This is a genomic window from Variovorax sp. 3319 (genome assembly GCF_031456585.1).
GTDB lineage: Bacteria > Pseudomonadota > Gammaproteobacteria > Burkholderiales > Burkholderiaceae_C > Variovorax > Variovorax paradoxus_P.
In genome coordinates this window covers 1-110,917 of sequence record NZ_JAVDUZ010000011.1, presented here as the reverse complement: position 1 = coordinate 110,917, position 110,917 = coordinate 1, and the positions used below count along the sequence as shown (strand labels likewise).

The following is a 110,917-nucleotide window of genomic DNA, read 5'->3' as shown; positions in this document are numbered from 1 at the left end:
CGCTTACCGATGCGACCAATCCGAACCTCGCGCCCTTCTTCGCGCGCGGCGGCCGGATCATCATGCTGCACGGCCTGGCCGACGAAGTGATCAGCCCCAACTCGACCATCGACTACTACAAGCAGCTCATTGCCACCGTGGGCCAGCCGGCGGTCGATGAGCACGTGCGCTTCTATACCGTGCCGGGCATGGGCCATGGCACAGGCAGCTTCATTCCCAACTGGGACTCGCTCGCTGCGCTCGAGGGCTGGGTAGAGGCGGGCCTTGCACCTGCCACCGGCGTGGCGGCCGACGCCGTGGCCGGCACCTATGGCCGCACGCGCCCGCTGTGCCAGTTTCCGGCCTGGCCCAAGTACCGCGGCAGCGGCAGCCTCGACGCGGCAGTCAACTACAGCTGCGTGACCGAGGTCGGCGATCCGCTGGCCTGCCCCAACCTGCCGGCCGCCGCCGCAAGCTACAAAGGCGGCAACAGCTTCGGTGAAGAACTGCGCATCAACATCGATCCCGCCACCATGGCCTACACGGTAACCGTCGACGCAAGCCTGCAGCGCGCGGCCGGCACGCAGCGCAGCGGCTCGCTGGTGGCGCAAGGCAACTGCAGCTACGCCAGCGGCGAGAGCACGGCGGTCTTCAGCTTTGCGCCGGGCGGCGTGCTGCTGGGCGGTGTGAATGCGCCGAGCGGCGGCGGCTTCGCTCCGCTGGTCGCTTTCCAGAACACCTTCGAGAACACGGCGTCGCCTGCGGTCTTCAACCCGGTGGCAAACATCTTCAATGCGGTGGGCGTGCAGCAGGGCACGGGCGCCGCGACGGCGCATGCGTCATCGGTGCGGCTGCGCAATGCGGGCACCTTCCAGTACTGCCGCGACGCCGTGACGGGCGGGTTCATGACCTACGACGCCACATGCACGCAAACCGAAAAGGGCTACATCACCTACAACGCCACTCGCGGGGCCTTCGACTTGCGCACGACCTCGCCGACCGGCGGTGCGGTGACCACCGGCGGCACGCTCACGGGGTCGATGGTGATCGGCCTGGTGAACGGCGCCGCGGTGCCGCTGCACCTGGTGCGCGAGTCGACTGCCAACACGGGCCTTCGCATGTTCGGCCTGCAGCAGACGCTGACACCCGGCACGGCAGACGGCAGCTACGCCATGGCAGCCGTAACGGGCCAGAACCGCGAGGCCACGGTGGCGGGCAGCAGCTTCAACCTGGGCGGCACCTCTGCATTGCTCAGCTACGACACACCGGTGCTCGGCGCGGTGCAGGCCGATGCGGGCCGCCCGGGTAATTTCATCTTCAACAGCGGCGTCCTCGGGTTCGTTTCCACGGCAGGAGCGAACGCGGCGCTGGAACTCGGAGTACGTCATTGAAAAAACAACTTTCCACCCTGGCTGCAATCACGCTGTTGGGCATCGGGCCGCCGCTCTGTGCGCTTGCGAAACCTGCAGCGCCCAAGCCAGCCCCCCCATCGACGCCCTGCCCCGCACCCGTGCCTGAGACAGCACGCTGCTACACCGGCGAAGACGGCAGCGGAGCGTTCTACTGGATTGCGATTCCAAAAGACTGGAACCGCGGCGTGCTCGTGATGCACGCCCACGGCGGCCCCGAGACCGGGCCGCCCAAGCTCGAGCGCAGCCAGGAAGACCTGAAGCGCTGGGCAATTACCGTGAAGGCCGGCTATGCGTGGGCCGGCTCCACCTATCGCCGCGGCGGCTACGGCGTAACCATGGCAGCCGAAGACACCGAGCGGCTGCGCCAGATCTTCGTGCGCCACTTCGGCCAGCCGCAGCGCACGCTGCTGCACGGCCAAAGTTATGGCGCCGGCGTGGCGGCCAAGGCGGCCGAGCTCTATGCACCGCCCGGCAATGCAAGGTCGCCGTACGACGGCCTGCTACTCACGAGCGGCGTGCTCGGCGGCGGCAACAGCGCCTACGACTTCCGGCTCGACCTGCGCGTGGTTTACCAATACGTGTGCCGCAATCATCCGCGCGCCGACGAGCCGCAATACCCCCTGTGGATGGGCCTGCCGGCCGATTCGAAACTCACGCGCGCCGAGCTGGCCGCGCGCGTGAAGGAATGCACCGGGGTCGGCATGCCCGCCGCGCAGCGCACGCCAGAGCAGGCCGCGCGGCTAAAGACCATTCTCTCGGTCGTGAAGATCGAGGAGCGTTCGCTGCCCGGCCACCTGAACTGGGCGACCTGGCTGTTCCAGGACCTGGTGCAAAAGCGCCTGGGCGGCCACAACCCGTTCGGCAACACCGGCGTGGTGTACCAGGGCTCGGCCGACGATGCGGCGCTCAACGCGGGCGTGCTGCGCTACGCCGCCGATCCACAAGCCAAGGGGGCCCTTGCGGCCGACAGCCAACCGACGGGCCGCACCGCACTGCCCACAGTGGCGTTGCATGCCATCGACGACCCCACGGCCTTCGTCGAGTTGGAGAACGCCTACCGCCGCATCCGCGACGCGGCCGGCACCGGCGGCCAGCTGGTGCAGAGCTTCAGCGCAGAGCGCGAGCACAGCTACCTGAGCGATTCGGAATACCCCGCGCTCTTTGGCGCGCTGCTCGACTGGATCGACAAGGGCGAAAAGCCCACGCCCCAAAGCCTTGCGCAACGCTGTGCATCGCTTGCGCCGCGCTTCGACACCGACGGCAAGAACGGCTGCCACATCAAGCCCGACTGGCAGCCGCCCACGCTCGAGAGCCGCGTGCCGGCGCGAGCCCCCTGATTTGCGGATTTTTTACTTGACGGAGACTTTGATGAAAAAACTGTTCGCCCTTGCGGCGCTGGCCCTTGCCATGGGCGCGCATGCGCAAGACTTTCCCGCTGGAAAACCGGTGACCATCGTCGTGCCCTTTGCAGCCGGCGGCCCGACCGACCGCGTGGCGCGCGACCTGGCCGAAGCACTGCGCAAGCCCCTCGGCGGCGTGAGCGTGATCATCGACAACGTGCCCGGCGCGGGCAGTTCCATCGGCGCGGCCAAGGTGGCGCGCGCCAGGCCCGACGGCTACACCCTGCTGCTCAACCACATCGCAATGGCCACCGTGCCAACGCTGGTGCGCAACCTGCCGTTCAAGGTGGAGAGCGACTTCGAGTACCTGGGCATCGTCAACGACGTGCCTATGACGCTCATCTCCAAGCCCTCCATCGAGGCCGGCAACTACAGGGAATTGACTGCCTGGATTGCGGCCAACAAGGGCAAGATCAACATCGGCAACGCGGGCGTGGGCTCGGCCTCGCACCTGTGCGGCCTGCTCTACCAAAGCGCTACCAAGACCGATATGACACCCGTGCCCTACAAGGGCACCGCGCCGGCCATTACCGATTTGATCGGCGGGCAGATCGATCTGTTGTGCGACCAGACCACCAACACCTCGCCGCAGATCGAGGCGAAGAAGGTCAAGGCCTACGCGGTCACTACGCCCAAGCGGCTGACAACGCCGCTGCTGAAAGACCTGCCCACGCTGGACGAGTCGGGCCTGAAGAACTTCCAGGTCACCATCTGGCACGGCCTGTATGCCCCCAAGGGCACGCCGGCACCGGTGCTGAAAAAGCTCAACGAGGCCATGAAGGCCGCATTGCGCGACGCCGACTTCATCAAGCGCGAAGAAGCGCTGGGCGCGGTGGTGGCGGTCGATGGACGCATCGAACCCGAAGGCCACAGGAAGTTCGTTGCGGACGAAATCGCCAAGTGGACGCCCATCATCAAGGCGGCCGGTGTGTACGCGGACTGATCGAGGCCCGGCGCGCCAAAGAAGATTCGCGCATGTCGAAACAACGATTCCTTCGTTTGCCCTTGCGGCACGTGACCACAGAATCTGCGGCTTCCGGCAGTGCCGGGCCACGTCACGAACGAACAGGAGTCTCCGATGAGCGACAGCGCGCCCCCTTCTTCCATCGACACCAGCTTTGGCGATCTTCGAATTCGGCGCGTAGCTGGCCACATCGGGGGCGAGGTGCAGAACCTGAAGCTTTCGGCCGGCCTGTCCCAGGAAGAAATCGAGCAGGTCAATGCCGCGCTCGTGAAGCACAAGGTGCTGTTCTTCCGCGGGCAAGACCACCTGGACGACGCTGAGCACCAGGCCTTCGGCGCGCGCTTCGGCCGCACCGTGGCGCACCCCACGGTGCCCTCGCCCACGGGCACCAAGCTGTTCGAGCTCGACGCGTCCAAGGGCGGCGGACGTGCCGATTCTTGGCACACCGACGTGACCTTCGTCGATGCCTTTCCCAAGATTTCCATCTTGCGGGGCGTAAAGATCCCCGCCTACGGCGGCGACACCGTGTGGGCCAACACCGCCGTGGCCTACGAGCGCCTCCCTGCCCACCTCAAGCAGCTGGCCGACCAGCTCTGGGCCGTGCACAGCAACGACTACGACTATGGCGCCGACCGCGTGCAGGTAGAAGAAGAGCGCCTGCGCCACCACCGCAACGTGTTTGTCTCTGCGGTGTACGAGGCCGAGCACCCGGTGGTGCACGTGCACCCGGTGTCGGGCGAGCGAGCGCTGCTGCTCGGGCACTTCGTGAAAAAACTGGTGGGCCTTTCGAGCACCGAATCGGCGCGCATCTTCGAGCTGCTGCAAAACCGCGTGATCCGCCTGGAGAACACAGTGCGCTGGAGCTGGCGGCAAAACGACGTGGCGATCTGGGACAACCGCGCCACGCAGCACTTTGCAATCAACGACTACGGCAACCAGCCGCGCCTGGTGCGGCGCGTCACGGTGCACGGCGAATCCGCGGTGGCCATCGACGGCCAGCGCAGCCGCACGCGCAGCCGGCCCGAGGCCACGAACGATGCGCGCATCGACGAAGTCATTTCCGCCTCCGCCTGATACCGCAGCCCGCACCGACCATGACGCACCCCACCCCCTTCGGCCTGCACCGGCGCAGCCTGCTCAAGACCTCGGCCGCGCTCGGCGCCGCATCGCTTCTTCCCGGCCTCCCGGGCCTCGCCGCCGCGCAGGGCGGCGCTAAAAAGTTTGCCGGCGTCACCCTGAACGTATCGACCTTCAGCGCAACCTACCCCAAGCTGCTGCAGCAGTGGCTGCCCGAGTTCGAGGCGCTCACGGGCGCCAAGGTGAACTTCGACGCGCCCTCTTTCCCGGTCTACAACCAGCGTGTCGACCTCGAGCTTTCCACGCGCGGTTCGGCCTACGACGTGGTCAACGTCACCTTCATCTATTCGAGCCGCTGGATCAACTCCGGCTGGCTTACGCCGCTGGACGACTACATCCGCAATCCCAACCTCACCAGCGCCGATTGGGACCTGAACGACTTCCTGCCCGGCGCGCGTGCGCCCGAAACGGGCAAGGACGGCAAGCTCTACGGCATTCCCTGGACTGCCGAGGCACTGCTCACCGCATCGTCGCGCTTCGACCTGCTGGAGAAAGCCGGCCTGGCCTTTCCCGACACCACCGACGATCTGGTGAAGGTGCTGCGCGCCGTCCACAAGAAAGAGCGCGTCGCCGGCTTCGTGGCTGACAACCACTACGGCTGGACCTTTGTTCCCTACCTGCACGCGTTCGGCGGCGACGTGTTCCGCAAGGCCCCCGACGACCTGTTTCCAACGCTCGACACGCCCGAGGCCATCGCCGCCGGCGAGTACTACGCCAACCTGCTGCGCGAGTTCGGGCCCGATGGCGCCATTACCTACCAGCCCGACCAGGTCACGCAGGCGCTGAAGCTGGGCCGGGTCAACTTTACAGACGCCGGGCAGCTGCACCTGGCGCAACTGGGCGACCCGGCCACCAGCAAGACATTGAAGACCGTCAGGTTCGGCCAGGTTCCGAAGGGGCCTGCCGGCCGCTTTCCGGGCACCGCCGTGCACGGGCTCGGCATTCCGGCGGGCTCGAAGAACAAGGAGGCCGCCTGGGCGTTCATCCAGTGGGCGCTCAGCAAGCAGACCACACGCAAGGCTGTGGCCGCGGGCTATGGTTCGCCCGCGCGCCGCTCGGACATAGACTCTGCCGAGTTCCGCCAGAAGCAGGTCATCAACGGAAGCGACCTGGCCAAGCTCTCGCTCGACGCCATCGAGCTGGCATCGAAGACCGGCCACATGAAGTACCGCACGGTGTCGGTGTATCCGCAGATCGACCAGCAGCTCAACAAGGCGATCGAGCTCATCGCGAGTGGGCAGCTCTCGGCAAAGCAGGCGTTCCAGCAGGCGCAGGCCAACTCCATCGCCGAACTCAAACGCGCCGGCCAGAAGCTGTGAGGCGCTGAACCATGGCCTCCGTGCTCTTCGCGCCGGGCTGGCAGGCCGAACAGCGGCGCGCCTTCCTGCTGGGGTTATCTCCGTCGCTGGCGGTGCTGCTGGTCATTACGCTGGTACCGGCCGCGGCGCTGCTGGTGGCAAGCTTTACGCCGCTCAGCCTTACCGATCCCGCAGCAACCTTCCGCTTCGACGACCCGCTGGCCAACTACCGGCAGCTGCTGCATGACACCCGCTTTCTCGGCTCCATGGCGGTGCAGTTCAAGCTCTCGGCCTCGAGCGTGGCGCTGCAGCTGCTGGCAGGCCTTGGGCTTGCGCTGCTCCTGAACGGAAAGTCGCGCGTGCTGGAGGGCGCGCGCACGCTCTTTCTCGTTCCGATGGTGCTGCCGCCAATCGTTGTGGCGCTGATCTGGAAGATCATGTACACGCCCGACGTGAGCCCGGTTCACCGCGTGCTGGAGCACCTTGGGTGGCCGGTGCGCTCGCTCATTGCCAATCCGGAGACAGCGCTGTGGGCGATCTCGCTGGCCGATACCTGGCAGTGGTTTCCTTTCACCATGCTGATGGTGCTCGCCTCGTTGCAGATGATTCCCGACGAGCCGCTGGAGGCCGCGCGGCTCGAGGGCGCCAACCGCTGGCAGTTGCTCCTCTACATCGTGTTTCCCTACATCCGGCCTGTGCTGGTGGTCTGCGGCCTCTTCAGGCTCATCGACAGCTTCAAGGCTTTTCCACTCATCTACGTGCTGACCAACGGAGGGCCGGGCAACGTGACCGAGGTCACCAACTACTACGGGTTCATCCAGGCTTTCAACTTTTCGTACTGGGGCTACGCCAGCGCCATTGCCACCGTCATGCTGGTGGGTGTGTTCGTGCTGAGTTGGCTGGTGGGCAAACTGGGGTGGAGCGACCATGAACAGCGTTAGCCGCGCGCTCGACGCCGCCAACCTGGCCGGCGCGCATGAAGAAGGCGCCGGACTCGGAGGCCTCGGCGCCGCCCCGCGCCAGGGCCTGCCATGGTGGCGGGCGCACGGCCGCTCGCTCACCGTTGCCGTGCTGGTGCTGCTCGTGCTGTCGCCGTTTCTCTGGCTGGTGCAGCTCGCTTTCAAGCCGTCGGCGGATATCTTCGACGACAGCCTGCTCTTCGTGCCCACGCTGGAGGGCTTTGCAAGCCTTCTGCAGGGCAACTTCCTCAAGTCGTTCGGCAACAGCCTGCTGGTGAGCACGCTCTCTACCGGCTTCTCGCTGCTGATAGGCGTGCCCGCGGCGTATGCGCTTACGCGCTGGAAGTTCAGGGGCCGCGACCGCATCGCGCTGTGGATTCTCGTCACGCGCATGGCGCCGCCGATTGCCTTCACCATTCCGTTCTTCCTGGCCTACCAGTATCTCGGCCTGCAGGACACGGTGATCGGCCTTGCCATCGTGTACCTCACCTTCAACCTTGCCATCGTGATCTGGCTCATGCAGACCTTCTTCGAGGCGGTGCCCGCATCGCTCGAAGAAGCCGCATGGATAGACGGCTGCGGCGTGTGGCAGGCGTTCTGGCGGGTGGCGCTGCCGCTCACTGCACCGGGCCTTGCAGCCACCGCGGTGATGTGCTTCATCTTCTCGTGGAACGACTTTTTCTACGCGCTGATTCTCACGCGCACCAACGCCATCACGGCGCCCGTCGCCATCGTCAACTTCTTGCAGTACGAAGGCTGGGAGTGGACCAAGATCGCCGCGAGCGGCACGCTGGTGATGTTCCCGGTGATCGTCTTCACGGTGCTGGTGCGCAGGTACCTGGTGCGCGGCCTCACCGCCGGCGGCGTCAAGGACTGACGCGCGCATTTGCGAACAACAAGACACATACAACACCCATGGCCTCCATCACCATTCGCAAGCTCTTCAAGCAGTTCGGCGCCACGCAGGTGATCCGCGGCATCGACATCGATATTCGCGACGGCGAATTCGTGGCGCTGGTGGGGCCTTCAGGCTGCGGCAAGTCGACGCTGCTGCGCGTGATTGCCGGGCTGGAAGCGGCCGATGGCGGCGACATTCTTCTGGGCGACCGGCGCATCAACGACACCGCACCGCGCGACCGCGACGTGGCGATGGTGTTCCAGAACTATGCCCTCTACCCGCACATGACGGTGGCACAGAACCTGGGCTTCGGCCTGCAGATCAAGGGTGTTGCCAAGGACCAGATCGCGCGGCGCGTGCAGCAGGCGGCCGACACTCTGGGCCTGGGCGAGTTGCTGCAGCGGCACCCGCGCCAGCTCTCGGGCGGCCAGCGGCAGCGCGTGGCCATGGGCCGGGCCATCGTGCGGCAGCCGCAGGCCTTCCTGTTCGACGAGCCGCTGTCGAACCTCGACGCCAAGCTGCGCGTGCAGATGCGCACCGAGATCAAGGCGCTGCACCAGCGGCTGGGCACCACCACGGTGTACGTCACGCACGACCAGGTCGAGGCGATGACCATGGCGGACCGCATCGTGGTGCTGAAGGAAGGACGGGTCGAACAAGTCGGCGAGCCGCTGGCGCTGTACGACCGGCCGCGCAATGCATTCGTGGCCGGCTTTATCGGCTCGCCCGCAATGAACTTCATTCCGGGCCGGCTGCAACTGGAGGGCGCACCGCACGTGCTTACGGACGACGGCCTGCGCCTGCCGCTGGCCAGCGCATCGGGCGGCACGCACGGCGACCGCGTGCTCTACGGCACGCGGCCCGAAAACTTCACCATCGACGCGGGCCAGGGCCTGCCGGCCGACGTGGTTGTGGTGGAGCCGACGGGCTCCGAAACACAGGTTGCATTGCGCCTGGGCGGCCACCCCGTAATGGCCGCATTCAGGGACCGCATCGATGCGCGCCCCGGCGAACGCCTGCCGCTGTGGCCCGTGGCGGCAAAGGCGCATCTTTTCGATGCGGCGGGCGGACAGCGGCTCAACTGACTACGATGTGCCCACCACTCACAAGGAGCACAGACATGTCGAATCACGTTTACAAGTCGCTGGAGCTCACTGGCTCGTCGCCCGTCAGCATCGAAGAAGCGGTGCAAACCGCCATTGCCAAGGCACACGAGACGGTGCGCAACATCCAGTGGTTCACCGTGACCGAAACGCGCGGCCACGTGGTGGACGGCAAGATCGCGCACTGGCAGGTCACGGTGAAGATCGGCTTCACGCTGGAGTAGTCAGTCGCCCGGAATGTGCGGCGGACGCAGCTCCACCGCCTTGGCCGCCTTCTTGCGCAGCCTGATGTTGAGCATTTCCACGGCCAGCGAGAAGGCCATTGCAAAGTACACGTAGCCCTTGGGCACATGGTGGCCGAAGCCCTCGGCAACAAGCACCACGCCCACCACCACCAGGAAGGCCAGCGCCAGCATCTTGATGGTGGGATGGTTCGACACGAAGCGCCCGATAGGGCCTGCGAACAGCATCATCAGGAACACGGACACGATCACGGCGGCAATCATTACCCGCACGTCGTCCACCATGCCCACGGCGGTAATGATCGAGTCGAGCGAGAACACCAGGTCGATGATCATGATCTGCAGGATGACCGCCGCAAAGGTGGCCTTGACCGCGCTCGACTTCTGCTCGTGCCCGCCCTCCAGCGACTGGTGAACCTCGCTCGTGCTCTTCCATATCAGGAACAGGCCGCCCAGGATCAGGATCAGGTCGCGGCCCGAAATGCCCTTGTCGAGCACCGTGAAGATCGGGTTCACCAGCCCCACGATCCATGCCAGCACCAGCAGCAGCCCGATGCGCATGAACATGGCCATGAACAGCCCCACCCGCCGTGCGAACTCGCGCTTTTCGGGCGGCAGCTTGTCGACCAATATCGAGATGAAGATGATGTTGTCGATGCCCAGCACCAACTCGAGCGCAGTCAGGGTGGCAAAGGCAATCCAGACCTGGGGATCCGTCAGGAGTTCAAGCATCGGGTTCTTTCGCTGCGGCAGTGCCGCCATGAAGGTTTGGGATGTGCTGGAAGTCTGCCATGCCGCAAGCCGCAAGGGTTTGCCCTATTTTTTAGTTATCAAACAAAACTATATTGATTACTTGAAATAACCTTATCAACGCGCCGGGCCGCCCCGGCTGAAGGAGACAGCCATGGTTGAAACCGTGTTCTCTTCGTTCCGCCTTTCATGGGCGGCTCTTGCCGCGGCATCTTTGCTGGCGGCTTGCGGCGGGGGTGGTGGTGGGGGCGGCGCAGGTGCCTTCCCGTTCGTTCCTTCAACGCCCTCCACCGGCGGCTCCGCACTGTCCGAAGCACGCCCAGGCACGCTGCAGTCGTGCACCGATCTTGCAAGCAAGGCGGCATTCGGCAGCACCGTGTACACCAGCGTGACTTCCGTGCCCGCAGGCACGCTCACCGTGGCCGGCGTGGCCACGCCCACGCCGGAGCACTGCCTTGTGCAGGGCCAGATGAACCAGCGCACCAGCAGCGTCGACGGCAAGGCCTACGCCATCGGCTTCGAGATGCGGCTGCCGGTCAACTGGAACGGCCGGTTCTTCTACCAGGCCAACGGCGGGCTCGACGGCAATGTGGTGCGGGCGACGGGAGGTGTCGGCGGCGGCGCACCCACCACCACCGCACTGCACATGGGCTTTGCAGTCATCAGTTCGGACGCGGGCCATTCGGGCGCGCAGATCCCAACCTTCGGCATCGATCCGCAGGCGCGGCTCGACTATGGCTACAACGCGGTCGCCCAGCTCACGCCCATGGCCAAGAACCTGATTGCGAAGGCCTACGGCCGCGCACCCGATCGCTCGTATTTCGGAGGCTGCTCCAACGGCGGGCGCCACGCCATGGTGGCCGCCGCGCGGTTTGCCAGCCAGTACGACGGCATCCTTGCGGGCAACCCCGGCTTCAACCTGCCGAAGGCCGCGGTGGCCCAGCTGTACGGCGTGCAGCAATACGCCCGGGTTACCACCGCCAACACGCCGGCCGGCAAGCCGGACCTGCAGACCGCCTTTACCCCGGCAGAGATGAGCACCGTGGCCAACGCGGTGCTTGCACGGTGCGATGCCCTCGACGGCGCAACGGACGGAATCGTCACGGACGTGCAGATGTGCAAGCAGGCCTTCGATCTTGCTGCCGACGTGCCCACATGCGCAGCAACGCGCAATGGCAGTTGCCTCACGGCGACGCAGAAAGACGTGCTCGGCAACATCTTTGCCGGCGCACGCAACGCCGCCGGCGCCGCACTCTACAGCGGCTTTCCGTTCGATGCAGGCATCAAGGGTGCCGACTGGCGGCAATGGAAATTCTCCAATTCGCAGAACCTCGATACGGCCGCGGTGGGCTTCGTCTTCAGCAGCCCGCCGCTCGGGCCGAGCCGCCCACCCGGCATCGATTTCGCGCTCGGGTTCAGCATGGACACCGATGCGCCGAGCATCTTCGCTACCACCGCGCTCTATACCGAATCGTCGATCTCCTTCATGACGCCGCCCAACCCCACCAACCTGTCGGTGCTTCGTGACCGCGGCAGCAAGCTCATGGTCTACCACGGCACCAGCGATGCGGTGTTCTCGTCGGACGACACCACGCGCTGGTACGAGCAGCTGCGTGCGGCCAACGGAGGCGATGCGTCGGGCTTTGCGCGCTTCTTCCCGGTTCCCGGCATGAACCATTGCGGCGGCGGCCCGTCCACCGACCAGTTCGACATGCTCACGCCCCTGGTGGCATGGGTCGAACACGGCAGGGCTCCGGCCGCCGTTGTCGCCAATGCGCGCGGCGCGGGCGCCAACGTGGTCAATGCCGAACTGCCCGCCAACTGGTCGCCCACGCGCACCCGGCCGCTGTGCCCCTACCCCAAGGTTGCGGCCTACATGGGCGGCAGCCTCGAGTCGGCTTCGAGCTTCGTCTGCCGGTAGCAGGCAACGCTACAGCGCCGCCGGCTTGATCCTGCCCGCCATGCCGGCGGTACCGAAAGCCTGGAACCGGTCGATGCACAGGTCGCGCGCCGCCGCGGTCGCCTCCTTCAGGAACTTGCGCGGATCGAACTCGCTGCGGTCGCTGCCCATGGCCCGGCGCATGGCGCCCGTCATGGCCAGCCGTATGTCGGTGTCGATGTTCACCTTGCGCACGCCATGCCGAATGCCTTCCTGTATTTCTTCCACCGGCACGCCATAGGTTTCCTTGATCTCGCCGCCGTATTCGCGGATCACGGCCAGCCATTCCTGCGGCACGGAAGAAGAGCCGTGCATCACGAGGTGCGTCTTCGGAATGCGTGCGTGAATGTCCTTGATGCGGTCGATGGCAAGAATGTCGCCGGTCGGCTTGCGGCTGAACTTGTAGGCGCCGTGCGAGGTGCCGATGGCAATGGCCAGTGCATCCACGCCGGTGCGCGAGACGAAGTCGGCCGCCTGCTGCGGATCGGTCAGCAGCTGGTCGTGCGAGAGCACGCCTTCGGCGCCGCTGCCGTCTTCCTCGCCCGCCATGCCCGACTCCAGCGAACCGAGGCAGCCCAGCTCGCCCTCTACCGAGACGCCGACCGCATGCGCCATTTCGACGACCCGGCGGGTCACGCCCACGTTGTAGTCGTAGCTTGCGGGGGTCTTGGCGTCTTCCATCAGCGAGCCGTCCATCATCACGCTGGTAAAGCCCGAGCGAATGGCCTGCATGCACATCGAAGGGCTGGCGCCGTGGTCCTGGTGCATCACCACGGGGATACCGGGGTACATCTCTACCGCCGCCTCGACCATCTTGCGCAGGAAGGGCTCGCCGGCATATTTGCGCGCACCCGCCGAGGCCTGCAGGATGACCGGGCTGTCGGTCTTCTGTGCGGCCTGCATGATGGCCTGGATCTGCTCCAGGTTGTTGACGTTGAACGCCGGCACGCCGTACTGGTGCTCGGCCGCGTGGTCGAGCAACTGACGCAGCGAAATCATGGCCATGGAAAGCTCCTGTGGATGTATTGAATGCAAATGGATGAAGTCAGCGGCGGCCGTCCTGCAGCGCCTCGGCGCCCAGCAGGCGGCGCGCGCGCTCGGCAACCACTTCCGCGGTCAGGCCGAACAGCTTGAACAGTTCACCGGCGGGCGCCGATTCGCCGAAGCGGTCGAGCCCGACCACGTCGCCGTATTCGCCGACGAACTTCCACCAAAGGCCGGTGCTGCCCGCCTCCACCGCCAGGCGCGGCAGGTGGCGCGGAATGACGGCGTGGCGCCACGCCGCGTCCTGGCGCTCGAACACGTCCATGCACGGCACGGAGACCACGCGGGCTTCGATGCCCTCCTTCGCCAGCAGTGCCGCGGCCGCCAGTGCAACGCCGACTTCGGAGCCGCTTGCCAGCAGCGCCACGCTTTCGGCCTCCGGGCGCCGCAGCACATAGGCGCCGCGCGCAATCGATTCGATGCGGGCGCCCTCTTCACCCGCATGCGGCAACGCCTGGCGCGTGAGCAGCAGGCAGCTCGGCCCGTCCATGCGGCGCAGCGACTCCCGCCAGGCCACCGCGGTTTCGGTGGCATCCGCAGGCCGCCAGACATCCACATCGGGAATCAGCCGCAGGCTGGATGCATGTTCCACCGGCTGGTGCGTCGGCCCGTCTTCGCCGAGACCGATGGAGTCGTGCGTGAAGACGTAGATGACCGGCAGCTTCATCAGCGCCGACATTCGCACGCCGTTGCGCGCGTAGTCGGAAAAGGTCAAGAAGGTGCCGCCGAACGGACGAAAGCCGCCATGCAGCGCAAGCCCGTTCATGATGGCCGCCATGCCGAACTCGCGCACGCCGTAGTGCACGTGGTTGCCTGTGCCTGTGCCCTTGAGCGCGCGATGACCCTTCCAGTCCGTGAGGTTCGATCCGGTCAAGTCGGCCGAACCACCGATGAGCTCCGGCATGGCGGGGCCGACCTCGTCGAGCACCTGCTGCGAGGCCTTGCGCGTGGCGACCGATGCCTTGCGCTGCTCCGCCCCGGCAGCGGCCGAAGCCAATGCATCTTCAACCTGAGCGGTGAGCGGCGCATCGGTGCGGTGGCGCCGTAGCAGCTCACGCGCCAGCACCGGGTGCTCGTGCGCGTAGGCCGCAAAGCGCTCTTGCCACGCCTGGTGCAGTGCCGCGCCCTTTTCGCGCGCTGACCAGGCCTGGGCGATGGTCAGCGGTACTTCGAAGGGCGCAGCGCTCCAGCCGAGTGCTTCCCGCGTCAGCGCTATTTCTGCATCGCCCAACGCCTCGCCATGCGCCTTGGCCGTGCCCGCGCGGTTCGGCGACCCCTGCCCGATGCGCGTCTTGCAGCACACCAGCACGGGCCGGTCCGCTTCGAGCGCCTTTGCAATGGCAGCATCGAGTGCCTCGGCGTCATGGCCGTCGACGTTGCGCAACACCGTCCAGCCGTAGGCTTCGAAGCGGCCCGGGGTGTCGTCGCTGAACCAGCCGCCGACTTCGCCATCGATCGAGATGCCGTTGTCGTCATAGAAGGCCACCAGCTTGCTGAGCCGCCATGTGCCCGCAAGCGAGCATGCCTCGTGGCTGATGCCTTCCATCAGGCAGCCGTCGCCCAGGAACACATAGGTGCGGTGGTCGATCACCTCGTGCCCGGGCCGGTTGAATTCTTCAGCCAGCAGCTTCTCGGCCAGCGCCATGCCCACTGCGTTGCTGATGCCCTGCCCCAACGGCCCCGTCGTGGTTTCCACGCCGGGCGTCAGGCCAAACTCCGGATGTCCCGGCGTGCGCGAATGCAACTGCCGAAAGCGCCGGAGCTCATCCATCGGCAGCGCATAGCCGCTCAGGTGCAGCAGCGCATAGAGCAGCATCGAGCCGTGGCCGTTGGAAACGACGAAGCGGTCGCGGTTCATCCAGCGCGGATCGGCCGGGTCGTGCCGCAGCCGGTGACGCCACAGCGCCTCTGCGATGTCGGCCATGCCCATCGGCATGCCGGGGTGGCCGGAGTTGGCAGCTTGCACGGCGTCCATGGCCAGCGCGCGAATGGCGTTGGCGCATTGCGTGCGCAAGGCAAGGTCTTCAATCGTCATGCCGAAAATCCTGGTGAGAGTTTTGTGCGGTGTGCAGGGAATGTGCGGCGTGTCAGATCGCATAGGCCTTCTTGCGGCGCTCCATCAGGCGCAGGATCATCGGCGTGAAGATCAGCTGCATGGCCAGTTCCATCTTGCCGCCCGGCACCACCAGCGTGTTGGCGCGCGACATGAACGAGTCGTGCAGCATGCTCAGCAGGTACGGAAAGTCGAAGCCGGCAGGGTTGGCGAAGCGGATCACCACCAGGCTTTCGTCCGGGCTTGGAATGGTTCGCGCAATGAACGGGTCGGAGGTGTCGACCACCGGCACGCGCTGAAAGTTGATGTGCGTGCGCGTGAACTGCGGGCAGATGTAGTGCACGTATTCGTTCATGCGCCGAAGAATCACGTCGGTCACCGCCTCGGTCGAATAGCCGCGCGTGTTCTTGTCGCGGTGCAGCTTCTGGATCCACTCCAGGTTGATCACCGGCACCACACCGATCAGCAGGTCCACATGGCGCGCAATGTCGACCTTCTCCGTCGTCACGCCGCCGTGCAGGCCTTCGTAGAACAGCAACTCGCTGGCGGGCAGCGTTTCCCACTCGGTAAAGGTGCCGGGCTCCTGCTTGAAGGGCGCTGCCTCCTGTGCGTCGTGCAGGTACTTGCGGCTGCGGCCGGCGCCGCATTCGCCGTAGTCGCGAAACAGCGCTTCCAGTTCGGCGAACAGGTTCGCATCTTCGCCAAAGTGGCTGAAGTTGCGGTTGCCCGCGGCCTCGGCTTCGGACATGGCCAGCTTCATCGAATTACGGTCGTAGCGGTGAAAGCTGTCGCCTTCCACAATGGCCGCCTTGACGCTCTCGCGCCTGAAAATATTCTCGAAGGTTCGCGTAACGGACGTGGTGCCCGCACCGGACGATCCGGTAATGGCAACGATGGGATGTTTGGCTGACATGGTGGCCTTGGAGAGATGAAAAATCTGTAGTGCAACTGCCCGGCAACCGCTCAGGCGGCGGTTGCAAAGAGGCCGCGCTTGCCGAAGAGCGGCGCCTGGTAGGTGTCCTGCGGGTTTTCGCTGTGGTAGGCCTCCACGCGCGCCACCTCTTCGGACGAGCCGAAGACGAAGCCGATGCGCTGGTGAATCGACTCGGGCTCCACCGCCATCAGCCGCCGCCGTCCGGTGCTGGCCATGCCGCCGGCCTGCTCGATCAGGAACGAGATCGGGTTGGCCTCGTACAGCAGCCTCAGCCGCCCGTCGCGGCCAGACTCCTTGCTGTCGCGCGGGTACATGAAAACGCCGCCGCGCATCAGGATGCGATGCGTCTCGGCCACCAGCGAGGCGATCCACCGCATGTTGAAGTCGATGCCGCGCGGCCCCTCCTTGCCGGCCAGGCACTCATCGACATAGCGCTTTACCGCCGGCTCCCAGAAGCGGCTGTTCGACGCATTGATTGCAAACTCGCTGGTCTGCCTCGGAATGCTCAGGTTCGGGTGGCTCAGCACCCATTCGCCAAGTTGCGGGTCGAGCGTGAACGCATGCGTGCCGTTGCCCAGCGTGAGCACCAGCATGGTCGAAGGCCCGTAGATCGCATAGCCGGCGCCCACTTGTTCCGTACCCGGCTGCAGAAAGTCTTCGGGCTTTGCATCGGCGTCGAGCGTTGGCGCACGCAGTATCGAGAAGATGCTGCCCACGGCCACGTTCACATCGATGTTCGACGAACCATCGAGCGGATCGAACAGCAGCAGGTACTTGCCGCGCGGATACTGCTGCGGCGGCAGGTAGGGCTCTTCCATCTCTTCCGACACCATGCCCGCCACGTGGCCGCCCCACTCGTTGGCGCGCAGGAACATATCGTTGCTCAGCACGTCGAGCGTCTTCTGTTCTTCACCCTGCACGTTCTGCGTGCGGGCGCTGCCCAGCACGTCGCCCAGCGCACCGAGCGCCACCTTGCGCGAGATTGCCTTGCAGGCCAACGAGACATCGGTGATGAGCGCATTGAGCGCGCCGGTGGCACCGGGATGGCGGCGGCGCTCCTCGATGATGTATTGGGTCAGCGTGGCCTTGCCTGCAATGGGCATGATCGTCTCCTGTTGGATTTTCAAACTCTGGTCGTTGCGGTCGTCGTCGTTTCTGCATCGCGGCGCGCGGGGCGCGACTCGCGCACCGTCAACAGCAGCTGCTGCGGCGTGGCCACGCGCCAGGCTGGCGCCGCACCGGCAGCGGCCGCATGGCCGCCATAGCCCCATGCCACCAGCGCGGCCGGACAACCCGCCGCATGCGCGGCCAGCAGGTCGGCCGGTCCGTCGCCCACCATCAGCAGGCGCGCGGGTTCCACACCCAGCTGCCGCGCCGCGGCCTGCAACAGGAATGGCGCGGGCTTGCGCTGCGCCGCTGCGTCGGCGCCATAAACCCCCGCCATCGCCGGCAGCAGACCCGCTGCATCCAGCACGGCGCGTGCCAGCGGCGTCGGCTTGTTGGTTACCGCCACCATCGGCAGCGCGCGGCGCAGGCCGTCGACCAACTCGGCGATGCCTTCGAACACGCCGCCGAACTGCAGCGGCGCGGCCAGCGTGACGGCATCGAACGCGCGGCGCAGCCGCAGGCGCAGTGCCTCGTCGCCCGGCACGCCCTGCCGGCGCAAGGCCTGCACGATGAGCGCATCGGGTCCGTCGCCGATCCACGCGCGCACGGTGTCGAGGTCGAAGCGGGCCAGGCCTTCCTGTTGGAGCGCGACGTTCAGCGCCTCGCGAATGTCGGGTGCACTGTCGACCAGGGTGCCGTCCAGGTCGAAGGCGATGGCATCGATGCCGCGCAGGTCTTTCGTCATGCGGGACACCCTTCCACGGCATGCCGCCCCTGCAGCGCCCGGGTGCGGATGGCGTCGATGGCTTCGCGGTAGCGGCCGCCGCTGAAAACCGCCGAGCCCGCCACCAGCGTGTCGGCACCCGCCGCGCCAATGCGCGCCGCGTTGCCCGGCTTCACGCCGCCGTCGACCTCCAGCCAGATATCGCGCCCGGTCGCATCGATGCGGCGGCGCACGGCCTCGATCTTCGGCAGCACGCTCTCGATGAAGCTCTGCCCGCCGAAGCCGGGGTTGACCGACATCAGCAGCACCAGGTCGAGTTGGTCCAGCACATGGTCGAGCACCTGGAGCGGCGTCGCAGGGTTGAGCACCAACCCCGCCTTGCATCCGCTGGCCGTAATGAGCCGGATCGTGCGGTCGATGTGCTCGCTGGCCTCGGGGTGAAAAGAGATGATCGAGGCGCCCGCCTCCGCGAACATGGGGATCAGCGCATCCACCGGCTTGACCATCAGGTGCACGTCTATCGGCACCGTCGCGTAGGGCTTGATGGCCTCGCACACCAGCGGGCCGATTGTCAGATTCGGTACATAGTGGTTGTCCATGACGTCGAAATGGATCAGGTCGGCGCCGGCCTCGATCACCGCCGATACCTCTTCGCCGAGCCGCGCGAAGTTGGCGGACAGCAGGCTGGGCGCAATGCGCATGGCCTCGCCGGCCCGGGGTGCGGCGGTTTTCAGGTTCTGCATATCAACATCCCTCCCGGTAAAGGGCCTGCACGGCGTTGAGCTGCGGCGCCGTGCAACTCATTGCCAACAGTTCCTCGATTCCCAGCCACGGCGCGCGCTGGAGCCGGCCGCCGGGTTCCCCGGGCAGCGGATCGGTGGTGTCTCCCAGCCCGGACAGCACCAGCCCGGCACCGCGAAAGTCGCTGCCCTCGGTCCAGAAGGTGGGCGTGACCAGCGTCCAAAGACCGGCCCCCAGGGCGGACCGAAGGCCGTTGGGCGAGTCTTCTATGGCAATGGCTCGCTCGGGCGGCACGCCCAGTGTTTCGAGCGCCAGCAGGTAGATGTCGGAGGCCGGCTTCTTTGCGCGCACCTGGTCGCCGCAGGCAATCACGTCGAACATCGTGAGGCCGCGAGGCCCCAGCGTGGCCTGCAGCAGCGCATCGATGTTGACGGCGGTGGTGGTGCTGGCAATGGCCAGGCGCAAGCCGGCGTTCTGCGCCTCTTCGAGAAAGCGCAGCACCCCGGGGCGCAGCGCTATGCCTCCGCGCCGGGCAATGTCGGTGTAGTGCTGCGTCTTGGCGGCATGGATCTCGGGCACGCGCTCGTGCAGGCGCTTCTTGTCCGCCGTACCCAGGGGCAGCGAATCGATGTAGGCCTTCATGCGTTCCTTGCCGCCCGTTACCGCAAGCAGCGAGCGGTACTCGGCCTGCTCCCAGTGCCAGCCAAGCCCCAGCTGGTCGAACGCGAGGTTGAAGGCCATGCGATGCACTTCCTCGGTGTCGGCCAGGGTGCCGTCCACGTCGAATACAAGGGCTTCGATGCTCATTTGCTTGCTCCTTCTGCCGACGTCGAATCTGCCGGCGGGTTGAAGACGCGGCTGGCCAGGATGTCTTGCGCCTCCAGCGTGCAAAGCTGCTCGCGCGTCAGGGCGTTCTCGCTACCGAAGAGGCGCGTGGCGTGGCGCAGCCGGATGCGGTCGAGCGCATTGCGGATCGACCGCGCATTGGCAAAATGCGGCTGGCTGCGCCGAAGGCTCACATACCGCCCGAAGGTGGACACCGCGCCGCTGTCGAAGCTGTAGTTCAGCCGCCCGAGCATGAGCTGCGCAATCTGCATCAGCTCGGCTTCGCTGTAGTCCGGAAAGTCGATGTGGTGCGCAATGCGCGAAGCCATGCCCGGGTTGCTGCTGAAGAAGGTCTCCATGCGGTCCTTGTAGCCCGCAAGAATCACCACCAGGTCGTCGCGCTGGTTCTCCATCACCTGCAGCAATATCTCGATCGACTCCTGCCCGTAGTCGCGCTCGTTCTCGGGCCGGTACAGGTAGTAGGCCTCGTCGATGAACAGCACGCCGCCCATCGCCTTCTTGATCACTTCCTTTGTCTTGGGCGCCGTGTGGCCAATGAACTGTCCCACCAGGTCGTCGCGCGTTACCGCCACCAGGTGGCCCTTGCGCACGTAGCCCAGCTGTTTGAGCACCTCGGCCATGCGCATGGCCACCGTGGTCTTGCCGGTGCCCGGGTTGCCGGTAAAGGACATGTGCAGCGAAGGCGGCTGCGACTGCAGCCCCTGCTCCTGGCGCAGCTTGTCGATCAGCAGCAGCGCCGCAATGTCGCGAATGCGGCCCTTTACCGGCGCCAGGCCGATCAGCTCTGCATCGAGCTGGTCGAGCAGCGCCTTCACGCCCGAAGACTCGAAGAGCTGCCTGGGCGCGGTGGCAACGGCCGGCGCTGTCGGGGTTTGGGTGGCATCCATGCGTGGCTCCGGCGGTGCGTGTGCGGCGGCTTGCGCTCAGTACCGGCTGCCTTCGGGCCGCGCCTGCGCCGCGTAGCTTTCCATGCTGTAGCGGATGGTGCGGCCCGGCTCTTCGGTGCGAATGAGGCGAAAGCCCGGTTCATTCGAAGGCCGGTTGACAATGAACGACATCACGACCGACTCGGTGCCGTGCGTCGAGTCGAACGCCGTCACGCGGATGTACTGCTGCGGAAAAGTCTTGCGGCAGGATGCAAGCTCGAGCATGACGCCGGCCGCATCCTTGATGTCGAACATCGGGTTGCCGAACATCTCCCAGAAGGTGTTGCGCGGGTGCGGGTCGTCGGTGTACTCGAGGCCGATGGCCCAGCCTTTGTCCAGGCAATACTCGACCTGGCGGCTGATCTGCTCGTTGCTCAGGTCGGGCAAAAAGGAAAAAGTGCCTTGTGTGATTCGCATGTCGGTTGCTCCAGGAAAAAAGGTGAACGGGCCGGTCAGGCCATCGACGGCGTGGGCACGTAGTCGGACGTGTCGGTGGAGGCGTAGTTGAAGGAGATCTCGCCCCAGGTGTCGAGCGCGGCCGCCAGCGGCGTGCACCACTTGGCCGCATCGCGCAATATTTGCGGCCCTTCGTTGGCAATGTCGCGCCCTTCGTTGCGGGCCAGCACCATGGCTTCGAGCGCCACCCGGTTGGCCGTGGCCCCGGCCTGGATGCCCTGCGGATGGCCGATGGTTCCGCCGCCGAACTGCAGCACCACGTCGTCGCCGAACAGGTCGAGCAGCTGGTGCATCTGGCCCGCATGAATGCCGCCCGAAGCCACCGGCATCACCTTGCGCAGTGCGCCCCAGTCCTGGTCGAAGTAGATGCCGCGCGGCAGGTCGACCTTGGTGTGCGTGTCGCGGCACACGTTGTAGTAGCCCTGCACGGTCATCGGGTCGCCCTCGAGCTTGCCCACTGCCGTGCCCGCATGGATGTGGTCCACGCCTGCAAGGCGCATCCACTTGGCAATCACGCGAAAGCTCACGCCGTGGTTCTTCTGGCGCGTGTAGGTGCCGTGGCCCGCGCGGTGCAGGTGCAGGATCATGTCGTTCTGCCTGCACCAGTTGCTCATCGACTGGATGGCCGTGTAGCCGACCACCAGGTCGATCATCACGATCACCGAGCCGAGTTCCTTGGCAAACTGGGCGCGGCGGTACATCTCTTCCATGGTGCCGGCGGTGACGTTCAGGTAGCTGCCCTTCACCTCGCCGGTGGCGGCGCTGGCCTTGTTGACCGCGTCCATCACGAAGAGAAAGCGGTCGCGCCAATGCATGAACGGCTGCGAGTTGATGTTCTCGTCGTCCTTCATGAAGTCGAGCCCGCCCCGCAGGCCCTCATACACCACGCGGCCGTAGTTGCGGCCCGAAAGCCCGAGCTTGGGCTTGGTGGTGGCTCCCAGCAGGGGCCGGCCGAACTTGTCGAGCCGTTCGCGCTCCACGACGATGCCGGTCGGCGGGCCGGCAAAGGTCTTGACGTAGGCCACCGGAAACTTCATGTCCTCCAGCCGCGCAGCCTTCAGCGGCTTGAAGCTGAAGACGTTGCCGATGATCGAAGCCGTCACGTTGGTGATGGAACCCTCTTCGAACAGCGAGAGGTCGTAGGCCACGTAGCAGAAATACTGGCCCGGGTTGTTGGGCACCGGCTCCACCTTGTAGGCCTTGGCACGGTACATGTCGCAGGCGGTGAGCCGGTCGGTCCACACCACCGTCCAGGTTGCGGTGGACGATTCGCCGGCCACCGCTGCGGCGGCTTCGATCGCGTCCACGCCGTCTTGCGGGGTGATGCGAAAGAGCGCCAGGATGTCGGTGTCCTTGGGCACGTAGTCGCCGTCCCAGTAGCCCATTTGCGCGTACTTCAGCACACCGGCCGAATAGCGCTTCTTGGCGTCGGTGATCTGGATTGCTTCGTTCATGTTGCCCATGGAGTGCCTCTCGAAAAGAAGGGGTTGTGTCGTCTGGTGAAGTGAATGTAGGCCTCGTGAAAGATTAAGAAAAATTAAATCTTTTGACATTCACATTTGCAAAACCTAATATCACCGGCATGCCCCTTTCCAAGCACGCAAGCTTTCGCCAGCTCGCCACCTTTCATGCCGTGGCGCGGCTCGGCAGCGTTTCACTTGCCGCGGACGAAATGCACCTGACGCAACCGGCCGTGTCCATCCAGATCGGCACGCTCGAAGAATCGGCAGGCACACCGCTCTTGCAGCGCACGGGGCGCGGCATCCGGCTGACCGAGGCGGGCGAACTGCTGGCGGGTTATGCGGGCCGCATCCTCGACCTGTGGCGCGAGGCCGGCGACGAAATGGCCATGCTGCAGGGCGTGTTCTCGGGCACGCTGCGCGTGGGCGCCATTACCACTGCCGAATACCTGCTGCCGCCCATATTGGTCAACTTTGCCAAGGAGCATCCGAAGGTGAAGGTGAAGCTGCAGGTCGGCAACCGCGACGAGATCGTGCGCATGCTCGCGGGGCAAGAGATCGACATCGCCATCATGGGCAGGCCGCCCGCCGAGCTGAAGACCAATTCCAGCGCCTTCGCCAAGCACCCCATGGCCTTTCTCGCGGCGCCGGGCCATCCGCTCATGTCGGCGGCCAGGCCCACGCTTGCCATGCTTTCAGACACGCGCATGCTGGTGCGCGAGCGCGGCTCGGGCACGCGCACCACGGTCGAACGCTTCTTCAAGGACCAGGGCCTGCCGCTGCGCATCGGCTCCGAGCTGTCGAGCAACGAGGCCATCAAGCAGATGTGCGCCGCGGGCTTCGGCATCGCCTTCCTGTCGATGCACACCTGCGTGCTCGAAATGAACGCAGGGCTGCTAGGCGTGCTGCCCGTGCCAGGCAACCCGGTGGTGCGCGACTGGTACGTGATGCACCTTGCGTCGCGGCAACTGCCGCAAGTGGCGCTGGCTTTCGAGGAGTACCTGCGCGTGCATGGACAGGCGCAGATCCAGCATCAGCTGGGTTCGCTGCCCGCGGCGCGTGCCCCGGCCAAGAAACGCAGCGCACGCCGCGCCGCCTGAAGCCCCCGGGTGCGCCGGCTCAAACCCCCAACTGCATGCGCAGCCCCACCCACACCGCGCGCGGCGCGCCCGGCGCCACGAACTGCGAGTTGCGCCAGGCATCCGGAGACGCCACCACGCCGCTGGCGTCAAAACCGTTGTGCCCCAACTGGCCCGCGGTGGCATAGCGGCGGTTGAACACGTTGGCCACCTTGGCAAAGAGCTCCACGTTGCGCCCGAGCTTCCAGCGCGTGGTGAGGTCGAGCAGCGCATAGCCGCCGATACGGCCGCTGCCGCTGAAGTCCGCGCCGTCTGGCACATGCAGGCCGTTCTCGTTGCCACGCACAGTCTGCCGTGAATACACGCGGTATTGCGCGCCCAGGCTCCAGCTTGGCGTTACGCGCCAGTCGACGTTGAACTTGAGCGAGTGCGCCGGCAGGCCCGGCAGGCGGTCTCCGGGGCGCACGGCAATCTCGCCTTCGCCGGTGCAGGCGGGGTTGGTCTCGGCGGAGCTGTTCGACTCTGAAACCAGGCATGCGGGCGAGTCGTATCTTGCGCGCAGGTAGGTGTACGACAGCGACCAGTCCAGCCGGTCGCCCTGCTGCGAAAGGCCGAGTTCCACGCCCTGGCGCAGGGTGCGCCCAAAATTGCTGAAGTACCCGCGCGAAAGCCCGCTGCTGACAAACAGCAGGTCGTCCTTGTTGACGGTGCGAAACACCGATGCATTCCACCGCATGCCATGGTCGAACGTGCCGCGCAGCCCTGTCTCGAAGGTCTGCGAAACCACCTGCTTGAGCGGCGGATCGGACTGCAGCGCATTGGGCAGCACGCAGGCATTGGCCGGATCGGAGCAGCCCAGCTCGATAGGGCTCGGCGCACGGCTGCCCTGGCTCCAGCCGGCATAGGCCGTGAGCCGTGGCGTGGCCTGCCATGTCAGGCCAATGGCGGGGTTGAACTTCTTGTAGCGCCCTTCGCCGTCGAGCTGGGTCGAAAGCCCGAGCCACGCGCGGCCGTCGTCGCGGGTGGAAACGCGGGTGTCGTTGTAGCGGCCCGAAAGGCTGAGCTGCAGGTTCGGCTGCAACGTGATCAGGTCGGAAAAATAGATGCTGGCAGTGCGGCTCTTGCCCGAGAGCAGCGCGTCGGCCTCGGCCTCTTCTTGCGGCACCACGGCACGCGTGCCATCGAGAAAGCCTTCGGCTTCGGTCTGCAGGAAGCGCGTGCGCGCACGGTCGAACGAGGCGCCGAAAGTAAGCTGGTGAATGCCGGCCGTGTAGGTCGATTGCAGTGCCACGCCCTCGCTTTGCTGCCGCGTGTAGGTGCGGTTCTCCACACCCGAGGCCTCGACGTCGGGCGGCGCAAAACCGTCGTTCAGGTCGCCGTTGAGCGTGCTGTAGCGCGAGCGCCGCGTGTACGCGGTCATCGAAATCGTCTGCACGTCGCTCAGGCGGTAGCTGGCATTGAGCGTGAGCATCGACATGAGGTTGTCGGTGCGGTCTGGCCGCGTGTACACCTGCTTGCGGTTCTGCGCCAGCATCGACTCCGGCAGCAGGCCGTTGCCGATCATGCGGTTGTCGCCATGGGTAAGGCTCAGGTCCCACGAGAGCTTGCCGCTGTCTTGCCCCACCTTGGCAAACAGCTGCCGCACGCGCGAAGGCGAATAGTTGCGCCAACCGTCTTCATTGAGACCGCCGAATGCAAGAAAGAGGTGCCCGCCCTCGCCCAGCTTGCGGCCGTGCGTGAGCTCGGTGCTCACCCGGCCGAACGAGCCGGCCTGCAGTTCCAGCTCGGTACCCGGGTGCGTGTCGCCCCGCTTGGTCTGCAGCGACAACGCGCCGCCGAGCGTGTTCAGCCCGAACAACGGATTGGAGCCCGGCAGCAGCGTAATGCTCGATATGGCTGCCTTCGGAATCAGGTCCCAGTTCACCACGTCGCCGAAGGGTTCGTTCACGCGCACGCCGTCCTGGTACACCGACAGGCCCTGCGGCGTGCCCAGCACCGGGCCTGCGGTAAAGCCGCGGTAGTTCACGTCGACCTGGTACGGGTTGCCCTGGATCTCGTTCACGTTCACGCTCGGCAGCTGCGTGGCCATGAAGTCGGGCAGGTTCAGGCTTTGCGCGCGGCGCAGCTGCCGGTCGTCCGCGGTCTGCACGTTCGACGGAATCTGGTCCCGGGGCACCTCGATGCCGGGCACGGGCGTGGTGCTGACCACTTCGACGGTCGGCAGGCTGCCCGCCTCCGGCGCGGCGTCCTGCGCGTGGCCCACCATCGGGCAGGCTGCGGCGGCCACCGCGGCCAGGGCCGCCATGTCGAGGCCGACGAGGCGGCGGTTGCCTTTTTTCTTGTTCAGTCGGCTCACGGGTTCCCTCCTGTTTTCAGGTGCCGGTGCGCGTCAGGCCCAGCTTCTCCACCATGGCGCGCTCCTGCGCGAAGATCTCGCGGCACGACTGCGCATAGGCTTCCGGGCCGAGGTAATCGACCTCCTGGTCGTACTTGGCCAGTTCGTCCTTGAAGCGCTGGTCGAACACGGCTTTCTTGAAAGCGTCGTGCAGCACGCCCACCACGGCCATCGACATGCCGCGCGGCCCGGCCAGGCCGTAGGGCGACTTGGCCACGATGTCGAAGCCGAGCTCGCGCAGCACGGGCACTTGCGGCCACCGCCTGGAGCGCTCGCCCGAAAAGATGGCCAGCAGCCGCAGCGTGCCGGCATCCACCGCCGGTCCGAAGCCGGTGGAATTGACGCCGGCCATCACCTGCCCGCCCGCAATGGCGTTCAGCTGCTCGGCCGTGCCCTTGTACGGCACATGGATGTAGCGCAGGCCCCGCGCCGTGAACAGCGCCTCCAGCACCATGTGCGGCGTGGTGCCGATGCCGTTGGTGGCAATGGTCAGCTCGCCGGGCCGCGCGCGCGCAAAGGCAAACAGGTCTTCGAGCGAACGCACGGAGCTGCCCGCCGCAACCAGCATGCCGAAGGTGACGCTGGACACCTGGATGATCGGCGTCACGTCGCGGATCGGGTCCCACAGCACCTTTTGCACGTGCGGTGCACGGAACACCGGCTGCGGCATTTGCGCGATGGTGTAGCCGTCGGGCTTGGCCTGCTGCAGCACCGGCATGGCCAGCGTGCCGCCGGCGCCGCCGCGGTTTTCGGTCAGCACCGGCTGGCCGAGCGGTACGGAGGCCAGCTCGGCAAGAATCCGTAGCGAGATGTCGGTGGCCCCGCCGGCGGGCCATGGCACCCAGAGCGTGATCGGGCGCGAGGGAAACGGCTCGTTCGAAGCCGATGCGCGCGGCATGGCCGATGCGCCCAGCCCGAGCGCGGCCGCATGCTGCAGCCAGCGGCGCCGGGTGACATCGCCGCCCTGCCCGCTCATGGCCCCCCGCCTCCGCGCTTTGTCAGCCCGCCAAAGCCGCGCTGCGGGTCGTAGCCCCAGCACGCAAGCCCGAAGAAGACGACAAGGCAGCCCAGCACCACGTAGGGCGCAAGGCCCGGATCCTTGCCGTAGAGGGCAAAGCGAATCCACTCCACGGCATAGGTAAAGGGGTTGAAGCGCGCCAGCTGGTAAACCCATTCGGCGCCCGACTCTTGCAGCTTCCACAGCGGATAGAGCGCAGTCGACAGGAAGTACATCGGAAAGATGACGAAATTCATCGTGCCGGCAAAGTTTTCCAGCTGCTTGATGTGCACCGACAGCAGCAGCCCCAGCGCCCCCAGCATGAGCGCGCCAGCCGCAAGCGCCACCAGTGCATGCAGGCCGGCAAGCGACAGCAGCGGCAGTTCGGTGCCGATGAGCGCCGCCACGACCACGAAGACCAGCGCCTGCAGCACCGAAAGCAGCGCGGTGGCGCACAGCTTCGAAAACAGCAGCCACGGCCGCGGCAGCGGCGCCGTGAGCAAAAGGCGCATCAGTCCCATCTCGCGGTCGTACACCATGGCCAAGGACGACTGCATGCCGTTGAACAGCAGCACCATGCCGACAAGCCCCGGCACGATGTAGACGTCGTACGGGATGTAGGTGTCGTAGGGCTCGACGATTGCCACGCCGAACACGTTCCGAAAACCCGCCGCAAACACGGCCAGCCACAGGAGCGGCCGAACCAGCGCCGACACCAGCCGCCCGGTCTGCTGCGAAAACTTGTAGAGCTCGCGCAGCATGATGGCGCGCATGGCCTGCAGTGCGTGGCCCAGGCCACGCCGGGCGGCCGGCCCGGCGTGTTCGCCCGCGGGCGTTTGCGTTTTCAGCGTGCGTTCGGACATAGCTTCTCCGGCGCATCGGCACCCAGCGTGTCGAGAACGTTGCGCGCATGCAGCACGCCTTCGGCCGGTGCTTGCGCAATCACGCCCTGGCCGTCGGTCAGCAGCATGGGCTGGCGCAGCTGGCCGTCCCAGGCGCGAAAGCTCAGGGTGGTGCCCTTGGAGCCGTCCAGCGTGGTCTTGCCGATGGCCTGGGCCCAGGCCGCAACCGGCCCCTTGGGCGCGGCTATCGCGATGGCAGCGAGGGTCTTGCCGGCCATCCAGGCAGACCAGTCGTGCGCCGTCATCGGCCGCTTGGCGGCCTTGGCAAAGCGCCGCGAAACCTGCGGCGCGCCATAGCGCTCGAACTGCGCATGCCAGGCCAGCGCCACCAACCCGCCATCGCCCACCACCGGGCGCGGAAGCACGGTGCGGTAGGGCAGCGTGCGGGCAAACTCGCCGTCGCTGTCGACCACCCACACGGCGTCATAGCTGTTGCCGGCTGTGAGCAGCAGCGGGTTGGCGAGGTCGCGCTCGCGCGGATCGGCTGAAAGCTTGAACGGCTTGCTTGCCACCACCTGCAGCCCGTAGCGCTTGATCGATGCCTGCGCCGTGGCGGCGCGGAGCGCGTCTTGCGGGCTGCCGCCCACCAGCAGGAGCAGCTTGCTCCATTTGCGGGACACCAGCGTTTGCGCAAGCGCGTCGCTGCGCATGCGCTCGCTTGGCATCAGGTGGAACAGGCGCGCACGGCAGTCCTGCTGGCGCAGGCGGTCGGATGCGTCGCCCAGGTTGAGCACCGGCAGCTTCACCGCATCGGCCACGGCCAGCGTCCAATCGGCGGGCAGGTCGGTGAGCAACACCGCCGCGCCGGCTTTCTCGGCGGCTACAGCCGCAGCGCGCGCAGCTTCGACGGAAGCAGCCGGCGCGGTGGCCAGCGCCACCTCCGCGCCCACCGCCTCCAGCTCGAAACGGGTTTCTTCGAGCGCCACCTCGAGTCCATCCGACAGCGGCCCTCCCGGATGGCCGAGATAGGCGCGCTCCACACGCGACCGCTCCAGCCGCGGATCGTCGGCGGGCGTGATCAGCGTGGCCTTGAGCACGGCGGCATGCGCCGCCACGGGCGGCACGAGTGCAGCGGCCCACAAGCAGGCGCCCACGGACCACCATGCCTTTGCGCGCATCCTCATTCGACGATCACGAGCCCATAGGGCACGCGCCCTACCGGAACGCTCTTCACTGCCTTGGCACCGGCCACGTCGACCACGGTCACGTCGTCGCTCAGGCCGTTGACCACATAGAGCCGCGCCTGCGCCTTGTCGAGCGTGACGTTCCAGGCCCGCTTGCCCACCAGCACCAGCGAGCCGACCTTGCGGCTGGCCACGTCGACAAAGGCCACGTGGTTGGCGCGGCCGAGGCCCACGAAGGCACGCTTGCCGTCGCTCGTCATCTGGATGCCCACGGGCGTGATGTCCTCGGCGCGCGCGCCCTTCACTTCGAACTTGAGCGTGTCGATCACCTCGTTGGTGGCGGTCGAGACAATGCTGACGCTGGCGCCGAGCTCGTTGGTGACCCACAGCTCTTTTCCGTCGGGCGTGATGGCCATGCGCCGCGGGCGCTTGCCCACGCGGATGTTCTTGACGACCTTGCCGCCGGCAGTGTCGATCACGTGCACCAGGCTTGCCACTTCAGAGGTCACATACAAGGTCTTTCCGTCGGCGCTCACCTTTACGCCTTCGGGCTCGGCACCCACCTTGACGGAGCGCAGCTTCTTGCCGCTGGCCGCATCGATGAAGCTGGCCTCGCCCGCGTCTTCGTTCGACACATAAATGACCTTGCCGTCCGGCGAAAGGTCGAAGGCCTCGGGCTCGTCGCCCAGTGGAATGCGGCGCACCGACTTGCCGGTTGCGGGGTCGATCAGGTCGGCCTGGTTGGAGTCGGTGCAGGCCACCATGATCTGCCGCTCGGGCGTCAGTTGAATGTGGCGCGCGCGCTTGCAGGTGGCAATGGTGCCCTTCACGGCCAGCGTTGCCAGGTCGATCATCGTCAGCGCGCTGTCTTTTTCGCTCGACACATAGGCGGTGCCCTGCGCCAGCGCGGCGTTGCCCCCGCCGGCCAGCAGGAGCGCAAGTGCGGCAACGAAAGTGCTATGGCGGCAGGCAGTTAGAACGGACGCGCGACGAAGCGAAAGGAAAGAAGGTTGCCGCATGCGATGTCTCCATTTTTCTTGACTCGAATTCTTCTCTTTGTATTCAGGCGGTGCGCGCAATGAAGCCTGCCTCCAGCGTGGCGCCGCCGAGCAGCTGGCTCACCTCTGCGGGCGTGCCGTCCGCCAGCAGTGAACCCTTGTGCAGCACGAGCACCCGGTCGGCCTCTTCGGCTTCTTCGACCCGGTGCGTGGCCCACAGCACGCACACGCCGCGCTCGCGCACGTCGGCCCGCAGCGCGGCCAGCAGGTCTTGCCGCGACTTGGGGTCGAGCCCCACGGTGGCTTCGTCCATCAGCAGCACCGCCGGCCGGTGCAGGCCCGCGCGTGCAAGCTCCACCTTGCGGCGGTTGCCGCCCGAGAGTTCGCGCACCTTGCGGTTCAGGTCTGCGTCGATGTTCAGGCGCTCGCAGGCCGCGGCAATGCGCTCTTCGGCCAGCCGCCGCGGCAGGCCGTGCAGGTCGGCCTGGAACAGCAGGTTGCGCCGGATGCTCAGGTCCAGGTCGAGCGACATCTGCTGGAACACCACGCCGATGTGCCGCAGTGCAGCAGTGGCCGAGCGGCGCAGCGAATGGCCGGCAACCTCGACCTCGCCTTCGTCGGCGGCAAACATGCCCGTCAACACCTGGAACAGCGTCGACTTGCCCGCGCCATTGGGCCCGAGCAATGCCACGAACTGGCCCGCAGCCAGCTGCAGCGACAACGACCGCAGCGCCGTGCGCGTGCCATAGCGCTTGGTTAAGTCGATGGTTCGCAGCATGTAGGGCGGTGTGATTTGTCGAGCTGTTCGGGCTTCAATGTTATTTGCCGTTTGCCATTCGATCCGCAAATTCTGTGCCTCTGGCCGGCAAGGGTTTTCACTGTGATGAGTCCCTACTCATTTGCCTGCGCAGGCCGCCGGCGCGGCTCATCAGGGGCGGCATGCGTACTTCGCACGAGACACTTTGCGTCAAATTTGGATGCGCATTTCGCGCGCAGGCAACCACACGCGTGTCGTGCTGCGCTGCGCAATGCTTTCGAACGCCCGGGATTTCCCTAGGTAAGCGTTCCATTGCGGCACACCGCTGCAAGCAGCAAGGGCGCGGTGCCGCGCTGCGCTCCTGCGAGTGGCGCCGCGGGCCGTTGCATCGCACACGCAATGCGCCATGGCGTGACAACGGTTGAAAACGGCAGGCATGGATGTTGCGGACCGCAGCATTCGCCAAAGCGATCGAAAGATCCGCGGGCTGCTGCCAGATCGTGTTCGAAACCCACTGAAATGTGAGGAGACATTTATGAAGTTTTCCAGGCAGATCGCCGGCCGTCTCGTACGGCATATCGGCGTCGCGATGTTGGCTCTTCCGGCTTTGGCGCTAGCCAATGCCGATGTAGAGAAAAACATCGCCAACTCCAAGAACTGGGCCACGCAAGCGGGCGATATGTTCAACCAGCGCTACAGCAAGTTGAACCAGATCTCCAAGAGCAACGTGGGAAAGATGCAGGTCGCGTGGACGTTCTCCACCGGCGTGCTGCGCGGTCACGAGGGCTCGCCCCTGGTGGTCGACGGCACGATGTACCTGCACTCGCCGTTCCCGAACAAGGTGTTCGCGATCGACGTCGAAACCCAGAAGATCCTGTGGAAGTACGAACCCAAGCAGGATCAGTCAGTGATCGCGGTGATGTGCTGCGACACGGTGAACCGCGGGCTTGCCTACGCCGAAGGAAAGGTCTTCCTGCAACAGGCCGACACCACCCTGGTAGCACTGGACAGCAAGACCGGCAAGGTGGTGTGGACGGTGAAGAACGGCGATCCGAAGGTTGGCGCCACCAACACCAACGCGCCCCACGTCTTCAAGGACAAGGTGATCACCGGCATCAGCGGCGGCGAGTTCGGCGTGCGCGGCTACCTGGCTGCCTACAACATCAAGGACGGCAAGCTGGCCTGGAAGGGCTTCAGCACGGGCCCCGATGAAGAAATGCTGATGGACCCGGCCAAGACCATGACCTGGACCGACGGCAAGATGGCCCCCGTGGGCAAGGACTCTTCGCTGAAGACCTGGAAGGGCGACCAGTGGAAGATCGGCGGCGGCACCACCTGGGGCTGGTACAGCTACGACAAGGCGACCAATGCCGTTTACTACGGCACCGGAAACCCGTCGACCTGGAACCCGGCGCAGCGCCCCGGCGACAACAAGTGGTCGATGAGCATCTGGTCGCGCGACGTCGACACGGGCAAGGTCAACTGGGTCTACCAGATGACGCCGTACGACGAATGGGACTTCGACGGCATCAACGAGATGATCCTGGCGGACATCAACGTGAAGGGCAAGCCCACCAAGGCGCTGGTGCACTTCGACCGCAACGGCTTTGCCTACACGCTCGACCGCGTGACCGGCGCGCTGCTGGTGGCCGAAAAGTACGACCCCAAGGTGAACTGGGCCACGCACGTCGACATGAAGACCGGCCGCCCGCAGGTGGTTGCCAAGTATTCGACCGCGCAGAACGGCGCCGACGTCAACACCAAGGGCGTTTGCCCGGCAGCACTGGGCAGCAAGGACCAGCAACCCGCCTCGTACGACCCCAACACCAAGCTCTTCTACGTGCCGACGAACCACGTCTGCATGGACTACGAGCCGTTCAAGGTCGAGTACACCGCGGGCCAGCCGTATGTGGGCGCCACGCTGTCGATGTACCCCACGCCGGGCAGCCACGGCGGCATGGGCAACTTCATCGCCTGGGACGCTGGCACCGGCAAGATCGTGCAGACCAAGGCCGAGAAGTTCTCGGTGTGGAGCGGTTCGCTCAACACCGCCGGCGGAATCTCCTGCTACGGCACGCTCGAGGGCTACCTGAAGTGCGTGGATGCCAAGGACATCAACAAGGAACTCTTCAAGTTCAAGACGCCGTCCGGGATCATCGGCAACGTGTTTACCTATGAGCACAAGGGCAAGCAATACATCGGCGTGTTCTCGGGCATTGGCGGCTGGGCCGGCATCGGCATGGCTGCGGGCATCGACCCCGAGAAGAGCACCGAAGGCCTCGGCGCCGTGGGCGGCTACAAGGAGCTCGCCCAGTACACCGAACTTGGCGGCTCGCTCACCGTGTTTGCGCTGCCGAGCAATTGAAGCAACTGAAGTTCAATTCAAGTGACTGAGGTTATTACCAAGGCGTCGAGAGATAGATAGACGCAACATGCGGACAGGGAGAGCACTCGCTGGAGGGCTCTCCCCCGTACCTTCAAAGATACCGGAGACCCTGGAGCCATGAAATTTCGTAGTAAGTCAACGTTGCTGCCTTCCCTCGTATTGCTTGCCGGCGTCGCCTGCACGCTGGCCGTAGCCGCCGCGCCCGACCCCGCGCCCTACAAGGTAACCGACGGCTACAAGGTGGACCCTGAAACCATGAAGGGTTTCCGTACCTGGCGCTCCGCGGCCTGCGACCGCTGCCACGGCCCCAACCAGGAGGGCATGGTCGGCCCGTCGCTGATCAACAGCCTGAAGACAATGAAGAAGGAAGACTTCATCAAGACCGTTCGCGACGGACGGCTGGAGAAGGGCATGCAGAGCTTCGGCAACAACCCCGCGGTGATGGAAAACATCAACCAGCTCTATGCCTACCTGAAGGGCCGGTCCGACGGCGCAATCACGCGCGCCCGAGTGGAAGAAAACAAATGACCGCGCGGCAGCATGCTGCCAACAAACCCCTTTCGGCCGGTGCTCATCGCCTGCGGATGGGCATATTGGGCCTGATGGGCCTTGCCGGCGCGGCGTTCTGCTGCGGCCCGCTTTCCGCCCAGGCCCAGGAGGCTCCCCCGCGCAAGGAGTTTCGCGTTTGCCAGGACCCCAACAACATGCCCTTCTCCAACACCAAGGGCGAAGGCATCGAGAACCGCATTGCCGAGCTGTTCGGCAAGACGCTCGGCTTGCCGGTTGTGTACTACTCGTTTCCGCAGCGCCTGGCCTTCTTTCGCAACACGCTGCGCTTCAAGCTGCCGGGGCAAGACTACCCTTGCGACATCGTGATGGGCGTGCCCGTCGGGCTCGACGAAGTCTCGGTCACCAAGCCCTACTACCGCTCGACCTATGCGCTGGTCTTTCCCAAGGGCAAGGGCATGGACAACGTGGCTTCGGCCGAAGACTTCCTGAAGCTCGATCCGGCCAAGCTCAAGTCGCTGCGCATCGGCATCTACGACCGTTCGCCGGCTTCGCAGTGGCTCAACCGGCACGGCCTGCTCGAGCAAGGCATTCCCTACAAGCTGATGAGCGCCGACCCCGCCCAGTACCCCGGCGAGATCGTCGAGAAGGACCTGGCCGAAGGCAAGCTCGACGCGGTGGTGGTGTGGGGGCCGATTGCCGGCTTCTTTGCGCGGCGTGTCAAGACGCCGGCGCTTGTCGTGGTGCCGCTCAAGTCTGAAAAAGGCTTGCGGCTCGACTACCAGATGGCCATGGGCGTGCGTTATGGCGAACGCGAATGGAAGCAGCAGATCGAGGGGCTGATCGAATCGAAGGGGCCCGAGATCCAGGCCATCCTGAAGGAGTACGGCGTTCCGCTGGTCGACGCATCGTTCGGAGCGCCCAACAACTGACCGGTTTTTCCATCCATGCGCTTCGCCACTGTTTTTTCGCTTCGTTCTTCTTCTGCCTGTGCCCTGCTCTGCGCCCTGCTCGGTGCGCCCCCGGCGTCGCATGCCGAGGCCGACAAGCGCGACTTCTCGGCCGCCGAGCGGCTGCTGTTCATGACGCCGCAGCTGCAGGGCCTGCAGGCGCCCATGCTGCTGCGCTACACCTTTGGCAAGGACGGCAGCTTCGAGGAAGCCTTTACCGACAACGTGACCGTGGCACTCATTGCCAAGCCCAACGGCAGCTGCTGCGACGCAAAGGGCGTGTTCCTGAGCGGCGCGCGCAAGCTTGCGGTGCCCGACGTGCCCGCTGCCGAGGGCAACCCCGTCATCCTCTATTTTCTGGAGCATGACGTGCGCGAGATGAAGCGCCTCACCCGCGGCTCGGAGAACCACTTTCGAAAGCGCATCCGCATGGCGATCTACCAGGACGCCGAGGTCCGCGACGTCTCTTTGCGCTACCAGGGCCGCACGGTCAAGGGCAAGGAGATTGCATTCAGCCCGTTCCTGGACGACCCGAACCGGCCCAAGTACGAAAAGTTTGCGACAAAGACCTATCGCTTCACCTTGTCCGATGCGGTGCCGGGCGGCATCTACGGCATTCGCACCTACATACCGGGCGAAAGCGCCGCGGCCCAGCCCCTCGTTGTCGAGGAACTGCTCATCGACGGAGCCAGGGCGCCGGCGCGCTAGCACTGCCCTGCTTTGAAATTCCAGCGAACGCCATGAAAAAAATACTACGCATGCTTTGTCTCCTGGGCCTGCCCATGGCTGTACATGGCGCCCCGCAGCATGCCAACGACTTTCCCACCATCGACCGCGTGCTGTATGTGCAGGAATGCATTGGCGCGCATCCGGACGCGGGCAAGTTCGAGATGACGAGCAAATGCTCCTGCGCGGTCGACGCCATGGCTAGGGAAGTCAGGTACTCTGAATACGTGGACCTGAGCACTGCGGCCAAGGCCACCACCATCGGCGGCGAACGCGGCGGCTACATTCGCGACTCTGAAAAGCTGCAGGCCGACATCAAGCGCTACAAGGCGCTGCAGGCCAAGGTGAACAAGGGCTGCTTCATCGGCCCTCCCACCGCGCGCTGAGCCGCAACGACCCGGGCACATGGCGATGACGGGTTACGCGGCACCTGTGCGAACCGGGGTTGCGGCAATGGTGCTCTGCTGCAGCTCGGCCGTGGCCGCGCCTTTTGCGTACATCACCAACCAGGGCAGCCACGACGTGTCGGTGATCGACCTTGCATTGCAGCAAGTGGTGGCTACCGTGCCCGTGGGCCGGTCGCCCGCGGGCGTGGTGGCGTCCAGCCGCGCGGGTCGGGTCTTCGTCTCCAACCCCGACAGCAAGACGATCTCGGTCATCGACATGCGCCGGCAGCAGGTGGTGAACACACTGGCCGCCGGAGACGGGCCGGTGGGCATCGACATTTCCGGCGATGGCAAGCACCTGTACGTGGCCGACTGGTACAGCAGCCGGCTGCTGGTGTTCGACGCACTGGCGACGGGCGCCGCCAAGCCACTTGGCTCCATTGCCGTCGGGCGTGCGCCGGCGGGCGTGGCCGCGCATCCGGACGGCACCACCGTCTTTGTGGCGGAGCGCGACGACGACAGCGTGGCCGTTCTCGATGCCCGCTCGCAGCGGGTGCTGGCGCGCGTGCGCGTCGGCAGCCATCCGTTTGCGCTGCTCTACGACGCACCTCGCTCCCGCCTCTATGCGCTCAATGTGCAGAGCAACGACCTTTCGGTAGTCGACGTGCGCGACATTCGGCGGCCCACAGTGGTTGCAACGGTGAAGGTGGGCAAGGCGCCCTACGGCGCGGCGCTTGCACAAGGCGGCACGCTGCTGTACGTGACCAACCAGCACGAAGACACCGTGAGCGTGATCGACGCCGCTTCGCTCAAGGTGCTGCGCACCCTGCCCGGCTTCGGCTACCCCGAAGGCATTGCCGCGCACGGCGACCGCGTGTATGTCGTCAACTGGATGGACGACAACGTGCAGGTGCTCGACGCTGCAACCGGACAAAAGCTCAAGACCATTGCCACGGGGCAGAACAGCCGAGGCTTCGGCGCCTTCATCGGCGCCCCCGTGGAGCACTGAATTTTTCTCGACCGACCCTTCCCAAGTTCTTCATCACGGACGTTTCCATGCCGACTCATCCCTTCAGCCGACGAACAGTTTCCGTTCTTCTTGCATCCGCTCTGCTTTCCGCATCGGCGCCGGGCCTGGCCCACGGGCCGACACGCCAGAAGGTGAGCGAAAAAGTCACCATCGAGGCGCCGGCCGATGCGGTGTGGGCAAAGATAAAGAACTTCAATGCGCTGAAAGACTGGCACCCGGCCGTGGCCGACAGCCCCGCGGACAAGGGCAATGCCGAAGGATCGGTTCGCACCGTCAAGCTCAAGGACGGCGGCACGCTGATCGAAACGATCGAAAGCTACGACGACGCGCAGAAAAAATACAGCTACCGCGCAAAGGACGGCGGCGCCCTGCCCGTCACCAACTACACCTCCACCCTTTCGGTGGTGGCAGACGGCGGCAAATCCGTCGTCGAGTGGCGCGGCGCCTTCTACCGCGGCTATCCCAACAACGATCCGCCGCCGGACAAGAACGACGAAGCCGCCATCAAGGCCGTAACCGGCGTCTACCGCGGCGGGCTCGCCAACCTCAAGAAGATGATGGAGTCGAAGTAGCTCCCCCGGGGCCTCCTTCAAGCACACACCATGGGCACGCAGGAACAACTCGAAGACTGGCGGCGCCTTGCGCTGCGCGTGGAGAGCGAAGTCGCCAAGGCGGTGATCGGGCAGACCGAGACGATTCGCCTCATCAACGTGGCGCTGTTCGCGCGCGGCCACGTGCTGCTCGAGGGCGACGTGGGCGTGGGCAAGACGACGGTGCTGCGCGCTTTTTCGCGGGCCATCGGCGGCGACTTCGAGCGCGTGGAGGGCACGGTCGACCTGATGCCGGGCGACCTGGTCTATCACACCTATGTCGATGCGCAGGGGCGCCCGCGCATCGACCCAGGGCCCTTGCTGCGGCACGGCGAGAGGCTGGTCACCTTCTTCTTCAACGAGATCAACCGCGCCCGGCCGCAAGTGCAGTCGCTGCTGCTGCGCGCCATGGCCGAGCGCACGGTGTCGGCCTTCGACCGCGAATACAGCTTTCCGCACATGACGGTGTTTGCCGACCGCAACAAGGTCGAGCGCGAAGAAACCTTCGAGCTGGCCTCGGCTGCGCGCGACCGCTTCATGTTCGAACTGAACATGCCCAAGCCGGGCGACCGCGCCATCCGCCAGGCGCTGGTGTTCGACACGGCCTACCACGACACCGAAAGCCTAATCGACAAGGTAGCGCCGGCCATCCTGCCGTGGGACCGGCTCAACGCCATTGCCGCAGAAGTGCAGCACAGCGTGCGCGCCAGCGAGACCATCGAGCGCTATGTGCTCGATGTGTGGGAGGCCACCGAGGCGCCGCAGAAGTTCGGCATCCGGCTCGACAACGTGGACATGGACCGGCTGATTCTTGCCGGCGCCAGCCCTCGCGGCATGAGTGCGCTGCTGCGTGCGGCGCGCACGGTGGCCTGGCTCGAAGGGCGCTCGCACCTGGAGCCGGCCGATCTTGCCGCGGTGCTGCCTTCGGTGCTCGGGCACCGGGTGTTCTTTACGCCCGTGTACGAGCTGCGCCGCGCGGAGCTGTCGGAAGCGCTGGTAACGCAGATCATGGACAAGATCGCGGCGCCCTGAACGCCCCACCACATACCGAGTCCGCCATGGATCGCGTCGACGAATTCCACTACCAGCTGCCGCGCCGTTTCGGCGGCTGGCGTCCGGGTGCGCAGCGCGGGCTGAGCCAGGGCAGCGGGCAGGAGTTTGCGGCGCACCGCCGGTTGTTCGACCACCCCGATCCGCGCCGCATCGACTTGCGCGCCAGCGTGCGCGACGGCCGCGGCGACTGGCTGGTGCGCATCCATCGCCTTCGGGTGGCCATTCCCGTGCACGTGGTGGTGGATGTGTCGGCCTCCATGCACTTTGGCGCCGAGCGGCGCAAGATCGACGTGGTGGCCGACCTGGTGGAGGCGCTGGGCTACAGCGCGTTTCGCGCCGGCGACACGGTCGGCCTGCTGGCTTTCGACCAGCGCGAGCGCGAAGATCTTTTTGTGCCCGCGCGCCACAGCCGCGGCAACGGCAGCTTGATGGCGCGAATGCTGCGCGAGTGCCGTGCAACGCCCGGCGCACCGCCCACCGACGACTGGGCACTGTCAGGCCTGCGGCGCGCCACCGAGCGCCTGGTGGGCCGCGGCGGGCTGGTGTTTCTGGCGTCCGACTTTCATTGGTCGACAGATGCGCTCGGCGAGCTGCTTGCGCAGTTCGCGCCGGCTTGCGTCGTGCCGCTGGTGGTGTGGGACCCGGCGGAAATGGAACCGCCCGATGCCCGCGCACTGGTTGCACTGAGCGATGCCGAAACCGGCGTGCGGCGCAGCCTGTGGATGCGCGAATCGCTGCGCACGCGTTGGCGCGAATCGGTCGCAAGGCGGCGTGCCGAACTCACCGCCTTGTTCAACGCGCACGGCATGCCGCCTTTTCACCTGAACGGCCGTTTCGACGCCGAGGCGCTCACGCGGTACTTCATGGAGACGACCGCATGAACCGGCTCCGCGCGGCCGTCCTGGTGCTGGCCATGGCTGCGGGCGGAACGAGCGCCGCAGCAGTTGCCACCGTCGAGCAGCCGCGCGCCTTCGGGCACGTGATCGGCGACATCGTCACGCAACGCGTGCTGCTGGAGCAGGCCGGCCGGCCGGTGCAGCCAGGCGCGCTGCCCGGCACCGCACGCATCGACCTCTGGCTGGAGCGAAGGCCCTCGCGCATCGAAACCGATGCCGAAGGGCGGCGCTGGCTGGCCGTCGACTACCAGGTCATCAATGCGCCGCGTACGCTCACCGCCATTTCGCTGCCCGCGCTCGACATTGCGACCGCGTCGGGCGACGCACTGGCGGTGCCCGCGTGGCCGGTGAGCATCGGGCCGATCACTCCGCTCGAAGTGCAGGCGCAAGGCGATTTGCAACCGCTGCGGCCCGATCGGCCGGTGGCTGCCCTTTCTACCTACGCCGTCGAGCAGCAACTGAAGCTCTCGCTTCTTGCGCTCGTGGCGGTGGTGGCAGCGTGGCTCGGCTGGTGGGCATGGCGCAACAGGCGCGAAGCACAGCAGCTTCCGTTTGCAAGCGCCTGGCGCGAGCTGAAGCGAATTGGCGACCCCGCCAGCCCTGAAGCGTGGCGTGCGGTGCACCGCGCGCTCAACCGGAGTGCCGGCCGCGTGGTGCACGGCGCCAGCCTGCCGCAGTTGCTTGCGGCGGCGCCCTACCTGCAGCCGCTGCAGCCGCGCCTCGAAGATTTTTATCGTGAATCAACGCGCCGCTTCTTCTTTGCCGAGAGCGCCGCGGCCGCATCGGCGCAGACCCGCGCCGCCTATCCGCTCAAGCCGCTCTGCCGTGCGCTGCGCAACGCAGAAAAGCGCCACCGGCACTGACACCCGCACGCCCCATGCGATTCGACCTTGCCCAGCCCTGGATGCTCGCTCTGCTGCCGCTCGCGCTGCTGCCACTGCTGCGCAGGCGCAGCGACACACTGGGCTTTTCGTATCTGGCCTGGCTGCCGTCGGATCGCATCGGCCGCCTCGTCGGCTTTTTGTGGCGCGCGTTCGCGGTGGGCGCCATGGCATTTACCGTGCTCGGCCTTGCGGGGCCGGGGCAGTCGGGTGCGGTGGTGGAGCGTGCCGGCCGCGGCGCGGAGGTACTCATTCTCATGGACCGCAGCAGCAGCATGGATGCGACGGTGCACACCAACGGCCTGCAGACGGCAGGCCGCATGTCGCAGGAGCCCAAGGCCAAGGTCGTGCGAGACCTGCTGAGCGAATTCGTCGCCAAGCGGCCCGACAACCGGTTCGCCTTCATGACCTTCAGCACGGTGCCCATAGTTGCGGTGCCGTTCACGCAGAAAACAGACACCGTGCAGGCCGCACTCGCCGCCACCGCCATCGGCCGCGGCCTGCCCGAAACGCGCATGGGCGCCGCGCTGCTGGCGGCGATCGAAGAGTTCGAGGGCCGCAGCTATTCCGGAAGCCGCGTGATCCTGATCGTTTCGGACGGCGGAGCGCAGCTCGATGAGGCGACGCGCCAGCGCGTGAATGCGGGCCTTGCGCGCGAGAAGATCGGCCTGTACTGGATTTATGTGCGCAGCGGACCGAACTCGCCCAACCTCAACACCGAATCGGCCTCGGCCTACGGCCTGGGCGAAGAGCTGGCGCTGCACCAGTTCTTCAAGACGCTGGGCACGCCCTACCGGCTTTACCAGGTGGACGATTCCAATGCCATGGCGGCTGCCATGGCCGAGATCGACCGCCAGCAGAATTTTCCGCTGACCATTCATGAGCGCGTGCCGCGGCGCGACCACGGCGCAGCCTTCTACGTTGCGGCCATGCTGTGCTGCGCGGGCCTGCTCGCTTGCCGGGCGGTACAGCTGCAAAGCTGGCGAAAGAACGCATGAAGCGGCGTACCGTTCACCTGGTTTTCGGCGTGTTGAGCCTCTGCTGTGTTGGCGTTGCAATGGAGCGCGGATTGCGCCTGCGCCAGACGGCAGGCCTGAACGCCGAGATCACCCGCATCGCCACCGCCCCGGTGGGCAGAGACGCGGCGCCCGCGCCCGTTTCGGCGCCGCGCGAGCTGCAACTGGCACAGGCGCTGGCGCTTTCGAAGGCCGGTGCGCACGATGCCGCGCTCAAGGGTTACGCCGCACTCATCCAGGGCGGCGAGCGCGACCCCGTTGCGCAGCAGGCAATGTTCAACCTTGGCAACATGTACCTGCGCCAGGGCATGGCGCAGGAGGCGGGTGCCCTGCCCCTTTTCGAACTGGGCAAGCAGCGCCTGCGCGACCTGCTGCGCGCTGCGCCGCAAGACTGGGACGCACGCTACAACCTGGAGCGCGCGCTGCGCCTGGCGCCCGAGGACCAGGAAGCCTTTTCAGCCGAGCAGCAACCGGCGCATGAGCAGCGGCGGGTGCGGGTGCCGGGCTTTGTCGCCGGAGATTTGCCGTGAGGCTGCGGCTGCCGGCTTCCGGATGGCTGTCCGCCTCACGCCGCTTCGGCGGCAGCACCGGCAACGGGCCGCTGCTGCTCGCGCTTGTGCTGCTGGCGCTTGCCGTCTGGCCGCCGCGGGTGCAGCTGCAGCGCCCGGTGTTCAACTGGCAAGTGAGCTTCGACATCACCCAGAGCATGAACGTGGAAGACGTGGAGCTCAACCAGGCCGCCGTGAGCCGGCTCACGCTGGCGCGTGCGGCCATGCGTGACGTGCTGGGTGCGCTGCCCTGTGGCTCCAGGGTGGGCTGGAGCGTTTTTGCGGATTACCGCTCGGTGGTGATCCTCACGCCGGTCGAGGTCTGCAGCCACTACGAAGAACTGCTGGCCTCGCTGGAGCGCATCGACGGGCGCATGCGCTGGGCCAATGCGAGCAACGTGAGCAAGGGCGTGACCTGGGCAGTGCGCGGGGCCCGCAGCATCGGGCCTGATACGAGCTTCGTCTTCATCAGCGACGGACAGGAGTCGCCGCCGCTGCGCATCAACGAAACGCCGCCGATGACAGACATCAAGCCCGGCGATGTGAAGGGCTGGCTCATCGGCGTGGGAGGCGATGTGCCGGTGCCTATTCCCAAGACCGGCAGCAATGGCGAACCCGCGGGCTACTGGCGGGCCGACGAGGTGGTGCAAGGCTCGGCCATGGGCGGCACGCTGAACCACGAGCATCTTTCGGAACTGCGGCAAGACCACCTGCGCTCGCTGGCCGAATTGGTGGGCGTGAACTACCGGCGCCTGAACAAGCCCGATGCGCTGATGACCGCCATGCTCGACAGCCGCTACGCGCAACAGGTGCCGACGGAAACCGACCTGCGTTGGATTCCCGCACTGCTCGCGCTGCTGCTGCTCGCATGGCGCTTTGCGCCCGATTTCGGCCGGCTGCGGGAGCGGCCACCGAAGAGGCGGGAGACCAAGGCGGCCGGCGGCGCCCAGCCGCGCGGCCTCACTCGCCCGGCGTGACGAGTGCTGCCGAAAGCCGGCGCGAATTGACCGGATCGCGAAACACCAGCGGATGCTCCACCGGCGCCGCGGGGTCGCGTGCGGCGGCGTGCTCCACTGCCTCGACCACGCGATGGTGGTCCGGGCTCTTTGCGCACACGGGGTCGGCCGCCGCCGCATCCTGCGCGAGCAGGTACGCCTGGCAGCGGCAGCCGCCCAGGTCTTGCTCGCGCTGGTCGCAGCTTGCGCAGGGCTCCTTCATCCAACCCGTGCCGCGATAGCGGTTGAAGCCTTCGGAGTCGAACCAGATCTCGCGAAGGCCCTGCGCCTTCACGTTCGGAAACTCCAGGCCCGGCAGCATCCTGGCGGTGTGGCACGGCAACGCGGTGCCGTCGGGCGCCACGGTAAGAAACATGCTGCCCCAGCCGTTGACGCACTTCTTGGCCTTGCCCTCGTGATAGTCGGGCGCCACGAAGAAGATGCGCATGCGCTCGCCCAGCCGCTTGCGCCACGCATCGGTGACTTCTTCGGCATGGCGAAGCTGCTCATGCGTGGGCAGCAACTGGTCGCGGTTGACGAAGGCCCACGAGTAGTACTGCGTGTTGGCAAGCTCCAGGTACTCGGCGCCCATTTCGTGCGCCATTTCAATGATCCGGTCGATGTGGTCGATGTTCATGCGGTGGATCACCACATTCAGTACCATCGGCCAGCCCTGGTCCTTGATGATCTTCGCCACCCGGTTCTTCAGCTCGAAGGTCTTGGTGTGCGAGAGAAAGTCGTTCATCTCGCGCGTCGAATCCTGGAACGACAGCTGCACGTGGTCCAGCCCTGCGGCCTTGAGCGCGGCGGCGCGCTGCGCGGTAAGGCCGACGCCAGAGGTCAGCAGGTTGGTGTAGTAGCCCAGGCGTGCGGCCTCGGCAATGATGATTTCGAGGTCGTCGCGCAGCAGCGGCTCGCCGCCTGAAAGCCCGCACTGCACCGCGCCAAGCTCGCGGCCTTCGCGCAACACGCGCAGCCAGTCTTCGGTGCCGAGCTCGTCCTCCTGCCGGGCAAAGTCGACCGGGTTGAAGCAGAAGACGCAATGCAGCGGGCAGCGGTAGGTCAGCTCGGCCAGCAGCCAGAGCGGCGGTCCGGGGCGGGGTGCCGCATGGGTCATGCGGGCTCCCAGCGCAGCCAGTTCTGCTGCGCCGCCATTTCGACGAAGCCGCGCACCTCGGATTCGAGCCCGGTGGTGTCGAAGGCCTGTTCCAGGTCGGCCACGATCTGCGCCACGCTGCGCTCGCCGTCGCAGCGCCTCATGATCTCGCCGGCGCTGCCGTTCAGACGCACCATGCCTTCGGGGTACAGCAGCACATGGCACTCTTGCGCCGGCTCCCATTGCAGGCGAAAGCCGGGGCCTATGCGGGGTTTGCTTTCGGCGTTGAGCGCGGTGTTGTTGGTCATGCCGTTCATGCGCCCGTCACACCGTATCGCGTTGCCATGGCGTCGTTCATGGCCCACAGAATGTCGAGCTTGAACTGCAGCACCTCCAGCGCACGCTCTTGCAGTGCGCGGGTGTCGAAGTGGTCGAGCGTGATGGCCAGGCCCTGCTCCACGTCGCGTCGTGCCTGGCTCACGCGGTTGCGAAAGTAGGTCAGGCCCGCGGGCTCTATCCAGCCATAGTGCTCGGGCCAGGTGGCCAGGCGCTGCTTGTGGATCTCGGGCGCGAAGAGTTCGGTGAGCGACGAGCACACCGCCTCTTGCCACGGCGCACGGCGCGCAAAGTTCACGTAGGCGTCGACGGCAAAGCGCATGGCCGGCACCACGTGGCGCAGGTCGAGCACTTCTTCGCGCGAAAGCCCCACCGCTTCGGCCAGCCGCAGCCACGCTTCGATACCGCCTTCGTCCTTGATACCGCCAAGCTCGAAACCGTCGTGGTCGAGAATGCGCTGCACCCAGCCGCGGCGCACCTCGGGATCGGGGCAGTTTGAGATCACTGCGCCGTCCTTGATGGGGATTGCTATCTGGTAGTAGAAACGGTTGGCCACCCAGCCGCGGATCTGCTCCGGCGTGGCCCGGCCGCTATTGAGCATGACGTTGAACGGATGGTGAATGTGATAGCTGCGGCCGCGCTCGCGCAGCCTGGCTTCGAATTCGTCGCGCGCCCATGCCGGCGCGTTCTTTTCGCCGCCCGTGGCCGGTCGAAGCGGGTCCTGGATTCTGTCGGCGTGCATGGTGGTGGTGAGCTGGCGCTTGGCTTCAGAGTTGAATCGTCATCCCGTCCTCGCAGGGCTCGATGCCCGCGCGCCGCAGCTGGGCGTGCTCGTTGGAGTCTTCGTCGAGGATGGGGTTGGTGTTGTTGATGTGAATCAGCATGCGCCGCGTGGCCGCCGGCAGCCGCGTGAGCCACTCGATCATTCCGCCTTCGCCCGACTGCGGCAGGTGGCCGATTTCGCGTGCGCGCTTGCCGCTGATGCCCAGGCGAACCATTTCGTCGTCGGTCCAGAAGGTGCCGTCGACCATCACCGCATCGGCCGTTGCCATGGCGTCGAACACGGGCGGCGTGATCGCACCCAGGCCCGGGGCGTAGAACAGGCTCTTGCCGCTCTTCCGGTCTAACAGGGTCACGCCGATGTTGTCGCCCGGCACTTGCTGTTCGCGATGCGGCGAATACGGCGCGGCCTTGCCGGTGAGCGCCATCGCTCGAAAACTCAGGCCGGGCACACCCGGCACTTCGAAGGCATTGCCGTCGAGCGCAATCGGGTGGCGCGCCACGCCGCAATAGTGCGACAGCACGCGCAGCACGGGATTACCCTGACTCAGGTCTTCGGCGACAGGGTCGGTGCACCAAAGCGGCAGCGGCGTGCCGCGCTCGCGCAGCATGAAGAGGCCCGTGGCATGGTCGACCTGTCCGTCGATCAGCACAACGCCGGCAATGGCGGTGTCGCGCATTGCCCGTGCCGGTTGCAGCACGGGGCTGCTGCGGATCTGCTCGAGGATGTCGGGCGATGCGTTGAACAGCACGCCGTCTTCACCATCGTCAGGCCGCACAAAAATAGACGACTGCGTTCGCGGCTTGGCGCGCACAGTGCCTGCGCGCACACCTGCGCAGTTGGGGCAGTTGCAGTTCCATTGCGGAAAGCCGCCGCCCGCGGCCGAGCCCAGAACGGTAATGCGCATCGAATAAGAAAGAAGGGGTTCGAAACAACCCGCCCTGGCGTGCCGGGACGGGTTGCGAAGAAGCGCGCAATCAGCGTGCGCTGACGTACATCGTGATCTCGAAGCCGAAGCGAAGATCAGTTGCCGTCGGGGTTTCCCATTTCATAGAGTCTCCTGAAAAGGTTGCACAGCGCCACCTGGCGGCTGCGGGAACTTCGAGTGCTCCAGAACGCATATTGAACCGATGCAGCGCCGCCACCTAGCCGTGAAATCATGAATGGGACTTCATGATTTTCATGAATAGCGGCAATGGGGCCACCGCGTACCATGGCCCTCGTGCTTTCTACCGGCCTGTACCCAGAAACCCAGCCCTGGCGCACCCACGCAATCGAGGTGCCGCACGGGCACGTGCTGCATGTAGAAGAAAGTGGTGATCCGACGGGCATCTGCGCCGTGGTGCTGCATGGCGGGCCTGGCTCGGGCACTTCGCCGCTGCTGCGCCGCTTCTTCGACCCTGCACGCTACCGCGTGATCGGCATCGACCAGCGCGGCGCCGGCCGGAGCCGGCCGCGCGGTGCGACGGCGAACAACCGCACCAAGCATCTGCTCGATGATTTGCGCCTTGTGCGCGAGCGGCTCGAAGCGCCACGCTGGCTGGTTGTCGGTGGTTCGTGGGGCGCCACGCTGGCGCTCGCGCATGCGGCGTTCGAGCCTCAGGCAGTGGCGGCCTTGCTGCTGCGCGCGGTCTTCCTGCCGCAGGCCAGGGACATTGAAGATTTCTTTCAGGACACCGCGGCCCGTGCGCCTGACGCATGGGCGCGGTTCGCATCGGCGGTGCCCGCAGATCATGGCCATGACATGCTGGCGTATCTGGCACAAGGCCTTCAGGAGCCCGTTACCGGAAGCGACGCGGACCTGCCCCGCCAGCTTGCCTTCGCCTGGTGGCAGTGGGAGAGAACGCTGGCTGGCGGTCAACCCCTGTCGAGCGCCGAACCGCAACCCGACCGCGAGACGCTCGACGCGCTCGTAGACCGCTACCGCGTGCAGAGCCACTACCTGCTGCATCGCTGCTGGCTCGATTCGCCTCCCCTTCTCGACCGGCTTGACGTGCTCCCCGAAGTGCCCACGCTGTTGCTGCACTCGCGCGACGACCGCATCTGCCGGCCCGAAGGCGCACAGGCGGTTCACGAGCGCATCGCGCACAGCCAGCTCAGGTGGGTAAATGGCGCGGGCCATGACCCTTCGCATCCGGCAATGGCATCGGCCATGATCGCCGCACTCGACAGCTATGCGGCGCACGGCCACTTCGGCAGCGAGCCCATGCCATGACGCTGCGCCTGAAGATCAACCTCATCGTCAGCCTGCTCACGCTGCTGTTCGTTGCGGCCATGCTTGCGCTGCAGGTGCGCGCCATGCGCGAATCGGTGCACGAAGAAGTGGTGGCCGCCAATCGCGTGGCGGCGCAGTTGCTCAACCGCACTGCCTGGCTCTACGCGGCGCAGGGCACGCCGGCCATGCTGTCTTTTTTGCAGGGCGTGGGGCGCGTGCGGTCGAACGACATCACGCTGCTCGACAACGAAGACCGAGTTTTGTACAGCTCGCCGACGTCGGTCTATAAGGCCGGGCGCGATGCGCCGGACTGGTTTGCGGGCCTGGTCTCGCCGCCGCCCTCGCAACTCTCCATCGCGTTTCCGGGCGGGCGGCTGATGGTGCTTTCGAACGCATCGCGTGCGGTGCTCGATGCGTGGGACGACTTCGTGCTGCTGATGCTCAGCGCGCTCGGGCTGCTGGCGGTCGTCAACGCGGGCGTGTTCTGGCTCGTGGGCCGCGCGACCCGGCCATTTGCAGACATCGTGCATGCCCTCAACCAGCTGGAGAGCGGGCGCTTCGATGTTGCGCTGCGCGCCCTGCCCGGCACCGAGGCCGCGGCCATCGGCGCTGCGTTCAACCGCATGGTCGGCATGCTGCAGCAGCACATCGAAACCGAGCGGCGCGCCGTGCGGGCCGAAAGCCGCCTTTCCGAAAGCCGCGAGCTCGGCCGCTGGGTCGACCAGAAGATCGAGCAGGAGCGCCGCCTTATCGCGCGCGAGCTTCACGATGAGCTGGGGCAATCTGTCACCGCCATGCGCAGCATGGCTTTGTCGATCGCCCAGCGCGTGCAGGCGCTCGATCCGCAGGCCGAGCAGGCGGCGCGCCTGATTGCCGAAGAATCGGGCCGGCTCTACACCGCCATGCACGGCATGATCCCCCGCCTCACGCCCCTGGTGCTCGACAAGTTCGGCCTGGTGGCCGCGCTCGAAGACCTGGTGGAGCGCACGCGCAACAGCCATGGCAACGTGCAGGTCGAATGGAGCCTGGAGCTTGAACTGGACCGGCTCCGGCTCGACACCGACACCGCGCTGGTGCTGTACCGCGCCGCACAGGAAGGCATTACCAACGCCCTGCGCCACGGGGAGGCGCACCGCATTGTGCTGGCCCTGCGGGGCGACGAACAATCGGTAGAGCTCGCGCTCACCGACGACGGCCGCGGCCTGCCCGGCCCTGAGGCCGCAAGGGAAACCAGCACAGGGCACTATGGCCTGCGGTGGCTCGCAGAGCGCATCGACAGCCTGGGCGGCGAACTGCGGCTTGAACCGGCCGTGCCCAGCGGCGCCCGATTGACAGTGCGGCTGCCCATGCGGGCAGGCGAAGCGGAGAACACGAACACATGACGCAGGCAGTTCAGGCGGCCAAGCCGATTCGAGTGATGCTGGTGGACGACCATGCGCTGGTGCGCATGGGCTTTCGCATGCTGCTGGCCGACGCGCAGATAGAAGTGGCCGCCGAAGCCGACACCGGCGAGCAGGCCTGCCAGGACTACCCGCAGGTGCGGCCCGACCTGGTGGTGATGGACCTTTCGATGCCCGGCATGGGCGGCCTCGAAGCCTTGCGCCGCCTGCTGGCGCACGACCCGAAGGCCCGCGTGCTTGCCCTGTCGGCGCACGAGGACACGATTCATCCCCGCCGCGTGCTGCGCGCGGGTGCCCTGGGCTACCTGGCCAAGCGCAGCGCGCCCGAAGCGCTGATTGCGGCCGTCAAGGCCGTGGCGCGCGGCGAGCGCTACATCGACGCGAACACCGCCCAGGCGCTGGCCACCGCGCAGATAGAGGGCGAGGCCAACCCCGCAGACCTGCTCAGCGAACGCGAGTTTTCGGTTTTTATCCAGCTTGCGCGCGGCATGACGGTGGCGCAGATTGCGAGCACGCTGAACCTTTCGCTCAGCACGGTGGGTTCGCACCTGTACCGGGTAAAGCAGAAGCTCGGGGCGACCAATCAGGCGGAGCTGACGTGGGTGGCGCTACGGTGGGGGTTGATCCAGGTTTAGCTCGGCTCGTCAGCTGCGCTCGATAACCGGCCAGCCGCTCTGCACGGCCCTTGCACGCAGGCGCCCGTCCGGTGCCACCACCACCGGGTCTGAAACAGCCTCCAGCAACGGCAGATCGCTCGCCGAATCGGAATAGAACCACGACTGCTCCAGCGCGTCGAGCCGTGTGCCGCGCAGCGCAAGCCATTCGTTCACATGCGCCAGCTTGTGAACGCCGAAGCACGGGTCGCCGTCGATTCCGCCGTCGAGCGTGTCGTCGATCACGAGCGAGCGCGTGGCCAGCACGTCGGCAACGCCGAACACCCGGCCGAAGGGCTCGGCAATGAAGCGGGTGGTGGCTGTCACGATGGCGCAGAGGTGGCCGGCCTCCTGATGCTTTCGCACCAGCGCGCGCATCTGGCCGGGCACCCGCGGCTCGATCTCGGCCTCGAATTCGGCCGCCCACTTTCGAAGCGTTGCCATGCCGAAGCTCGCCAGCGGCGCAACGCTCACGCGGTGCAGTTCGCGAATGTCGAGCGTGCCGTCCACGTACTGCTGGCAATAGCCGAGGTACACCGTCTCAGCATCCGCCGGCAGCACGCCGCGCGCTACCAGGAAGCGCGTCCAGGCCATGCCGCTATCGAACGGAATGAGCGTGTGATCGAGGTCGAAGAGCGCCAGTTTCATTGCATGCGTGCATGGGAGCGGGGCTGCCAGCCGCCCTGCCGCGTCAGGCCGCCGAAACCTCGTGTGGCTGCAACTGAGACTGCGTGAGCAACTGCGCCGGCAACACGCCGCGCAAGGCGTTGCACACCACGAGCTTCTGCGCCGCCTGCAGGTCTTGCAGGTACAGGCTGCGTTCCGCGGCCTCCCAGATGGAGTCTTCGATGAGTACGCCGCGCATCACACCGGGCAGTGCACCGTCCGCAACGGGCGGCGTCCACCAGCGCCCGTCGATGCGTGCGAAGAGCGTGCTTCGCCCGCCTTCGACAAGCCGCCCGTCCTCGGTGAAGAACAGGCTGTCGAAGGCGCCCGCGCGTTCGGCGGCGCGCACGCCGGCGTCGTAGTGCTGGCGCACGGTGGTCTTGAAGGCGCCCAGCGGGTTGGCATTGGGCAGGCGCCCTTCGGCGATGACGAGCTTTACCGCACCGGGAGGCAAAGGCGGCAAGGGCGAATGCGTAATGCCGATGCGCCCGCCATGCGCAAGCGCAAGGCGCAGGCGTGAAGGCTGATCGGCCGAAAGCGCGGGCAATGCACTTTGCAGTGCTTCCATTGCGGCATCGCGGCTGAACCTGAAACCCAGCGCGCGTGCGCTGCCCGCCAGCCGGCCCAGATGCCGGTCGAGGTAGCGGATGCCTTCGCCCGGCGTGACCAGCATGGTTTCGAAGAGCTCGAAGCCCGGGTCGAGCGCGGTAAGAAAGCGCGCCTTGAGCAAACACTCCTCGAACTCGTCGGCTGCAACGCTGTCCTGCACGATGCCCGCGCCGACGCCCAGGCGCAGCGGCCGCAGGCCCTCGGCTTCCTCGCCCAGCGTCAGGGTGCGAATGGCCACCGACAGGCAGAAGTCGCCGACCAGCGCACCTTCAGCGGGCGCATCGATCCAGCCGATGGCACCGCAGTAAAGGCCGCGGGGCGTGCTCTCCAGCTGTGCAATCCATTCCATGGTGCGGTGCTTTGGCGCGCCGGTGATGGAGCCGCACGGAAACACCGCGCGCAGCAGATCGGGCATGCCGACGTTTGCGCGCAGCTTTGCCTGCACGGTCGATGTCATCTGGAACACCGTGGCATAGGGCTCGACGGCAAAGAGCGTGGGCACCTTGACCGAGCCGACCTCCGCCACGCGGCCGATGTCGTTGCGCAGCAGGTCGACGATCATCACGTTCTCGGCGCGGTTCTTGGTGTCGACCGAAAGCAGGCGCGCCATTTCGCTGTCGCCTTCGGGTGCATCGGCACGCGCGGCGGTGCCTTTCATGGGGCGGGCTGTGAGCACGCCCGAGTCATGGCGCAGGAAGAGTTCGGGCGAGCACGAGAGCACGTGCGTTGCATCGCTCCCGGCGGCCGTGCCGGTGCCCTCGGGCAAGGCGATCAGCGCGCCGTAGGCCACGGGCTGCCGCTCGCGCAGGCGCCGGTACAGTGCAACGGGCGAACCATAGCTTCGGCCATGCAGCCGGTAGGTAAAGTTGACCTGGTAGGTCTCGCCCGCGGCAATGGCCTCATGAATGCGCGCGATGGCGTCGGTAAAGGCAGCTTCGTCGATGCTGGAGTGCAGATCCATCACGCCCGCGGGCTGCGGCTGGCCGGGTGCATGCGGTTCACCGGCTTCGCGCTGTTCGAGCCTGGCCAGCCAGGCACCCGCCTCGCCCGTCGAGAGCCTGGCGCATTCGCGGAACATCAGCACGCGCAATGCCGAAGCATCGTGGGGTGCCAGCCGCGCCTGCCCGGCTTGCAGCAGCTTGGCGCCCCATTCGTAGTCGGCCAGCAGCACCGCATGCAAGCCTCGCCGCAAATCGGCATCGACTTGCGCCCACACTTCGTCGAGCCGGGCCGCATCGGCGCAGCGGTGTTCGCGAGCGAACCCGGTGTAAAGCCGGCTGGTGGGCCGCTCGGCCGTGGAGCCGCAGTCGTCGAGAAGCGCGAAGGCGGGCAAGGTCAGCTCCAGTCGTCCATGTCGTGCCTGATGCGGTGGCGGTTGGCAATCAGTTCGTCGACCGACGGCTCATTGGCCAGCGCGCGCCGGATGGCGAGCTTGGTGGCTTCGTAGTTGGTGCGGTACATGTCTTTTTTGTCGAGGTTCTGGTCCTTGGCGCAGCGCGGATCGATCCACACCAGGCTGATGATGCACAGCGTGTCGGCAAGGCCCCTGGGAATGATGCCATCGATCAGGCAGTCGACCACGGCGTCGGCGGTTGCGCTTTGCACCACGCCGCCAAACAGGTCGATGTTGGCCGAATCCTTCAGCGTGACCTTGGGCACCATGATGGTTGCGGGCCGCACGAGCTGGTTGCAGGCGCGAATCGCGAACATCGCGGTGTGGCCCTTGCTCTGCGCCATCATGCCCGCGAAGGCATGGCCCACCGGGCCGTCGGTCGCGCCAATCAGGATCTCGGGCATGGCGTCGGTGAACTGCCCTTCCCTGGCAAGAACGGTGGCTTCGCCGGCATGAAAAATATAAGGGTGTGTCATATGGATGGAGGACTCAGGGGAAGGGTTCTTGAAGAAACTTGAAGAGGCGGATCACAGGCAGACGATGAGCTCGCCCTTGCCGTCTGCCGAAAGGTCGCCCAGGTGCCGCTCGATACGCCGCGTTGGCAAGCCGCTGAAGAGCCCGCCGTGCTGCGCAAGGTCGCGTGCCAGCAGCGCCCAGAAGACCGGCGTTGCAGCGCGGTTGGGCACGAAGGTGGGCGCCGTTCGCGTGCCTTCGGGCAGGACGGCCCCCGCCTCGGCAAAAACGATGCTGCCGCGCCGCATGCCATAGCCCGCATGCGCACCGACACTGCCGCCCACGGCAATCGTGCCGGCCACCATGCGCGAGCCCAGAAAGGCGCCCACCCCGCCATGAACCAGCGCAGTGCCGCGGCGCATGCGGTCGCCAAAGCGCTCGCCCGCGTTGCCATGAACCACCAGGGTGCCGCCGCGCATGCCGTCCATGCTGCCGGGCAAGGTGCTCGCGGCAAAGTCGCCCACGTCGCCCTTCACGTCGATGCTGCCTCCCGCCATTTCGCAGGCGGCCAACAGGCCGGCGCGGCCTTCGACGCGTAGCTCACCGCCGCGCATGCAGCCGCCTGCATAGTGGCCGGCATGCCCGTCGACGCCGATGCGGCCGGCATCCATCTGCCATCCGATGCGATCGAAGCGGCCCAGGTCGCCTTCGAAGCGAAGCGTGCCCTCCTCCTTGCCTGGCGCAACATCGAAAAGCTCTGCCAGCGCGATCATCTCGTTGCCATGGCCTACGCGCAGTTGTTCGACTTGGGCGGCCGATAGCTGTGCCAACGCTTGCGGGGTGACGCCGCGCAGATCCACCCGCAATGCGGGCACTTGCCGCAGCCTTAAATTCCAGCCGCTCATGCCGCATCTCCCACGCCGAGCAGCTTGTGCAGATGAAAGTGAAACGGGCCCAGCTTGCCGCCGTAGTTGCCCGCCGAAATTCGCAGCAGGCCACCGGCAGGGCCAACGCCGATGGCGGCCTCCATGCCCACGCGCATGGCTGCTGCCACGTCGGCCTCGGTCAGGCCGTCGATCACGATCTCCATCACGCAGCCGATCTCCGGCGTAGACGCGGCCCCATTGCCTGCGAGTTCGCTGTGAGGCACCAGCCCGACAAGGCTGGGGCAGAAGGCATCGTTGGTCGATGCGTTCAGGTTTGCGTAGCGGCTGCCAACCTTGGAGCCCGAGCGCACCACGCCGCCCGGAAACGGCATGACCACGTTCGGCAGCCGCTTCATCGCAGCCACAGCGGCCTCGGCTGCCGCCAGCGCCCCATCGGTATCGCGCGCAAGCAGCAGCAGGTTGCCGCCGCCCACGGCCTTGACCACGGGGGTGTCTTCCTGCGCCACGAACTCGCCGTCCATCACGGGCACGCGCCAGTAGCGCACACCGTCGATCACTTTCGAAATCTGCCAGCCGTCGCCGAAGAAGCGCAGGTTCTTGCCGAGCGCCGCCACGTCGCCGCCGGCCGTGCGCGGCAGGCCGGCAAACACCGCCGTGGTCGGACAGGTCAGCACGCACTGGCCGACACGGCGCTCCAGCTGCTTGCCAAGCTCCTTGCCCGACATGGAGAAGATCAGCACGTTGACCCCCGGCCGGCCGTCGGGTGTTTCGTGCGGGCCAAGCTCGCGCTCGATGCCGGCCTCGCAGCCGCACGCGATGACAGAGGTGGCAAAGCCCGTGGCCGATACCGCCGCATGGTGCGCCCACTCGAGCGTGTGTGCCGTGATGACGATGCGCGTCGCCTTCATCGGAAAAGCCTCTGCGAAGGTCTGGTCGATGACGACGCCGTTGCGCTGCACGGATGAAGAGCCGGTCATGCCGCGCACGCCTTCTTCATGACGATGCCTCCTGGAAGCACTCCGCAGGCAGCAGGCGCCCACCGTTGCAGCAGCGGCAAAGCTCGTCGTGGCCGATGGCAATGTGGTCGAAGTTGACCGAGCCGTGCGCCGCCAGATGCCGGCGCAGCCGCTGCTCGATGCCGCGGTCGTACTCAGGCGCCACGAAGTGCGTGCCGCCTGTGGGCACTGCGGTAATGCGCCCGGCGCGCGAGACCAGCACGCCGTCCTTGAACACGTATTCGGGCGTCGCGAACATGGCCTCGCGGTTTTCGTTCTCGCGGTACACCGCAATGTCGGCTGCGGCGCCCGCGCCCAGGTGGCCGCGGTCGCGCAGGCCGAGCAGTCGCGCCGGGCCGGCGCGGGTCATGATGGCAATTTCGTAGAGCGACAGCTCGCGCGTGATCGAACGCAGCGCGGCCTGCGCCGCCACCTCCGGGTGCAGCTTGGCCAATTGCTCTTCGCGAAAGCTGCGGTCCATCAGCAGGCGAATCAGGTGCGGATAGCTGGTAAACGGCCCGCCGTTGGGATGGTCGGTGGTCAGCACCACGCGCCACGGGTCGTCGACCAGCAAGAAAATCTCGAGCCCGATGACCCACTGCAGCGCGTTCACATAGCTCTGCTCGCGGTAGCGGAATGGCACCACGCCGCAGCCGGCTTCGCATTCGATGTCGGCGCCAATCCACTTGCGCGGATCGGCCAGGCTCGATTGCGCATGCTGGCGCATGGTGTCGCCCGAGGCCGTCACGGTCTGGCCGAACATGATCTGGCCGACGTCGATGCTCACGTTCTTGTTGGCGTTCACCACCTCGGCAAGCTGCAGCGCGGCCGATGAAAACTTCTTCGGCCCCTCTGTGCCGTAGGCGTGGAACTGGATGTGCGTCAGGTGCCCGGGCAAGCCGTCCAAAGCAGCAATGGTGTCGAGCGTCGACTGGATGTTGCCCGCCACCCCCAGGTTGCTGCCGTGAATGTGCAGCGGATGCGGCACGCCAAGCTCGCGCAGCGCGCGTGCCAGCGTGTGCACCACCTGCCGCGGGGTCACCTGCCAGTGCACATGGTTTTCGTCCACATCGAGCTTGCGCTGGTTGAACTTGAAGGCCGAAATACCGCCGGGGTTCACTACCTTCACGCCCATGGCCTTGCTGGCGTTGATGGTCCAGCCGGCGTAGTCGCGAATGCGCTCGAAATCCCAGCGCTCGGCCAGCATGCGCAAGAAGAGTTCGTCGTTGCCGAGCATCACATACGCGCCATGGTCGAGGATGGGCGTGTCGCCCATTTCCATGTGCGTGTGGCGTGCGTTGCATGCCATCATGGCCGGCTCGAAGGCCGCCGTGTAGCCCATCTCCACATAGCGGTAGCCGGTGGCCAGCGTGCCGGGCGCGCAGCCGCCGCAAGACGCAAGCTCCAGCAGGTTGTCCGGCAACGCGAGCGGGTTGGCATTGTCGCGATGGTCTTCGGGCAACAGCATGCGCGCAAGGTTGACCTTGCCGCCGCCGATGTGGGTGTGCATGTCGATGCCGCCCGCCATCACGATGCAGCCGCTGATGTCCATGTCTTCGATGTGTTCGGTCGTGGCCTCGTGCGGCGCAAGGTCCACCATGCGGCCGTCGCGCACGTACAGGTCGCGCACCTGGTCGCAGCTGTTCGCGGGGTCGATCACGCGGCCGCCCCGCAGGCGCAGCGTCGTCATTGCGCCCGCTCCCGCTTCAGCGCCTTCACGGCCTGCGTCAGGCGCCGGACGACCTCGTCCACGCCCGGGAGGCCGTCTTCGTACAACGGCCGCAGCGGCAGCAGCACCGAGCCGTCGGTGCGAAACAGGTGGCCGCCGGTGCCGATGCCGGGAGTCGAAACGGGAATGAACACCTGTTTGCGCGCATTCGCCTCTTCACCCTGTGGCCGCATGGCAGGGTGCCCGAGCACGATGCGCGGCATCCCTGCCCCGGGCGGCGCGGGCTCGGGGCCATAGCTCGACACCCACAGCAGCATGTCGACAGCGTCGTCGGCCAGCAGGCGGCTGGCATCGAAGCACAGCGGCTCATGCTCCAGGCCCGCGGGCCCCGCGCGCGAGCGCAGCGGCAGGCCGGAAAGCCACGCAAACACCTGGTTGACGGTGGCGGCGCCGTCACCGCCGCCAAGCGACAGCGACGCCGCGCGCGTGGTGCGGTTGAGCGTGGCGACGATGCGCTGGATGGCCTCGACAATCAACGCACCCTGCGCCGGCAGGCGGCCGGGCTCGTACACCAGCACCGAGTACCGCGACGCCTGCAAGCGGGCCGACAAGGCTGCCAACTCGGCCGGCACACGCGCGTCACCTGCCGAGACGCGGCCCGCCACCAAGGCTGCGAGCAGGCCTGCTGTGTCGAACATATCGCCTGACGCAGGCAGCATTTCGGTGAGCAGGTCGTCCCTCTCGCCCACGCCGCATCGGCGAAAGAATTCGGGATACCGGGCCGTGGGGTCGCCGGTCATGCAGACGATCAGCTCGGCCCGCGTTCTCACTTCCGCCAGCGTGGTGGTAAAGCCGCCGCGGTCTTGCAGCGCGCGCAGCCCATGCATCATGGCCTGCCCCTGCGCCGGGTCGCAGATGGCGCCGGTTTCGCAGGCCAATGCATACAGCGCGCGGGCGCCTGCCACTTCGGTTCCAAGGCCGCCGAACAGGGGTTGATGGCTGGCCGCGAGCAGCGAGGCAGCCGCGGCAATGGCGGTGTCGAGGTCGCAGTCGCGCCCATCGACCTGTGGCTGCAAAGCGACGGGCGCGCCGTCGAACGCAGCCAGCGCGGCGTTCGCCCGCGGGCAATCGCTGCCGACGAGCTTCAGCGGCGTACCGGGCGGGCCGACGTCGACGCTGAAGGTATCGCACAAAAGGGGGCAGAACGGGCAAGTCCACGGTGGACGGCCGGGCTGCGCGGCGGCGGGGTCGAGTTCGCTCATGGGCTGGCAACTACGCAAGCCATGTGCCATTCAGCGCCGGGGCGGGCGCGCTTGGCGCTGCCTTGGCGGGCCGGCTATTCCAACTGCCTCATGACACACGGGTTTGAGACACAGTGTTGCGCTTTTGGCGGTCAATGCGTGCCGGCAGAGGCCATCGGCAGTACATGCAAGCGCCTGCCCATATGGCACGGTTCGTGTGTGCGGCGGGTTGATGGCATGCCTCACCCACCCCCGTTGCGCCGGATCCGCCGGATCAGCGGCGCACGCGCGGCAACTGCAGGTCATGCAACGCGCTGGCGACCAGCCAGGCGTCGGCACCGGCGGCACTGGCAAGCGCCAGGTCTTCGGGGCTGCGGATTCCGCCGGCGCCAATGACCATGGCGGCGGGGGCGAGCCGCCGCACCTCTTGCAGGGTTTCCAGGTCGGGCCCCGCGCCGGAGCCGACTCGCTCGAGCGTCATCACGATCAGCCGGCGCGGCCACAGGTCGACTGCGTCCCAGCAGCCGGCATGGTCGAGCCGCTGGCCGTCGCGGCGGTCCAGCGACAGTGCGGCGCCCGGCGCACCCGCTCCGGCATTGCCGTCGGCGTTTTCGAAACAGCGCTCGAGGGCTTCGCGCGAACGCAGCGATTCGCTGCCGAACACAAGCACGATGCGCGAGGCAAAGGCCCCCAGTTGCTTCTGCAGCGCCTCGCCGGCCGCGGCATCTGCCAGGCCCGCGTCGAGCCAGAGTTCGATGTGCGGCAGCGCCTCCAGCATGTCGGCAAGTACGGCAATCTGCACCGCGCCGCCCTGCAGTGCATCGAGGTCGGCCACGTACAACTGCCGCGCCGCGCAGTGGTCGCAAAGGATGCGGGCCACCGTCACCGGGTCGCTGCTGGCGCACAGCGCCGAGACGATCGGCCGGTACGACTTGCGGTCGCCGCGCACCGCCCTCACCACCTGGCCCTGCAGCAGGTCGACAACGGGAATCAGGTTCAGTTCGGAAGTCATTGGCAAGCGATGGGGAACGTACCCGGAAAGTGGATGATGAAATGACGACACGCGTATTTGTCTACGAGTATCTCAGCGGCGGCGGCTGGAGCGACTACGGCGACGACGCCGCCGCCGATGAGTTGCTGCCGCTCGGTCTTTCGATGCGCGACGCCATGGTGGCCGACCTGATGCGCGTGGCCGATTGTTCGGTCTCGGCGGCAGCCTGCGAACCGGGGAACACCCTGCCCGCCGGCGCCATGCCGCTGCGGCCGCTTGCCAATGAATCGGCTTTCGACTTTGTGGCGCGTCAAAGCGTGTTGCACGACGTGGTGTGGCTGGTCGCGCCCGAGACGGACGGGCTGCTGGCGAGCTTTCAGCGCACAGTGGGCAATGCACGATGGCTGGGCTGCAGCGCAGGCGCCATCGAACTGACTGCAGGCAAGAAGGCCACGCTCGCGCACCTTGCTGCACACGGCGTGCCAACACCGCTGGCGTTTGCCCATGCACCTGAAATAGAACGCTGGGTGGTCAAGCCCGACGATGGCGCCGGCGGCGTGGCCACCCACGTGCACACCCGCCATGCGAACGCGCTCGAAGACCAGGCCCGGCGCACGCACGCCGGCGCAACCCTGACGCTGGAGCCCTGGATAGAGGGCGAAGCCCTGAGCCTCTCGCTGCTTTGCACGGAGCAAAATGCCGAAATGCTGAGCATCAACCGCCAGTGCATTTCAATCGATGCACACGGAAGCCTGTCATTCGACGGCGTGAGCGTCGATGCGCTCGGCCGGAGCGACCCGCGCTGGCAGCCGCTGGCCGCACTGGCCATGCAGGTGGCGCGCGCCATTCCCGGGCTGCGCGGGTTCGCGGGCATCGACCTGGTGTGGCACCCGCGGCACGGGGCGGTGGTGATCGAGGTGAACCCGCGGGTCACCTGCGCCTATGTCGGGCTCTCGGCCGCACTGGGCCGCAACCTTGCGGCCGAACTGTTGGCAGGCCGCTTCCGCGGCGAAGCCCAGCAACGGGAACTTGCACGTGCCGTCGCCTGAACGAATCACCATCGGGTGGGACATAGGCGGTGCGCACGTGAAGGCGTGCCTGCTGCAAGGCGGCGAGGTGGTCGACGTGGCGCAATGGGGTTGCCCGCTCTGGCAAGGCCTGGACCACCTGGCGCGTGCGCTGCAGGCCGCCCGGGCGCGCTGGCCGGCGCTGGACGCGGCACGGCATGCCGTGACCATGACGGGCGAAATGGTCGACCTGTTCCCCTACCGCGAATCCGGCGTACGAGGCATTGCGGCTGCGCTGGCGGCAGCGCTTCCTTCAGGGCCCGGCGCCTTGCATTTCTTTGCCGGAGACGCCGGCTGGTGCACCCCCGCGCAAGTCACACGGCATTGGGAGCACATTGCCTCGGCCAACTGGCTTGCCACCGCGCGGCATGCGGCGCTGGTGTTTTCGCAGGGCGTGCTGGTCGACATCGGCAGCACCACCACCGATCTGATCGCCTTCGGCAACCAGCGCGTGCTCTCCACCAGCCGCACCGATGCCGAGCGCCTGGTGAGCGGCGAACTTGCCTACCACGGCGTGGTGCGCACGCCGGTGTGCGCGCTGACGCAGCGCATCGAATGGCGCGGGCGCGCAAGCCACGTGATGAACGAATTCTTTGCCACCACCGCCGACGTCTACCGCCTGTGCGGTGAGCTGGATGCGGCGCACGACCTGTACCCGAGTGCCGACAACGCAGCCAAGAGCCTGCCCGCCACGCGCCAGCGCCTTGCGCGCATGGTGGGCCTGGACGAGCGCGATGCCTCCGCCGATGAATGGCTCGCACTGGCGCGCGCCTGGCGCGCGGCGCAGGTCGAGGCCATCGGTTCGCAGCTGCGCCGCGTATTGGCTGCGCATTCGCTCTCGCGCGAAGCCGTGATCGTGAGCGCAGGCTGCGGTGCGTTCCTGGTGCCAGACCTTGCGGCAGCAGCGGCAACATCCGCATCCGCGCCGCACCGCTTTGCTTCTTACGGCGGCGACGTGGCCAACGTGTCGCGCAGTGCCGCCGAGGGCACCGGCGCATGGGCTCAGGTGTGCGCACCCAGTGTTGCAGTGGCGGCACTGTTCGAAAGGGAGCACGACTGATGTGGGTCGTCAAGATCGGCGGCAGCCTTTGCTCCGACCCGGTGCTGCCGCAGTGGCTCGATCTGCTCACGCAGATCGGCGGCGGACGGGTGACCGTGGTCTGCGGCGGCGGCACCTTTGCCGATGAAGTGCGGCGCGTGCAGGCGCATTGGCAGTTCAACGACCTGGCCGCCCACAACATGGCGGTGCTGGCCATGGCGCAGACGGCGTATCAGCTGCACGCGCTGAACCCGGCGCTGCAACTCGCTACACGCAAGACCGAAATCCCCGAACTGCTCAGGCGCGGAAAAACGGCACTGTGGTTGCCGCTTGAACTGCGGCGCGACAAGCCCGACTCGCGCACCGGCTGGGAGGCCACTTCGGACACCATTGCGCTCGACCTCGCAAAGCACTTGAATGCCGAGCAGCTGGTGTTGATCAAGTCTTGCGCCATCGATCCGCAGATGACGCTGGACGAGCTGGGCGAGGCGGGCGTGGTCGACCAGCAGTTTGCCGACCGGTCCGGAGACGCCGCGTTTCCGATCACGCTCCTTCACAAGAACCAGCTGGAGACCATGCGGGCGCTGCTGCTGGGCGAAGCCACGTTCGTTCCGCGCTGAAGCTGCAGGCGGGCAAGGCCGGCCAGGTTGAACGCTCAGGCCGCTGCGGCCTCCGCAGCCTCTGCATGCAGCGACGCAGCCAGCGCTGCAAGCCGCTCCGGGCACAGTGCGGCCTTTCGGTCGGCAACGCAAACAGCACTTCGAAATCCCGCGAAATCGGGCGCCAGCGATTGCAGCAAAGGAACATGCGCCATGCGCAGTGCGCCCGCCAGGCCGACGAGCCGGCCCGAGGCGCGCACCTGGGCAACAAAAGCGCGCAGGTCTGCCGTCGGCACCGCATCGAACAGGCTGCCGGTCAGCTTGTCGGCTGTATCTGCCATGAGCGCCGGAAAACCCAACCTGCAGGCATGCGCGACCAACGCGGCGTCAAGGCCGTGGTCGGCAATGAAGACCGGCACCACGGCCCACTCGCAGGCAGAGAGCGCATCGAGCACCGCAAGCGCCTCGGGGCCGCGCTCTATGCCGACCTTTACATAGTCGACACCGCAAGCGCCCACCGCTTCGACCTGCGCCAGGATGCCCTCCAGCGCATGCATGGGCAGGTCGCCAATCGTCGCGCTCACGGGCAAGCCGATGCCGTGCGCACGCAGCGCATGCACGACGGCGCCGATGGTTGCAACGGGCAAGCCGCCGAGCGCGCCGTCGTTCGGCTCCTTCAGGTCGATGAAGTCCGCTCCGCCCCGCGCGGCGGTCAAGGCTTCATCCACGCTGCGGACGCTCACCAGCATGCGGGTCACGATGCGCGCTCCGGCGTGCCGTTGCGGTGCCGCGCGACGGCGGCGCGCAGCCACTGCCAGGCCTCGTGTTCTTCAGGGCCGGCGGTCTTGTCGATTGCAATCTGCAGGTAGTTCATTTCGGTTTCCACTTTCTCCGGGGGCAGCATGTGCAGGCGGCTGACCAGCACGGCGCCTTCGATCACCGCGGCCTGCGCGCGATTGAAGCCGACAAAAGGCGCATGGGTGGCCTCGTGCACGGCCACCATGCGCAGCACGGGCCGCTGCACGTCGTCGCGTTGCTCGGCCAGTTCAAGCTCTACGTGCCGCAGCGCCGCGGCCAGCCGCACGCCTTCGATGCGCTCGGCCGGCAGCATGGGCCAAACCTTGCGGCCGGTGACGCAGCCTGCAAACACGCGCGTGTCGCACACGATGTTGAGCACCGCATGGCCGGTGGACACGATGTTGTCGTGCGTGGTCGATGGCTTGAACGGCATCAGCAGGATGCCGTCTTCGCGGTAGCGGATGCCCATTGGCGCCACATGCGGCTTGCCGCCGGGCGCAACGGTGGTAACCACGGCTTCGAAGATCTGGTCGTTCATGTGGGTGACGGCGCGGCGGCCGTGCTTACGGCACCGGGCTCTTGCGCGTTGTTCCTCGATGCCTTCATGGTGGTACCCGGCGCGCACCAGCGGGCAAGGTCTTCGGTGGGCCGCGGCGCGGCGCAACCCCAGTCGAGCGGCTGGTCTTGCACATAGCGCTTGCCGAGCTGCCATGCGATCTCGGCGCGCGCGAGCTCCACGCCCATGTAGAAGGCATGATCGGCGTCGTCCTGCAGCTTGAGTTGCGGCCAGAGCTCGAAGGCGCCCTGCCCCAGCCGCAAGCCGTCGCGGTTGTACACGTGCAGGCCCAGCGGCGAAATCTGCACGCGAAAGTTGGGGTCGCGCACCTGCGAGGCGATCTCGCCGATTTCTTCGGGCGTATCGGGGAACGGATGCTTGGCATGCACCGTCATCAATGCATCGCTCATGCCCTTGGGCAGCGTGGCGTTGCGCGCCGCGGCGTGCATGATGCGGCGCGCCCAGTCGGCCTCGCTGACCGCGCGGCGCGCATGCTGGCTCACCTGCGTGGTCAGCACCGCCGCCACGTCCAGCTCGGCGGCAATGCCGAACAGCACCGCGTTGATGCCGCTGGTGTCGGCCTCGGTGAGCTCGGTAACGTTGCCCACGCCAAGCATGATCGGCACATCCGGAAAGCGCTCGCGCAGCCGGTGGTAGCGCACGATGGATGCTGTCAGGCCGAAGGGTATGGGGTCGAGAATCGAATCGGCGAGAAATGCCCGGCCACGCTGCTGCATTTGCGCCACCGCTTCGTACAGCGATTGTTCGTCAGCCGGCACGCGCGGTATCAGCACCGGGGTTGCAGCCACTTCGTCGGCAATCCACAGCGTGTCGAGCGTCAGGCTCAGCAGATAGTCGGCACCCGCCTTGCCGCCCAGCAGCAGCTCTTTAGGGTCGCTCGAATCGACGCTCACCTGAAAGCCCGCGGCCTTCAGCGCCTGCACGCTTTCAGCCAGGTGGTCGAAGCGCGTCTCGGGCAGGCAGCCCAGGTCGATCACGTTGGCACCGTCGGCCGCAAGCTGCCGGGCCCGGTCGACGATCTGCGCCACCGTGAGCCGCGGCGCATCGACGATCTCGGCAAAGATCGCGACCTCGTATTCGGTCAGGTCGACGGCGCGCGCACTGCGGTTGAAATGGCGCGGCAAGTCCTTCAGCTCTTGCGGCCCGCGCTCCACCGGCACGCCGAAGTATTGGCTCAGGGCCTCGACGTCGCCGCGGCAGCGGCCCGGCACCATGATGCGGTCGGCGCGGCGCGCGGCGGCGCCCTCGCCTTCCGCCTCGGTCACCACCGGTGCCGCAACACGGCGGCGGATCATGTCGGCCGTCATCAGCGCCGCAACCTGCAACCCGATCTCCCGCACTTCCCATGTGAACGGTGCCGCCTCTATGCCGGCCAGCACCCGCGTGAGGCTGGCTTGGGCGAGGCGCCCGGTCAGGAAGACGATGTGTTCCATGCGAGAGAGAGTTCCTTCATGCGTGCATCGAGCACGGCTTCAAGTTCGGCCGGCGACGAGACCACCTGGCAAAAATCGATGCCGCGCAGCCGCTCCACGTTGTCCAGTTCGATGCGCCTTGGACGCAGCGTGACCCAGTCATGCGGAGACTTGGTCACCACCACCGGTTCTGTGTCGCATGCAAACACGATGCCAGGAATGCCGAGCTTGCCGGCCTGGGCAAACATGTTGGTCGGCAGCGAGTCGCTGATGCCGAATGCGCACTTGGCCACCGTGTTGCTGGTGGCTGGCGCCACCACCACGGTGTGATAGATGTCGTCGTAGAGCATGCCCACGGGCACGCCGCTGGCCGTCTTGTCGCGGAACACCCGAAAGCGCGACTTCAGCGCCTCGATGTGCAGCTTGTAGATGGGCAGCACTTCTTCTGCCGCGGCGGAAAGAAACAGGTCTACCGAAGGCAACCGCTCTGCAAGCGCCAGCGATTCCTCGAGAAAGTGGCCCGAGCCGGTAATGCACCAGGCCAGCCGCGAGCGCGGCGGCGAGGCGGGCAACGGCAGCTCGTCGTCGTCCGTTGCAAGGCTGGCGCCGCGCGGATCGATGCTGCCCCTACCCTGTTCCCCTCCGTTCATCATGTGTGGCAAGCCCGCGGGCTCAATCGGGTGGAGAGATCTCGATGTGAAGCTTGTGGAGTTTTCGGTACAAGGTGTTGCGGCTGACATCGAGCGCCTTGGCCACGTTGCTCACGTTCCAGCGATGCTGCTCGAGCATTTGCAGCAGCACTTGCCGCTCGTTGGCCTGGATCGGATTCAGTTTGACGGCCGGGGCTGCATCGCAAGCCGCCGCTTCGCCTTGTGCCTCTGCCGGCTCGGCAGCCGCGGGCAATGCGTAGACCGAAGCGGACGAAGGCACTGGCCTTGCAGCCAGCGAAGGCAGGTGCTCGCGCGTGATGGTCTTGCCGTCGGCGAGTGCGGCCGCGCTGCGCAGCACGTGGCGCAACTGGCGCAGGTTGCCGGGCCACGGATACGCCATGAGCGCGCGCTCGGCGTCTTCGCCAAGCCTGCAATCGCTGCCGCCCTCGTCCTTCAGCACGTCGTGGATCAGCTCGCGCTTGTCGGTGCGGTCGCGCAGCGCAGGCAGGTCGAGCTCGATGCCCGCGAGCCGGTAATACAGGTCTTCGCGAAAGCGCCCTTCTCGCACCAGGCTTGGCAAGTGCTGGTGGCTTGCGCTCACGAGCTGAAAGTCGACCGGATGCGTTTCTTCAGTGCCCAGCGGCGTTACCTGCCGCTCGTCGAGCACGCGCAGCAGGCGGGCCTGCAACTCCAGCGGCATGTCGGCAATTTCGTCGAGAAACAGCGTGCCGCCGTCGGCTTGCAGAATCTTGCCGCGCCGGCCGCTGCGCTGCGCACCGGTGAAGGCGCCGGCCTTGTAGCCGAAGAGCTCCGATTCGATCAGCGTCTCGGGCAGGCTTGCGCAGTTGACGGCGACGAAAGCACCATCGGCATGCGGGCTGGTCTCGTGGATGGCGCGCGCAAAAACCTCTTTGCCCGAGCCCGTTTCGCCGCACAGCAGCACAGGCGTGCGGCGTGCGACCACGCGCCGCGCGGTGTCCAGGTGGGCAACGAGCCGCGCATCCTTGAAGGTGCGAATGCCCGGGGTGCGTGGTGCAACGGTTCGCAAAGGCGCACGAAAGGCCTCGGCACCCGCTTCGATAGCCATGGGCGCGGCTATTGCACCGGCTGCACGCGCGCGCGCCGGTGTGGCCGCGTCGGATGCCGGTCGCCGCGCCACCGCAAAGAAGCGCAGCGCCGCGTTGGCCCTGTACGCCACCACCGGATGGAATGAAGAAGAAAGACTGCGCTGCACGATGTCTTCGAGCGAGGTCTGGAACAGGTCGTCGATGCGCTGCGTGCGGATCTCGTCCATCGTCTGCACGCCAAGCTGAAAGAGCGCGCTGCGGTTGGCCGCAAGAATGCGCCCGTCGTCGCCAACTGCGAGCTTGCCCTCATGCAGCGTGTAGACGAACTCCGGCCGGCTGTGGAAGTGCAGCGGGTGCGCATTGGAGAAGCGCTTGTCGATGAGCCGGTTCTCGATCATGCGTGCGGTCATGCCAAGCAGCACGAGCACGTGCTGCTGCATGAGGCTGGAGCGGCTGGTCACGTCGAGCACGGCAATGATCTCGCCGGACGGATCGAACACCGGCACCGCCGAACACGTGAGCTGGGTGAACTGGCTGAAGAAATGTTCTTCGCGCCGCACGGAGATAGGGTGCGCGGCCGCAAGGCAGGTGCCCATGCCGTTGGTACCGGCTTCGGCCTCGCCCCACATGCCGCCTGCGCGCAGCCCCATGGGCTCGGCCTCGGCGGCAAACTCGGGCGACGACACCATGTGCACGATGACGCCGTCGGTATCGGTCAGCACCACGGCAGACTCCGCATCTGCCAACTGCTGGTAGAGCGTGGTCATCTCGTAGCGTGCGCATTCGATGACGTCTGCATGCTGGTTGCGCCTGCTCTGCAGGGCCGAAGACGCAATGACTACCGGTTCGCGCGGACGGCCCGGATCGAGCTGGTACTGGTTGAGGCAACGGCTCCAGGAGCGGGTGACCAGGTCGTTGCCCTCTTCGTGAAAGCCCCGCCTGACCACGTCGAGCACTCGGTCGGCGTGCCTGTCGCCCTGTCGCAGCGTCAATGTCATTGGATGTCTCCAGCGCGTTCCATCGTGTCTCCTTGGTCGGTCCATTGTTGTACTTGCCGACTTGCCGCACACCGGGTGAAACACCAAGCAGTGAAAGGTACGCCGGAGTGGATCCGCTCTCTGGCCTGCATTTTGCGTTGATGAATCCTGCACGGGGGCATCGGCCCGCCTGCAGACACACTTTCAAACACATTCGAATCCACCGGAGACATCGCTTGATCACCAGCCTGAGCCCTTCCGACACCCCCGCACCTGCGGGTGCAGCGCCCATGGACCTGATCTTCATCGAGGGCTTTCACGGCAATACGGTCATCGGCATTCATGAATCGGAGCTGCATCATGCGCAGCCGCTGGTGATAGACGTGCACGCCGGCCTGCTCCGCGCACGCGCCTGCGACACAGACCGCATTGGCGACACCATCGACTACGGCGTGGTCCGCGAGCGGCTGCTGCGCCTGATGGCGGAACACCGCCTGCAGCTGCTGGAGGCCTTTGCAGAGGCCATCGCCGACATACTCATCGACGAGTTCAATGCCAGCTGGGTGCGGGTCAAGGTTGTGAAGCCGCGCAAGTTCGACGATGTCCAGGCGGTGGGCGTGCAGATCGAACGCCATGCCGCAACACACCGCGCCTTCAAGCCGACCCACAGTGCAACAGTGTTGAAGTTTCTTGCCAGCGGCATGGTGCCTGCCAAACGTTGAGCCGGACCGGCCCGGGCCGGGCAACAAAAACGAAGCCGACCCGGTTCACGCGTCGGCTTCTTTCTTTCAGGTCTTCAAAGGTGCGCGGCGAACGGGTGCGCCGTGGTGCCCTTCTTGTCGACCACTTCGGCCGCTGTCGGCGAGCCTGCCACAGCGCGTTGAATGGCTTCGCGCGTAGCCTGATAGTTGTAGTCCTGGATCTTCTTGTCGTCGTCGGCAAGCCAGTGGATGAACACACCGACGCAGATGAACAGGTTGTCCGCCTCGGCCATGGGAATGGTGCCGTCCTCGACGCTGTCGGCCACCGCCAGGGCCACCGCGCGCTGCGCCGGACCGAACATCTGCACCGCCTGTTTGGCGCCCTTGATGGTCACTTTGTTGAACATCACGGTGGCCGGCTTGGTCAGCAGGTTGGGCGCCACCACTGCGAGCAGCGAGGTGAAGCCGTCCTTGTTGTTCGTCAACGCGTTGGCGAAGGCGGTCTCGGCGGCGCTTCCGCGCGGTCCGATGATCAGGTCGATATGGGCTACTTCGTTGCCGTCGCCGACGAGCGATTCGCCCACCATCAGTCGATCTATTTTTGCCATGGTTTCGGGTCTCCTCTTAGAGGTCCAAGGTGGTTAGGGTCATTACGACACCGGTCAGAACGACCAGCGCAATGCCATGGTTATCACGATCCGTGCCATCCACCCGATGGGCTGCGGGCGGGCGCCGCGCACGACCGGATCCAGCCCGATAGCAGCAGCGCCGCCACGGTGAAATCGGCGCTGGTCCCCGGGTTGACGCCCGCAGCCTTGAGCGAAACGTCCCACGCTGCAAACTCCGGGTCTGCATCGAGCGCTGCCCCTTCGCCGGCACGCTCGCGCCAGGCCTGCGCCGCCGCCATGACAGTCTGTGCCACGCGCCAGCCGTGTTTTCGAACAATGTGTGAATCGGGAAATGCGCCCAGGCAGGCCAGGTAGAGCCGTTGGACAGAAGCCACAGTGGCTGGGTCCGGGGGCGCTTCGACATCGGCCGGCGGGTTGCCCGGACCGGCCTGGTACACCGGCACCTGGAACGCCAGCGCGAACAGGTCCGCGAAGCCGTCGCGGTACTGGCGCGCGATCAGGTCGCGGTCGGCCGCAAGTGCCATGGCTGCGCGCAAGTCCACTGTGGGAGCGTCGTGCACGTCTTCTTCCGGCGCGCTTCCCAGGCCGCCCGGGTGGGCGCGCGCGATGGCCCGGTAGGCCGCGCGGGCATCGTCGATGTCGAGGGTGGCCAGCACCGACTCCACGGCGGCTCGCAGCGCAGCCGGCGTTGCCGCGGCGGGGTTCTGCTCCACAGCCAGCGCAACGGGTGCGCACAGCAACAGAATGCCGAGGTTGGTGTTGCTCCCCGCCACCGCCCAAGTGGCCTCTACAGCGGATTCGATGCGTTCGCCTACACGCAGCCCAGGCGCGAACAGCGGGCCCGCCGCAGCTTTGGCACTATCGATGAACATCGAGGCCTGCATGCGGTGGCCCGGCGAATCACGGCTGACGTTGCCCGGTTTGCGCACTGCAACATCGAGCCAGCAGGCGCGCAGAAAGCAGGTGCGCGCGCGTTCGATGGCCGCCTGCCGGGCGTTCATCAGGCGCGGCGCTCCGGGGGCAGGCTATCTTGCGCGCGGCTGCGGGTCTGCGCCATCTTGCGATCGAGCAGGTCGTCGACGATGGCGCGGGCGATGTTGAACCCGGTGACCCGCTGCAGCCCCTGCCAGGCGGCCACGCCGTTCACCTCCAGCACCTGGATCTTCGGCCCGCTGGCGGCGGCGATGAGGTCTACGCCCGCATAGTCCATGTCGAGCGCATACGCCGCGCCTTCGGCCATTTGGGCAAGTGCGGGCTCCAGGTCAGCCGGCTCGCAGCGTGCGCCTTGGGCCACGTTGTGAACCCAGTGCGTGCTGACGCGCCGCATCGCGGTGACGGCGCGCCCGCCCACAACGAGCACGCGCCAGTCGAAGCCGGGCGAGCCCAGCGGCGGAACGAAGCGCTGCAGATACGCGAGGCCCGCATAACGCTTGTCGATGTCGGGCATGGGGTGGTGCACGCCGTCTACCTCGCCCACAAGCTGCAGGTCTTTGCCCTGGGAACCGAACAAGGGCTTGAGCACAAGCGCGTGTCCCGCGGCCGTTTCGCGCATGGCAATGCGCCTTGCCTGCGCGGCGGATTCTGTGGCCCATGTGGCTGGCGCGGGAATACGCGCGGCATGCAGCAGCAGGCTGGTCATCGACTTGTCGACCGAACGCTCGATGGCACGCGCATCGTTGTAGACCGGCACGCCCAGCTCGCGCAGCGCATGCAGCACGCCCAGGCGCTTGGTCACCTGCTCGAAGCTCCCGCCGGCAATGCCCCGCACCAGCACAGCGTCTGGCAGCTCGCGGCCATAGCCGGGAACGACAAGGCCGTGCCAGGCGGCGGTGGTGTCGATGCTGCAGTCGGCAAGATCGACGCAGCGGCCGACCGCACCGCGTGCGCGCAAGGCGGCTTGCAGCTGGCGGGTGTGCCAGCCGATCTCGTCCGTCATGATGGCAATGCGCGTGGTCATCGGGCCACCCTCATGCTTCCTGCAGCCACAGGCGCTGCAGCAGTGCCATATCGGGTGCACCGCCGTGCCATGTGTTGCCGCTGTCGATGTTGCTCACCCACACTTCGGCGGGTGCGAACAACGCGCCGTCGATCTTGTAGAAGTCGTACTCGACCTCCTTGAAGATGTGTGCGAACGAACGGCCGTGGTCGCGCGAGTTGCGAGAAGGCAATGCGCGGGCCAACTCGCGTGCAGCCTGGTCCTCGCCACGAACCGTGAGGTGCACGCGGCCGCCGTAAAGAATGGAATCGTTGGTGCGCCCCATCGCCTCGACGCCATCGGCAGTGGGCGAAGGCAGCGGCGCGGTGCCCGCCCCATCGACGATGTTGGCAAGCGCAAAACCCAGTTCGTGCGACTTGTGCAATGCCACCTCGAGTACCCGCGCTACCACCTGCGTGGTGCCTGCAAGGCTCGTGGTGGGCGTGAGAATCAACGTGAGTGCTTCCGCAGCCAGGTTGCAATCACGCAGCAGTTTGTCGATGACGATTCTCGGCGGCGGGCGGTCGACCTCGAGCACCAGCACGCCGCAGTTGGCGTGGTCGCGGTAGTTCAGTTCGGCAAAGAGTTTTTCTTTTACCGCGAGCGCGCGTGCCGGGCCGGAGCCGAGCGAAAAGAACTTCTTGCCGCCGGTTTCTTCCTTGGTTGCCGAAAGGCTCCATCCGGCGTACTGGCTGCCGAGGCATGCCAGCACGGGCTGCGAGCTGCGCACGTCCAGCCATGTGGGCCAGCCTTCTGCGTGGCTGCCGCTGCGCAGGCCGACATGCCCGAGACCGCCCATGCAGATTTCACCGATGCGCAAGCCGGCCTCGACCGTGCCCGGCGCCGCAATGCCGGCATCGACGATGTGCACGCCGCTCTCGTCGCGGCGCACTTGCAGGCCGAGCGCATCGGCGTCGTGCAGCAGGCGTTCGACCATGGGCCGCGCCATCAGGTTGACGCTCAGGCCGCCCTCGGCGGCGCCCGGCGGTGGTGTGTTGCTCATGCCAATATCTCCAGTGATTGCAGCAAGCTCTCCCGGCCCTCGCCGAGGCGGGCGCGCACCTCGTTCGCGCCGGTGCCGCTCGCGGTAAGGGTGCACAAGGGGTCGTCGATATCGAAGCGCTGGCCGGCGGCGGGAATGTCGTGGATGCCCGGCCATTGCGCGAGCAGCCGCGCCGCGGCCGCGTCGAGTTGCATCGGCCGCCGGGCAAAGACAATCTCGATACCTTCCACGTGTTGCATTGGGGGGAGCACGGCAGGCAACTCACCATGGAGGCAGGCGCGCAGGTGTGCCTGCATCAAGCCAGCTGCGCCCTCCTGGCGGCGGTAAAGGCTCATGCTGGCTGGCGGACGCGGATTGACTTCGAGCACGCCGATGGCGTCGCCGTCGCGCATGAAGTCGAGGCTGCACAGGCCGCGCAATTCAAACTCCGCGGTCAACGCACGGGCGACCCCGGTCACGCGCATCGCAATGTTCTCGGGCACAGGCACCGGCCCGACAGCACCGCAGAACACGAAAGGCCGCGCGCCAAAACGCCGCACGGTCATTTCATTGAAGCCGAGCACCTGAACCTCATGTCCGTTGGCAATGAAGGTCGCGGACATCGGCACACCCGGCATCTCGCGCTGAAAATAGTGGTGCGAAGACAGCGGCTCTTCCACCGACCGGGGCGCGTGGCGAACATGCCATCCGCCGCAGCCGTGCGCGTCTTTTATCAACCACCCGGTCGGGTCATCGGGAGGCTCGAGCAGCACCTGCGGGTAAGCGATGACGCGCGCCGTGAGAAAGCCGAAGAACGCAGCCGGATCGCGCAGGCGGCGCACTGCCCCGGGCGCAGTGCCGATCAGCGGCAGCACGGCCGCACCCTGCTCCAGCAAGCCTGGCTCGCCTTCGAAACCACTGCCTGCAATCCAGCCCACCACGGGTTCGCCGCTCTCGCGTTCTGCGGCCAGCTTGCGCAACGCGGCCAACGTGCTTGCCGTGTCGATGCGCAAGGTGCCCGGCGTGCCGATTGGCAACCAGCGCGATGCAGCACGGCGCGTGTCGGCATCGCCGAACAGGTCAAGCGCGACCACGTTGAAGCCGTCGCTCGCGGCAGTCTCTGCCATGGCGCGTGCGGAGATGGCTGCGACGGCGATGGTCTGCATTTCGCGGCCGAGTTCGCTCGTCAAGACGACTTGCCGGCCTTCTCGGCCTTCTCGGCCTGCTCCACCAGGAACGCGCGGGCCACCGCAAACGCCTCGGCAAAGCTCAGCACCTGCGCTTTCTCGGCCTCGCACATCTGCACCAGCAGCCGATGCTGCGTCTGGTACTTGACGTTGCCCACGGCAAGCGCGCCGATGCCCACCGCTTGCGTGCCCGCCAGCGGCTTGGCGTCGTCCATCACACCGACACCGGCAATGCCTTCGGGAGGCACCGCGTTCACGTCGGCTGCAACCTTAAGCCGCGTTGCGGCAGCGAGCGCCTCGCTCGACACCACCTGCACCCCTGCGGCGGCGCAGGCCAGCAGAACATCGGCATCGGCGATGGAACGGCGCACGGCATCGGGGTCGCCTCCTGAAAGGCCGTGCAGCTTCACGCCGAAGCGGCTACCCGTTTCGTCCGCGGCTTCTTGCGCCGCGTCGATGCCGTTGCGGCTGGACAGGTACACATCGGCGCCGGCTTGCGCTGCAATGACGCCGGCCACGCGCCCCACCGGGCCCGTACCGCCGAGGATCACCACGCGCTGGCCTTCGAGGCCCTGGGCATGGTGGCGCTTCAACGCAGCCTCGACACACGCCACCATGGCCGCCGCGGTGGTGTAGGCGCCGCTCGGGTCGGCCATGAGCGAGACGACGAAGGGCTTGACCATCGAGGTTCTTGCGCGTTCGAGCATGTCGGCGGCCAACTGGGCGTCGCGCCCGCCAATGAAGATGCCTGTGCGCGCAACACCCTTGGGGCCACGCGAAAAAATGGTGTCCTGCGTCAGCCCCGTGATGCGGTCGAGGGCCACGCCGCAGTAAGGCACGATGATCTGGTAGCCCGCGTCCGCCGCCATGTTGATGTCGAACGGGCTCATCTGCGCGCCGGGGGTGAACATGTGAAGAATGCGGGGACGTTCCATGTGGGCCTGCCTGGTGTTGGTGTGTGTGGGGGGGGGAATGACGGTGCGTTGAATTCAACAGGCGCGCGGCTGCGCAATGCGGTCCTGCACCACGGCGCCGCTGTTGCGGCCCGAGACAATGTGCAGTTCGAGTTGCGGCCCCGCGCGCCCGGAGGCCCGCGCGGCATCCACAAGCAGCTGTGCCTGTGCTTCCGAGGGCACGATGGCAAAGCCGGTCGGCCCCCACGAGCTTTGGCCGATGGCAGCGCCGCCCGCCCGGCTTGCATCTGCAAACCATTGCATCAGCCGCGCGACGGCTGCGCTGGTGAAGACGCCGCCCTGCGCTGGCGCAAAGTGCTCGCCCAGCAATTGCTGCATGCGGTTGATGCCCGCGGCAAACGGCGCAAACTCCGCAGTTGCGGCGGCGGGCAAGACGCGCATCAACACCTGGTGGCAAATTTCTGCTGCGGCCGCCTGCGGGAGCGGCGGCAAGGCCGCAATGGCTTTTTTCTCTTCGCCGCCCGAAAGGCCGCAATGCCCGGGGTCTTGCACGACGACGATGCGCCACTCTGGTGGAAAAGCAATGCGCGACAGGAGCGGCGCAGGCAAGCCATCGGGTCCGGGGCCGCCGTCGAGCAGCAGGCCGCCGATATCGAAGCCCGCGATTCCAATGCCCGAGCGCAACCCGCGTCCGAGCCAATGCGCCAGCGTTACCGTATCCAGGTCGAGGCCGTGCCACTCGGCAAAGGCGCGCCCTATGGCCGACGCCAGCTGCGTGCCCGACCCAAAGCCCGCGTGCGCCGGCAACACCTGGCGCAGCCTCAACGAGAGCGGCGCACGGCGCCCGCTGCGCTGCCTGAGCCGTTCGAGGTGGGCTGCGGCCCGTTCGAGTTCTGCCTGGGCGGCCGGCGTATCGCCTGTGAGCCGGTCCAGCTCGGACGCCGCAAGTTCGACTTCTGTGGTGAAGCCGTCGATGACCACCCCGAGGCTGCCGAATGAACGCCCCAATGAACCGGAGGGATCGAGAAAACCGAGGTGCAGGCGCCCGGGAGCACTCACGCTCACCTTGCGAAGACTCAGGTCATGCCGCGGAGCAACGGCAAAGTCGGCGGAGGTCATGGGCGGGTTTGGGCGGCGGGACAAGGTCATGGACCCGCTTGTCATAGCAAGGGCCGTTCCGCCCATGCGCCCACAGGGCGGCGCCCTTGCTTTGCGCGCGCCCCGCGCCGCCGATGTTCCAGGAGCGTGACAATGTGTCACGCCCCATGGCCGGCCTGGAACCTACTTGCGCAAGATCACTTCCACACGGCGCGATTCAGCGTTGGTGTCGCCCGTGCCAATCGGATTCAGGGGCTTTTCGAGCACCATGCTCGACTCGGGTGCGCCAAGGGCCTTCAGCGCATCGGCGACAGCCTGGGCACGCCTCTTGGACAACTCGGCGTTGATTACGGCATCGCCCGTTGCGTCGTTGTAGCCGGAGATCGCAGCCTTTACCTCGCTGTGCTCCTTGAGGTAGTCGGCCAGAGGCTTTGCACGCTCCGCGAATTCGGGCGAGACACCGTCCTTTCCGTTTTCGAAGTAGACCTTCAACGCAGGCGTTCCGTCGATCATTGCCAGCAGCACTCCGGCGCCAGTTGGGAAAGCCGGGGTTGAATCACTCGCGGCTGCAACGCCGGTTGTGTTCGTCGCGGCCGCGGCGGCGCTGGGCGATGCCTGGACGATCACGGGCTTCTTGCCGCAATAGCTCAGAAGAAAAACCACCACGCCCGCCAGCAGCAAGACCGGCAGCCACTTCATCAGGCTATTGCCGGTGGGTTTTGCGGAGACTGCTTTCGTGGCTTGGGTCGAGTAACCGATGGCGCCGCCTGCAGTGGCGGTGAGCCAGTTCCTGGCATCGCCAACGAAGCTGGCAATTTCGGAGGGCACGACGCTTGGCAGGCTGCCGTTCGTCGCAAGGCTGCCGATCAGCCGTGGCATCAGGAACGCAAGCATCGAAGAACCGACCTGGCTGTTGAAGCCAAACCTGGAGGTCAGCAAACGCAGCAGCCCGGTGGGGCCACCGAGCACCTGCTGAACCTGCCCTTCAGAGATTTCGTGAGCGTGCGCCGCGTCGCTACCTACCCAGGATTGAATGATCGAACCGAGACCTGCGTCCTTGAACTTCTGGACAAAGCCGGTTACTCCACCCGCCTCCTTGTTGGTGATGTATGCGAGAACCAGTTGAACAACGGGGAGCGCCCGCTCTTCGTTCAAATGCAAACGGGTGGCAACTTCTTTGATAAGTGAATCGAACATTAAGATGGCTTTCGAGGAATAGAGCAACGACATTGCTGCCTTCCATCGACCTTACCCAAGGCATGACCTGGATGAGGAAAGGCGAGAGACACAAAGGTTCTCGAAGCCGGAAATTACGCACACTCTTCTGTACGCATTACTCCTCTGGGTCTTGGTCCGGACAATGCATCTTTGCGAATGCACCAGGCGCAAACCCGTGGTACTTGCGAAACACCAGCCCGAAGTAGGCAGGATCCGTAAAGCCGCAGCTATAGGCAATTTGCGAGATGTGCGTGCTCGAGAACCTGGAGGTTCGCAGCATGCGCATGGCGGCTGCCATGCGCTCGTGCCGCACTGCGTCCAGAAAGGTTGTGCCTTGTCCGGCGCTTGCAAAAGCCTTGTGCACATAGCGCACCGAAACATTGGTGTCTGCGGCCAGCTTGGCTGCGCTGATCTCCGGATCGGCATAGTGGTCGCGTATCCATAGCCGCATGCGCGAGTGCAGTGCGCGGTCGCGCGCCGACACCCATTCGGGGTCATGCACAAGCTTGTTTTGCGCGAGCGCCATCGACAGCATCGACAACACATGCTCGCCAAGCATTTCGCGCTCGAACGGGCTGGTGATGCCCTTCAAATGCTCCAGGCTCATGGCGCGCAGGTAGCTTGCCAGCATGCGGGTCCAGCCGTTGTCGCCCCTGAGCACAACGGCCGAAGCATTCCGCGCGTCCGGCAGCCATCGCTTCACGAGCGCTCGCGAGAGGCCGATGATCCACGCATCGGTACCGTGGTGCGAGCACAGCCGCATGGCTTCATTCGAGTCGATGATCAACATGTCGTTGATGCCGATGGTCGCGCTTCGGCCTTGCTGCTCGCTGGTGCTGAAGCCGTTGTTCAGCTTGAGCAAAAGGTGAAAAGGGTACTCGTCCGCGTTCTGGATTTGCGCGGGTAGCGTGCGGTAGATCTCGAGGGGGCTTCCTCGAGTACGCATGAAGACAACGCCGTTCAGATCGACGACTGAAAGTTCTTGATGGAAGGTGTCGCGCTCGGGGCTGTCGTAAGTTACAAAGCCGCGCTTGGCGCCCATTTCTTCGGCCCAGAACGCAAATTTGTCGCGCGCTGGCACGGCATCGGTGTCAATGCGCAGGACGGCGGGAGCTTTTGCATCCATGATGGCGTGGGCCTAGCAGCATTGTGAGCCCACTTTCACGATTTGCAATCCGAACTTATTCCTAGATTTTTTGAGCCTGTGCAGGTCGGGGTAGCTCTGCCAGGAACATCGACATTACCAGCGCCGCTGCGCGTCCAAGCTCAAGAACTTCGAGCACGCTGTAGTGCCGCCCCGGAAGCATTCCATCGGCACTGGGCACGCCCTTCACCTCGAGCAGGATTTCGGCGGCCAGGTCGCGGTCGCTTCGCGGCTTTCCGTCGGCAACGAGCCAGTTGTCGATGTCCTCGCTCGGCATGCACCGGAAGGCAGCAATCACCGGAATGTATTTGCAGTCTTCTCCAACAAGGATCGGCAGATCCATTGCACGACTGAACCTCTCTACAACTTTCAGCATATTGCTTTCCTGTTTAATGCGTGGTGCAAACTGCATCCGCCGATTGCTAGAGCGCCCAGGCGGCGCCGCTTAACTGGTAGCCGGTTCCGCGTATCGAATGCAGCCTTAACCCGTGCTCGCCCGTGTGCAGGCCGAGCTTGTGCCGGACGCCCGACATGCTGGTGTCGAGCGATCTGGATTGCTCGGTAAAGCCTTTTTCCCAAACCATCGCCCGAAGCCACTCGCGATTGAGTTGCCTGTCGATGTTGCGAAAGAGCTCTACGGCAAGGTCGAGCTCGATGGGCGCGAGCTTCACCTCGTTGCCGGCAACCTCGACCTTTCCCGAGGCAAGAAAGAGGCGGTAGGCGCCACACTCGAGCACGGGGTCCGGCACGAAGAAACCGTGCTGAAAAGAGAACGACTCCAGCAGGCTGTAGGCACCCTGAAAGGTGGTGGGAGTTATCGCCACGGCGTCGGAAGATGCCCCGTCCAGTCCCGCCACAAACGGAACCTGGCGCTTGGTTGTGCACAAGACCATCGGCATATGGGTTCCGAACCAGTTGCGCAACTGCGCAATGACCGACTTCGCCAACTGGGGCCCTTTCGGGCACACCAGCAGCACCGCCCTGAACATCGCACCCGAACTGCCGCACTCATGCAGCAGTTCGGCCGTGCTCTCGAAAGTGACGGGCAGATACCCTAGCCTTCGAGCCGCACGACGCAGGCGCTCTCTCGTTTTGGCGGCTGAATCGACGATGGCAATTCGACAGCCTTGGTCATCGTCGTGCTTCACGGTTTACTGTTCTCCGGAAACCTCGATGTCCACGCGCCTGTTGGGCTGCAGGCAGCTCACCAGTTCTGGCGTCTTGTGCGCGCCCGGGCACTCGGCCACCGGCTGGCGCTTGCCCATGCCCTGCGTGCGAACCAACCTGCCGTCGATTCCTTGCTGCACCAGCAGGTCGCGTACCGTGTTGGCCCGTTGTTGGGAGAGCGCATCGTTGTACGAGTCGCTGCCCAGGCGGTCCGTGTGGCCCGTGACGCGAATTGCGCTCAGCGACCTGACGTTGCCCTTGATGTCCTTCGCAAGCGCCTCGACCTTGCGCCGGCCTTCAGGCATCAGGTCGGCAGCGCCGCCGCCATCGAAGCGGAACAGGCCGTCGGCGCCGAGGGTGACCTTGCGCACTGGGGGCGGCACCGGTGCAGCCGCGGGTGCCGGCTGCGGCTGCGCCACCGCCAGCACGTCGCCACAACCGGCCGGGAGCCAATGGAAGGTTTGCGCCTTGTAGTCCTTGTCGAAGATCGCCTTGTACTGGCAGGTGGTTACACCGACGCCGGGCTTGCGAAAGTGAAAGATGTAGTCCCACTCGCGCGGGCCCGCCATGCCTTCGCGAAAGTGCGGGCGGCCGATCAGGTCGTACAGCTGGTCTTTGGTAACGCCCGGGGCCACAGTGCGCAGATTGGCCAGGTTGGGGAACGTGCCCTCCTTCAGCCAGGCGTCCTTGTCCATGTCGGGGAAGACCACTTCGGTGGCCTTGCCTTCGTCGGAAATGCCCTTGCTCACGGTGGATGTACCGCAGGCCTGGAGCACCAGCAGGGCCGCAGCCCCCACTGCGACGGCCGAGAAGCGATGAAAATTCGTTTTCATGATGATGATCTTGTGATTTCTGTTTGTTGTGCGGGTCGGCTTACCAATGGAAGCCCGCGCCGGCCGACATGCCGACCTTGCCGCGCGAATCGGCCGAGCCGGCAAACTTGACGACCCAGCGGCCGTTGTCCGACAGCTTGGACATGCCGATTGCCACCGCGCCCTGGCCGCCGTAGCTGCCCACGCCAGCGGACAACATGCTCTTGCCCGGGAGATAGGCCTGCGGCATGCCCGCCATGGCCATGGCGCCCGCCGTGCCGGCGCTCGCGTCCTTTGCCGTTGCCTTGATGTCGCCGCGCAGCTGGTTGACGCGCGAATCGGTGTAGGCGGTGGATGCCGCCGCCGCCTGGTTCACCTGATTCACGTTGGCCGCGTCGGTGCCGGCCACGCCGGGCGCCACGTTGTGAATGGTCGTCGGGCCCGTGTTGTTGCCGAGGGTCACGTTGTTGTAGTTGGTCGTACCGTCGACGTTGGTGTCGTACTGCACGCTGCCGGCCTTCACCGACTGCAACTGGCGCACGTTCACGGCGTCGGTGGCTTGCGTACCGCCCGCCACGTTGGTGATCTGCCGTTCGTTGCCCGCGCTGCCCACCGACACCGCGCCTTGCGTGGAACCGACCACCTCATTGGAGAACAGCTCCTTGCCGCCCGCCATGCCAGCGCGGTCGGCCGTGGCCCCCGCGCCCAGCGCCACGCCGTTGGCGGCCGTGGCCACCGAGCCGTTGCCCACCGCAATCGAGCCCGCGCCTTGCGACACGGCCTGCGGCCCGATGGCCACGCTTTCGGCACCTACGGCCTGCGAATCGGCCGCGGCCGAGTTGGCGTGGAAGTACTTGATGCCGGTGCCGCCGGTCGTAATGTTGTTGATGGCCAGATTCGTCGCGTAGAGCTGGCTGCCGTTGATCGCGTCCGTGCTGGTGGCGCTGATCTGGCCCGCCGCCACATTGGTGATCTGCCGCTCGGCACCCGCACTGCCCACGCTCACCACTCCCACCGGAGCCGTGCCCGCAAAGTTGTAGGTGGTGCCCAGGAGGGTCACGCTCGATGTGGGCGTTGCCGCGGCGGTGGTCGAGTCGTTGCCCAGGGCCACGCTGTTGGCAACAGAGGCGTTGGCGTTGGAGCCCACGGCCACGCTGTTGGCGGCACTGGCGGTGGCCGAGCGGCCAACCGCTACAGCATTGACACCCGCGGAACTGGCACCCGCACCCGCGGCCAGCGAATTGGCGCCGGTGGCGCCATCGTTGGCATAGTTGCCCTGCTGCGTGCCGCCGTCGTTCACGCTGTAGTAATGCGTTTGCGCGTTGTTGACGATGTTGGTGATGCTGCCGCTGATGGCGTTGACCGCACTGGTCACCGAGTACAGCTGGCTGCCGTTGATCGCATCGGTGCTGGTGGCGGTGATGGCACCAGGCGCCACATTGACGATCTGTCGCTCGGCGCCCACTGCGCCCACGCTGACCACGCCAACCGCGGTGCCCGCAAAGCCGCTATAGGTAATGGCAGGGCCGGCGGTGTAGCTGGTGGTGCCGTCCGCATTGAGTGTGGCAACCACACCCGGAATGGAGGCGCTATTGACCTGCACGGCGGCCTTGTCGGCGCTGTTGTTGCCGAGGACCACGTTGTTGGAGTTGGTAACGCTGACGTTGTTGCCGAGCACAAAGCTCTGGTTGGCCCCCACGGCAATGGCGTTGTTGTTGCCGATGGCATAGCTGTCATCGGCGCTGATGAAGCTGGGGTCGCCGATGGCACCTGAGCGCGCTCCAGTGACCTGGTTGCCGGTGCCAATGCTGATGCTGTTGGCACCCGAGGCTTTTGCTCCGCTGCCCAGCGCAATCGCATCCGTGCCGTCGGACTGCGCCAGCGCACCAATCGCAATGCTCTGCACCGCATTCGCCTGCGCGCGGGCGCCGATGCCCAAGCTGCGGAACTGCGGGGCCTTCGTTCTTGCGCCGATGGCAATCGTTTCGCCGTCGCCGCCGGTGGCCTGCGAACCCAAGGTCGAACTCGCGGGGCCGCAGCTTGACGGGCTCGCCGTCCAACTCGGCGACGCCCTCGTCCATGATGAAGCGGTAGCCCTGCCACCTGAGCACTCGCGGCGCAATGGGCATGCGGCGGCGCAGCAGATCGGATTCGAGAAGCCGGTAGGTGTCTTCGAACGTAGCAGGCGCATGCTCCACGGCAGAAAAAGCATCGGCATGCAGAACCGATATCACGCGGAACTGGCTCTTGGACACAACGAGAATGAGGGGCACCTGGTGCCCCAGGAGCCCACGCACTTCGGCGATGAGCGGCTGAAACACGGCCGGGTCTCTTGGGCAGGCGACCAGCAGCACGCCAAAGCCCGAGACCTGTTCGCCATGCTGGCGCAGTTGGTCCAGGCTTTCAAAGGTAACGGGCACATGGCCCAGCCTGCAGATGGCGCGCCGGGCAAGTTCTCTGGATCGAAGGGTTGGATCTAAAACGGCAATTTGCATATTAATTCTCACAATCAATCGCTTTCTGATGGCGAAAGCATTTGGGTTGGATTTGGACGGGAGGCATGCGCCTTTCGCATGCGTTAACAAAATTCCAACCTGACCTGAGAATCTAAAGATGACGCTGGCGCCAGTCCGTAAAAATCGCGCACCGTCTATATATAAAAATGCGCACGCCTCGATAAACCAACTAAAAAATGCGAACTAAGTCCTCAATGCTTGCTGGATTCACGGGCTTCGGGTTCCTCGCCTCGGCCGCATTGGCCCTCGCCCTCGCCTTCACCACCTGCACTGCGCAGGCGGCCGAGCCGCTGCTCCTGGTCACTTCACCAGCCGCGTTGCAGGCCGCCGAAAAATCCGGTGCCGGCTTTTCGCACTGGTTCGGCGAGGCGGCTGCTTCGCCCGATGGCATTGCGGCCAACCATGTGTTGATGCATTTGCCGGCCTGGCAATCCATTGCGCGCCCGCTGGGCGAAAGCCTCGCGCGCATCCAGCGCAGCGACAGGCAGGCCGGCGTCGGCATTTCGCGCTACCCGCATCGGCTGTTCGATGCACGCTGGCTTGCAAGCCCCAATGCGTTTTTCGAACTCGTTGGCGTTGCCAACCGCATGGACCGCAGGCCTTTCCAGCACGGCGCCTGCGGTGAGACGCGGCTTGTTTACCGGCTTGCCTACCGCACGCCCGCAATGCAGTCTCGCCTGCCGATGACCGTCAACGTCGAGCTGCGCGGCGATGCGCCCGATGCAAGCGGCAGTTGCGCCGCTACCGCGCGGCGCTGGCAACCGCCACAGCCTTCGATGACGGACGAAGCGCTGGGCCGCTGGCTGGTATCGGCAGACGGCCCGCTGGCACCGCAACGCCTGGCGCCCGCACGCATTGCGCAGGTCACCACCAACCTGCAGAGCGTGCGCTGGCCCTCCGCCGTGCGGCCCGATCTTGGCGGCCACGCGGAATACATGCTGCGCGCCTTTCGCTGGAACGAACGCGCACAACGCTTCGAACCGGCCCCGCTCGAAAACACGCCCGACGTCGCGCGGCTGAAGGCCAACGCCCCGTTGCGCAACGAACTGCGGCAGTGGCTGCAGCAGCCCGCGGCCATGCGCGCGCTGGACGACGCCACGCTGCAACTGCCAGACAAGTTCCTGGCGACCGAAGCGGTCTCGGTTGCGCCGCGCGGCTTGGAGCGGCTGGCAAACCGCCCGTTCGCACAGGTCTTTTCAGCCAGCGAGTGGCAGGCCGTGCCCGCGAGCCGCACGCTCCAGTCGCCGCAAGCGGTGCTGCGCCGGCTCGACGATCTCAGCTGCGCGGGCTGCCACCAGAGCCGTGCGGTTGCGGGCTTTCATTTGCTGGGCATCGACCGGCGCGGGGTATCGCGCACCTTCACCGCGGGCAATGCGCTCGCGCTGCCGCACTCGCCGCATCTGCAAGACGAACTCTTGCGACGCGGCCGCTATGTGCATGCGGCGCTTTCAACACCGCAGCCCGATCCGTTCCGCCCGCTGGCCGAGCCGGACGACGGCAACAGCGCGGTGAACGGCGCGATGACCGGCGAAGTGAACGGCGCCATGAAAGAAGCCCCTGTCGGTGCAAGCTGCGAGCCCGCTCGCATCACGCAGTCGGCCAACCCATGGCTCGACCGCGCAGAGAAACTGCCGCGCATCGCCTGCGAAGGCGCCCTCTCCGTCTGCGAAAAAACCTCGGTCGGTTTTCCGGGCGGCATGTGTTCGGGCCCGTGCAATGCAAACGACAAGAACGGCACCTGCGGCGGCATCGCCATCCTCAGCGACTTCAACCAGTGCCTGGCTGCGAACCGGCCGTTTGGGGAATGCCTGGGCAAGCACACGCGGCCCGGCAACCTGCGCAGCTGCTCGGCGCAGCAGCCCTGCCGCGACGACTTCATCTGCGCGCAGGCAGAAGGCCAGCCCGAAGGCCGGGGCGCGTGCATTCCACCGTACTTTCTCTTTCAGATGCGGGTGGACGGCCACTCCTGAAGATGGCGGGGCTCCTCGAACCAGCGGTCTTTTGCGAGCATGACGCGGTGGTGCCCGTGCCCCGCCGGCATCATCGGAAAGCAGTTCTCCTGCGGCGCAACCTGCACGTCGAGAAAGAAAGGCCCATCGCTCTGCAGGCATTCGGCCAGCGCGGCCTCAAGCTCGGCCGGCTCCGACACCCGGCGCGCACCCCAGCCGAACGCCTTGGCCAGCGCCACGAAGTCGGGCAGCGCCTCGTTCCAGCTGTGGCTCAGCCGGTTGCCGTGGTTGAGCTCTTGCCACTGGCGCACCATGCCCATGTAGCCGTTGTTGCACAGCACCAGCTTTACCGGCGTGCGGTGCTGCACGGCGGTTGAAAGCTCCTGGATGTTCATGAGCACCGAGGCATCGCCGCTCACGCAAACAACCAGCGCCTCGGGGTGCGTCACCTGCGCGCCAATGGCCGCCGGCAACCCGTAGCCCATGGTGCCGGCGCCGCCCGATGTGAGCCAGCGGCGCGGCTGCTCGAAGCGCAAATACTGCGCAGCCCACATCTGGTGCTGGCCCACGTCGGTCGACACGATGGCATTGCGCCCGCCAATGGCTTGCTGCAGCGACGCCATCAGCTGCTGCGGCAAGATTGCATCGCCGCGCTGCTCGAAGCCAAGGCAATCTTGCGCACGCCAGCGTTCTATGCGCTGCCACCATGGCGCGAGCCGTTCGGGCGCAAAGCTTTCAGCCGGCAGCATGACAAGCAACGCATCGACGATGGCGCCGCAGTCGCCCACCATGGGCACGTCGACCTTCACCACCTTGTTGATGCTGCCGGGGTCGATGTCGATATGGATCTTGCGTGCATGCGGGCAAAACTCGTCGAGTTTGCCGGTTACGCGGTCGTCGAAGCGCGCACCTACGCACACCACCAGGTCGGCCTCATGCATTGCAAGATTGGCCTCGAGCATGCCGTGCATGCCCAGCATGCCGATGAACTTCGGGTCGGACGCAGGAAAGGCGCCAAGCCCCATGAGCGTGAGCGTGCAAGGCGCGTGCAGCCGGTGCACCAGCTGTGCGAAGGCTTCGCACGCGGCAGGGCCCGAATTGATCAACCCACCGCCGCCATAGAGCACCGGTCGGCGCGCCGTCGAAATCAGGTCGGCCGCGCGCTGCAGCATGGCGCGGGGCGGCAGTGCAGCCCTCCCCGTGCGCAGCGCACGCATCGGCGCGGGTGTGGTGCCATGGCCCAGCCGTGCAAGCTGAACATCCTTGGGCACATCGAGCAGCACCGGCCCCGGCCTCCCCGATGCAGCAATTTCGAGCGCGCGCCGCACCAGCCCCGGCATATCGTCGGCATTGCGCACCTGCTGGTTCCACTTGGTTACGGGGCGGGACATGCCGAGCGCATCGCTCTCCTGGAAGGCCTGCGTGCCGATCACGCCGGTTGCCACCTGGCCGCTGATGCACAGCAGCGGAACCGAGTCGCTGATAGCGTCGAGCAGGCCGCTGATGGTGTTGCCCACGCCCGGCCCTGAAGTGACGAGCACCACGCCCACGCGCCCCGTGGTGCGCGCATAGCCTTCTGCCGCATGCACCGCCGCCTGCTCGTGCCGCACCAGCACATGGCGCAGCCGCGGTTCGCCATGAAGCGCGTCGTACAGCGGCAGCGCAGCGCCGCCGGGGTAGCCAAAAAGCGTGTCTACGCCGCACTCGACCAGCGCATCGAGCAGCGCCTCGGCGCCGTTGCGCACGCGTGGCACCGGGCCGGGCTGCAGGGGTGGAGATGAAGCGGAAGGAAGGTCGAGCAGTCGCATGCCGTCGATTCTTCAGGCTTTGATGCAGAATTTGCTTCTTTCTTTTGGTTCATTTGGCTTAATTCATGAAAACCAATCGTCAAACAGGCAACAACGAAGAAGGATCTTTCGACAAGACCGATCTGGCGATCCTGCGCGTGCTGCTGCTCGACTCGCGCAAGACGTTGCAGGAAATAGGCAACGAGGTCGGCCTGTCGCCCACCAGCTGCTGGACGCGCATCAAGAAGCTCGAGGCCACGGGCGTGATCAAGCGCTACACCATCGACGTCGACCCGGCCAAGCTCGGCTACCACGACTCCGTCATCGTGCAGGTCACGCTCGAGAGCCACACCGACGAAACGCTGTACGACTTCGGCCGAACGCTCGCCACCATTCCCGAGATCCGGGAGGCCTACCTCGTGTCTGGCGACTACGACTACTACATTCGCATTGCCGTGCGCGACACGCGAGACTACGAGCGGCTGCTTCGCGAAAAGCTCTACAAGATTCCGGGCATACGCCACAGCAAGTCGCACTTTGTGCTGCGGGTGCTGAAGGAAACGAGCGTGCCTGTGATCTGACTGCGCAACAGCCGCACGGATCAGTACCATCGGCGACGGAGCATCTTCTTTGCACTTCAGGAGAACACATCCATGGCTACCAACACCGTCCGCCTGCACCGTGTGCTGCGCACCCCGCCAGAGCGGCTCTACCGCGCCTTTACCGAGCCCGCGGCCTTCGAGCGCTGGCTGCCGCCGTTCGGTTTTACCGGCAAGGTACATGGCATGGAGCCGGTGGTCGGCGGCGCCTGGCGCATGTCGTTCACCAACTTTGGCACCGGCCACAGCCACTCGTTCGGCGGCAAATACCTCGAGCTGGTGCCTGGGGAGCGCATTGCCTACGATGCCGCGTTCGACGACCCCAACCTGCCGGGCACCATGAAGACCACCGTCACGCTGACGCGCGTTTCTTGCGGCACTGAAATGTCTGTCGTGCAGGAAGGCATTCCCGAAGTGATTCCCGCCGAGATGTGCTACCTGGGCTGGCAGGAGTCCCTTGTTGCGCTGGCACAGTTGGTCGAGCCCGATATTCCGGGTTGAGAAAAGCAATGGCGCCCCGGCAGTCGTTTTTTACGATGGCCTTTGCCAAGGTCTACCCCTTGTATGTTCAAAAGGCCGAACGCAAGGGCCGGACGAAAGAAGAAGTCGATCGAATCATTTGCTGGCTGACGGGCTATGACATGCCCGGGCTGCAGCGGCAGATCGAACAGGCGAACAACTTCGAAACCTTCTTCGCGCAGGCCCCTGCCATTCATCCGAACAGCTCGCTCATCAAGGGCGTGGTGTGCGGCGTTCGCGTCGAAGAGATCGACGATCCGCTCATGCAGAAGATCCGGCAGCTGGACAAGCTGATCGATGAGCTCGCCAAAGGCAAGGCGATGGAGAAAATCCTGCGGGAGTAGTTTTGTCTTGCGAGCGGTTGCCGTTTACAGGCTTTCGGCAATCCGCTCCCGCAACCAGCGGTGCCCGGCATCGCGATGCCGGCGCTCATGCCAGAGCATGGCCATTTCGTAGCCCGGCACCTCCAGCGGTGCCTCCACCACGCGCAGCCCCGGCGCGCCGCGCGCCAACCGCTCGGGCAGCATTGCGACCATGTCGGTGCCGGCCAGCACCGACATCATGAAGAGGAAGTGCGGCACCGACAGCACCACGCGCCGTGCAAGGCCCTTTTTGGCTAGCGCATCGTCCGTGGGGCCGGCAAAGCCGCCACCGGCAAGCGACACCACCACATGCTCCAGTGCGCAGAACTGCGCCAGCGTGGGCCGCCGCTTCAGGCGCGGATGGCCGGCACGGCCGGCAAGCACATAGCGCTCGTTGAACAGCACCCGCCGGTGCAGCCCCGGCGGCGCGCCCACGCTGGTATGAAAGAACAGGTCGATCTCTCCCTGCTCCAGCTGCCGGGCCATGCGCGAGGGCACTGCCTCCACAACGGCCAGGCGGGTGTTTGGCGCGGCGGTGCGCAGTCCGGCGAGCACCGGCAGAAGAATGGCCGACTCGGCGTAGTCGGCGGCTGCCACGCGCCACGTGGTGGTGGCCTCGACCGGATCGAAAGGCCTGGCAGGCGCCACCGCACGGCCCAACGACTCGAGCGCTTCGCGCAGCGGCCCGCGCAATTCGTCCGCGCGTGCGGTGGGCCGCATGCCGCGTTGCGCGGGCACCAGCAACGGATCGGCGAACACCTCGCGCAGCTTGGCAAGCTGCACGCTTACCGAAGGCTGCGAAAGGTTGAGCCGCTGGGCGGCGCGGGTAACGCTGCGCTCTGCCAGCAGCACGTCGAGCGTGAGCAGAAGGTTGAGGTCGAGCCGGCTGAAATTGTTCAACACTATTCCCGGAATTCTGAATATTCATTTCCAATATAGCTCGGCTTTCCTTAACCTGCATGCATCGTCATTCAACGCACATGCAGCCGTGAAAATTCTTCTTGTTCATGCACACCCCGAGCCCCGCTCCCTCAACGGATCGCTCAAGCAATTCATGGTGGAGCGCCTCATTCAATCCGGTCACGAAGTGCGCGTGTCCGACCTCTACGCAATGCAATGGAAAGCCACACTCGACGCGGACGACTTCTCGCACATCGAGCCCGGTGCCCACTTCGATCCGGTGACCGATTCATTGCGCGCATTCGAGGCCGGCACCCAGCGAGACGACGTCGCCGCCGAACAGGCCAAGCTGCTTTGGGCCGACGCCGTGATCTTTCAGTTTCCGATGTGGTGGTACACGATGCCGGCCATCCTCAAGGGCTGGATCGACCGGGTCTACGCCTATGGCTTTGCCTATGGCGTGGGGGAGCACTCCGACACGCATTGGGGCGACCGCTTCGGCCAGGGCGTGATGAGCGGCAAGCGAGCGATGCTGGTGGTTACCACCGGCGGCTGGGCTTCGCACTACAGTGCCCGCGGCATCAACGGGCCGATGGAAGACCTGCTCTTTCCCATTCACCATGGGGTGCTGTACTACCCGGGGTTCGACGTGCTGCCGCCCTATGTGGTCTACCGCACCGGCAAGGTCGATGCGCTCGCGTACTCAAAAATTACCGAAGAGCTCGGGCAGCGCCTCGACACGCTGTGGACGACGGAGCCGATTCCGTTTCGCCCGCAGAACTTTGGCGACTACGACATTCCCGCACTCACGCTGCGCGACGAAATCGCGCCGGGCGAATCGGGCTTTGCGGTGCACACCGCACCTAGGAAGAACGAGAACGTACGCTAGCAGCGACACCACCGGGGCGGCGCCGCTACCCTCCCCTGGTTACTCGGCTTCGATGCCGGCCGCCTTCACGATGCGGCCCCACTTCTGCGACTCCGCCGTCTGGAACTTGGCAAGCTCTGCCGGCGAGGTGGTGAACACCTCTGTGCCGGTGGGCTCATAGAAAGCCGTCTTGGCCGACGCGCTCTTCGCCGCATTCACCAGCAGTTCGTTAAGCCGCTTGACCACGGCGGGCGGCGTCTTTGCAGGCGCGTAGGCTGCAAACCAGTAGCCCATCTCGTAGCCCTTCACGCCGGCCTCGGAAATGGTGGGCACATCGGGCGCAAGCGGCGAACGCGCTGCGCTGGAAACACCCAGTGCGCGCAGCTTGCCGCCCTTGACCTGCGGCAGGCCCGTGGCCGCGTCTGTGATCATCATGTGGATCTGTCCACCCAGCAGGTCGGTTACGGCCAGCGTATTGCTCTTGTAGGGCACGTGCAGCAGCTTGATGTCGGCCATTTGCTGCAGCAGCTCGCCGGCCATGCGGCTCGACGAGCTGCCGCTGCCAAAGCTGTACTTGCCGGGCTCCTTCTTGGCGAGCGCCACGAACTCGGCCACGCTCTTGGCCGGGAACGAAGGGTTCACCACCATGATCTGCCCGCCCTTGCCCAGCGCAGCGATGGGCGCAAAGTCTTTCACCGGGTCATATGGCAGCTTCTTGAAGAGGTGCTCGTTGGCTGCGTGCGTGGTGTTGGTGGTGATCAGCACCGTGTAGCCGTCGGCCGCAGCCTTGGCCACCTGCTGCGAGGCGATGAAGCCACTGGCGCCGGCCTTGTTGTCGATGACGACGGGCTGCTTCGTTTCGGCCGTGATGCTGTTGCCCAGCGCACGTGCAATCTGGTCGGTGGCCGTGCCGGCCGCGAAGGGCACCACGAAGGTGATGGGCTTTTCTGGAAAGGCCTGCTGCGCATGGCCAAGCAGCGGCGCCAGGGCCAGTGCGGCGGCCGAAAGAGTCAGGGAACGTCGTTTCATTGTTTTGTCTCCGGATGGACGGGTGAGGAAAAAGAATCGGATTGCCGCTATTGCCCCGCCAGCAGCGGCACAAGCGGGCGTGGCACGCGAATGGGCATGTCCAGCAGCAGGAACGAAAGCGCCTTGCCGTGCGCATCGAGGTTCAGCGCATCGTTGACGCCGCCGTCGAGCACCGCATCGAGCACGAAGTTCATCGCATGCAGCCTGGGCAGCAAGAAGCGCTGCACCCGCGCAGGCGCGCGATGGCGAAACCGGGCGGCTACGCTTTCCGGCGTGAGCTGCTCGGCCAGCAACGGGTAAAGATCGGGATGCCAGGCGATCACGCTGATGTTGGAGCGGTCGCCCTTGTCGCCCGTGCGGCCGTGGGCTGCGCGATAGAGCGGCACTTCGATGGTGTCGGTCGCGGTGCTCATGCCAGTGCCTCCGCGCCAAGCAGTTCAAAACGCACCGGCACCGCTTCGCGCGGCAGCAGGCACGACAAGGTGTTGAGCCGCGGCGTGATCGCAGTGCGCACGCCGCCCCCGCCCGCGGGCCCACAGGTGTACAGCGCCATGACTTCGCGCGTAAGCCGCTCTGCCTGCGTGCGGTCCGCATGCGCGGCCGCAACGCGCAGCCGCACGTCGCGCAGGCCGGTGTCGGAGGTGTCCGCGAGCATGCGGCCGCCGTCGTCGCCAAGAATGCTCAGTGCACCGATCAGGTCCACACGCAGCGCGAGGCCGCCGAGCCGCTTGCGCAGCACGTCCGCCGCAAGGCGCGCACGCGCCTCGGCTCGCGGGCCTGCATAGGAAATTTCGCCCTCTGCAAGCCAGCCACCTTCGTGGCACACATTCACCTTGTAGTGGCTTGGCCGTGCATGGCCACGCACGCCCGAAAGCGCCACGCGATTTGCGGCGCCCGGCAGCTGGTTGACCTCTGCTTCGGAAATGTCGGCCACCACGTCGGGCGTGAGGTAGGCGCTCGGGTCGTGCACCTCGTACAGCAGTTGCTCTTTCACCGTGGCCTCGCTCACGAGCCCGCCGGTGCCGTCGGCCTTGCCGATGGTGCAATGGCCGTCGGCATCGATCTCTGCGATAGGAAAGCCCACTTCTTCGAGCCCCGGCACGTCCTTGTAGCCGGGGTCGGCAAAGTAGCCGCCGCAGACCTGCGCGCCGCATTCGAGCAAGTGGCCGGCCATGGTGGCGCGGCCCAGGCGGTGCCAGTCGTCGGCACGCCAGCCAAAGTGCGACATCGCCGGACCTACCGCAAGAGACGGGTCGGCCACACGGCCGCACACAACGATCTGCGCACCCGCGTCGAGCGCTGCGGCAATGGGCTCGGCCCCAATGTAGGCGTTGGCGCTCACGATGCGAAGGCCCTCCATCTGGGCGCCGAGTGCCTCGTGCAGCAACGGGCGATGCGCAGTGCCGGAGAGGTCGTCGCCCTCCACCACCGCAATGCGCGGTGCGACGGCTCCCAACTCGCGCGCCATGCGCGCAATATGGCGTGCCGCGGCGCGCGGGTTGGCCGCGCCAAAGTTGCTCACGATGCGAATGCCGTGCGCCAGGCATCGCGCCAGCACGGGCCGCAGCATGGCGTCGAGCAAGGGTTCGTAGCCCGCATCGGGGTTGCCCTGGCGGCGCAGTTGGGCCAACGCGAGCGTGCGCTCGGCCAGCGTTTCGAAGATCAGGAAAGCGCGCTGCCCCGGGGGGCCGCCTTGCAGCCGGGCGATCAGCGTATCGACCACCGGGCCGGCCGCATCGGTGCGATCGCCGGAAAAGCCGGCCGCGCAGCCGATCAGCAGTGGGGGCGATGCAGTGGCGTTCATCGAGGCGGACTGTAGGCAGCCCATCGCCATCCGTAAAATCGAAAATTCAGATCAATTGATCCAAATTCCGGATCATTGCTCCAGCCGGATGCCCACCTTGCGGATGATGGCGCCCCACTTGCGGCCCTCGCTGTCGATAAACGACCTGAACTCTTCCGTCGAGCCGCCGCCCGCCACGAGCCCCTGGCTCGACAACAGCTCGCGCACGGCCGGCTCTTGCAGCACGGCGTTCACGTCGGCGTTGATTCGGCGAACCACCTCCGGCGGTGTGCCGGTGGCCGTGAACAGGCCGTTCCAGGCCAGCGCCTCGAAGCCCGGGTAGCCGGACTCGGCGACCGTGGGCAGGTCTTTCATGAGTTCGGACCGCTTGGCGCTGGTAACTGCAAGCAGCTTGATGCGCTTGCCTTGGATGAGCGGCAGCAGCGCAGGCGCGACGGTGAAGAGCGCCTGCGTGTCGCCAGCGGCCACCGAAAGCCCCGCTGGCGGCGAGCCCGCGTAAGGCACGTGCACCGCCTGGATACCCGCGGCGCTGCGAAACAGCTCCATCGTGAGATGCGACGAACTGCCCGCCCCTACCGACGCATAGCTGAACCCGTTGCCCTGCTTCTTTGCCCACGCCACGAACTCCGGCAACGTGTTTGCGGGATTGTCGGCCTGCACCGCCAGCACGTTGGGTTGCGAGGTGGTGAGAACGACCGGCACCAGATCGTGCGCGGGCGCATAGGGCATGCGGCTGTACATGTAGGGGCCGAACGCAATCGGTCCGTTGAAGCCGATGCCCAGCGTGTAGCCGTCGTGCGGCGCCTTGGCCACTGCGTCCATTCCGATCAGGCCGCCCGCGCCGGGCTTGGTCTCGATGACGACGGGCTGCTTCCATATCGTTCGCAGCCGGTCTGCCAGCGTGCGGGCGATCAGGTCGAGCGAGCTCCCGGGCGGCGCGGGAACGATCACGCGAACGGGCCTGGCAGGCCACTCCTGCGCCTGGGCGCCGAGGCTGATTGCGCATGCGAGAAGAAAAACGGCGAGCTTGCTCTTGTGGTTCATCTTGCGATTTTCGTTGCATGCGCCTGCAGCCTGGGTCGACCTTTGCCCCGCCTTTGCCCTGCGGAGCGCCGCACAGGCATGATGCGGTCTACCAGATCGGCCCGGAAAGCCTGAGGGCCTTCCTCACGATCCGACCGCTGGCCCCGAGGGAGCAATAGCAATGAAAGCACCGCCACGACTGCAGTCGCTGGTCGACGAAGGCCTGATCGACACCGTGGTACGCCAGCTGATGAGCGGCAAGGAAGCCATGGTGTACGTGGTGCGCTGCGGCGACGAGACACGTTGCGCCAAGGTCTACAAGGAAGCCGACAAGCGCAGCTTTCGCCAGGCCGTCGACTACACCGAGAACCGCCGCGTGCGCAATTCGCGCGAGACGCGCGCCATGGCCAAGGGCACCCGCTTCGGCCGCCAGGTGACCGAGGCCATCTGGCAAAGCGCCGAGGTCGATGCGCTCTACCGCCTTGCTGCGGCAGGCGTGCGCGTGCCGGTGCCCTACAACTTTCTTGAAGGCGTGCTGCTGATGGAGCTGGTGACCGACGCCAACGGCGATGCGGCGCCGCGCCTGAACGACGTGGCCTTCACACCCGAAGAGGCATTGCGGCACCACGGCAGCCTGCTGAAAGAGGTGGTGCGCATGCTGTGCGCGGGCGTCGTGCACGGCGACTTGTCGGAGTTCAATGTGCTGCTGTCGGCCGACGGCCCGGTGGTCATCGACCTGCCGCAGGCGGTGGACGCGGCGGGCAACAACCACGCCAGGCGAATGCTGCTGCGCGACGTGGAGAACCTGCGCAACTTCTTCGGCCAGTTTGCGCCTGAGCTATTGGCGACGCGCTACGGCGACGAAATCTGGCACCTTTACGAGCGCGGCCTGCTGCGTGTTGAAACGGTGTTGAGCGGCACCCACGTGCGCGATACCGGCCCAGTCGACCTGGGCAATGTGCTGCGCGAGGTGGACGATGCGCGCGAGGAAGAAGCGGCGCGGCGCGTGCGTATGCAGCTGCCGCGGCTTTAGTCTTCAGCCTGGTGCGGGCCGAGGCAGCCCGTCAGGGGCGCTCGTTTCGCAGGTCGCGCAGCTGCTCTTCGGCGCGCTCCAGCTCCGAGCGGAGCGTGCGGATTTCGTGCTCGAGCTTGTCGATGCGGGCCGCGCGGCTCTGCTGAGGCTCCGCCCCGTGGCAGCGCGTGTGCAGCGCCGCCAGGGTTTCGGCAAGCTGGCGCCGGCGCAGCATCTGGCCCCGTGAGCGGGCCAGGTCCATCTCGCGCTCCAGTGCGGCTTCTTCCGCCTCGCAAGACGCGCCCTCCACCGGCTTCGCGTGTTCGGCCGGTTGAGCGAGGGCGTGGGATGCCCAGGCGATCGCAATGGCCAGGAGCCAGCGCCTCACGCGCGGCTCCCTTCAAGTTCTCGGGGGTTGGCTAGCCAATCGACATTCATTGCAGCTCCGGTTGCATGTGCGGTGCAGGCGCCCGCGTCCGGGCGCATTCTGTCTCAGTTGGAAGAAAAGGCCTCAGGCCAGTTCCTCCACCCGCAACACCGTTACCGCGTCCGCCACAGCCGGATGCCCCTGGAGCACGTTGACGGCCAAGTCCACCACCGCCTGGCGCACCGGCTGCGTCAGCACCAGCACCTGTGGGCCGGCGCCTGGCTGCTGCGCACCGAGCGATAGTTGCCGCACAGGCAACTGGTGGCCTGCAGCCCAGCTCGCCACCGCCTCGATGGCGCTCGCGGCATGCACGGGCACTCGCAGGTAGTACGACGAACACACATCGGCTCGGGCAACCACCGGCAGCGTCGTCATTGCGTGGGCATGAAAACCCAGGTGCGGCACGCGTTGCGCGGCGCTGGTGCCGGGCAGCCGGGCCACATCGACCAGATCGGCAATCACGGCTGATGCGGTCTGCTCGGATCCTGCCCCCGCACCGTAGTACATCGTCACGCCGGCGGCATCGCCCTTGACCATGATGCCGTTCATCGACCCGTTCACATGCGCCATGAGGTGCGAATCCGGCACCAGCGCAGGCTGGACGCGCAGCTCCACGCCCTCTTTCCGCCGCCGCGCCACGCCCAGCAGCTTGATGCGGTAGCCCAGCTGTTCGGCGCAGGCCACGTCCACCCGCTGCAGGGCGGTGATGCCTTCCACCTGCACGTCGTCGAAGCGCACCTGGGTGCCGAATGCGTTGGAGGCCAGCAGCGTGAGCTTGTGCGCGGCGTCGATGCCCTCGACGTCGAAGGCCGGGTCGGCCTCGGCGTAGCCCAGCGCCTGGGCTTGTGCGAGCGCGGCGGCAAAGTCCAGGCCCTCGTCGCGCATCTTGCTCAGGATGAAGTTGGTGGTGCCGTTGATGATGCCGGCCACCCACTCGATGCGGTTGGCCGTAAGGCCTTCGCGCAGTGCCTTGACGATGGGAATGCTCACCGCCACGGCGCCTTCATAGGCCACGGCCACGCCATGCTGCCGGGCGGCCGCAAAAATTTCGGCGCCGTGCACGGCCAGCAGGGCCTTGTTGGCGGTGACCACATGCTTGCCGTGCGCAATGGCCGCCAGCACCCAGTCGCGTGCGGGGCCGGTACCGCCCGCCACTTCGACCACCACATCCACATCAGGATGGGTGGCAACGCGCATCGGGTCGTCCGTGAGCGCGACGCCCGTGCCCACGACACCGGCGGCCCGCGCCAGGTTGCGCGCAGCGACCATCACCACCTCGATCGGCCGTCCGGCGCGGCCTGCAATTTCAGCCTGGTTGCGTGCCAGCACGCGAAAGGTGCCAGAGCCGACGGTGCCAATGCCGATCATGCCGACGCGCAGGGCGTGGATGGCCGCGCTGCGGCTGGGCAAGGGTTCGAGTGACTGGACTGGATCGCGGTACATGGAAATCTCCGGATGAAAAAACAAAAACCCAGCTGCCAGAGCTGGGTTTCAATCATTCGGGGAGAAGAGCGATACACCAGGTGGCTGCCGAAACGGCCACCTGCGCGTGCTCAGGTGGCCGCGGTGGTAATGGTGGTAATCATTCGTGCAACCAATGCCCCATTCGCCCGCGCAAACGCAGGCGGCATCATGCGGGCCATGGAGGCGACGCAATCGGCAGTGGGGAAGAAGCGGCAAGACATGAGGCAGCCAGTGTACAGGAGCTTGCGCGGGCATTGCGCCTGGTTTGCCGTGCCAACCTGCGGAAATATAGGGAGCAGGCCTACAGAACCTGGCCAGCCGGAGGCCTAGCGTGGTGGGCAAGCAAAGAACTGCAGAACTGCATCACCAGGAGGCAGCACCATGAAGAATTTCGTCCTAGAACCCAATATGCGAGCGACCATCGGTGGCGCTTTTTATCCGACCGGCTACTCGATCGTGATGTTTCCGAGCGCCGAAGATGCAAACCGCATCGGCCATGAGCTGCTTCAAAAGGGTGTGAGCGGCGACGAGATCTATCTGATTCCCCCTGAGACGGTGTTGAACGAGATCACGCCGACAGTGAAGGAGTCGGACGACCCGCTGCCTTCGGCCGGCACCGACGCCGCCACCGTTCGTGCCTATACCAAGCTGGCGCGCGAAGGCCACACGGCCCTGCTGGTCAAGACCAAGAACGAAGAAGCGGCGAACCGGGTGATGGACGCGGTGCGCGCAGTGCCCTATTCGATCGCGCAACGCTATCGCACGCTGGTCATCGAAGACCTCTAAGGCGCCTGCACCGAGGGGTCAGGCCGCAGCTGCGGCCCGCCGAACCACGTCGCGAGCCATGGCTTGCGCGAGTTCGTGTTCGCCAAGAAAGACGGTCGCCGTCGTCTGCTGGGTCAGCAGCCGGGCTTCGTCTTCGTTGTGGCTGCGAATCACGGTCTCGATTGCGGGGTTGAGCGTGCGCGCGGTTTCCATCATCTGGCGCACGTTGAGGGCGTCGGGCGTTGCAACCACCAGCACCCGGGCTCGCGCAATGTGCGCCTGGATCAGTACCGCGGGTTCGGCTGCGTCGCCCCACACCGCCGCAACGCCGGCTTCGCGCAGTTTTTCGACGAGTTCGCGATTCTGCTCGGCCACCACGTAGGGAATGTCGTTGGCCTCCAGTTCGGCCGCGATGCGACGCCCGACGCGGCCGTAGCCCACTAGCACAACCTGCCGTGAGAGGTACCTGGCCTCGGTCGTGGTCGGCAGTTCGGCCAACGGATGGTCTCGCGACTCGACGCCGCGCGCCAGCGGCATGCGGGCGTGCAGCCATTTTTGCAATGGCGTGATAAGGCTGAACCACAGCGGATTGGTGGCGATGGAAATCAACGCGCCCGCCAGGATGAGGCTCTGCCCCTCGGCCGGCAACACGCCGAGCGACACGCCAAGCCCCGCGAGGATGAACGAGAACTCCCCGATCTGGGCCAGGCTGGCGCTCACCGTGAGCGCGGTGCCCAAGGGGTAGCGAAACGCCAGCACCAGGGCACAAGCCGCAAGCGACTTGCCCAGCACGATCACGGCTACCACCGCCAGCACCTGCAGCGGGCGCTCGATGAGCACCGAGGGGTCGAACAGCATGCCCACCGACACGAAGAACAGCACCGCGAAGGCGTCTCGCAGCGGCAGCGATTCCTGTGCCGCGCGGTGGCTGAATTCCGACTCGCGCATGACCATGCCCGCGAAGAACGCGCCCAGCGCAAACGACACGCCGAACAGCGCCGCAGATGCGAACGCGATGCTGACCGCCGCAGCAATCACGCACAGCGTGAACAGCTCGCGCGAGCCGGTTCGCGTTACCTGCCAGAGAATCCACGGAAAGGCCCGCCTTCCGACCACGAGCATGAGCGCCACGAAGCCGCCCACCTGCAGCAGCGTGACCCCGAGCGTCTGCCACAGCGGGTCGGCGGCATCGGCGGCACCGGCAACACCGGTCGCATGGCCGCCCAGCGCTCCCGCGAGCGGCGGCATCAGCACCAGGACCAGCACCATGGCCAGGTCTTCGACCACCAGCCAGCCGACGGCGATGCGGCCGGTGAACGAATCGAGAATGCCCAAGCTTTCGAGCGCCCGCAGCAGCACCACGGTGCTTGCCACCGACAGCGCCAGCCCGAAGACCAGCGCCTCGCCCCAGCTCCAGCCCCACCAGATTGCCAGCGCGCCGCCTAGCAGCGTAGCCACGGCAATTTGCGCCAACGCGCCCGGCAATGCGATCTTGCGCACCGCCAGCAGGTCGTCGAGCGAAAAATGCAGGCCCACGCCGAACATCAGCAGCATCACGCCAATTTCGGCCAGCTGCGCTGCAATGCCGGCATCGGCCACGAAGCCAGGCGTGAAGGGCCCGATGATCACACCCGCCAGCAGGTAGCCGACCAGCGCGGGCAGCCGCAGGCGCACCGCAAAAAAGCCGAACACGAGCGCCAGCCCCAGGCCGGCGGCGATGGTGTTGATGAGTGAAACGCTGTGGGGCATCGCTCCATTTTGCAGGAGCGATGCACGGCCTTTTGCTTCAGCAGGCCTTTCGCCGGGCCTTCATCGGCTCTTGGCCGCGATCAGTCGGCCATCTTGCTGACGCGCGCGCCTTCGAGCACTTCAGGCTCTTGCGACTCGACCCAGCTCTCGTTGTTGAGGCCGGCTCGCAGCCGGTCGGTGTCGAGCTCGTTGGTCCACTTGGCCACCACGATGGTGGCTACGCCGTTGCCGATGAGGTTGGTCAGCGCGCGCGCCTCGGACATGAAGCGGTCGATGCCCAGGATGAGCGCCAGGCCGGCCACCGGCACATGGCCCACGGCCGACAGCGTGGCGGCCAGCACGATGAAGCCGCTTCCGGTAACGCCCGCCGCGCCCTTGGACGTCAGCAGCAGCACGGCCAGCAGCGTGATCTCCTGCGTCAGCGTCATCGGCGTGTTGGTGGCCTGCGCAATGAACACCGCCGCCATGGTCAGGTAGATGGAAGTGCCGTCCAGGTTGAACGAATAGCCGGTAGGAATGACCAGGCCCACGCAAGCCTTGTTGGCGCCCAGGTTTTCCATCTTCTCCATCATGCGCGGCAGCACCGATTCGGACGACGAGGTGCCCAGCACGATCAGCAGTTCTTCCTTGATGTACTTGATGAACTTCCAGATGCTGAAGCCGTGGAAGCGCGCAATGAGCCCCAGCACCACAAAGATGAACAGCAGGCAGGTGAGGTAGAACGTACCCATCAGCTTGCCGAGCGAGAACAGGCTGCCCAGGCCGTACTTGCCGATGGTGAAGGCCATGGCACCAAAGGCGCCGATGGGTGCGAGCTTCATGATGTAGCCGACGATCACGAAGAGCACGTGCGAGCCCTTCTCGATCACGTCGAACACCAGCGTGCCACGACCGCCGAAGCGGTGCAGCGCAAAGCCGAACAGCACCGCAATGAGCAGCACCTGCAGGATCTCGCCCTTGGCAAAGGCGTCGACCACCGTGGTGGGAATCACGTTGAGCAGAAAGTCGACCGTGCCGGTCATCTTGCCGGGACCGGTGTACGAGGCAATCGACTTGGTGTCGAGCGTGGTCGGGTCGATGTTCATGCCCGCGCCGGGCTTGAGCACGTTGACCAGCAGCAGGCCCACCACGAGCGCAACGCTGCTCACGATCTCGAAGTACAGCAGCGCCAGGCCGCCGGTCTTGCCGACCTTCTTCATGTCTTCCATGCCGGCAATGCCCACCACCACCGTGCAGAAGATGATCGGCGCAATGATCATCTTGATGAGCTTGATGAAGCCGTCGCCGAGCGGCTTCATCGACTCGCCGATGGCGGGATAGAAATGCCCGAGCAGCACGCCGATGATCACCGCCGTGATCACCTGCACATAAAGGGAGCGGTAGAGAGGGGGTTTCTTGGTTGATGTGATTGTTGTGTCTGCCATGTCATGCCTCCAGGGGGTGCAAAACTTTATGACCCTTTTTGCCGCTTTCCATTCGTAGAAGCCACATCGCCGAAAACGAAAAAACCCGCCGAAGCGGGTTTTTCGATCAGGTTGCGGTCAGCATGATCAGTGCATGTGAAGCCCGCCGTTGACCGAGAAGTCGGCCCCGGTGGAGTAGCCGCCCTCGTCCGTGGCAAGCCACGAGATGATGGAGGCAATTTCACTTGGCTCGCCCAGGCGCTTGACCGGGATGGTGGCCACGATCTTGTCGAGCACTTCCTGGCGAATGGCTTTCACCATGTCGGTGCCGATGTAGCCCGGGCTCACGGTATTGACCGTGACACCCTTGCTTGCAAGCTCTTGCGCCAGCGCCATCGTGAAGCCGTGCATGCCGGCCTTGGCCGCCGAGTAGTTGGTTTGCCCCGCCTGGCCCTTGGCGCCGTTCACCGAGCTGATGTTGATGATGCGGCCCCAGCCTTTTTCGACCATGTCGCCCACCACCTGCTTGGTGACGTTGAACATGCTGTTGAGGTTGGTTTCGATGACCGCGCTCCAGTCTTCCGGCGTCATCTTCAGGAACATGCGGTCCCGCGTGATGCCGGCGTTGTTGACGAGCACGTCAATGGCACCGTGCGCTGCCTTTGCGGCAGAAAACGCCTCGACCGTGGATTGCCAGTCGCCGACATTGCCGACCGACGCGTGGAACTCGAAGCCCAGGGCCTTTTGCTCGGCCAGCCATTTGGCATGGTCGCGCGTGGGGCCGCAGCCTGCGACGACAGTGAAGCCGTCTTTGAAAAGGCGCTGGCAGATGGCAGTTCCGATGCCACCCATGCCTCCGGTGACATATGCAACTTTCTTGCTCATGAAATTTTCCTTGATGTGTGCGAAGCAAAAGCCTGAACGGCCGCCTTCACTCTAGCGAGTTTCGAGCCATCGTTCTCTGAGGAAAACACTGAGCCAAGCTTGCAACCAGCTGTCACGGCGCGGCAATATGCAACCAGATGCGCGAGTCTGTACCTTCTTGCTCGTTTCGCCGCGCCTCAGGAGTTCGAAAGTATGAGTTTCAACCCGCGGCACACGCCGCTGGCGACCAGCCCGGTAACAGCGAGCATTGCCGCCGTGTGAACGCCGACCGCCGCAAGCGCCAGCATCAGCGAACCCGATGCGCCCGCCTCCTGTACGGCAGTCCCGCCCATGCAGAGGGGAATGAGCGCAGGCACCAGCATCAACCCGGCGCCGTGCGCGGTAGCCATCATGAAAGACCAGAGCGCCAGGCCTGCATGCCCCGCAGGCGCGCGCACCGCCTTTGGTGTGCGGCCCGAAAAATGCAGCACTGCAAATACGACGACCAGCGAGCCCGCCGCCACCTGCATCGCCAGCCGGTCCATCGACATGCCGAACGCCACCGCCGCGGCCACCAGAGCAACCGATGCGGCGTGCCCGACCGCGATGGGCACCAGGGCCCGCAGCGCCTGGCGCCGGTCTTTCGACCGCACGCCCCAGGCTGCGGCCCACATCCAGCCGGTTGCAGGGTTCAGCCCGTGAATGGCGCCGACACCCGCCACCACCAGCCAGGGCCAAAGGCTTTCCACGGCATGCCCTCGCGTTCAGCCGGGTTGCCCGTCAGTTCGACGGATGGCAGCAGGCATGGGCTGCGGGCTTTGTGGCCGGCGCCGGCTCGTAGCGGTCGTGGTGGCGCACCCAGTCCATGGTGTAGACCGCGTTGTGCTCGTCGCGGCCCTTGGGGGTGAGATCGAGCAGGTTGTAGGTGCCCATCATCACTTCGACGCCACGCTCGTACGTCGAATAGGTGTGAAAGACCTCGCCCGCATCGTTCTTGTAGAACACGCTGATGCCGGGTGCCTCCTCGGCTGGAAACGGCCGCACGCTGTAGTTGTAGTAGACCTCGCCCTTGCCTTCGGCCCATTGTTCCGAGGTGAAGCTCACGCCGAAGTCGTAGTTGAAATCGCTGCCGTACGCCGACACCCACTTGAACTGCCACCCCATGCGCCGGCGGAACCGCTCGATCTGCCCGAGCGGCGCGCGTGACACGGCCAGCAGCGTGACGTCGCGGTTTTCCAGGTGCACCTTCATTCCGTCGACATGGTCGGCCATGTAGGAGCAGCTCGGGCATCCCTGCTCCCAATCGGGGCCGAGCATGAAATGCTGCACCAGCAACTGGCGCCGACCTTCGAACAGGTCGGCCAGGGCGCGGGGGCCGTCGGGCGTGTCGAAGGTGTAGTTCTTCTCGACGCGCGTCCACGGCAAGGCGCGGCGCTCGCGGGCGATCTGGTCGCGCAGGTGGGTCAGTTCCTTTTCACGCGCCAGCAGCGCCTTGCGCTGGGCAAGCCAACGGTCCTTGGCAACGACGGGGTGGTTGGCAATGTTTGTTGCGGCAACGGTGGTGTTCATGGCGATGTGTTCCTTGGCTCGATGAATCGTTTGGGCGAACGGATGTGCTCACGCCCTGGTGGCCGCCTTGGGGCGCCGCACGGCGCGGACCTTTCCGCTGTCTCCGCCGCCGCAATAGAAGAGGTCTCCCCCGTCGGATTCGAGCCCGCTCACCCCCGTGCCGCGCGGCATTTCGAGCCGTTCGAGCACGGCGCCGCTTTCGGGGTTGATGCGGCGGAGGTCGCTTTCGTCGCCCTCCCAGGTGCCGTGCCACAGCTCGCCGTCGACCCAGGTCACGCCGGTAACGAAGCGGTTGGACTCGATGGTGCGGAGCACGGCGCCCGTGGCCGGATCGATCTGGCAGATCTTGCGGTCGCGGTACTGGCCCACCCACAGGCTGCCCTCGGCCCAGGTGAGCCCCGAGTCGCTGCCTTTGCCGGGCGCGGGAATCGAAGCCACCACCGTGCCCGTCACGGGATCGATCTTGTCGATGCGCGCCTCGGTGATCTGATACAGGTACGTGCCGTCGAAGGCGGTGCCTGCGTCTCCGGCGCAGGCCAGGGTGCGCGTCGTCTCGCCGCTCACCGGGTCGAAGGCAATCAGGCCGTCGCGCGTGGCGGCCCAGACGCGCTGGCCGTCGTGGGTAACGCCGCCCACGCTCGCCTCGCCGGCCAGGGGCCCGTACTCGCGAACGATTTCGGCTGCACTCGCCGTGATGGAGGCCTGGTCCTTGCCTGCCTTGCTGCTGCTACTGCTCATTGCTGCTCCTTGTTTACGCCCCGCGCCGGGGCCTTGGAGGCAACTCTATTCAATCGGCAGCGCGGCGGGGAGTAACAAGATCGTCGTGAATCCGGTCAGCGGCGGCGAGAGCCAGCGCTGGGCCCTCGCCCGCCCGATCGCGCGCACACGGCCCTCGGACTCCAGCTCGGCGAGCGCGCGCTGCACAGTGCGCTGGCTCGCCCCCAATGCCAGCGCCAGCGCCGAGGTCGACCACGCCGCCCCGTCGGAGAGCAGCGCGAGCAGCGACGCCTGGTCGCCGTCGATGGGCGGCGCCAGCACGGCAACCTCGCGCCCGCCGTGCGGCTTGAGCACGAATCCCCGCGCCGTCGCCTCGATGCCCGCCAGCGGTGCAACGAGTGCGCGCAGCCGGCCGACCTCGACCCGCAGCCGCGCCCGGAGTGTCTCGTCGGGGTGGCGGGTGTTGAACGCATAGGCAATCAGCGATTCGCGATCGATGTCGCCGGGCCACGCTTCGGCCAGGGCGCGCGCCAGTGCGAACAGCACCGGTCGCCGCGCCAGCGGCCGCCATGCATCGCCGGCGCCCACCCCGCGGCGGCATGCATCGACCACCAGCGCGTCAGATGCCAGCAGTGCCTCCACCTCGTGCAGGCGCAGCGTCTCTTCGCCACCGGCGGAGCGCCGCCGCGCGGCGGGACGGTCGAGCGCAGCCCGCGCCTCCACCACCTCGGCCAGCAGCGCCGGCACACGCGCGCGCTCGGCCGCCTCGTGCGCGCGAGCGAGCGCGGCTTGCGCCGCACCGGTGCGCAGCGATCGCAGCGCCAACTCTGCCGCGGTGAGCGCGGCAACCGCTGCCAGCGATGCCGGCAACCCGCGCGCATCGAGCGGGGCCAGCGTGGCCGCCGCTTCGTCGAGCCGGCCGAGCAGCAGGAATTTGCGCGCTGCAATCAGCCGCGCCTGCAGCGCATTGCCATGGTCCGCATGCGCCTCGAGCGTGGAGGCCGCTGCCGCAAGCGACCGCGGCGATCCGCCAAGGTCGCGCATGGCCAGCGCCACCTCGGCCTCGGCGACAACGCAGCGGGCGCGCGCCAGTTCTTCGTGCGCGCCAAAACCGCGGGCTGCTCGCCGAAGAAGCTCGCGTGCGCGCGGGTGTTCGCCAAGCTGCGCCATGGCAATGCCGCGCAGGGCCAACGCAGGCGGGTCGTCGCGCAAGGCAACCCGCTTGAGCGCGCCGAGCGCGTCGCCCGCGGCAAGCGCCCGCGCAGAGGCGGCGATCAGGGAATCCATAGACCGCGGAGGTTAACCCGCCCTGACGACCGCCCCAATGGAGTTGTACAGTACAACCTCTTTCGGAAAGGAGGCCCTGTCTTGAAATCTTCCAACACACAGGCCGATTTGAAATTCCCCAGGCCGCTGGTCACTGTCGACGTCGTCATCTTCACCGTGCTGGAAGATGAATTGAAGGTCGTCCTGATGCGCCGCCCCAGCGATGCCCACGAACCGTTTCCCGGACGCTGGGCCCTGCCGGGAGGGTTCATCGACGTGGCCAAGGACGCCAGCCTGCTCGACTGCGCCTTGCGCAAGCTGCAAGAAAAAACCGGCGTTTCTGCGCCGTACCTGGAGCAACTGGGCAGTTGGGGCGGCGCAAGCCGCGACCCGCGGGGCTGGTCGACCACGCACGCGTTCTTTGCGCTGGTGCCGAGCCAGGACCTGGTGCTCGAAAAAGGAGCGAACGCTGCGCAGGTCGAATGGGTAGATGCGACTGCGGCCAGCCGCAAGCGCCTGGCCTTCGACCACGCCGAAATCCTCGAAGCGGCCATTGCCCGCCTGCGCAGCAAGGTCGAATACACCTCGCTGCCCGCCTTTCTGCTGGGCGAACCCTTCACCCTTCCGCAGCTGCAGCACACCTACGAAGTGGTGCTGGGCCGCCCGGTCGACAAAAGCGCTTTTCGCAAGCGCATGCTCGACGCCGGCTTCATGGAAGAAGCCGGCACGGTGGAAGGCACCTTCGGCCGGCCGGCCATGGGCTACCGGCTGCGCGACCGGTCGCAGGCAGCCCTCTTCCCCCGCACCTTCAGCCCGCGCGACTCCGCGGAGCCTGGTGCTTGACATCCTTCGAGTAAGTTGTACTATGCAACCCATATAGTTGCACAGTACAACTCAATAGAGAAAACCATGAAGCAGAACATCCAATTTCTCCTGATCGATCCGCAGAACGACTTTTGCGACCTTCCGGCCAGCTGGCTTCCGGCCGACGCTGCCACAGGTGCGCAATTGCAGCCGGCGCTGCCGGTGGCGGGGGCGCACGCCGACATGCTGCGCGTGGCCCGACTCATCCGCGAAGGTTCCCAGGGCATCGGCGGCATCACGATTACCCTGGATTCGCACCACAGGTTCGACATTGCGCACCCCACGTTCTGGCAAACGCGCGATGGTGCCGATGTGCCGCCTTTCACGTCCATTACCGCGGCCCAGGTGAATGCCGGCGACTACCACCCGCGCGACCCCGCTGCCCTGCCGCGGGCGCTGGCCTATATCGGCGAGCTCGAGCGCCGCGGCCGCTACACCCTGATGGTGTGGCCGGTGCATTGCGAGATCGGCAGTTGGGGCCACAACGTGCATGCCGCAGTCAAGGCCGCCTACAACACGTGGGAAGACGCACAGCTGCGCGTGGTGGAAAAGGTCAACAAGGGCAGCAACCCCTGGACCGAACACTACAGCGCCATCCAGGCCGAAGTGCCGGATGAGGACGACCCCGCCACCCTGCTCAACATGCCGCTGGTGGCGTCGCTCGACCGCGCCGACCTGATCGTGATTGCAGGCGAAGCCAGCAGCCATTGCGTAAAGGCCACCACCGAGCACATTGCCGCCAACCTGCCTTCGGGCAAGCCCGCCAAGCTGGTGCTCGTTACCGATTGCATGAGCCCGGTGACCGGCTTCGAGGCGCAGCACCAGGCGTTCCTGCAAGACATGGGAAGCCGCGGTGCCCAGCTTCTTACGAGCGCCGAAGTGCTTTCCAGACTGACCGCCAATACCTGAAGGACCGCACCATGCAACCCATCATCCGCAGCCTGCTGGACACCGACCTGTACAAGTTCACCATGTGGCAGGCCATGCTGCACAGCAACCCGCAAACGCAGGCCGAGTACACCTTCGTTTGCCGCAACCAGCCGGCCTATCCGCTGGCCGAATTGCTTTCCGACGTCAACGAGCAGCTCGACCATCTCTGCACGCTGCGCTTTGCGCCCGGCGAACTTGCCTACCTTGGCGGCCTGCGCTACATCAAGAGCGACTTCGTCGACTTTCTGCGCATCTTCAGCTTCCAGCGCGAATTCATCTCGGCCACGGTCGAGGGCGACTCACTGCACATCCGGGCGGTGGGGCCCCAGGTGCACACCATGGCTTTCGAGATCTTCGTGCTTGCCATGGTCAACGAGCTGTACTTCCGCCGTTTCGACGCGGACGCCGCGCTGGCCGAAGGCCGCAAGCGCCTGCAGGCCAAGATCGAGCTGCTGCGCGGCTTTGCACAAGAGCCGACGGCCCGGCACCCTTTCGAGTTTTTCGACTTCGGCGTGCGCCGCCGCTTTTCGCGCGACTGGCAGCGGGAGGTCGTCACCACGCTCAAGCGCGAAGTGCCGATGTACTTCAAGGGCACCTCCAACGTGCTGCTGGCGAAGGAACTGGACCTGGTGCCCATCGGCACCATGGCCCACGAATACCTGCAGACCTACCAGGCGCTGGGCGTGCGGCTTCGCGACTTTCAGAATGCCGCCCTCGAAGGCTGGGTGCAGGAGTACCGCGGCGACCTGGGTGTGGCGCTGACCGACGTGGTGGGCATGGATGCTTTTCTTGCCGACTTCGACCTGTACTTTGCCAAGCTGTTCGACGGCCTTCGTCATGACTCCGGCGACCCGGTCGTCTGGGGCGAAAAGGCGCTGGCGCACTACGCGCGGCTGCGCATCGATGCGCACACCAAGCGGCTGGTGTTCTCCGACGGGCTCGATCTGCAGACGGCCATCCGCCTGTACCGCACCTTTGCCGACCGCACCCAGACTGGCTTCGGCATAGGCACCAACCTTACCAACGACGTAGGCCTTGTGCCGCTGAACATCGTGATGAAGCTCACCGGCTGCAACGGGCAACCGGTTGCAAAGCTGTCCGACAGCCCCGGCAAGACGCTGTGCGAAGACGAGACCTTCCTGGCGTACCTGCGCCAGGTCTTTCACATCGAAAGCTGAAAGCCATGCTCCGAATCACCGCTGCGCAACTCAACTACACCATTGGCGACCTTGCGGGCAACGCTGCGCGAATGATCGAGGCCGCGCGCAAGGCTGCAGCCGACGAGGCCGACCTGGTCGTGTTTTCCGAAATGTCGCTCACCGCCTACTACCCGGCCGACCTGCTGGAGGAAGAAGGCTTCATGGACCGCGTGGAGGCCGCCTTTCAGGAGCTTCTTTCCGCATCGCGCCAGATGCCTGCGCTGCACTGGGCCGTGGGGTTGCCGGCACGGCGCGAAGGCGCAGGCAAGAAGCTGCGCAACGTGCTGCGCGTGATCCGCGGGGGCGAAGTGCTGCTCGAATACGCCAAGCAGCTGCTGCCCACCTACAACATCTTCGACGAGCGCCGGCACTTCGAACCGGGGCCCGATGTGGCGCGCGTGCTCCGCATTCGCGATGCACAAGTGGGCCTGTTGATCTGCGAAGACGGCTGGAACGACGAGGGGCAGGACTACCTCGTGAATCCGTTCGAGCGCATGCGCGATGCGGCGCCCGACCTGGTGGTGTCGATCAACGCAAGCCCGTCGAACATCGGCAAGCGCGAACAGCGGCATCAGATTTTCAGCGCGGCCAGCCGCCGCAACGGCTTGCCGATTCTCTACGTCAACCAGGTGGGCGGCCACGACCAGCTGGTGTACGACGGGGCGTCGTTCGCCGTCGAACCGGAGGCCGGCGTGGTGTACGAAGCGCGGCGCTTCGCAGAGGACGTGAGCACGCTGTGCTTCGACAACGGCCGTTTTCTCACGGCGGCCGGCAAGGCCCCGCCCGCGGTGGCATCAGAGGGCTTGCCCGCCCTGGAGTTCTACCGCCAGCAGATCGTGCTGGGCCTGCGCGACTATGCGCGCCGCTGCGGCTTCAGCCAGGCTGTCGTGGGCTCATCGGGCGGCATCGATTCGGCGCTGACCCTGGCATTGGCAGTCGAAGCGCTTGGCGCTGATAACGTCGTCGGCATCACCATGCCGTCGAGCTTTTCATCGGAGGGGTCGGTCAGCGACTCCGAAGCCCTCTGCCGCAACCTTGGCATACCCTTGAAGCACCACGCCATTGCGGGCATCGTGTCGCAGTTCAAGCAAGGTTTCGAATCGTCCCTGGGCAGCGAACTGCGCGGCGTGGCCCTGGAGAATCTTCAGGCGCGGGTGCGCGGCACCATTCTCATGGAGCACTCCAACAGCTTCGGCCACCTGCTGCTGACCACGGGCAACAAGTCCGAGATCTCGGTCGGCTATTGCACGCTTTATGGCGACACCAACGGCGGGCTGGGGCTCATCGGCGATCTCTACAAGACCGAAGTGTTCGCACTCTCCCGGCACTTGAACGAAACCGCGGGCCGCGAGATCATTCCGCAAGGCATCATCGACAAGGAGCCCTCTGCCGAGCTGGCGCCCGGGCAAAGGGATGTCGACAGCCTGCCGCCCTATCCCGTGCTCGACCAGATCCTCAAGCTGCTGATCGAAGGCCCTCGGCTCGCGCAGCGCGAGTACCAGGAGGCGCGCGAATTCGTCGGCACGCTGCGGGCGCAACCTTCCGGCGAAGCGCTTGTGGAGCGCATTCGCGGCATGGTCGCGCGCAATGAATACAAGCGGCGGCAATCGCCGCCCATCGTCCGGGTACGGGCGCGGGCCTTCGGCTCCGGACGCCAGATGCCGATTGCAGCCAAACTGTCTTGAGAACCCCAATGACAAACCAACTACCAGCCACACCCCAGGCCCACGACGTCGCCGTCTACATCGGGCGATTCCAGATCTTCCACAACGCGCAGCTCGCGCTGCTGCGGCGCGCGCTCGCCGCGGCGCCCGAGTGCGTGGTGGTGTTGGGCTCCTCTTTCCAGGCCCGCACGCCGCGCAATCCTTTCACGTGGGAAGAGCGCGCGGAAATGATTCGCCTCGCCCTGCCGCAAGCAGAGCGCGAGCGGCTGAAGTTCTTGCCCGTGCGCGACTATTACGACCAGGCACGCTGGGTGGCTGCCGTGAAGCAGGGCGTGGCGCAGATGTATCCCGGCCAACCGTCGGTGGTGCTGGTGGGCCACCTGAAGGACGCGACCAGCGTTTACCTTCGCGACTTTCCGCAATGGACGCTCGACGACACCGGTTTACAGGGCGACATCCATGCCAGCGCCTTGCGCGATGCGTACTTTGGAGCGGCGGCCGATGGGTCGCTGGAGCCGGCGCTGGCCGCGTTGGTGAGCCAGGCGCCTGCGAGCACGCTGCAGTTTCTGCGCGCCTGGGCAAGCCTGCCGCACTACGCCGTGCTGGCGCAGGAATGGGAGAGCCTGCGCCAGGACAAGGTCATGTGGGCGGGCACGCCCTACCCTGTCATCTTTGTGACGGTCGACACGGTGGTTCAGTGCGGCGACCAGGTGCTGCTGATCCGGCGCGGCCGCTCGCCGGGCAAGGGCATGCTTGCGGTGCCGGGCGGCTATCTCGAGCCGCGAGAAACGGTCTGGCAGTCGGCCCTGCGCGAACTCGACGAGGAAACCGGCTTGCGCCTGCTCGACAGCGACATCCGGGGCGCGTTCAAGGCGGTGCAGGTGTTCGACAACCCGGACCGCAGCCAGAAGGGCCGCGTCATTACCCATGCGCACTGGTTCGACCTGGGCCCGCGTCGTCCGCCGGAGCTGACGGCCGGCGACGACGCGTCATCCGCCGAGTGGGTGCCCATTGCAAAACTGGCCAGCCTGGAAGACCAGTTCCACGACGATCACTTTCACATACTCGATTCGTTCTTTGGGCTGACGCGCGCCAATTGAGCACGGCTTCGGCCGGCAACTGCCGCGTCACCAGCCTTGGCCATGCCCGGTGCGGCGGAGTTCCCGTTGCATGCGCGCCGCGCGGCGATGGCGCTGCTTGCGCCGGCGCGCGAGCAGCGTGGTCGTTACGCTGATTGCAAAAAGGCCGACCGCCTGCTGTATGAGCCTGGCAGTGGCCTTGCGGGTTCGCGCTTCCAGTTTTCGTTGCGCATCTTCGATCTTTTGGACGGCCTCGATCTCTTCGGTGCCATTGCCATGCGGCCCCGCTGCAACGGCGTCGGTGCCCAGCGTTGCCTGCTTTGCCGCGGCTTCGGTCGCGGCCTGCGCCTTGGTTGCGGCCACCGAGCCGTGGGCGTTGGCGTAGACCTTGGTGAACTCCGCGCCCAGCAAGAATATCTGCGCGGCGTAATACACCCAGGCCAGCAAGACCACCAGCGAGCCAGCCGCTGCAAAAGATTCGCTGACACTGCTTTTTCCGAGATACAGGCCGATGAGCACCTTGCCTATCTCGAAGAGAACGGCGGTTACCGCCGCACCGATCCACACGTCCGGCCATGCAATGGGCGTGCTCGGCATGAACTTGAAGATCATGGCGAACAGCAGCGTAAGAATGCCCAGCGTTACCAGCGCATTGAGCACCTGCAGCAAAACCTCCCACCCCGGAAAGAGCCCGCTGCTCCAGCTGCCCATTGCCGCCAGCACGGCACTGACGACCAGCGACACCATCAGCAAGAAGGCGAGCCCGAGAATAAGGCCGAACGAAAGCACCCGGGCGCGCAGAATGCCCCACACGCCGCTCGGCTTTGCACGCTCTGGCACATGCCAGATGCGGTCGAGTGCGCTTTGCAGTTCGGCAAACACGGTGGTGGCGCCGACGATCAGCACCACCACGCTGATGGTTCCGGCAATCAATCCGCGAGACGGTTCATTGGCGCTCTTGACCAGGGCCTGTACCGCCTCGGCGCCCTCCTGCCCGATCAATCCCGACAGTTGCGCGGCAATCTGGCCCTGCACGGCCTCGGTGCCGAAGAGTGCGCCCGCCACTGCAATGACGATCACGAGCAACGGCGCCAGCGAGAACATCGTGTAGTACGAGATCGCCGCGCCCATGCTGGGTGCGAAGTCGTCGACCCAGGCCATGACCGCCTCCTTGCAAAGGCGGAGTAGTTGCTTGAGCTTGTTCGTGGTGGGCATTTGCCGGGCCCCAATCAAAGTCGATGTTGGATGCCAGGCGTGCCGTCGCCCGCCTGCACGCCGAAGGTGGCTCGTTCATGCAGGCCTTGTTGTAGGTAGACACCGCGTCGCTGTGCTGGCGCAGTCGGATTCAGGAATCCGCTGCGGCGCGCGCTGCGGTGCCGCGCGACCCGCCCCTTCACCACTTCACCACTTCACGCGAACGCCCACCGATGCGTTGATTGCGCTCTTCACCCGCGCGTCGCCGCCCGAGGCCCAGAGCTTGCCGACTTCGCCGTACACGCTCGTCCTGCCGCCCAGCGCCAGGGTGAAGCCGCCTGCGAGTTCCGTGCTCGTGCCGCCGGTGGGCGATGCGATGTCGGTGCGGGTTGCGCCGTTGGCGAAGCGCGCGATGTCCGCGCCGCCCGAGCTCCTGTAGACATTGAAGCGCCCGTATGGCTGCAGCGTGCCGAGACCGGTGGCAACCGTGCCCTTCACCCGCACGCCCGCGCGCACGATCCAGCCGCTGTCTGCGTCCGGCTGAACGATTGCGCCGGGAATGGCCGAGTTGTCCAGGTCGAGTTGCTGGTGCACCAGCTGCAGTTGCGGCTCGACGCTCCAGCCGCTGGCTCCCAGCGGAAAAGACTGCCCCACTTCGATGGACCCCAGCAAGCTGCGGCCCTTGCCTTCGACGCCCAAGCCCAATGCCGGCTCCACCGTGTAGCGGTGGCGGCCCGACTGCACCACCGCATCGGCATAGAAGCCGCCGTTGCTGGTGTACGTGCCATAGATGCCGAAGTACTGGCTGCGCAAGTCGTTGCGGCCCACTTGCTGGTTCTGCAGGCCGCTCGCAAAGCCGCTGACGCGTGCGTCGCCGTCGAGCTGGCCTACGTAGAGCCCGGCGCGCCAGTTGGCCGTGGCCATCAAGTCGGTGCCGGCCTGGAAGCCGCTCAGGCGGCCCTTGCTCGATGGCGAAACGGTGCCGCTGCCCTGGCGGATGTCGATGTCGGTAGAAAGCACGCGAGCCCAGGCGCGGCGCTCCGGGCCGGTCGGGCTTGCCTGAGTTGCGTCGGTAACCTTCGCATCGTCGTCGCCTATGCGCTTGTGCAGGTCACCGATCATCGCGAGGTTTCCCTGGCGCAACTGGCTCGGCAGCGCCGCGTAGAGCGAGGCCTCTGCGCGGTAGGTGGGCACGATCAAGCCGGGTACGGGGCCGGGCGCGGCAGGGTCTTCGCCACTCGGTGCGGCAGAGCCGCCGCCGTCCGTGGGCGTGGTGCCGCCGTCGCCCGGAGGAACGACCGTGGTGGTCGACCGCAAATACCAGTTCTCCCCCGCCCCCGAGGCATCCCCCGCATGCAGCCGGTACTCGTAGGCCCCTGCATCCACATGCCCGCCGGCCAGGCGGAACG

Annotated in this window: 109 protein-coding genes (1 of these 109 cut by a window edge); 44 read left to right on the top strand and 65 right to left on the bottom strand. The window is 66.0% G+C overall.

The genetic code is table 11. From position 1 onward, the window contains the following. The 9 genes from J2X67_RS21580 to J2X67_RS21540 all read left to right on the top strand — a co-directional run. Nucleotides 1–1,370, top strand: the final stretch of a protein-coding gene (locus tag J2X67_RS21580; RefSeq protein ID WP_309956327.1) for a tannase/feruloyl esterase family alpha/beta hydrolase. The gene continues 1,378 nt to the left of window position 1, outside the view; the window shows 1,370 of its 2,748 coding nt (coding positions 1,379–2,748); its start codon lies off the left edge, out of view; the stop codon is at nucleotides 1,368–1,370. Next, nucleotides 1,367–2,728 (top strand): hypothetical protein, encoded by a 1,362-nt coding sequence (locus tag J2X67_RS21575; protein ID WP_309956326.1) that lies wholly within the window; start codon nucleotides 1,367–1,369, stop codon nucleotides 2,726–2,728. Before J2X67_RS21580 ends, J2X67_RS21575 begins: the two co-directional genes overlap by 4 nt. 31 nt (nucleotides 2,729–2,759) lie before the next feature. Beyond that, nucleotides 2,760–3,734 (top strand): tripartite tricarboxylate transporter substrate-binding protein, encoded by a 975-nt coding sequence (locus J2X67_RS21570; RefSeq protein ID WP_309956325.1) that lies wholly within the window; start codon nucleotides 2,760–2,762, stop codon nucleotides 3,732–3,734. 135 nt (nucleotides 3,735–3,869) lie between these two features. Next, nucleotides 3,870–4,829, top strand: coding sequence for a TauD/TfdA family dioxygenase (locus J2X67_RS21565; RefSeq protein WP_309956323.1), 960 nt, complete (start codon nucleotides 3,870–3,872; stop codon nucleotides 4,827–4,829). A gap of 20 nt (nucleotides 4,830–4,849) precedes the next feature. Further along, complete coding sequence (locus J2X67_RS21560) at nucleotides 4,850–6,211, top strand: ABC transporter substrate-binding protein (protein WP_281150471.1); 1,362 nt, start codon at nucleotides 4,850–4,852, stop codon at nucleotides 6,209–6,211. An 11-nt stretch (nucleotides 6,212–6,222) separates the two neighbouring features. Next, nucleotides 6,223–7,131: a sugar ABC transporter permease gene (locus J2X67_RS21555; protein ID WP_309956321.1), complete on the top strand. Its 909-nt coding sequence runs from the start codon at nucleotides 6,223–6,225 to the stop codon at nucleotides 7,129–7,131. After that, a complete protein-coding gene (locus tag J2X67_RS21550) occupies nucleotides 7,118–8,026 on the top strand; it encodes a carbohydrate ABC transporter permease (protein ID WP_309956319.1) in 909 nt (302 codons plus the stop codon). The genes J2X67_RS21555 and J2X67_RS21550 overlap by 14 nt, the downstream gene beginning before the upstream one ends. Nucleotides 8,027–8,064: 38 nt before the next feature. Continuing rightward, nucleotides 8,065–9,132 carry a sn-glycerol-3-phosphate ABC transporter ATP-binding protein UgpC gene (locus J2X67_RS21545; protein WP_309956317.1) on the top strand — a complete coding sequence of 356 codons (1,068 nt, stop codon included), beginning with the start codon at nucleotides 8,065–8,067 and terminating at the stop codon, nucleotides 9,130–9,132. Nucleotides 9,133–9,167: 35 nt separating this feature from the next. Beyond that, entirely contained in the window at nucleotides 9,168–9,374 is a 207-nt protein-coding gene (locus tag J2X67_RS21540) for a dodecin (protein ID WP_157613471.1), read from the top strand. Here J2X67_RS21540 and J2X67_RS21535 read toward each other — a convergent pair whose 3' ends face one another. Beyond that, nucleotides 9,375–10,124 (bottom strand): TerC family protein, encoded by a 750-nt coding sequence (locus tag J2X67_RS21535; protein ID WP_309956313.1) that lies wholly within the window; start codon nucleotides 10,122–10,124, stop codon nucleotides 9,375–9,377. It abuts the gene before it with no gap. A 172-nt stretch (nucleotides 10,125–10,296) separates the two neighbouring features. On the opposite strand from J2X67_RS21535, the gene J2X67_RS21530 reads away from it, so the two are divergent. Beyond that, on the top strand, nucleotides 10,297–12,063 hold the full coding sequence (locus tag J2X67_RS21530; protein WP_309956311.1) for a tannase/feruloyl esterase family alpha/beta hydrolase: 1,767 nt from the start codon (nucleotides 10,297–10,299) through the stop codon (nucleotides 12,061–12,063). 9 nt (nucleotides 12,064–12,072) lie between these two features. Here J2X67_RS21530 and fba read toward each other — a convergent pair whose 3' ends face one another. Genes fba through J2X67_RS21480 form a run of 10 tightly spaced genes read right to left on the bottom strand, consistent with a single transcriptional unit; the run spans nucleotide 12,073 to nucleotide 22,366 of the window. Next, nucleotides 12,073–13,086: a class II fructose-bisphosphate aldolase gene (gene fba / locus J2X67_RS21525; protein WP_309956309.1), complete on the bottom strand. Its 1,014-nt coding sequence runs from the start codon at nucleotides 13,084–13,086 to the stop codon at nucleotides 12,073–12,075. Between the two features lie 40 nt (nucleotides 13,087–13,126). Beyond that, nucleotides 13,127–15,160, bottom strand: coding sequence for a transketolase (gene tkt / locus J2X67_RS21520; RefSeq protein ID WP_309956307.1), 2,034 nt, complete (start codon nucleotides 15,158–15,160; stop codon nucleotides 13,127–13,129). 52 nt (nucleotides 15,161–15,212) lie between these two features. Continuing rightward, complete coding sequence (locus J2X67_RS21515) at nucleotides 15,213–16,091, bottom strand: phosphoribulokinase (RefSeq protein ID WP_309956305.1); 879 nt, start codon at nucleotides 16,089–16,091, stop codon at nucleotides 15,213–15,215. Between the two features lie 50 nt (nucleotides 16,092–16,141). Then, entirely contained in the window at nucleotides 16,142–17,215 is a 1,074-nt protein-coding gene (locus J2X67_RS21510) for a class 1 fructose-bisphosphatase (protein ID WP_309956304.1), read from the bottom strand. Nucleotides 17,216–17,235: 20 nt separating this feature from the next. Beyond that, entirely contained in the window at nucleotides 17,236–17,964 is a 729-nt protein-coding gene (locus J2X67_RS21505) for an HAD-IA family hydrolase (protein WP_309956302.1), read from the bottom strand. Further along, the gene (gene rpe / locus J2X67_RS21500) at nucleotides 17,961–18,686 is read right to left on the bottom strand and encodes a ribulose-phosphate 3-epimerase (protein WP_309956300.1); all 726 of its coding nucleotides are present in this window, start codon (nucleotides 18,684–18,686) and stop codon (nucleotides 17,961–17,963) included. The genes J2X67_RS21505 and rpe overlap by 4 nt, the downstream gene beginning before the upstream one ends. Nucleotide 18,687: 1 nt before the next feature. Then, complete coding sequence (locus tag J2X67_RS21495) at nucleotides 18,688–19,491, bottom strand: HAD-IA family hydrolase (RefSeq protein ID WP_309956298.1); 804 nt, start codon at nucleotides 19,489–19,491, stop codon at nucleotides 18,688–18,690. Beyond that, the gene (gene cbbX / locus J2X67_RS21490) at nucleotides 19,488–20,417 is read right to left on the bottom strand and encodes a CbbX protein (RefSeq protein ID WP_309956296.1); all 930 of its coding nucleotides are present in this window, start codon (nucleotides 20,415–20,417) and stop codon (nucleotides 19,488–19,490) included. Before cbbX ends, J2X67_RS21495 begins: the two co-directional genes overlap by 4 nt. A 36-nt stretch (nucleotides 20,418–20,453) precedes the next feature. Further along, on the bottom strand, nucleotides 20,454–20,873 hold the full coding sequence (locus J2X67_RS21485; protein WP_281150456.1) for a ribulose bisphosphate carboxylase small subunit: 420 nt from the start codon (nucleotides 20,871–20,873) through the stop codon (nucleotides 20,454–20,456). A 35-nt stretch (nucleotides 20,874–20,908) separates the two neighbouring features. Beyond that, a complete protein-coding gene (locus tag J2X67_RS21480) occupies nucleotides 20,909–22,366 on the bottom strand; it encodes a form I ribulose bisphosphate carboxylase large subunit (RefSeq protein WP_309956605.1) in 1,458 nt (485 codons plus the stop codon). Nucleotides 22,367–22,494: 128 nt separating this feature from the next. On the opposite strand from J2X67_RS21480, the gene J2X67_RS21475 reads away from it, so the two are divergent. Continuing rightward, nucleotides 22,495–23,472 carry a LysR family transcriptional regulator gene (locus J2X67_RS21475; protein ID WP_309956293.1) on the top strand — a complete coding sequence of 326 codons (978 nt, stop codon included), beginning with the start codon at nucleotides 22,495–22,497 and terminating at the stop codon, nucleotides 23,470–23,472. Nucleotides 23,473–23,491: 19 nt separating this feature from the next. On the opposite strand, the gene J2X67_RS21470 is transcribed toward J2X67_RS21475, so the two are convergent. From J2X67_RS21470 to J2X67_RS21445, 6 genes are read right to left on the bottom strand one after another with little or no spacing between them, the layout of a single operon-like run. Then, nucleotides 23,492–25,807 carry a TonB-dependent receptor gene (locus tag J2X67_RS21470; RefSeq protein WP_309956292.1) on the bottom strand — a complete coding sequence of 772 codons (2,316 nt, stop codon included), beginning with the start codon at nucleotides 25,805–25,807 and terminating at the stop codon, nucleotides 23,492–23,494. A 16-nt stretch (nucleotides 25,808–25,823) separates the two neighbouring features. Then, nucleotides 25,824–26,822 carry a tripartite tricarboxylate transporter substrate binding protein gene (locus J2X67_RS21465; RefSeq protein WP_309956289.1) on the bottom strand — a complete coding sequence of 333 codons (999 nt, stop codon included), beginning with the start codon at nucleotides 26,820–26,822 and terminating at the stop codon, nucleotides 25,824–25,826. After that, nucleotides 26,819–27,706: an ABC transporter permease gene (locus J2X67_RS21460; RefSeq protein WP_309956288.1), complete on the bottom strand. Its 888-nt coding sequence runs from the start codon at nucleotides 27,704–27,706 to the stop codon at nucleotides 26,819–26,821. Before J2X67_RS21460 ends, J2X67_RS21465 begins: the two co-directional genes overlap by 4 nt. Further along, the gene (locus tag J2X67_RS21455; protein WP_309956286.1) at nucleotides 27,688–28,869 is read right to left on the bottom strand and encodes a branched-chain amino acid ABC transporter substrate-binding protein; all 1,182 of its coding nucleotides are present in this window, start codon (nucleotides 28,867–28,869) and stop codon (nucleotides 27,688–27,690) included. The genes J2X67_RS21460 and J2X67_RS21455 overlap by 19 nt, the downstream gene beginning before the upstream one ends. Further along, a complete protein-coding gene (locus tag J2X67_RS21450; protein WP_309956284.1) occupies nucleotides 28,866–29,888 on the bottom strand; it encodes a PQQ-dependent catabolism-associated beta-propeller protein in 1,023 nt (340 codons plus the stop codon). Before J2X67_RS21450 ends, J2X67_RS21455 begins: the two co-directional genes overlap by 4 nt. Nucleotides 29,889–29,931: 43 nt before the next feature. Continuing rightward, a complete protein-coding gene (locus J2X67_RS21445) occupies nucleotides 29,932–30,645 on the bottom strand; it encodes an ABC transporter ATP-binding protein (RefSeq protein WP_309956282.1) in 714 nt (237 codons plus the stop codon). Between the two features lie 568 nt (nucleotides 30,646–31,213). On the opposite strand from J2X67_RS21445, the gene J2X67_RS21440 reads away from it, so the two are divergent. The 13 genes from J2X67_RS21440 (at nucleotide 31,214) to J2X67_RS21380 (ending at nucleotide 42,570) form a co-directional block, all read left to right on the top strand. Beyond that, nucleotides 31,214–32,989: a methanol/ethanol family PQQ-dependent dehydrogenase gene (locus J2X67_RS21440; RefSeq protein ID WP_409050533.1), complete on the top strand. Its 1,776-nt coding sequence runs from the start codon at nucleotides 31,214–31,216 to the stop codon at nucleotides 32,987–32,989. 138 nt (nucleotides 32,990–33,127) lie between these two features. Further along, nucleotides 33,128–33,538, top strand: coding sequence for a cytochrome c (locus J2X67_RS21435; RefSeq protein ID WP_309956279.1), 411 nt, complete (start codon nucleotides 33,128–33,130; stop codon nucleotides 33,536–33,538). After that, nucleotides 33,535–34,449 (top strand): substrate-binding domain-containing protein, encoded by a 915-nt coding sequence (locus J2X67_RS21430; RefSeq protein ID WP_309956277.1) that lies wholly within the window; start codon nucleotides 33,535–33,537, stop codon nucleotides 34,447–34,449. The genes J2X67_RS21435 and J2X67_RS21430 overlap by 4 nt, the downstream gene beginning before the upstream one ends. Nucleotides 34,450–34,464: 15 nt before the next feature. Next, a complete protein-coding gene (locus tag J2X67_RS21425; protein WP_309956275.1) occupies nucleotides 34,465–35,175 on the top strand; it encodes a hypothetical protein in 711 nt (236 codons plus the stop codon). Nucleotides 35,176–35,249: 74 nt separating this feature from the next. Next, on the top strand, nucleotides 35,250–35,579 hold the full coding sequence (locus tag J2X67_RS21420; RefSeq protein WP_309956273.1) for a hypothetical protein: 330 nt from the start codon (nucleotides 35,250–35,252) through the stop codon (nucleotides 35,577–35,579). A gap of 19 nt (nucleotides 35,580–35,598) precedes the next feature. Continuing rightward, on the top strand, nucleotides 35,599–36,588 hold the full coding sequence (locus J2X67_RS21415) for a YncE family protein (protein ID WP_309956271.1): 990 nt from the start codon (nucleotides 35,599–35,601) through the stop codon (nucleotides 36,586–36,588). Nucleotides 36,589–36,740: 152 nt separating this feature from the next. After that, entirely contained in the window at nucleotides 36,741–37,181 is a 441-nt protein-coding gene (locus tag J2X67_RS21410) for an SRPBCC family protein (RefSeq protein WP_309956269.1), read from the top strand. Between the two features lie 30 nt (nucleotides 37,182–37,211). Continuing rightward, the gene (locus tag J2X67_RS21405) at nucleotides 37,212–38,231 is read left to right on the top strand and encodes a MoxR family ATPase (RefSeq protein ID WP_309956267.1); all 1,020 of its coding nucleotides are present in this window, start codon (nucleotides 37,212–37,214) and stop codon (nucleotides 38,229–38,231) included. Nucleotides 38,232–38,257: 26 nt separating this feature from the next. Further along, on the top strand, nucleotides 38,258–39,133 hold the full coding sequence (locus tag J2X67_RS21400) for a DUF58 domain-containing protein (protein ID WP_309956265.1): 876 nt from the start codon (nucleotides 38,258–38,260) through the stop codon (nucleotides 39,131–39,133). After that, the gene (locus tag J2X67_RS21395) at nucleotides 39,130–40,011 is read left to right on the top strand and encodes a calcium incorporation protein MxaA (protein WP_309956263.1); all 882 of its coding nucleotides are present in this window, start codon (nucleotides 39,130–39,132) and stop codon (nucleotides 40,009–40,011) included. The genes J2X67_RS21400 and J2X67_RS21395 overlap by 4 nt, the downstream gene beginning before the upstream one ends. A 14-nt stretch (nucleotides 40,012–40,025) precedes the next feature. After that, a complete protein-coding gene (locus J2X67_RS21390; protein WP_309956261.1) occupies nucleotides 40,026–41,027 on the top strand; it encodes a vWA domain-containing protein in 1,002 nt (333 codons plus the stop codon). Further along, entirely contained in the window at nucleotides 41,024–41,575 is a 552-nt protein-coding gene (locus tag J2X67_RS21385) for an MxaK protein (protein ID WP_309956259.1), read from the top strand. Before J2X67_RS21390 ends, J2X67_RS21385 begins: the two co-directional genes overlap by 4 nt. A gap of 2 nt (nucleotides 41,576–41,577) precedes the next feature. Then, nucleotides 41,578–42,570, top strand: coding sequence for a vWA domain-containing protein (locus J2X67_RS21380; RefSeq protein ID WP_409050532.1), 993 nt, complete (start codon nucleotides 41,578–41,580; stop codon nucleotides 42,568–42,570). On the opposite strand, the gene pqqE is transcribed toward J2X67_RS21380, so the two are convergent. From pqqE to pqqA, 5 genes are all read right to left on the bottom strand, one after another. Beyond that, the gene (pqqE, locus tag J2X67_RS21375) at nucleotides 42,554–43,705 is read right to left on the bottom strand and encodes a pyrroloquinoline quinone biosynthesis protein PqqE (RefSeq protein ID WP_309956255.1); all 1,152 of its coding nucleotides are present in this window, start codon (nucleotides 43,703–43,705) and stop codon (nucleotides 42,554–42,556) included. The two genes, J2X67_RS21380 and pqqE, sit on opposite strands and share 17 nt — an antisense overlap. After that, nucleotides 43,702–43,992: a pyrroloquinoline quinone biosynthesis peptide chaperone PqqD gene (gene pqqD, locus J2X67_RS21370; protein WP_309956253.1), complete on the bottom strand. Its 291-nt coding sequence runs from the start codon at nucleotides 43,990–43,992 to the stop codon at nucleotides 43,702–43,704. The genes pqqE and pqqD overlap by 4 nt, the downstream gene beginning before the upstream one ends. Before the next feature lie 5 nt (nucleotides 43,993–43,997). After that, a complete protein-coding gene (gene pqqC, locus J2X67_RS21365) occupies nucleotides 43,998–44,762 on the bottom strand; it encodes a pyrroloquinoline-quinone synthase PqqC (RefSeq protein ID WP_309956251.1) in 765 nt (254 codons plus the stop codon). 25 nt (nucleotides 44,763–44,787) lie between these two features. Next, on the bottom strand, nucleotides 44,788–45,708 hold the full coding sequence (pqqB, locus tag J2X67_RS21360) for a pyrroloquinoline quinone biosynthesis protein PqqB (protein ID WP_309956249.1): 921 nt from the start codon (nucleotides 45,706–45,708) through the stop codon (nucleotides 44,788–44,790). 70 nt (nucleotides 45,709–45,778) lie between these two features. Beyond that, nucleotides 45,779–45,853 (bottom strand): pyrroloquinoline quinone precursor peptide PqqA, encoded by a 75-nt coding sequence (gene pqqA, locus J2X67_RS21355; RefSeq protein ID WP_010100094.1) that lies wholly within the window; start codon nucleotides 45,851–45,853, stop codon nucleotides 45,779–45,781. Nucleotides 45,854–46,014: 161 nt separating this feature from the next. Here pqqA and J2X67_RS21350 point away from each other — a divergent pair, with 161 nt between their 5' ends. From J2X67_RS21350 to J2X67_RS21340, 3 genes are read left to right on the top strand one after another with little or no spacing between them, the layout of a single operon-like run. After that, nucleotides 46,015–47,016, top strand: a complete 1,002-nt coding sequence (locus J2X67_RS21350) for an alpha/beta fold hydrolase (protein ID WP_309956247.1) — start codon at nucleotides 46,015–46,017, stop codon at nucleotides 47,014–47,016. Continuing rightward, nucleotides 47,013–48,398, top strand: coding sequence for a histidine kinase (locus tag J2X67_RS21345; protein WP_309956245.1), 1,386 nt, complete (start codon nucleotides 47,013–47,015; stop codon nucleotides 48,396–48,398). The genes J2X67_RS21350 and J2X67_RS21345 overlap by 4 nt, the downstream gene beginning before the upstream one ends. Beyond that, nucleotides 48,395–49,051 (top strand): response regulator transcription factor, encoded by a 657-nt coding sequence (locus tag J2X67_RS21340; protein WP_281150429.1) that lies wholly within the window; start codon nucleotides 48,395–48,397, stop codon nucleotides 49,049–49,051. Before J2X67_RS21345 ends, J2X67_RS21340 begins: the two co-directional genes overlap by 4 nt. A 9-nt stretch (nucleotides 49,052–49,060) precedes the next feature. Here the strand turns inward: J2X67_RS21340 and J2X67_RS21335 are convergent, their stop codons facing one another. The 8 genes from J2X67_RS21335 to J2X67_RS21300 form a co-directional block, all read right to left on the bottom strand. After that, on the bottom strand, nucleotides 49,061–49,717 hold the full coding sequence (locus J2X67_RS21335) for an HAD family phosphatase (RefSeq protein WP_309956244.1): 657 nt from the start codon (nucleotides 49,715–49,717) through the stop codon (nucleotides 49,061–49,063). A gap of 43 nt (nucleotides 49,718–49,760) precedes the next feature. Then, nucleotides 49,761–51,677, bottom strand: coding sequence for an aminodeoxychorismate synthase component I (pabB, locus tag J2X67_RS21330; RefSeq protein WP_309956242.1), 1,917 nt, complete (start codon nucleotides 51,675–51,677; stop codon nucleotides 49,761–49,763). Between the two features lie 2 nt (nucleotides 51,678–51,679). Beyond that, a complete protein-coding gene (gene fae / locus J2X67_RS21325) occupies nucleotides 51,680–52,213 on the bottom strand; it encodes a formaldehyde-activating enzyme (protein WP_309956240.1) in 534 nt (177 codons plus the stop codon). A gap of 51 nt (nucleotides 52,214–52,264) precedes the next feature. Beyond that, nucleotides 52,265–53,095, bottom strand: a complete 831-nt coding sequence (locus J2X67_RS21320; protein ID WP_309956238.1) for a formylmethanofuran dehydrogenase subunit C — start codon at nucleotides 53,093–53,095, stop codon at nucleotides 52,265–52,267. Beyond that, complete coding sequence (gene fhcD / locus J2X67_RS21315) at nucleotides 53,092–54,054, bottom strand: formylmethanofuran--tetrahydromethanopterin N-formyltransferase (protein ID WP_309956236.1); 963 nt, start codon at nucleotides 54,052–54,054, stop codon at nucleotides 53,092–53,094. The genes J2X67_RS21320 and fhcD overlap by 4 nt, the downstream gene beginning before the upstream one ends. Nucleotides 54,055–54,070: 16 nt before the next feature. Beyond that, nucleotides 54,071–55,762 carry a formylmethanofuran dehydrogenase subunit A gene (locus J2X67_RS21310; RefSeq protein WP_309956234.1) on the bottom strand — a complete coding sequence of 564 codons (1,692 nt, stop codon included), beginning with the start codon at nucleotides 55,760–55,762 and terminating at the stop codon, nucleotides 54,071–54,073. Then, a complete protein-coding gene (locus tag J2X67_RS21305; protein WP_309956233.1) occupies nucleotides 55,759–57,003 on the bottom strand; it encodes a formylmethanofuran dehydrogenase in 1,245 nt (414 codons plus the stop codon). Before J2X67_RS21305 ends, J2X67_RS21310 begins: the two co-directional genes overlap by 4 nt. Before the next feature lie 253 nt (nucleotides 57,004–57,256). Beyond that, nucleotides 57,257–57,994, bottom strand: coding sequence for a HisA/HisF-related TIM barrel protein (locus J2X67_RS21300; protein WP_309956231.1), 738 nt, complete (start codon nucleotides 57,992–57,994; stop codon nucleotides 57,257–57,259). 41 nt (nucleotides 57,995–58,035) lie between these two features. Here J2X67_RS21300 and J2X67_RS21295 point away from each other — a divergent pair, with 41 nt between their 5' ends. Genes J2X67_RS21295 through J2X67_RS21285 form a run of 3 tightly spaced genes read left to right on the top strand, consistent with a single transcriptional unit; the run spans nucleotide 58,036 to nucleotide 60,699 of the window. Continuing rightward, a complete protein-coding gene (locus tag J2X67_RS21295) occupies nucleotides 58,036–59,022 on the top strand; it encodes an ATP-grasp domain-containing protein (RefSeq protein WP_309956229.1) in 987 nt (328 codons plus the stop codon). After that, nucleotides 59,009–60,100: a hydantoinase/oxoprolinase family protein gene (locus J2X67_RS21290; protein ID WP_309956227.1), complete on the top strand. Its 1,092-nt coding sequence runs from the start codon at nucleotides 59,009–59,011 to the stop codon at nucleotides 60,098–60,100. The genes J2X67_RS21295 and J2X67_RS21290 overlap by 14 nt, the downstream gene beginning before the upstream one ends. Further along, nucleotides 60,100–60,699, top strand: coding sequence for an aspartate kinase (locus tag J2X67_RS21285; RefSeq protein ID WP_309956224.1), 600 nt, complete (start codon nucleotides 60,100–60,102; stop codon nucleotides 60,697–60,699). Before J2X67_RS21290 ends, J2X67_RS21285 begins: the two co-directional genes overlap by 1 nt. Before the next feature lie 35 nt (nucleotides 60,700–60,734). Here the strand turns inward: J2X67_RS21285 and J2X67_RS21280 are convergent, their stop codons facing one another. The 5 genes from J2X67_RS21280 to J2X67_RS21260 are packed head-to-tail and all read right to left on the bottom strand — an operon-like array spanning nucleotide 60,735 to nucleotide 66,180. After that, nucleotides 60,735–61,427 carry a (5-formylfuran-3-yl)methyl phosphate synthase gene (locus J2X67_RS21280; RefSeq protein WP_309956604.1) on the bottom strand — a complete coding sequence of 231 codons (693 nt, stop codon included), beginning with the start codon at nucleotides 61,425–61,427 and terminating at the stop codon, nucleotides 60,735–60,737. A gap of 5 nt (nucleotides 61,428–61,432) precedes the next feature. After that, complete coding sequence (locus J2X67_RS21275) at nucleotides 61,433–62,014, bottom strand: DUF447 domain-containing protein (protein WP_309956222.1); 582 nt, start codon at nucleotides 62,012–62,014, stop codon at nucleotides 61,433–61,435. Beyond that, nucleotides 62,011–63,486 (bottom strand): DUF6513 domain-containing protein, encoded by a 1,476-nt coding sequence (locus J2X67_RS21270; RefSeq protein WP_309956220.1) that lies wholly within the window; start codon nucleotides 63,484–63,486, stop codon nucleotides 62,011–62,013. Before J2X67_RS21270 ends, J2X67_RS21275 begins: the two co-directional genes overlap by 4 nt. Further along, nucleotides 63,465–64,118 carry a flavoprotein gene (locus J2X67_RS21265; RefSeq protein ID WP_409050531.1) on the bottom strand — a complete coding sequence of 218 codons (654 nt, stop codon included), beginning with the start codon at nucleotides 64,116–64,118 and terminating at the stop codon, nucleotides 63,465–63,467. Before J2X67_RS21265 ends, J2X67_RS21270 begins: the two co-directional genes overlap by 22 nt. A gap of 19 nt (nucleotides 64,119–64,137) precedes the next feature. Then, nucleotides 64,138–66,180: a sigma-54-dependent Fis family transcriptional regulator gene (locus tag J2X67_RS21260; protein WP_309956216.1), complete on the bottom strand. Its 2,043-nt coding sequence runs from the start codon at nucleotides 66,178–66,180 to the stop codon at nucleotides 64,138–64,140. Nucleotides 66,181–66,449: 269 nt separating this feature from the next. On the opposite strand from J2X67_RS21260, the gene J2X67_RS21255 reads away from it, so the two are divergent. Then, nucleotides 66,450–66,881: a dihydroneopterin aldolase gene (locus tag J2X67_RS21255; protein WP_409050530.1), complete on the top strand. Its 432-nt coding sequence runs from the start codon at nucleotides 66,450–66,452 to the stop codon at nucleotides 66,879–66,881. Nucleotides 66,882–66,955: 74 nt separating this feature from the next. On the opposite strand, the gene fae (J2X67_RS21250) is transcribed toward J2X67_RS21255, so the two are convergent. The 13 genes from fae (J2X67_RS21250) to J2X67_RS21190 form a co-directional block, all read right to left on the bottom strand. Then, complete coding sequence (gene fae / locus J2X67_RS21250) at nucleotides 66,956–67,468, bottom strand: formaldehyde-activating enzyme (protein WP_012748178.1); 513 nt, start codon at nucleotides 67,466–67,468, stop codon at nucleotides 66,956–66,958. Between the two features lie 83 nt (nucleotides 67,469–67,551). After that, on the bottom strand, nucleotides 67,552–68,490 hold the full coding sequence (locus J2X67_RS21245; protein ID WP_309956212.1) for a triphosphoribosyl-dephospho-CoA synthase: 939 nt from the start codon (nucleotides 68,488–68,490) through the stop codon (nucleotides 67,552–67,554). Then, nucleotides 68,490–69,446, bottom strand: coding sequence for a RimK family alpha-L-glutamate ligase (locus J2X67_RS21240; protein ID WP_309956210.1), 957 nt, complete (start codon nucleotides 69,444–69,446; stop codon nucleotides 68,490–68,492). The genes J2X67_RS21245 and J2X67_RS21240 overlap by 1 nt, the downstream gene beginning before the upstream one ends. A 10-nt stretch (nucleotides 69,447–69,456) precedes the next feature. Then, a complete protein-coding gene (mch, locus tag J2X67_RS21235; protein ID WP_309956208.1) occupies nucleotides 69,457–70,467 on the bottom strand; it encodes a methenyltetrahydromethanopterin cyclohydrolase in 1,011 nt (336 codons plus the stop codon). Then, nucleotides 70,464–71,636 carry an ATP-grasp domain-containing protein gene (locus J2X67_RS21230; protein ID WP_309956205.1) on the bottom strand — a complete coding sequence of 391 codons (1,173 nt, stop codon included), beginning with the start codon at nucleotides 71,634–71,636 and terminating at the stop codon, nucleotides 70,464–70,466. The genes mch and J2X67_RS21230 overlap by 4 nt, the downstream gene beginning before the upstream one ends. After that, on the bottom strand, nucleotides 71,633–72,568 hold the full coding sequence (locus J2X67_RS21225) for a methylenetetrahydromethanopterin dehydrogenase (protein WP_309956203.1): 936 nt from the start codon (nucleotides 72,566–72,568) through the stop codon (nucleotides 71,633–71,635). The genes J2X67_RS21230 and J2X67_RS21225 overlap by 4 nt, the downstream gene beginning before the upstream one ends. Before the next feature lie 54 nt (nucleotides 72,569–72,622). Further along, the gene (locus J2X67_RS21220; RefSeq protein WP_309956200.1) at nucleotides 72,623–73,666 is read right to left on the bottom strand and encodes a beta-ribofuranosylaminobenzene 5'-phosphate synthase family protein; all 1,044 of its coding nucleotides are present in this window, start codon (nucleotides 73,664–73,666) and stop codon (nucleotides 72,623–72,625) included. A 162-nt stretch (nucleotides 73,667–73,828) separates the two neighbouring features. Then, nucleotides 73,829–74,875 carry an OmpA family protein gene (locus J2X67_RS21215; protein WP_309956198.1) on the bottom strand — a complete coding sequence of 349 codons (1,047 nt, stop codon included), beginning with the start codon at nucleotides 74,873–74,875 and terminating at the stop codon, nucleotides 73,829–73,831. A 103-nt stretch (nucleotides 74,876–74,978) separates the two neighbouring features. Further along, nucleotides 74,979–75,989: an AraC family transcriptional regulator gene (locus J2X67_RS21210; RefSeq protein WP_309956196.1), complete on the bottom strand. Its 1,011-nt coding sequence runs from the start codon at nucleotides 75,987–75,989 to the stop codon at nucleotides 74,979–74,981. 61 nt (nucleotides 75,990–76,050) lie between these two features. Then, nucleotides 76,051–76,419 carry a hypothetical protein gene (locus J2X67_RS21205; protein ID WP_309956194.1) on the bottom strand — a complete coding sequence of 123 codons (369 nt, stop codon included), beginning with the start codon at nucleotides 76,417–76,419 and terminating at the stop codon, nucleotides 76,051–76,053. Nucleotides 76,420–76,429: 10 nt separating this feature from the next. Then, entirely contained in the window at nucleotides 76,430–77,155 is a 726-nt protein-coding gene (locus J2X67_RS21200; RefSeq protein ID WP_309956192.1) for a winged helix-turn-helix domain-containing protein, read from the bottom strand. Between the two features lie 3 nt (nucleotides 77,156–77,158). After that, complete coding sequence (locus tag J2X67_RS21195; protein ID WP_309956190.1) at nucleotides 77,159–78,007, bottom strand: OmpA family protein; 849 nt, start codon at nucleotides 78,005–78,007, stop codon at nucleotides 77,159–77,161. A 40-nt stretch (nucleotides 78,008–78,047) separates the two neighbouring features. After that, the gene (locus J2X67_RS21190) at nucleotides 78,048–80,003 is read right to left on the bottom strand and encodes a YadA-like family protein (protein ID WP_309956188.1); all 1,956 of its coding nucleotides are present in this window, start codon (nucleotides 80,001–80,003) and stop codon (nucleotides 78,048–78,050) included. Between J2X67_RS21190 and J2X67_RS21185 the strand changes: the two genes are divergently transcribed. Next, nucleotides 79,960–80,466 (top strand): hypothetical protein, encoded by a 507-nt coding sequence (locus tag J2X67_RS21185; RefSeq protein ID WP_309956187.1) that lies wholly within the window; start codon nucleotides 79,960–79,962, stop codon nucleotides 80,464–80,466. The two genes, J2X67_RS21190 and J2X67_RS21185, sit on opposite strands and share 44 nt — an antisense overlap. Before the next feature lie 230 nt (nucleotides 80,467–80,696). Next, the gene (locus tag J2X67_RS21180) at nucleotides 80,697–82,472 is read left to right on the top strand and encodes a hypothetical protein (RefSeq protein ID WP_309956185.1); all 1,776 of its coding nucleotides are present in this window, start codon (nucleotides 80,697–80,699) and stop codon (nucleotides 82,470–82,472) included. Here J2X67_RS21180 and ilvB read toward each other — a convergent pair. After that, nucleotides 82,445–84,259 carry a biosynthetic-type acetolactate synthase large subunit gene (gene ilvB, locus J2X67_RS21175; protein ID WP_309956183.1) on the bottom strand — a complete coding sequence of 605 codons (1,815 nt, stop codon included), beginning with the start codon at nucleotides 84,257–84,259 and terminating at the stop codon, nucleotides 82,445–82,447. The two genes, J2X67_RS21180 and ilvB, sit on opposite strands and share 28 nt — an antisense overlap. A gap of 65 nt (nucleotides 84,260–84,324) precedes the next feature. Here ilvB and J2X67_RS21170 point away from each other — a divergent pair, with 65 nt between their 5' ends. The 3 genes from J2X67_RS21170 to J2X67_RS21160 all read left to right on the top strand — a co-directional run bounded on the left by J2X67_RS21170 (nucleotide 84,325) and on the right by J2X67_RS21160 (nucleotide 85,700). Then, on the top strand, nucleotides 84,325–84,819 hold the full coding sequence (locus tag J2X67_RS21170) for an Lrp/AsnC family transcriptional regulator (protein ID WP_309956181.1): 495 nt from the start codon (nucleotides 84,325–84,327) through the stop codon (nucleotides 84,817–84,819). 72 nt (nucleotides 84,820–84,891) lie between these two features. Beyond that, the gene (locus tag J2X67_RS21165; RefSeq protein WP_309956179.1) at nucleotides 84,892–85,338 is read left to right on the top strand and encodes an SRPBCC family protein; all 447 of its coding nucleotides are present in this window, start codon (nucleotides 84,892–84,894) and stop codon (nucleotides 85,336–85,338) included. Between the two features lie 8 nt (nucleotides 85,339–85,346). Continuing rightward, a complete protein-coding gene (locus J2X67_RS21160; RefSeq protein WP_309956177.1) occupies nucleotides 85,347–85,700 on the top strand; it encodes a DUF2200 domain-containing protein in 354 nt (117 codons plus the stop codon). Nucleotides 85,701–85,724: 24 nt separating this feature from the next. Here J2X67_RS21160 and J2X67_RS21155 read toward each other — a convergent pair whose 3' ends face one another. Continuing rightward, a complete protein-coding gene (locus tag J2X67_RS21155; protein WP_309956175.1) occupies nucleotides 85,725–86,618 on the bottom strand; it encodes a LysR family transcriptional regulator in 894 nt (297 codons plus the stop codon). Nucleotides 86,619–86,706: 88 nt separating this feature from the next. Between J2X67_RS21155 and J2X67_RS21150 the strand changes: the two genes are divergently transcribed. Next, nucleotides 86,707–87,507 (top strand): NAD(P)H-dependent oxidoreductase, encoded by an 801-nt coding sequence (locus J2X67_RS21150; RefSeq protein ID WP_309956173.1) that lies wholly within the window; start codon nucleotides 86,707–86,709, stop codon nucleotides 87,505–87,507. Between the two features lie 39 nt (nucleotides 87,508–87,546). Here the strand turns inward: J2X67_RS21150 and J2X67_RS21145 are convergent, their stop codons facing one another. The 4 genes from J2X67_RS21145 to J2X67_RS21130 all read right to left on the bottom strand — a co-directional run bounded on the left by J2X67_RS21145 (nucleotide 87,547) and on the right by J2X67_RS21130 (nucleotide 91,363). After that, a complete protein-coding gene (locus J2X67_RS21145) occupies nucleotides 87,547–88,515 on the bottom strand; it encodes a tripartite tricarboxylate transporter substrate binding protein (RefSeq protein WP_309956171.1) in 969 nt (322 codons plus the stop codon). 47 nt (nucleotides 88,516–88,562) lie between these two features. Next, a complete protein-coding gene (locus tag J2X67_RS21140) occupies nucleotides 88,563–88,928 on the bottom strand; it encodes a hypothetical protein (protein ID WP_309956169.1) in 366 nt (121 codons plus the stop codon). Then, complete coding sequence (locus J2X67_RS21135; RefSeq protein ID WP_309956167.1) at nucleotides 88,925–90,319, bottom strand: acyclic terpene utilization AtuA family protein; 1,395 nt, start codon at nucleotides 90,317–90,319, stop codon at nucleotides 88,925–88,927. The genes J2X67_RS21140 and J2X67_RS21135 overlap by 4 nt, the downstream gene beginning before the upstream one ends. A gap of 72 nt (nucleotides 90,320–90,391) precedes the next feature. Then, entirely contained in the window at nucleotides 90,392–91,363 is a 972-nt protein-coding gene (locus tag J2X67_RS21130; RefSeq protein ID WP_309956166.1) for a tripartite tricarboxylate transporter substrate binding protein, read from the bottom strand. Between the two features lie 160 nt (nucleotides 91,364–91,523). Between J2X67_RS21130 and J2X67_RS21125 the strand changes: the two genes are divergently transcribed. Then, nucleotides 91,524–92,375: a PA4780 family RIO1-like protein kinase gene (locus tag J2X67_RS21125; protein ID WP_309956163.1), complete on the top strand. Its 852-nt coding sequence runs from the start codon at nucleotides 91,524–91,526 to the stop codon at nucleotides 92,373–92,375. A 31-nt stretch (nucleotides 92,376–92,406) separates the two neighbouring features. Here J2X67_RS21125 and J2X67_RS21120 read toward each other — a convergent pair whose 3' ends face one another. Together J2X67_RS21120 and J2X67_RS21115 are read right to left on the bottom strand one after the other, a co-directional pair. Beyond that, entirely contained in the window at nucleotides 92,407–92,742 is a 336-nt protein-coding gene (locus J2X67_RS21120) for a DUF1090 family protein (protein ID WP_309956161.1), read from the bottom strand. A gap of 123 nt (nucleotides 92,743–92,865) precedes the next feature. Beyond that, nucleotides 92,866–94,224, bottom strand: coding sequence for a homoserine dehydrogenase (locus J2X67_RS21115; protein ID WP_309956159.1), 1,359 nt, complete (start codon nucleotides 94,222–94,224; stop codon nucleotides 92,866–92,868). A gap of 402 nt (nucleotides 94,225–94,626) precedes the next feature. On the opposite strand from J2X67_RS21115, the gene J2X67_RS21110 reads away from it, so the two are divergent. After that, complete coding sequence (locus tag J2X67_RS21110; RefSeq protein WP_309956157.1) at nucleotides 94,627–95,031, top strand: hypothetical protein; 405 nt, start codon at nucleotides 94,627–94,629, stop codon at nucleotides 95,029–95,031. A gap of 18 nt (nucleotides 95,032–95,049) precedes the next feature. Here J2X67_RS21110 and ybaL read toward each other — a convergent pair whose 3' ends face one another. From ybaL to J2X67_RS21075, 7 genes are all read right to left on the bottom strand, one after another. After that, entirely contained in the window at nucleotides 95,050–96,759 is a 1,710-nt protein-coding gene (gene ybaL / locus J2X67_RS21105) for a YbaL family putative K(+) efflux transporter (RefSeq protein WP_309956155.1), read from the bottom strand. Nucleotides 96,760–96,839: 80 nt separating this feature from the next. Then, nucleotides 96,840–98,183 (bottom strand): dicarboxylate/amino acid:cation symporter, encoded by a 1,344-nt coding sequence (locus J2X67_RS21100; RefSeq protein WP_309956153.1) that lies wholly within the window; start codon nucleotides 98,181–98,183, stop codon nucleotides 96,840–96,842. Nucleotides 98,184–98,309: 126 nt separating this feature from the next. Next, on the bottom strand, nucleotides 98,310–99,047 hold the full coding sequence (gene phbB, locus J2X67_RS21095) for an acetoacetyl-CoA reductase (RefSeq protein WP_281150375.1): 738 nt from the start codon (nucleotides 99,045–99,047) through the stop codon (nucleotides 98,310–98,312). Nucleotides 99,048–99,223: 176 nt separating this feature from the next. Next, nucleotides 99,224–99,775: a hypothetical protein gene (locus J2X67_RS21090; RefSeq protein WP_309956150.1), complete on the bottom strand. Its 552-nt coding sequence runs from the start codon at nucleotides 99,773–99,775 to the stop codon at nucleotides 99,224–99,226. A gap of 31 nt (nucleotides 99,776–99,806) precedes the next feature. After that, nucleotides 99,807–100,595, bottom strand: coding sequence for a DUF899 domain-containing protein (locus J2X67_RS21085; protein WP_309956148.1), 789 nt, complete (start codon nucleotides 100,593–100,595; stop codon nucleotides 99,807–99,809). 48 nt (nucleotides 100,596–100,643) lie between these two features. Then, complete coding sequence (locus J2X67_RS21080; RefSeq protein WP_309956146.1) at nucleotides 100,644–101,333, bottom strand: hypothetical protein; 690 nt, start codon at nucleotides 101,331–101,333, stop codon at nucleotides 100,644–100,646. Between the two features lie 45 nt (nucleotides 101,334–101,378). Further along, the gene (locus tag J2X67_RS21075; RefSeq protein WP_309956144.1) at nucleotides 101,379–102,599 is read right to left on the bottom strand and encodes a helix-turn-helix domain-containing protein; all 1,221 of its coding nucleotides are present in this window, start codon (nucleotides 102,597–102,599) and stop codon (nucleotides 101,379–101,381) included. Nucleotides 102,600–102,680: 81 nt separating this feature from the next. Between J2X67_RS21075 and J2X67_RS21070 the strand changes: the two genes are divergently transcribed. The 5 genes from J2X67_RS21070 (at nucleotide 102,681) to J2X67_RS21050 (ending at nucleotide 108,335) form a co-directional block, all read left to right on the top strand. Then, on the top strand, nucleotides 102,681–103,421 hold the full coding sequence (locus J2X67_RS21070) for an NrtR DNA-binding winged helix domain-containing protein (RefSeq protein ID WP_309956142.1): 741 nt from the start codon (nucleotides 102,681–102,683) through the stop codon (nucleotides 103,419–103,421). A gap of 66 nt (nucleotides 103,422–103,487) precedes the next feature. Continuing rightward, complete coding sequence (locus J2X67_RS21065; protein WP_309956140.1) at nucleotides 103,488–104,351, top strand: cysteine hydrolase; 864 nt, start codon at nucleotides 103,488–103,490, stop codon at nucleotides 104,349–104,351. A gap of 11 nt (nucleotides 104,352–104,362) precedes the next feature. Then, a complete protein-coding gene (pncB, locus tag J2X67_RS21060) occupies nucleotides 104,363–105,550 on the top strand; it encodes a nicotinate phosphoribosyltransferase (protein ID WP_309956139.1) in 1,188 nt (395 codons plus the stop codon). 5 nt (nucleotides 105,551–105,555) lie between these two features. Continuing rightward, a complete protein-coding gene (locus J2X67_RS21055; protein WP_309956136.1) occupies nucleotides 105,556–107,256 on the top strand; it encodes an NAD+ synthase in 1,701 nt (566 codons plus the stop codon). An 8-nt stretch (nucleotides 107,257–107,264) separates the two neighbouring features. Then, entirely contained in the window at nucleotides 107,265–108,335 is a 1,071-nt protein-coding gene (locus tag J2X67_RS21050) for an NUDIX domain-containing protein (RefSeq protein ID WP_309956134.1), read from the top strand. A 27-nt stretch (nucleotides 108,336–108,362) separates the two neighbouring features. On the opposite strand, the gene J2X67_RS21045 is transcribed toward J2X67_RS21050, so the two are convergent. After that, the gene (locus J2X67_RS21045) at nucleotides 108,363–109,475 is read right to left on the bottom strand and encodes a YihY/virulence factor BrkB family protein (RefSeq protein WP_309956132.1); all 1,113 of its coding nucleotides are present in this window, start codon (nucleotides 109,473–109,475) and stop codon (nucleotides 108,363–108,365) included. A gap of 240 nt (nucleotides 109,476–109,715) precedes the next feature. Continuing rightward, nucleotides 109,716–110,917 (bottom strand): autotransporter outer membrane beta-barrel domain-containing protein (locus tag J2X67_RS21040; RefSeq protein WP_309956130.1); only part of this gene is annotated, 1,202 nt, incomplete at its 5' end.

What these genes read in the sequence shown, in the direction of transcription:
- J2X67_RS21570 (WP_309956325.1), top strand. Translation starts at nt 2,760, where the DNA reads ATGAAAAAACTGTTCGCCCTTGCGGCGCTGGCCCTTGCCATGGGCGCG.
- J2X67_RS21565 (WP_309956323.1), top strand. Translation starts at nt 3,870, where the DNA reads ATGAGCGACAGCGCGCCCCCTTCTTCCATCGACACCAGCTTTGGCGAT.
- J2X67_RS21560 (WP_281150471.1), top strand. Translation starts at nt 4,850, where the DNA reads ATGACGCACCCCACCCCCTTCGGCCTGCACCGGCGCAGCCTGCTCAAG.
- J2X67_RS21555 (WP_309956321.1), top strand. Translation starts at nt 6,223, where the DNA reads ATGGCCTCCGTGCTCTTCGCGCCGGGCTGGCAGGCCGAACAGCGGCGC.
- J2X67_RS21550 (WP_309956319.1), top strand. Translation starts at nt 7,118, where the DNA reads ATGAACAGCGTTAGCCGCGCGCTCGACGCCGCCAACCTGGCCGGCGCG.
- J2X67_RS21545 (WP_309956317.1), top strand. Translation starts at nt 8,065, where the DNA reads ATGGCCTCCATCACCATTCGCAAGCTCTTCAAGCAGTTCGGCGCCACG.
- J2X67_RS21540 (WP_157613471.1), top strand. Translation starts at nt 9,168, where the DNA reads ATGTCGAATCACGTTTACAAGTCGCTGGAGCTCACTGGCTCGTCGCCC.
- J2X67_RS21535 (WP_309956313.1), bottom strand. Translation starts at nt 10,124, where the DNA reads ATGCTTGAACTCCTGACGGATCCCCAGGTCTGGATTGCCTTTGCCACC.
- J2X67_RS21530 (WP_309956311.1), top strand. Translation starts at nt 10,297, where the DNA reads ATGGTTGAAACCGTGTTCTCTTCGTTCCGCCTTTCATGGGCGGCTCTT.
- fba (WP_309956309.1), bottom strand. Translation starts at nt 13,086, where the DNA reads ATGGCCATGATTTCGCTGCGTCAGTTGCTCGACCACGCGGCCGAGCAC.
- tkt (WP_309956307.1), bottom strand. Translation starts at nt 15,160, where the DNA reads ATGACGATTGAAGACCTTGCCTTGCGCACGCAATGCGCCAACGCCATT.
- J2X67_RS21515 (WP_309956305.1), bottom strand. Translation starts at nt 16,091, where the DNA reads ATGTCAGCCAAACATCCCATCGTTGCCATTACCGGATCGTCCGGTGCG.
- J2X67_RS21510 (WP_309956304.1), bottom strand. Translation starts at nt 17,215, where the DNA reads ATGCCCATTGCAGGCAAGGCCACGCTGACCCAATACATCATCGAGGAG.
- J2X67_RS21505 (WP_309956302.1), bottom strand. Translation starts at nt 17,964, where the DNA reads ATGACGAAAGACCTGCGCGGCATCGATGCCATCGCCTTCGACCTGGAC.
- rpe (WP_309956300.1), bottom strand. Translation starts at nt 18,686, where the DNA reads ATGCAGAACCTGAAAACCGCCGCACCCCGGGCCGGCGAGGCCATGCGC.
- J2X67_RS21495 (WP_309956298.1), bottom strand. Translation starts at nt 19,491, where the DNA reads ATGAGCATCGAAGCCCTTGTATTCGACGTGGACGGCACCCTGGCCGAC.
- cbbX (WP_309956296.1), bottom strand. Translation starts at nt 20,417, where the DNA reads ATGGATGCCACCCAAACCCCGACAGCGCCGGCCGTTGCCACCGCGCCC.
- J2X67_RS21485 (WP_281150456.1), bottom strand. Translation starts at nt 20,873, where the DNA reads ATGCGAATCACACAAGGCACTTTTTCCTTTTTGCCCGACCTGAGCAAC.
- J2X67_RS21480 (WP_309956605.1), bottom strand. Translation starts at nt 22,366, where the DNA reads ATGAACGAAGCAATCCAGATCACCGACGCCAAGAAGCGCTATTCGGCC.
- J2X67_RS21475 (WP_309956293.1), top strand. Translation starts at nt 22,495, where the DNA reads ATGCCCCTTTCCAAGCACGCAAGCTTTCGCCAGCTCGCCACCTTTCAT.
- J2X67_RS21465 (WP_309956289.1), bottom strand. Translation starts at nt 26,822, where the DNA reads ATGAGCGGGCAGGGCGGCGATGTCACCCGGCGCCGCTGGCTGCAGCAT.
- J2X67_RS21460 (WP_309956288.1), bottom strand. Translation starts at nt 27,706, where the DNA reads ATGTCCGAACGCACGCTGAAAACGCAAACGCCCGCGGGCGAACACGCC.
- J2X67_RS21455 (WP_309956286.1), bottom strand. Translation starts at nt 28,869, where the DNA reads ATGAGGATGCGCGCAAAGGCATGGTGGTCCGTGGGCGCCTGCTTGTGG.
- J2X67_RS21450 (WP_309956284.1), bottom strand. Translation starts at nt 29,888, where the DNA reads ATGCGGCAACCTTCTTTCCTTTCGCTTCGTCGCGCGTCCGTTCTAACT.
- J2X67_RS21445 (WP_309956282.1), bottom strand. Translation starts at nt 30,645, where the DNA reads ATGCTGCGAACCATCGACTTAACCAAGCGCTATGGCACGCGCACGGCG.
- J2X67_RS21440 (WP_409050533.1), top strand. Translation starts at nt 31,214, where the DNA reads ATGTTGGCTCTTCCGGCTTTGGCGCTAGCCAATGCCGATGTAGAGAAA.
- J2X67_RS21435 (WP_309956279.1), top strand. Translation starts at nt 33,128, where the DNA reads ATGAAATTTCGTAGTAAGTCAACGTTGCTGCCTTCCCTCGTATTGCTT.
- J2X67_RS21430 (WP_309956277.1), top strand. Translation starts at nt 33,535, where the DNA reads ATGACCGCGCGGCAGCATGCTGCCAACAAACCCCTTTCGGCCGGTGCT.
- J2X67_RS21425 (WP_309956275.1), top strand. Translation starts at nt 34,465, where the DNA reads ATGCGCTTCGCCACTGTTTTTTCGCTTCGTTCTTCTTCTGCCTGTGCC.
- J2X67_RS21420 (WP_309956273.1), top strand. Translation starts at nt 35,250, where the DNA reads ATGGCTGTACATGGCGCCCCGCAGCATGCCAACGACTTTCCCACCATC.
- J2X67_RS21415 (WP_309956271.1), top strand. Translation starts at nt 35,599, where the DNA reads ATGGCGATGACGGGTTACGCGGCACCTGTGCGAACCGGGGTTGCGGCA.
- J2X67_RS21405 (WP_309956267.1), top strand. Translation starts at nt 37,212, where the DNA reads ATGGGCACGCAGGAACAACTCGAAGACTGGCGGCGCCTTGCGCTGCGC.
- J2X67_RS21400 (WP_309956265.1), top strand. Translation starts at nt 38,258, where the DNA reads ATGGATCGCGTCGACGAATTCCACTACCAGCTGCCGCGCCGTTTCGGC.
- J2X67_RS21395 (WP_309956263.1), top strand. Translation starts at nt 39,130, where the DNA reads ATGAACCGGCTCCGCGCGGCCGTCCTGGTGCTGGCCATGGCTGCGGGC.
- J2X67_RS21390 (WP_309956261.1), top strand. Translation starts at nt 40,026, where the DNA reads ATGCGATTCGACCTTGCCCAGCCCTGGATGCTCGCTCTGCTGCCGCTC.
- J2X67_RS21385 (WP_309956259.1), top strand. Translation starts at nt 41,024, where the DNA reads ATGAAGCGGCGTACCGTTCACCTGGTTTTCGGCGTGTTGAGCCTCTGC.
- pqqE (WP_309956255.1), bottom strand. Translation starts at nt 43,705, where the DNA reads ATGACCCATGCGGCACCCCGCCCCGGACCGCCGCTCTGGCTGCTGGCC.
- pqqD (WP_309956253.1), bottom strand. Translation starts at nt 43,992, where the DNA reads ATGACCAACAACACCGCGCTCAACGCCGAAAGCAAACCCCGCATAGGC.
- pqqC (WP_309956251.1), bottom strand. Translation starts at nt 44,762, where the DNA reads ATGCACGCCGACAGAATCCAGGACCCGCTTCGACCGGCCACGGGCGGC.
- pqqB (WP_309956249.1), bottom strand. Translation starts at nt 45,708, where the DNA reads ATGCGCATTACCGTTCTGGGCTCGGCCGCGGGCGGCGGCTTTCCGCAA.
- J2X67_RS21350 (WP_309956247.1), top strand. Translation starts at nt 46,015, where the DNA reads ATGGCCCTCGTGCTTTCTACCGGCCTGTACCCAGAAACCCAGCCCTGG.
- J2X67_RS21345 (WP_309956245.1), top strand. Translation starts at nt 47,013, where the DNA reads ATGACGCTGCGCCTGAAGATCAACCTCATCGTCAGCCTGCTCACGCTG.
- J2X67_RS21340 (WP_281150429.1), top strand. Translation starts at nt 48,395, where the DNA reads ATGACGCAGGCAGTTCAGGCGGCCAAGCCGATTCGAGTGATGCTGGTG.
- J2X67_RS21335 (WP_309956244.1), bottom strand. Translation starts at nt 49,717, where the DNA reads ATGAAACTGGCGCTCTTCGACCTCGATCACACGCTCATTCCGTTCGAT.
- fae (WP_309956240.1), bottom strand. Translation starts at nt 52,213, where the DNA reads ATGACACACCCTTATATTTTTCATGCCGGCGAAGCCACCGTTCTTGCC.
- J2X67_RS21320 (WP_309956238.1), bottom strand. Translation starts at nt 53,095, where the DNA reads ATGAGCGGCTGGAATTTAAGGCTGCGGCAAGTGCCCGCATTGCGGGTG.
- fhcD (WP_309956236.1), bottom strand. Translation starts at nt 54,054, where the DNA reads ATGACCGGCTCTTCATCCGTGCAGCGCAACGGCGTCGTCATCGACCAG.
- J2X67_RS21310 (WP_309956234.1), bottom strand. Translation starts at nt 55,762, where the DNA reads ATGACGACGCTGCGCCTGCGGGGCGGCCGCGTGATCGACCCCGCGAAC.
- J2X67_RS21305 (WP_309956233.1), bottom strand. Translation starts at nt 57,003, where the DNA reads ATGAGCGAACTCGACCCCGCCGCCGCGCAGCCCGGCCGTCCACCGTGG.
- J2X67_RS21300 (WP_309956231.1), bottom strand. Translation starts at nt 57,994, where the DNA reads ATGACTTCCGAACTGAACCTGATTCCCGTTGTCGACCTGCTGCAGGGC.
- J2X67_RS21295 (WP_309956229.1), top strand. Translation starts at nt 58,036, where the DNA reads ATGACGACACGCGTATTTGTCTACGAGTATCTCAGCGGCGGCGGCTGG.
- J2X67_RS21285 (WP_309956224.1), top strand. Translation starts at nt 60,100, where the DNA reads ATGTGGGTCGTCAAGATCGGCGGCAGCCTTTGCTCCGACCCGGTGCTG.
- J2X67_RS21280 (WP_309956604.1), bottom strand. Translation starts at nt 61,427, where the DNA reads ATGCTGGTGAGCGTCCGCAGCGTGGATGAAGCCTTGACCGCCGCGCGG.
- J2X67_RS21275 (WP_309956222.1), bottom strand. Translation starts at nt 62,014, where the DNA reads ATGAACGACCAGATCTTCGAAGCCGTGGTTACCACCGTTGCGCCCGGC.
- J2X67_RS21270 (WP_309956220.1), bottom strand. Translation starts at nt 63,486, where the DNA reads ATGGAACACATCGTCTTCCTGACCGGGCGCCTCGCCCAAGCCAGCCTC.
- J2X67_RS21265 (WP_409050531.1), bottom strand. Translation starts at nt 64,118, where the DNA reads ATGATGAACGGAGGGGAACAGGGTAGGGGCAGCATCGATCCGCGCGGC.
- J2X67_RS21260 (WP_309956216.1), bottom strand. Translation starts at nt 66,180, where the DNA reads ATGACATTGACGCTGCGACAGGGCGACAGGCACGCCGACCGAGTGCTC.
- J2X67_RS21255 (WP_409050530.1), top strand. Translation starts at nt 66,450, where the DNA reads ATGGACCTGATCTTCATCGAGGGCTTTCACGGCAATACGGTCATCGGC.
- fae (WP_012748178.1), bottom strand. Translation starts at nt 67,468, where the DNA reads ATGGCAAAAATAGATCGACTGATGGTGGGCGAATCGCTCGTCGGCGAC.
- J2X67_RS21245 (WP_309956212.1), bottom strand. Translation starts at nt 68,490, where the DNA reads ATGAACGCCCGGCAGGCGGCCATCGAACGCGCGCGCACCTGCTTTCTG.
- J2X67_RS21240 (WP_309956210.1), bottom strand. Translation starts at nt 69,446, where the DNA reads ATGACCACGCGCATTGCCATCATGACGGACGAGATCGGCTGGCACACC.
- mch (WP_309956208.1), bottom strand. Translation starts at nt 70,467, where the DNA reads ATGAGCAACACACCACCGCCGGGCGCCGCCGAGGGCGGCCTGAGCGTC.
- J2X67_RS21225 (WP_309956203.1), bottom strand. Translation starts at nt 72,568, where the DNA reads ATGGAACGTCCCCGCATTCTTCACATGTTCACCCCCGGCGCGCAGATG.
- J2X67_RS21220 (WP_309956200.1), bottom strand. Translation starts at nt 73,666, where the DNA reads ATGACCTCCGCCGACTTTGCCGTTGCTCCGCGGCATGACCTGAGTCTT.
- J2X67_RS21215 (WP_309956198.1), bottom strand. Translation starts at nt 74,875, where the DNA reads ATGTCGTTGCTCTATTCCTCGAAAGCCATCTTAATGTTCGATTCACTT.
- J2X67_RS21210 (WP_309956196.1), bottom strand. Translation starts at nt 75,989, where the DNA reads ATGGATGCAAAAGCTCCCGCCGTCCTGCGCATTGACACCGATGCCGTG.
- J2X67_RS21205 (WP_309956194.1), bottom strand. Translation starts at nt 76,419, where the DNA reads ATGCAGTTTGCACCACGCATTAAACAGGAAAGCAATATGCTGAAAGTT.
- J2X67_RS21195 (WP_309956190.1), bottom strand. Translation starts at nt 78,007, where the DNA reads ATGAAAACGAATTTTCATCGCTTCTCGGCCGTCGCAGTGGGGGCTGCG.
- J2X67_RS21185 (WP_309956187.1), top strand. Translation starts at nt 79,960, where the DNA reads ATGGCAATCGTTTCGCCGTCGCCGCCGGTGGCCTGCGAACCCAAGGTC.
- J2X67_RS21180 (WP_309956185.1), top strand. Translation starts at nt 80,697, where the DNA reads ATGCTTGCTGGATTCACGGGCTTCGGGTTCCTCGCCTCGGCCGCATTG.
- ilvB (WP_309956183.1), bottom strand. Translation starts at nt 84,259, where the DNA reads ATGCGACTGCTCGACCTTCCTTCCGCTTCATCTCCACCCCTGCAGCCC.
- J2X67_RS21170 (WP_309956181.1), top strand. Translation starts at nt 84,325, where the DNA reads ATGAAAACCAATCGTCAAACAGGCAACAACGAAGAAGGATCTTTCGAC.
- J2X67_RS21165 (WP_309956179.1), top strand. Translation starts at nt 84,892, where the DNA reads ATGGCTACCAACACCGTCCGCCTGCACCGTGTGCTGCGCACCCCGCCA.
- J2X67_RS21160 (WP_309956177.1), top strand. Translation starts at nt 85,347, where the DNA reads ATGGCGCCCCGGCAGTCGTTTTTTACGATGGCCTTTGCCAAGGTCTAC.
- J2X67_RS21145 (WP_309956171.1), bottom strand. Translation starts at nt 88,515, where the DNA reads ATGAAACGACGTTCCCTGACTCTTTCGGCCGCCGCACTGGCCCTGGCG.
- J2X67_RS21140 (WP_309956169.1), bottom strand. Translation starts at nt 88,928, where the DNA reads ATGAGCACCGCGACCGACACCATCGAAGTGCCGCTCTATCGCGCAGCC.
- J2X67_RS21135 (WP_309956167.1), bottom strand. Translation starts at nt 90,319, where the DNA reads ATGAACGCCACTGCATCGCCCCCACTGCTGATCGGCTGCGCGGCCGGC.
- J2X67_RS21130 (WP_309956166.1), bottom strand. Translation starts at nt 91,363, where the DNA reads ATGAACCACAAGAGCAAGCTCGCCGTTTTTCTTCTCGCATGCGCAATC.
- J2X67_RS21125 (WP_309956163.1), top strand. Translation starts at nt 91,524, where the DNA reads ATGAAAGCACCGCCACGACTGCAGTCGCTGGTCGACGAAGGCCTGATC.
- J2X67_RS21115 (WP_309956159.1), bottom strand. Translation starts at nt 94,224, where the DNA reads ATGTACCGCGATCCAGTCCAGTCACTCGAACCCTTGCCCAGCCGCAGC.
- J2X67_RS21110 (WP_309956157.1), top strand. Translation starts at nt 94,627, where the DNA reads ATGAAGAATTTCGTCCTAGAACCCAATATGCGAGCGACCATCGGTGGC.
- ybaL (WP_309956155.1), bottom strand. Translation starts at nt 96,759, where the DNA reads ATGCCCCACAGCGTTTCACTCATCAACACCATCGCCGCCGGCCTGGGG.
- J2X67_RS21100 (WP_309956153.1), bottom strand. Translation starts at nt 98,183, where the DNA reads ATGGCAGACACAACAATCACATCAACCAAGAAACCCCCTCTCTACCGC.
- phbB (WP_281150375.1), bottom strand. Translation starts at nt 99,047, where the DNA reads ATGAGCAAGAAAGTTGCATATGTCACCGGAGGCATGGGTGGCATCGGA.
- J2X67_RS21085 (WP_309956148.1), bottom strand. Translation starts at nt 100,595, where the DNA reads ATGAACACCACCGTTGCCGCAACAAACATTGCCAACCACCCCGTCGTT.
- J2X67_RS21080 (WP_309956146.1), bottom strand. Translation starts at nt 101,333, where the DNA reads ATGAGCAGTAGCAGCAGCAAGGCAGGCAAGGACCAGGCCTCCATCACG.
- J2X67_RS21075 (WP_309956144.1), bottom strand. Translation starts at nt 102,599, where the DNA reads ATGGATTCCCTGATCGCCGCCTCTGCGCGGGCGCTTGCCGCGGGCGAC.
- J2X67_RS21065 (WP_309956140.1), top strand. Translation starts at nt 103,488, where the DNA reads ATGAAGCAGAACATCCAATTTCTCCTGATCGATCCGCAGAACGACTTT.
- pncB (WP_309956139.1), top strand. Translation starts at nt 104,363, where the DNA reads ATGCAACCCATCATCCGCAGCCTGCTGGACACCGACCTGTACAAGTTC.
- J2X67_RS21055 (WP_309956136.1), top strand. Translation starts at nt 105,556, where the DNA reads ATGCTCCGAATCACCGCTGCGCAACTCAACTACACCATTGGCGACCTT.
- J2X67_RS21050 (WP_309956134.1), top strand. Translation starts at nt 107,265, where the DNA reads ATGACAAACCAACTACCAGCCACACCCCAGGCCCACGACGTCGCCGTC.
- J2X67_RS21045 (WP_309956132.1), bottom strand. Translation starts at nt 109,475, where the DNA reads ATGGCCTGGGTCGACGACTTCGCACCCAGCATGGGCGCGGCGATCTCG.